The sequence below is a fragment of the Citrobacter sp. KH_055_1 genome (genome assembly GCF_057838705.1).
In genome coordinates, this window is sequence record NZ_CM174473.1 from 1894440 (window position 1) to 2009782 (window position 115343).

General features: G+C 51.5%; 108 protein-coding genes, 2 tRNA genes, 3 pseudogenes and 2 riboswitches (1 of these 115 only partly in view). Of the genes and pseudogenes, 55 read left to right on the forward strand and 58 right to left on the reverse strand.

Going from position 1 to position 115343, the window contains the following annotated elements; genetic code table 11:
- The 4 genes from cobU to ldtA form a co-directional block, all read left to right on the forward strand.
- Positions 1–486, forward strand: partial view of a bifunctional adenosylcobinamide kinase/adenosylcobinamide-phosphate guanylyltransferase gene (cobU, locus tag AC3ITF_RS08785; protein WP_181540718.1) — the 3' portion only. The gene continues 60 nt to the left of window position 1, outside the view; 486 of the gene's 546 nt are visible here — the last part of the coding sequence; its start codon lies off the left edge, out of view; the stop codon is at positions 484–486.
- The gene (gene cobS, locus AC3ITF_RS08790; RefSeq protein ID WP_135911858.1) at positions 483–1226 is read left to right on the forward strand and encodes an adenosylcobinamide-GDP ribazoletransferase; all 744 of its coding nucleotides are present in this window, start codon (positions 483–485) and stop codon (positions 1224–1226) included. Before cobU ends, cobS begins: the two co-directional genes overlap by 4 nt.
- Before the next feature lie 25 nt (positions 1227–1251).
- Positions 1252–2316 carry a nicotinate-nucleotide--dimethylbenzimidazole phosphoribosyltransferase gene (gene cobT / locus AC3ITF_RS08795; RefSeq protein WP_489176340.1) on the forward strand — a complete coding sequence of 355 codons (1065 nt, stop codon included), beginning with the start codon at positions 1252–1254 and terminating at the stop codon, positions 2314–2316.
- 118 nt (positions 2317–2434) lie between these two features.
- On the forward strand, positions 2435–3361 hold the full coding sequence (ldtA, locus tag AC3ITF_RS08800; protein ID WP_115259925.1) for a L,D-transpeptidase: 927 nt from the start codon (positions 2435–2437) through the stop codon (positions 3359–3361).
- Between the two features lie 30 nt (positions 3362–3391).
- On the opposite strand, the gene AC3ITF_RS08805 is transcribed toward ldtA, so the two are convergent.
- The 5 genes from AC3ITF_RS08805 to AC3ITF_RS08825 form a co-directional block, all read right to left on the reverse strand.
- On the reverse strand, positions 3392–4066 hold the full coding sequence (locus AC3ITF_RS08805; protein ID WP_135911860.1) for an ABC transporter ATP-binding protein: 675 nt from the start codon (positions 4064–4066) through the stop codon (positions 3392–3394).
- 10 nt (positions 4067–4076) lie between these two features.
- Positions 4077–5765, reverse strand: a complete 1689-nt coding sequence (locus AC3ITF_RS08810) for an ABC transporter permease (RefSeq protein ID WP_115258171.1) — start codon at positions 5763–5765, stop codon at positions 4077–4079.
- Positions 5749–6786, reverse strand: coding sequence for an extracellular solute-binding protein (locus tag AC3ITF_RS08815; RefSeq protein WP_115258172.1), 1038 nt, complete (start codon positions 6784–6786; stop codon positions 5749–5751). Before AC3ITF_RS08815 ends, AC3ITF_RS08810 begins: the two co-directional genes overlap by 17 nt.
- A 221-nt stretch (positions 6787–7007) precedes the next feature.
- Complete coding sequence (dctP, locus tag AC3ITF_RS08820; RefSeq protein ID WP_228758144.1) at positions 7008–8075, reverse strand: TRAP transporter substrate-binding protein DctP; 1068 nt, start codon at positions 8073–8075, stop codon at positions 7008–7010.
- Between the two features lie 52 nt (positions 8076–8127).
- Positions 8128–8718, reverse strand: coding sequence for a nuclear transport factor 2 family protein (locus tag AC3ITF_RS08825; protein ID WP_489176341.1), 591 nt, complete (start codon positions 8716–8718; stop codon positions 8128–8130).
- Positions 8719–8827: 109 nt separating this feature from the next.
- On the opposite strand from AC3ITF_RS08825, the gene AC3ITF_RS08830 reads away from it, so the two are divergent.
- The 8 genes and pseudogenes from AC3ITF_RS08830 (at position 8828) to AC3ITF_RS08865 (ending at position 23085) form a co-directional block, all read left to right on the forward strand.
- Positions 8828–9715, forward strand: coding sequence for a LysR substrate-binding domain-containing protein (locus AC3ITF_RS08830; RefSeq protein ID WP_115258175.1), 888 nt, complete (start codon positions 8828–8830; stop codon positions 9713–9715).
- A 166-nt stretch (positions 9716–9881) separates the two neighbouring features.
- Positions 9882–10153, forward strand: a pseudogene (locus tag AC3ITF_RS08835) (hypothetical protein); the annotation flags it as partial.
- Positions 10154–11384: 1231 nt separating this feature from the next.
- Complete coding sequence (locus tag AC3ITF_RS08840) at positions 11385–11888, forward strand: hypothetical protein (RefSeq protein WP_489176342.1); 504 nt, start codon at positions 11385–11387, stop codon at positions 11886–11888.
- A gap of 746 nt (positions 11889–12634) precedes the next feature.
- Positions 12635–13489 (forward strand): winged helix-turn-helix domain-containing protein, encoded by an 855-nt coding sequence (locus tag AC3ITF_RS08845; RefSeq protein ID WP_117343334.1) that lies wholly within the window; start codon positions 12635–12637, stop codon positions 13487–13489.
- Entirely contained in the window at positions 13482–13964 is a 483-nt protein-coding gene (locus AC3ITF_RS08850) for a hypothetical protein (RefSeq protein WP_115258179.1), read from the forward strand. Before AC3ITF_RS08845 ends, AC3ITF_RS08850 begins: the two co-directional genes overlap by 8 nt.
- Before the next feature lie 327 nt (positions 13965–14291).
- Positions 14292–19748: an autotransporter outer membrane beta-barrel domain-containing protein gene (locus AC3ITF_RS08855; RefSeq protein ID WP_489176343.1), complete on the forward strand. Its 5457-nt coding sequence runs from the start codon at positions 14292–14294 to the stop codon at positions 19746–19748.
- Between the two features lie 86 nt (positions 19749–19834).
- The gene (locus tag AC3ITF_RS08860; protein WP_117343335.1) at positions 19835–20416 is read left to right on the forward strand and encodes an LOG family protein; all 582 of its coding nucleotides are present in this window, start codon (positions 19835–19837) and stop codon (positions 20414–20416) included.
- A 404-nt stretch (positions 20417–20820) separates the two neighbouring features.
- Positions 20821–23085 carry an autotransporter outer membrane beta-barrel domain-containing protein gene (locus AC3ITF_RS08865; protein WP_489176344.1) on the forward strand — a complete coding sequence of 755 codons (2265 nt, stop codon included), beginning with the start codon at positions 20821–20823 and terminating at the stop codon, positions 23083–23085.
- A gap of 272 nt (positions 23086–23357) precedes the next feature.
- Here AC3ITF_RS08865 and AC3ITF_RS08870 read toward each other — a convergent pair.
- Positions 23358–23433 (reverse strand) — tRNA-Asn (locus tag AC3ITF_RS08870).
- A gap of 6 nt (positions 23434–23439) precedes the next feature.
- Here AC3ITF_RS08870 and AC3ITF_RS08875 point away from each other — a divergent pair.
- From AC3ITF_RS08875 to AC3ITF_RS08885, 3 genes are all read left to right on the forward strand, one after another.
- Complete coding sequence (locus AC3ITF_RS08875) at positions 23440–23574, forward strand: DUF5951 family protein (RefSeq protein WP_370316880.1); 135 nt, start codon at positions 23440–23442, stop codon at positions 23572–23574.
- Between the two features lie 19 nt (positions 23575–23593).
- Complete coding sequence (locus tag AC3ITF_RS08880) at positions 23594–25081, forward strand: EmmdR/YeeO family multidrug/toxin efflux MATE transporter (RefSeq protein WP_489176345.1); 1488 nt, start codon at positions 23594–23596, stop codon at positions 25079–25081.
- Between the two features lie 99 nt (positions 25082–25180).
- Positions 25181–25256: transfer RNA gene (locus tag AC3ITF_RS08885), tRNA-Asn, on the forward strand.
- Between the two features lie 316 nt (positions 25257–25572).
- Here the strand turns inward: AC3ITF_RS08885 and purT are convergent.
- Complete coding sequence (gene purT, locus AC3ITF_RS08890; RefSeq protein WP_489176346.1) at positions 25573–26751, reverse strand: formate-dependent phosphoribosylglycinamide formyltransferase; 1179 nt, start codon at positions 26749–26751, stop codon at positions 25573–25575.
- A gap of 131 nt (positions 26752–26882) precedes the next feature.
- Here purT and yebG point away from each other — a divergent pair, with 131 nt between their 5' ends.
- The 4 genes from yebG to ptrB all read left to right on the forward strand — a co-directional run bounded on the left by yebG (position 26883) and on the right by ptrB (position 30546).
- Positions 26883–27173, forward strand: coding sequence for a DNA damage-inducible protein YebG (yebG, locus tag AC3ITF_RS08895; RefSeq protein WP_115258185.1), 291 nt, complete (start codon positions 26883–26885; stop codon positions 27171–27173).
- 119 nt (positions 27174–27292) lie between these two features.
- Positions 27293–27646, forward strand: a complete 354-nt coding sequence (yebF, locus tag AC3ITF_RS08900) for a protein YebF (RefSeq protein ID WP_096756683.1) — start codon at positions 27293–27295, stop codon at positions 27644–27646.
- A gap of 93 nt (positions 27647–27739) precedes the next feature.
- Positions 27740–28399 (forward strand): tellurite resistance TerB family protein, encoded by a 660-nt coding sequence (locus tag AC3ITF_RS08905; protein ID WP_489176347.1) that lies wholly within the window; start codon positions 27740–27742, stop codon positions 28397–28399.
- An 86-nt stretch (positions 28400–28485) separates the two neighbouring features.
- Positions 28486–30546, forward strand: a complete 2061-nt coding sequence (gene ptrB, locus AC3ITF_RS08910; protein WP_489176348.1) for an oligopeptidase B — start codon at positions 28486–28488, stop codon at positions 30544–30546.
- On the opposite strand, the gene exoX is transcribed toward ptrB, so the two are convergent.
- From exoX to AC3ITF_RS08925, 3 genes are all read right to left on the reverse strand, one after another.
- Positions 30543–31205, reverse strand: a complete 663-nt coding sequence (gene exoX, locus AC3ITF_RS08915) for an exodeoxyribonuclease X (RefSeq protein WP_096756686.1) — start codon at positions 31203–31205, stop codon at positions 30543–30545. The genes ptrB and exoX overlap by 4 nt on opposite strands.
- Before the next feature lie 23 nt (positions 31206–31228).
- Positions 31229–31885: a carbon-nitrogen hydrolase family protein gene (locus AC3ITF_RS08920; RefSeq protein ID WP_115258187.1), complete on the reverse strand. Its 657-nt coding sequence runs from the start codon at positions 31883–31885 to the stop codon at positions 31229–31231.
- A gap of 106 nt (positions 31886–31991) precedes the next feature.
- The gene (locus AC3ITF_RS08925) at positions 31992–32216 is read right to left on the reverse strand and encodes a DNA polymerase III subunit theta (RefSeq protein ID WP_489176349.1); all 225 of its coding nucleotides are present in this window, start codon (positions 32214–32216) and stop codon (positions 31992–31994) included.
- 144 nt (positions 32217–32360) lie between these two features.
- Here AC3ITF_RS08925 and yobA point away from each other — a divergent pair, with 144 nt between their 5' ends.
- The 4 genes from yobA to pphA all read left to right on the forward strand — a co-directional run bounded on the left by yobA (position 32361) and on the right by pphA (position 35022).
- Complete coding sequence (gene yobA / locus AC3ITF_RS08930) at positions 32361–32735, forward strand: CopC domain-containing protein YobA (RefSeq protein WP_489176350.1); 375 nt, start codon at positions 32361–32363, stop codon at positions 32733–32735.
- Between the two features lie 4 nt (positions 32736–32739).
- Entirely contained in the window at positions 32740–33612 is an 873-nt protein-coding gene (gene copD / locus AC3ITF_RS08935) for a copper homeostasis membrane protein CopD (RefSeq protein WP_115258190.1), read from the forward strand.
- A gap of 16 nt (positions 33613–33628) precedes the next feature.
- Positions 33629–33967 (forward strand): YebY family protein, encoded by a 339-nt coding sequence (locus AC3ITF_RS08940; RefSeq protein WP_181491268.1) that lies wholly within the window; start codon positions 33629–33631, stop codon positions 33965–33967.
- 413 nt (positions 33968–34380) lie between these two features.
- Positions 34381–35022 (forward strand): protein-serine/threonine phosphatase, encoded by a 642-nt coding sequence (gene pphA / locus AC3ITF_RS08945; protein ID WP_146716932.1) that lies wholly within the window; start codon positions 34381–34383, stop codon positions 35020–35022.
- On the opposite strand, the gene AC3ITF_RS08950 is transcribed toward pphA, so the two are convergent.
- From AC3ITF_RS08950 to yebS, 5 genes are all read right to left on the reverse strand, one after another.
- Positions 35023–35214, reverse strand: a complete 192-nt coding sequence (locus AC3ITF_RS08950) for a YdfD/YebW family protein (protein WP_045444034.1) — start codon at positions 35212–35214, stop codon at positions 35023–35025.
- 102 nt (positions 35215–35316) lie between these two features.
- Entirely contained in the window at positions 35317–35553 is a 237-nt protein-coding gene (locus tag AC3ITF_RS08955) for a YebV family protein (protein WP_489176438.1), read from the reverse strand.
- A gap of 100 nt (positions 35554–35653) precedes the next feature.
- Complete coding sequence (gene rsmF, locus AC3ITF_RS08960) at positions 35654–37042, reverse strand: 16S rRNA (cytosine(1407)-C(5))-methyltransferase RsmF (RefSeq protein WP_208642064.1); 1389 nt, start codon at positions 37040–37042, stop codon at positions 35654–35656.
- Positions 37043–37153: 111 nt separating this feature from the next.
- Positions 37154–39787 (reverse strand): PqiB family protein, encoded by a 2634-nt coding sequence (locus AC3ITF_RS08965; protein WP_117342936.1) that lies wholly within the window; start codon positions 39785–39787, stop codon positions 37154–37156.
- A complete protein-coding gene (gene yebS, locus AC3ITF_RS08970) occupies positions 39756–41039 on the reverse strand; it encodes a membrane integrity lipid transport subunit YebS (RefSeq protein WP_096756695.1) in 1284 nt (427 codons plus the stop codon). Before yebS ends, AC3ITF_RS08965 begins: the two co-directional genes overlap by 32 nt.
- A 128-nt stretch (positions 41040–41167) precedes the next feature.
- On the opposite strand from yebS, the gene AC3ITF_RS08975 reads away from it, so the two are divergent.
- The 4 genes from AC3ITF_RS08975 (at position 41168) to htpX (ending at position 45590) form a co-directional block, all read left to right on the forward strand.
- The gene (locus AC3ITF_RS08975; RefSeq protein WP_096756696.1) at positions 41168–41665 is read left to right on the forward strand and encodes a GAF domain-containing protein; all 498 of its coding nucleotides are present in this window, start codon (positions 41168–41170) and stop codon (positions 41663–41665) included.
- A gap of 96 nt (positions 41666–41761) precedes the next feature.
- Positions 41762–42448, forward strand: a complete 687-nt coding sequence (gene proQ / locus AC3ITF_RS08980; RefSeq protein ID WP_096756697.1) for an RNA chaperone ProQ — start codon at positions 41762–41764, stop codon at positions 42446–42448.
- Positions 42449–42467: 19 nt separating this feature from the next.
- Positions 42468–44516, forward strand: a complete 2049-nt coding sequence (prc, locus tag AC3ITF_RS08985; RefSeq protein ID WP_096756698.1) for a carboxy terminal-processing peptidase — start codon at positions 42468–42470, stop codon at positions 44514–44516.
- A 192-nt stretch (positions 44517–44708) separates the two neighbouring features.
- Entirely contained in the window at positions 44709–45590 is an 882-nt protein-coding gene (gene htpX, locus AC3ITF_RS08990) for a protease HtpX (RefSeq protein ID WP_096756699.1), read from the forward strand.
- 49 nt (positions 45591–45639) lie between these two features.
- Here the strand turns inward: htpX and AC3ITF_RS08995 are convergent, their stop codons facing one another.
- Positions 45640–47013, reverse strand: a complete 1374-nt coding sequence (locus AC3ITF_RS08995; protein ID WP_137362928.1) for an MFS transporter — start codon at positions 47011–47013, stop codon at positions 45640–45642.
- A 175-nt stretch (positions 47014–47188) separates the two neighbouring features.
- On the opposite strand from AC3ITF_RS08995, the gene kdgR reads away from it, so the two are divergent.
- Positions 47189–47980: a DNA-binding transcriptional regulator KdgR gene (gene kdgR / locus AC3ITF_RS09000; protein WP_096756701.1), complete on the forward strand. Its 792-nt coding sequence runs from the start codon at positions 47189–47191 to the stop codon at positions 47978–47980.
- A gap of 113 nt (positions 47981–48093) precedes the next feature.
- On the opposite strand, the gene AC3ITF_RS09005 is transcribed toward kdgR, so the two are convergent.
- Positions 48094–48333, reverse strand: a complete 240-nt coding sequence (locus AC3ITF_RS09005; protein WP_096756702.1) for a YobH family protein — start codon at positions 48331–48333, stop codon at positions 48094–48096.
- A 163-nt stretch (positions 48334–48496) separates the two neighbouring features.
- On the opposite strand from AC3ITF_RS09005, the gene mgrB reads away from it, so the two are divergent.
- The 6 genes from mgrB to rlmA all read left to right on the forward strand — a co-directional run bounded on the left by mgrB (position 48497) and on the right by rlmA (position 52839).
- The gene (gene mgrB, locus AC3ITF_RS09010) at positions 48497–48640 is read left to right on the forward strand and encodes a PhoP/PhoQ regulatory lipoprotein MgrB (RefSeq protein ID WP_115258239.1); all 144 of its coding nucleotides are present in this window, start codon (positions 48497–48499) and stop codon (positions 48638–48640) included.
- A gap of 74 nt (positions 48641–48714) precedes the next feature.
- Complete coding sequence (locus AC3ITF_RS09015; RefSeq protein WP_117342933.1) at positions 48715–48996, forward strand: YebO family protein; 282 nt, start codon at positions 48715–48717, stop codon at positions 48994–48996.
- Positions 48997–49635: 639 nt separating this feature from the next.
- Positions 49636–49779, forward strand: a complete 144-nt coding sequence (locus AC3ITF_RS09020; RefSeq protein ID WP_003034983.1) for a DUF2627 domain-containing protein — start codon at positions 49636–49638, stop codon at positions 49777–49779.
- Positions 49780–49791: 12 nt separating this feature from the next.
- A complete protein-coding gene (cspE, locus tag AC3ITF_RS09025; protein WP_001062678.1) occupies positions 49792–50001 on the forward strand; it encodes a transcription antiterminator/RNA stability regulator CspE in 210 nt (69 codons plus the stop codon).
- A 219-nt stretch (positions 50002–50220) separates the two neighbouring features.
- A complete protein-coding gene (gene ftsI, locus AC3ITF_RS09030; RefSeq protein WP_181596615.1) occupies positions 50221–51966 on the forward strand; it encodes a peptidoglycan glycosyltransferase FtsI in 1746 nt (581 codons plus the stop codon).
- A 63-nt stretch (positions 51967–52029) separates the two neighbouring features.
- Positions 52030–52839, forward strand: a complete 810-nt coding sequence (rlmA, locus tag AC3ITF_RS09035; RefSeq protein ID WP_182038216.1) for a 23S rRNA (guanine(745)-N(1))-methyltransferase — start codon at positions 52030–52032, stop codon at positions 52837–52839.
- Here the strand turns inward: rlmA and mntP are convergent.
- From mntP to manX, 5 genes are all read right to left on the reverse strand, one after another.
- On the reverse strand, positions 52836–53402 hold the full coding sequence (gene mntP, locus AC3ITF_RS09040) for a manganese efflux pump MntP (RefSeq protein WP_020996621.1): 567 nt from the start codon (positions 53400–53402) through the stop codon (positions 52836–52838). The genes rlmA and mntP overlap by 4 nt on opposite strands.
- Positions 53403–53518: 116 nt before the next feature.
- A riboswitch (yybP-ykoY riboswitch) is annotated at positions 53519–53619 on the reverse strand.
- Positions 53620–53816: 197 nt separating this feature from the next.
- The gene (locus AC3ITF_RS09045; protein WP_096756707.1) at positions 53817–54275 is read right to left on the reverse strand and encodes a DUF986 family protein; all 459 of its coding nucleotides are present in this window, start codon (positions 54273–54275) and stop codon (positions 53817–53819) included.
- Between the two features lie 61 nt (positions 54276–54336).
- A complete protein-coding gene (locus AC3ITF_RS09050; protein WP_096756708.1) occupies positions 54337–55188 on the reverse strand; it encodes a PTS mannose transporter subunit IID in 852 nt (283 codons plus the stop codon).
- Between the two features lie 12 nt (positions 55189–55200).
- Entirely contained in the window at positions 55201–56001 is an 801-nt protein-coding gene (locus tag AC3ITF_RS09055; protein ID WP_096756709.1) for a PTS mannose/fructose/sorbose transporter subunit IIC, read from the reverse strand.
- Between the two features lie 58 nt (positions 56002–56059).
- Positions 56060–57022 carry a PTS mannose transporter subunit IIAB gene (manX, locus tag AC3ITF_RS09060; RefSeq protein WP_096756710.1) on the reverse strand — a complete coding sequence of 321 codons (963 nt, stop codon included), beginning with the start codon at positions 57020–57022 and terminating at the stop codon, positions 56060–56062.
- 314 nt (positions 57023–57336) lie between these two features.
- Here manX and AC3ITF_RS09065 point away from each other — a divergent pair, with 314 nt between their 5' ends.
- A complete protein-coding gene (locus AC3ITF_RS09065) occupies positions 57337–57495 on the forward strand; it encodes a protein YoaL (protein WP_411509345.1) in 159 nt (52 codons plus the stop codon).
- Positions 57483–59042 (forward strand): CNNM family cation transport protein YoaE, encoded by a 1560-nt coding sequence (gene yoaE / locus AC3ITF_RS09070; RefSeq protein ID WP_096756712.1) that lies wholly within the window; start codon positions 57483–57485, stop codon positions 59040–59042. Before AC3ITF_RS09065 ends, yoaE begins: the two co-directional genes overlap by 13 nt.
- A gap of 6 nt (positions 59043–59048) precedes the next feature.
- Here the strand turns inward: yoaE and AC3ITF_RS09075 are convergent, their stop codons facing one another.
- The 4 genes from AC3ITF_RS09075 to pabB all read right to left on the reverse strand — a co-directional run bounded on the left by AC3ITF_RS09075 (position 59049) and on the right by pabB (position 64275).
- Positions 59049–60650, reverse strand: coding sequence for an EAL domain-containing protein (locus tag AC3ITF_RS09075; protein WP_181491308.1), 1602 nt, complete (start codon positions 60648–60650; stop codon positions 59049–59051).
- A 130-nt stretch (positions 60651–60780) separates the two neighbouring features.
- A complete protein-coding gene (gene sdaA / locus AC3ITF_RS09080; RefSeq protein WP_181491309.1) occupies positions 60781–62145 on the reverse strand; it encodes an L-serine ammonia-lyase in 1365 nt (454 codons plus the stop codon).
- A gap of 183 nt (positions 62146–62328) precedes the next feature.
- Positions 62329–62907 carry a CoA pyrophosphatase gene (locus AC3ITF_RS09085; protein WP_115258246.1) on the reverse strand — a complete coding sequence of 193 codons (579 nt, stop codon included), beginning with the start codon at positions 62905–62907 and terminating at the stop codon, positions 62329–62331.
- Positions 62908–62910: 3 nt separating this feature from the next.
- The gene (gene pabB / locus AC3ITF_RS09090; RefSeq protein ID WP_489176439.1) at positions 62911–64275 is read right to left on the reverse strand and encodes an aminodeoxychorismate synthase component 1; all 1365 of its coding nucleotides are present in this window, start codon (positions 64273–64275) and stop codon (positions 62911–62913) included.
- 80 nt (positions 64276–64355) lie between these two features.
- On the opposite strand from pabB, the gene AC3ITF_RS09095 reads away from it, so the two are divergent.
- Positions 64356–64541, forward strand: coding sequence for a YoaH family protein (locus AC3ITF_RS09095; protein ID WP_135322157.1), 186 nt, complete (start codon positions 64356–64358; stop codon positions 64539–64541).
- Between the two features lie 6 nt (positions 64542–64547).
- Here AC3ITF_RS09095 and AC3ITF_RS09100 read toward each other — a convergent pair whose 3' ends face one another.
- Positions 64548–64892 carry a RidA family protein gene (locus AC3ITF_RS09100; protein WP_096756718.1) on the reverse strand — a complete coding sequence of 115 codons (345 nt, stop codon included), beginning with the start codon at positions 64890–64892 and terminating at the stop codon, positions 64548–64550.
- A 142-nt stretch (positions 64893–65034) separates the two neighbouring features.
- Here AC3ITF_RS09100 and yoaA point away from each other — a divergent pair, with 142 nt between their 5' ends.
- The 5 genes from yoaA to rnd all read left to right on the forward strand — a co-directional run bounded on the left by yoaA (position 65035) and on the right by rnd (position 71479).
- Complete coding sequence (gene yoaA, locus AC3ITF_RS09105) at positions 65035–66945, forward strand: DNA repair helicase YoaA (protein WP_096756719.1); 1911 nt, start codon at positions 65035–65037, stop codon at positions 66943–66945.
- 58 nt (positions 66946–67003) lie between these two features.
- The gene (tsaB, locus tag AC3ITF_RS09110) at positions 67004–67699 is read left to right on the forward strand and encodes a tRNA (adenosine(37)-N6)-threonylcarbamoyltransferase complex dimerization subunit type 1 TsaB (protein ID WP_115258249.1); all 696 of its coding nucleotides are present in this window, start codon (positions 67004–67006) and stop codon (positions 67697–67699) included.
- 105 nt (positions 67700–67804) lie between these two features.
- The gene (locus tag AC3ITF_RS09115) at positions 67805–68389 is read left to right on the forward strand and encodes a Slp family lipoprotein (RefSeq protein WP_135911877.1); all 585 of its coding nucleotides are present in this window, start codon (positions 67805–67807) and stop codon (positions 68387–68389) included.
- Positions 68390–68593: 204 nt separating this feature from the next.
- Positions 68594–70279 carry a long-chain-fatty-acid--CoA ligase FadD gene (gene fadD / locus AC3ITF_RS09120; protein ID WP_135953057.1) on the forward strand — a complete coding sequence of 562 codons (1686 nt, stop codon included), beginning with the start codon at positions 68594–68596 and terminating at the stop codon, positions 70277–70279.
- Positions 70280–70363: 84 nt separating this feature from the next.
- Positions 70364–71479 carry a ribonuclease D gene (gene rnd, locus AC3ITF_RS09125; protein WP_137362925.1) on the forward strand — a complete coding sequence of 372 codons (1116 nt, stop codon included), beginning with the start codon at positions 70364–70366 and terminating at the stop codon, positions 71477–71479.
- A gap of 134 nt (positions 71480–71613) precedes the next feature.
- Here the strand turns inward: rnd and minE are convergent, their stop codons facing one another.
- Genes minE through minC form a run of 3 tightly spaced genes read right to left on the reverse strand, consistent with a single transcriptional unit; the run spans position 71614 to position 73427 of the window.
- Complete coding sequence (gene minE / locus AC3ITF_RS09130; RefSeq protein WP_003833739.1) at positions 71614–71880, reverse strand: cell division topological specificity factor MinE; 267 nt, start codon at positions 71878–71880, stop codon at positions 71614–71616.
- 3 nt (positions 71881–71883) lie between these two features.
- Positions 71884–72696 (reverse strand): septum site-determining protein MinD, encoded by an 813-nt coding sequence (gene minD / locus AC3ITF_RS09135; protein ID WP_096756725.1) that lies wholly within the window; start codon positions 72694–72696, stop codon positions 71884–71886.
- Positions 72697–72719: 23 nt separating this feature from the next.
- Complete coding sequence (minC, locus tag AC3ITF_RS09140; RefSeq protein ID WP_096756726.1) at positions 72720–73427, reverse strand: septum site-determining protein MinC; 708 nt, start codon at positions 73425–73427, stop codon at positions 72720–72722.
- A 126-nt stretch (positions 73428–73553) separates the two neighbouring features.
- Between minC and AC3ITF_RS09145 the strand changes: the two genes are divergently transcribed.
- From AC3ITF_RS09145 to ycgN, 3 genes are all read left to right on the forward strand, one after another.
- Positions 73554–73847: a YcgL domain-containing protein gene (locus AC3ITF_RS09145; RefSeq protein WP_096756727.1), complete on the forward strand. Its 294-nt coding sequence runs from the start codon at positions 73554–73556 to the stop codon at positions 73845–73847.
- A gap of 69 nt (positions 73848–73916) precedes the next feature.
- Complete coding sequence (locus AC3ITF_RS09150; protein WP_096756728.1) at positions 73917–74576, forward strand: fumarylacetoacetate hydrolase family protein; 660 nt, start codon at positions 73917–73919, stop codon at positions 74574–74576.
- A gap of 92 nt (positions 74577–74668) precedes the next feature.
- Positions 74669–75115, forward strand: a complete 447-nt coding sequence (gene ycgN / locus AC3ITF_RS09155; RefSeq protein WP_196209307.1) for a cysteine cluster protein YcgN — start codon at positions 74669–74671, stop codon at positions 75113–75115.
- Between the two features lie 29 nt (positions 75116–75144).
- Here the strand turns inward: ycgN and AC3ITF_RS09160 are convergent, their stop codons facing one another.
- The 3 genes from AC3ITF_RS09160 to nhaB all read right to left on the reverse strand — a co-directional run bounded on the left by AC3ITF_RS09160 (position 75145) and on the right by nhaB (position 77811).
- Complete coding sequence (locus AC3ITF_RS09160) at positions 75145–75486, reverse strand: TehB family protein (protein ID WP_096756729.1); 342 nt, start codon at positions 75484–75486, stop codon at positions 75145–75147.
- Positions 75487–75597: 111 nt separating this feature from the next.
- Complete coding sequence (dsbB, locus tag AC3ITF_RS09165; protein WP_489176351.1) at positions 75598–76128, reverse strand: disulfide bond formation protein DsbB; 531 nt, start codon at positions 76126–76128, stop codon at positions 75598–75600.
- A 141-nt stretch (positions 76129–76269) separates the two neighbouring features.
- Entirely contained in the window at positions 76270–77811 is a 1542-nt protein-coding gene (gene nhaB / locus AC3ITF_RS09170) for a Na(+)/H(+) antiporter NhaB (protein ID WP_137399979.1), read from the reverse strand.
- A gap of 237 nt (positions 77812–78048) precedes the next feature.
- Here nhaB and fadR point away from each other — a divergent pair, with 237 nt between their 5' ends.
- Positions 78049–78768, forward strand: a complete 720-nt coding sequence (gene fadR / locus AC3ITF_RS09175; protein WP_096756732.1) for a fatty acid metabolism transcriptional regulator FadR — start codon at positions 78049–78051, stop codon at positions 78766–78768.
- Positions 78769–78870: 102 nt separating this feature from the next.
- Here fadR and AC3ITF_RS09180 read toward each other — a convergent pair whose 3' ends face one another.
- Entirely contained in the window at positions 78871–80403 is a 1533-nt protein-coding gene (locus tag AC3ITF_RS09180) for a SpoVR family protein (protein WP_096756733.1), read from the reverse strand.
- 322 nt (positions 80404–80725) lie between these two features.
- On the opposite strand from AC3ITF_RS09180, the gene AC3ITF_RS09185 reads away from it, so the two are divergent.
- The 3 genes and pseudogenes from AC3ITF_RS09185 to AC3ITF_RS09195 all read left to right on the forward strand — a co-directional run.
- Positions 80726–82024, forward strand: a complete 1299-nt coding sequence (locus AC3ITF_RS09185) for a D-amino acid dehydrogenase (RefSeq protein WP_182293167.1) — start codon at positions 80726–80728, stop codon at positions 82022–82024.
- 12 nt (positions 82025–82036) lie between these two features.
- Positions 82037–83107 (forward strand): catabolic alanine racemase DadX, encoded by a 1071-nt coding sequence (gene dadX, locus AC3ITF_RS09190; protein WP_489176352.1) that lies wholly within the window; start codon positions 82037–82039, stop codon positions 83105–83107.
- A gap of 115 nt (positions 83108–83222) precedes the next feature.
- A pseudogene (locus AC3ITF_RS09195) lies at positions 83223–83273 on the forward strand (hypothetical protein); the annotation flags it as partial.
- Between the two features lie 3 nt (positions 83274–83276).
- Here AC3ITF_RS09195 and AC3ITF_RS09200 read toward each other — a convergent pair.
- A pseudogene (locus tag AC3ITF_RS09200) lies at positions 83277–84944 on the reverse strand (potassium/proton antiporter); the annotation flags it as partial.
- 97 nt (positions 84945–85041) lie between these two features.
- Positions 85042–85956 (reverse strand): muramoyltetrapeptide carboxypeptidase, encoded by a 915-nt coding sequence (ldcA, locus tag AC3ITF_RS09205; RefSeq protein WP_137362917.1) that lies wholly within the window; start codon positions 85954–85956, stop codon positions 85042–85044.
- A gap of 98 nt (positions 85957–86054) precedes the next feature.
- Here ldcA and emtA point away from each other — a divergent pair, with 98 nt between their 5' ends.
- Positions 86055–86666 carry a membrane-bound lytic murein transglycosylase EmtA gene (emtA, locus tag AC3ITF_RS09210; RefSeq protein ID WP_096756738.1) on the forward strand — a complete coding sequence of 204 codons (612 nt, stop codon included), beginning with the start codon at positions 86055–86057 and terminating at the stop codon, positions 86664–86666.
- A gap of 11 nt (positions 86667–86677) precedes the next feature.
- Here the strand turns inward: emtA and ycgR are convergent, their stop codons facing one another.
- Positions 86678–87412 carry a flagellar brake protein YcgR gene (gene ycgR, locus AC3ITF_RS09215; RefSeq protein WP_115258258.1) on the reverse strand — a complete coding sequence of 245 codons (735 nt, stop codon included), beginning with the start codon at positions 87410–87412 and terminating at the stop codon, positions 86678–86680.
- A gap of 198 nt (positions 87413–87610) precedes the next feature.
- Here ycgR and AC3ITF_RS09220 point away from each other — a divergent pair, with 198 nt between their 5' ends.
- Entirely contained in the window at positions 87611–87865 is a 255-nt protein-coding gene (locus AC3ITF_RS09220) for a GlsB/YeaQ/YmgE family stress response membrane protein (protein WP_115259931.1), read from the forward strand.
- Positions 87866–87913: 48 nt separating this feature from the next.
- On the opposite strand, the gene AC3ITF_RS09225 is transcribed toward AC3ITF_RS09220, so the two are convergent.
- The 9 genes from AC3ITF_RS09225 to AC3ITF_RS09265 form a co-directional block, all read right to left on the reverse strand.
- Positions 87914–89602, reverse strand: a complete 1689-nt coding sequence (locus AC3ITF_RS09225; protein WP_137399977.1) for an alpha,alpha-trehalase — start codon at positions 89600–89602, stop codon at positions 87914–87916.
- Between the two features lie 171 nt (positions 89603–89773).
- Positions 89774–91204 (reverse strand): dihydroxyacetone kinase phosphoryl donor subunit DhaM, encoded by a 1431-nt coding sequence (gene dhaM / locus AC3ITF_RS09230; RefSeq protein WP_181491318.1) that lies wholly within the window; start codon positions 91202–91204, stop codon positions 89774–89776.
- A gap of 10 nt (positions 91205–91214) precedes the next feature.
- Positions 91215–91847: a dihydroxyacetone kinase subunit DhaL gene (gene dhaL, locus AC3ITF_RS09235; RefSeq protein ID WP_135911886.1), complete on the reverse strand. Its 633-nt coding sequence runs from the start codon at positions 91845–91847 to the stop codon at positions 91215–91217.
- A gap of 11 nt (positions 91848–91858) precedes the next feature.
- Entirely contained in the window at positions 91859–92929 is a 1071-nt protein-coding gene (gene dhaK, locus AC3ITF_RS09240) for a dihydroxyacetone kinase subunit DhaK (RefSeq protein WP_489176353.1), read from the reverse strand.
- A gap of 325 nt (positions 92930–93254) precedes the next feature.
- Entirely contained in the window at positions 93255–94529 is a 1275-nt protein-coding gene (locus tag AC3ITF_RS09245; protein ID WP_489176354.1) for a Glu/Leu/Phe/Val family dehydrogenase, read from the reverse strand.
- A 318-nt stretch (positions 94530–94847) separates the two neighbouring features.
- The gene (locus AC3ITF_RS09250; protein ID WP_117342920.1) at positions 94848–95816 is read right to left on the reverse strand and encodes a Csu type fimbrial protein; all 969 of its coding nucleotides are present in this window, start codon (positions 95814–95816) and stop codon (positions 94848–94850) included.
- Between the two features lie 13 nt (positions 95817–95829).
- On the reverse strand, positions 95830–98193 hold the full coding sequence (locus AC3ITF_RS09255) for a fimbria/pilus outer membrane usher protein (protein WP_489176355.1): 2364 nt from the start codon (positions 98191–98193) through the stop codon (positions 95830–95832).
- Positions 98165–98887, reverse strand: coding sequence for a fimbrial biogenesis chaperone (locus AC3ITF_RS09260; RefSeq protein WP_135911891.1), 723 nt, complete (start codon positions 98885–98887; stop codon positions 98165–98167). The genes AC3ITF_RS09255 and AC3ITF_RS09260 overlap by 29 nt, the downstream gene beginning before the upstream one ends.
- Positions 98888–98901: 14 nt before the next feature.
- Complete coding sequence (locus tag AC3ITF_RS09265) at positions 98902–99432, reverse strand: Csu type fimbrial protein (RefSeq protein ID WP_096756748.1); 531 nt, start codon at positions 99430–99432, stop codon at positions 98902–98904.
- Positions 99433–99781: 349 nt separating this feature from the next.
- Between AC3ITF_RS09265 and AC3ITF_RS09270 the strand changes: the two genes are divergently transcribed.
- Together AC3ITF_RS09270 and AC3ITF_RS09275 are read left to right on the forward strand one after the other, a co-directional pair.
- Entirely contained in the window at positions 99782–100495 is a 714-nt protein-coding gene (locus AC3ITF_RS09270) for a response regulator transcription factor (RefSeq protein ID WP_489176356.1), read from the forward strand.
- 2 nt (positions 100496–100497) lie between these two features.
- Entirely contained in the window at positions 100498–101976 is a 1479-nt protein-coding gene (locus AC3ITF_RS09275) for a sensor histidine kinase (RefSeq protein WP_489176357.1), read from the forward strand.
- Positions 101977–102076: 100 nt separating this feature from the next.
- Here the strand turns inward: AC3ITF_RS09275 and AC3ITF_RS09280 are convergent, their stop codons facing one another.
- Positions 102077–102988 carry a LysR family transcriptional regulator gene (locus AC3ITF_RS09280; protein ID WP_489176358.1) on the reverse strand — a complete coding sequence of 304 codons (912 nt, stop codon included), beginning with the start codon at positions 102986–102988 and terminating at the stop codon, positions 102077–102079.
- Positions 102989–103090: 102 nt separating this feature from the next.
- Here AC3ITF_RS09280 and AC3ITF_RS09285 point away from each other — a divergent pair, with 102 nt between their 5' ends.
- A complete protein-coding gene (locus AC3ITF_RS09285; protein WP_115258276.1) occupies positions 103091–104188 on the forward strand; it encodes an alkene reductase in 1098 nt (365 codons plus the stop codon).
- Between the two features lie 232 nt (positions 104189–104420).
- Here AC3ITF_RS09285 and AC3ITF_RS09290 read toward each other — a convergent pair whose 3' ends face one another.
- From AC3ITF_RS09290 to pth, 3 genes are all read right to left on the reverse strand, one after another.
- Positions 104421–105137 carry a YebC/PmpR family DNA-binding transcriptional regulator gene (locus AC3ITF_RS09290; RefSeq protein WP_096756753.1) on the reverse strand — a complete coding sequence of 239 codons (717 nt, stop codon included), beginning with the start codon at positions 105135–105137 and terminating at the stop codon, positions 104421–104423.
- A 501-nt stretch (positions 105138–105638) separates the two neighbouring features.
- Entirely contained in the window at positions 105639–106733 is a 1095-nt protein-coding gene (ychF, locus tag AC3ITF_RS09295; protein WP_096756754.1) for a redox-regulated ATPase YchF, read from the reverse strand.
- Positions 106734–106848: 115 nt separating this feature from the next.
- Complete coding sequence (gene pth / locus AC3ITF_RS09300; protein WP_046275292.1) at positions 106849–107433, reverse strand: aminoacyl-tRNA hydrolase; 585 nt, start codon at positions 107431–107433, stop codon at positions 106849–106851.
- A gap of 274 nt (positions 107434–107707) precedes the next feature.
- Between pth and ychH the strand changes: the two genes are divergently transcribed.
- Positions 107708–107986, forward strand: a complete 279-nt coding sequence (ychH, locus tag AC3ITF_RS09305) for a stress-induced protein YchH (RefSeq protein ID WP_045443721.1) — start codon at positions 107708–107710, stop codon at positions 107984–107986.
- Positions 107987–108032: 46 nt separating this feature from the next.
- Here the strand turns inward: ychH and AC3ITF_RS09310 are convergent, their stop codons facing one another.
- From AC3ITF_RS09310 to AC3ITF_RS09345, 8 genes are all read right to left on the reverse strand, one after another.
- Positions 108033–108842, reverse strand: coding sequence for a cytochrome c1 (locus AC3ITF_RS09310; RefSeq protein ID WP_174360952.1), 810 nt, complete (start codon positions 108840–108842; stop codon positions 108033–108035).
- Positions 108843–108846: 4 nt separating this feature from the next.
- Positions 108847–110019, reverse strand: a complete 1173-nt coding sequence (locus AC3ITF_RS09315) for a cytochrome b (protein ID WP_489176359.1) — start codon at positions 110017–110019, stop codon at positions 108847–108849.
- A gap of 1 nt (position 110020) precedes the next feature.
- Positions 110021–110569, reverse strand: a complete 549-nt coding sequence (gene petA, locus AC3ITF_RS09320) for a ubiquinol-cytochrome c reductase iron-sulfur subunit (protein WP_096756756.1) — start codon at positions 110567–110569, stop codon at positions 110021–110023.
- 26 nt (positions 110570–110595) lie between these two features.
- Positions 110596–111036: a pseudoazurin gene (locus AC3ITF_RS09325; protein ID WP_137361827.1), complete on the reverse strand. Its 441-nt coding sequence runs from the start codon at positions 111034–111036 to the stop codon at positions 110596–110598.
- Positions 111037–111054: 18 nt separating this feature from the next.
- Positions 111055–111876 carry an ABC transporter ATP-binding protein gene (locus AC3ITF_RS09330; protein ID WP_489176360.1) on the reverse strand — a complete coding sequence of 274 codons (822 nt, stop codon included), beginning with the start codon at positions 111874–111876 and terminating at the stop codon, positions 111055–111057.
- The gene (locus AC3ITF_RS09335; RefSeq protein ID WP_153880452.1) at positions 111873–112937 is read right to left on the reverse strand and encodes a FecCD family ABC transporter permease; all 1065 of its coding nucleotides are present in this window, start codon (positions 112935–112937) and stop codon (positions 111873–111875) included. Before AC3ITF_RS09335 ends, AC3ITF_RS09330 begins: the two co-directional genes overlap by 4 nt.
- A gap of 65 nt (positions 112938–113002) precedes the next feature.
- Positions 113003–114055, reverse strand: a complete 1053-nt coding sequence (locus AC3ITF_RS09340; RefSeq protein ID WP_489176361.1) for an ABC transporter substrate-binding protein — start codon at positions 114053–114055, stop codon at positions 113003–113005.
- A 201-nt stretch (positions 114056–114256) separates the two neighbouring features.
- Positions 114257–114483, reverse strand: a riboswitch (cobalamin riboswitch).
- 216 nt (positions 114484–114699) lie between these two features.
- Positions 114700–115242: a GNAT family N-acetyltransferase gene (locus AC3ITF_RS09345; protein ID WP_135911904.1), complete on the reverse strand. Its 543-nt coding sequence runs from the start codon at positions 115240–115242 to the stop codon at positions 114700–114702.
- Between the last annotated feature and the right edge of the window lie 101 nt (positions 115243–115343).

The following is a 115343-nucleotide window of genomic DNA, read 5'->3' on the forward strand; positions in this document are numbered from 1 at the left end:
ATCGCGGACTCCCCAAACGTGCTGTACATCGCGACGTCGCAGATATTCGACGAGGAGATGGCGGCGCGAATTCAACACCATCGTGATGGACGCCCTGCGCACTGGCGTACAGCCGAGCGCTGGCAACATCTTGATGCGCTGATTACGGCCGAGAACGATCCGCACGAGGCGATTTTACTGGAATGCATTACCACGATGGTGACGAACCAGCTGTTTGCGTTAGGCGGCGACAGTTCACCGGATGGCTGGGACTACGCCGCGATGGAACGGTCCATTGAGGATGAGCTCCGTGTGCTGATTGACGCTTGTCAGCGTTGCCCGGCAAAAGTCGTGCTGGTGACTAACGAAGTGGGGATGGGGATTGTTCCGGAAAATCGTCTGGCGCGGCATTTTCGCGATATTGCTGGACGGGTAAACCAGCGTCTGGCGGCAGCGTCAGATGAGGTCTGGCTGGTGGTATCTGGAATTGGAGTCAAAATTAAATGAGTAAGTTGTTTTGGGCAATGCTCTCTTTTATCAGTCGCTTGCCCGTTCCTGCACGCTGGTCGCAAGGACTGGAGTTCGAACAGTACTCGCGCGGCATCGTCATGTTCCCGCTGATTGGCGTGGTGCTGGGAGGGTTGACGGGACTGGTCTTCATGGCGCTGCAAACCTGGTGCGGTATCCCGCTGGCAGCGCTGTTTAGCGTGCTGACGTTGGCGCTGCTGACCGGCGGTTTTCATCTTGACGGTCTGGCGGATACCTGTGACGGCGTGTTTTCTGCTCGTCGGCGCGAGCGGATGCTGGAAATAATGCGCGACAGCCGCCTGGGGACCCACGGCGGACTGGCGCTGATCTTTGTTCTGCTGGCTAAAGTGCTGGTGGTGAGCGAACTGGCTCTACGCGGAACGCCAATGCTGGCTGCACTGACTGCAGCCTGTGTGGCAGGGCGTGGAACCGCAGTTCTGCTGATGTACCGGCATCGTTATGCCCGCGAAGAAGGGCTGGGAAATGTCTTTATAGGCAAAGTAACCGGACGACAAACCTGCGTTACGTTGGGGCTTGCGGCGATCCTTGCTGCTGTACTGCTTCCCGGCATGCGTGGAGTGGCGGCGCTGGTCGTCACGATGGTGGCAATTTTCATTCTTGGGCAATTATTAAAACGCACGTTAGGTGGGCAGACCGGCGATACGCTTGGCGCGGCCATCGAACTTGGCGAGTTGATCTTCTTACTGGCTCTGCTTTGAGCCAGTCAACACATTGAGAACCCTTATGCAGATTTTATCCGCTTTACTCCACGCGATCCCTTCTCCCGACAGTGCTGCAATGTTACGCGCACAGCAGCATATTGATGGCTTACTTAAACCACCGGGCAGCCTGGGACGTCTTGAGTCCCTGGCCGTGCAACTCGCCGGTATGCCAGGCCTGAAGGGCGTGCCGCGCATGGGGGGGAAAGCGATGCTGGTGATGTGCGCCGATCACGGCGTCTGGGATGAAGGTGTGGCCGTTTCGCCGAAAGTGGTTACGGCGATTCAGGCAGCAAATATGACGCGTGGCACGACCGGCGTTTGCGTACTGGCGACCCAGGTTGGCGCAAAGGTTCATGTGATTGATGTGGGGATTGACGCTGACCCTATTCCTGGCGTGGTGAATATGCGCGTTGCGCGTGGCTGCGGCAATATTGCTGAAGGCCCGGCAATGCACCGTTCTCAGGCCGAGGAACTGTTGCTGGAAGTGATGCGCTATACCCGTGAACTGGCGAAAGAGGGCGTCACGCTGTTTGGCGTCGGCGAGTTGGGCATGGCCAATACCACGCCTGCGGCGGCGATTGTTAGCGTACTGACCGGCAGTGATGCTGAGGCGGTGGTGGGGATTGGCGCTAACCTGCCACTCTCGCGGGTGGGCAATAAGGTGGATGTGGTGCGTAGGGCGATCGCCGTTAATCAGCCCGACCCCACAGATGGTATCGATGTGCTGGCCAAAGTCGGTGGTTTTGATCTTGTGGGGATGACGGGTGTGATGCTGGGGGCTGCCTCCTGCGGTCTGCCGGTGTTGCTGGACGGGTTCCTTTCTTATTCCGCTGCGCTGGCAGCCTGTCAGATTGCGCCAGAGATTAAGCCGTACCTGATCCCTTCACATTTTTCCGCCGAAAAAGGTGCCCGTACCGCCCTGGCGCATCTGGAGCTGGACCCGTATCTCAACATGGGCATGCGTTTAGGTGAAGGCAGCGGTGCCGCGCTGGCGATGCCGATCGTTGAGGCCGCCTGCGCCATGTACAACAATATGGGGCATTTAGCCGCCAGCAATATTGTGCTTCCGGACGGTAAGGAAGCGTAGTCAAGCTGCACCCCGCTCAACGGCGGGGTTCTTGTTGGTAGGGTCCGTCGTAACCCCGTTAACCCGATAAAAAAGCTATAATTAACGGATATCTGCTGCGGCGAAGGAAAGGACAATGATGCGTCGTGTAAAACTGTTGTGTTCACTTATCATACTGCTTGCCGGCCAGGGAGCTCAGGCTGTGAGCTATCCGTTGCCGCCAGAGGGCAGCCGCCTGGTCGGCAGTCCGCTGACTATTACGGTGCCGCCAGCCAATACGCAACCGCTGGAAGCATTTGCGGCGCAGTACGGGCAGGGGCTGAGCAATATGCTGGAAGCCAATCCGGGGGTGGATGTCTATTTGCCGAAGTCGGGCTCTACGCTGGTGGTGCCACAGCAGGTTATTTTGCCGGATACCGTGCGTGAGGGCATTGTTATAAACGTCGCTGAAATGCGTCTTTACTATTACCCCAAAGACAGCAATACAGTAGAAATCTTACCCATCGGTATCGGTCAGGCGGGGAGAGAAACGCCGCGCAACTGGGTGACGACGGTACAGCGCAAGCAGGAAGCACCGAGCTGGACACCAACAGCAAATACCCGCCGGGAATACGCCGCGCGTGGCGAAAGCTTACCGGCGTTTGTTCCGGCCGGGCCGGAAAATCCGATGGGGTTGTACGCCATTTATATTGGCAAGCTGTACGCTATTCACGGCACCAATGCTAATTTCGGAATTGGGCTGCGGGTCAGCCAGGGCTGTATTCGCCTGCGCAATGACGATATTAAATACCTGTTTGATACCGTGCCGGTGGGAACGCGGGTTCAACTTATCGACCGGCCTGTTAAATACAGCACTGAGCCAGACGGTAGCCGCTGGGTTGAAGTTCATGAACCGTTGTCACGCAACCGCAGCGAATATGAGTCGGATAAAAAGATCCCACTGCCGGTGACTCCGGCATTACGCAGTTTTGTGGGCGGAGAGGGAGTGGACGTCAGTCGTGCTAATGCAACGCTGGAACGCCGCTCCGGGATGCCAGTGAATATCAGCCAGGTGCAGAGATTCTAATCACTACCCCGCGCGGCCTGTATGTTACCGTCAGGCCGCGTGCTTCGTTTGAAACTGACCCATTTTCACAAAACCAATATGGTCCGCCATCAACTGCGCTTCATGTTCACTGTGGGTGACCAGCAGCGCCGTTTGTCCGGCTGCGCGCAAAATATCCCGCACCTCGCCACCCAGACGCTCGCGGGTGCTTTTATCCAGACTGGAAAACGGTTCATCCAGCAGCAGAATATCCGGATGTGGCGCCAGGGCGCGGGCCAGGGCGATACGCTGCTGCTGCCCGCCAGAAAGCTCATGAGGGTAATGGCTGGCGTGGCTGTGTAGTTCAACCATTTTTAACAGCTCGGTGACTCTGGCCTGTTGCGCTTCTCGTGGCAGGCGGCGCAAACCAAAGGCCACGTTTTGTTGGGCTGTCAGATGTGGGAATAATGCGTATTCCTGAAACACCATGCCGACATGCCGTTTTTCCGGCGGCAGATGCACGCCGGGGCCAGCAACACGCCGCTGTGAAACATAAATCTCTCCGCGTTGCAGGCGTTCAAATCCGGCGACCGCGCGCAAAACCGTGGTTTTCCCACAGCCTGACGCACCCAGCAGGCAGGCGATTTCGCCTTTGCGCACCGACATTGAAAAGCCGGTCAGCACCGATTGCTGGCTGTTGCCGTAGGCCACGTGTACATCCTGGAGTCGTAACGCGATTTCTGACATTGTTGCTCTCTCAACCACGGCGCGTCATCTGATGACGAACCAGCAAAATAACAGGCAGTGTGCCGGCTAACACAATCATTAGCGCAGCAATTGCCCCTTCTTCATAGGTACCTCGCGCCGCTTCTGCATACAGCAGCGTGGCCAGCGTTTCGAAGTTTACCGGGCGTAGTAGCAGGGTAGTGGGCAACTCTTTCATTGCATCGGCAAACACCAGCAATGCACTGCTTACCAACGCTGGACGCAGCAGCGGGAAATGCACGCGAGCAAACGTACCTGCCCCATTTTCTCCCAGTAAACGTGAGGCTTGCTCAAGGGAAGGAGGAATACGGCCCAGCCCGGAATCCAGCGCGCCGATGGCTATGGCCTGAAAACGCATCGCACAGCAAATGATCAGCAAAATACCGGCAGACATCAGCGGTAAACCGCGCATGTCGAGCAGATCGGCCAGCCAGCGGTCAACCGCCATCGCCGGGGGAAGAAAACCAATCGCCAGAATCGTACCAGGCACGGCGTAACCTAACGAGGCCAGACGCATCACACCGCGACGAAAGCCGGGCATTGCGTTGTCTGCGGCGCTGCGACGTGCGCTCCACGCTACCAGCATGCTGACGCAAATCACCACCAGCGTGGTACCAGCCGCCAGCGATAGCGTGTTTTGCAATGCAGAAAGTAATGACGCGGACAGCGGATTCTCACCGCCTAACCGTTTGGCGCTCTCCCACAGTAAAAACAATACCGGGGCCAGGAAACCCAGTACAACCGGGAGCGAAATAACCACGCCGAGCAGCCAACCGCGCCAGCCATGCACGCGCGTGGGTTGAATTTCTCGCAGACTGCGACTGCTGAATCCTTGTTTTCTGCGACCGTAAAACTCCAGCGTCAGGATAAAGAAGATAAACATCAGCATCATGCAGGCGATTTGCGCCGCAGCGGATAAATCAGAGCGCGAGATCCACGTGGTGTACACGGTGACGGTTAAGGTTTGTACCCCAAGGAATTCCGACGCGCCGATGTCATTGAGCGTTTCCAGCAGCGCCAGGCTGATCCCGACCGCCAGCGCCGGACGGGCCATTGGCAGGGCCACGCGGAAGAAGGTTCCGCTGGCGCTGCAGCCCAGGGTACGTGCCGCCTCCAACAAATGCGCGGGCTGGCTGATAAACGTGGCGCGAGTGGTTAAATAAACATACGGATACAGCACTAAACCGAGCAGCAGGATCGCGCCGGAAAGGGAGCGTAAATCCGGCAAGCGGAACTGTCGCGGGCTGTCGAAACCGAGTAAAAAACGGATGAAGGTTTGCAGTGGGCCAATGGGATGCAGTAAATCGAGCCAGGCAAAGGCCACGATATAGGTCGGCATCGCCAGCGGCAGCAGCAGCGCCCAGCTCAGTATTTTGCGCCCAGGAAAATCCCATGCAGTGACTGCCCACGCGCTGCCAACGCCAATCACGCCGACCATGACCGCGACACCTGCCAACAACAGTACAGTGTTTTTTAACGCAGAGGGCAACACCCAGGTGATGAGATTATCCCAGTGGGACAAATCAGCCTGTGTGGCCTGCCAGATGAGCGCCACAATAGGAGTCAGGACGCCGAGTGCAATACACAGGGCACCAAGATGTAACGGCGTTAATAATGACTGCGGCCCGGAAACCAGGCCGCGTAACGTCGGAAGCAATAGCGGTTTATTGATCGAATCCAACTTTATCTACCAGCAGACTAGCTTGTTTACGGTACTTCACGATTTCGGTTAACGGGATCTTGTCGACGTCGATTTCACCGATAGTGGCGCTGATAACCGGGTCGAGCGTTACACCTTTGAGTACCGGATATTCGAAGTTCGCTTTCGCGTATTGTTGCTGGGCAGGTGCGGAAACCAGATATTCCATCAGCTTAACGGCGTCGGCTTTATTGGGTGCGTAACGGGCTACGGCAGCACCGCTAATGTTGACGTGTGTGCCGCCTTTCTCAAAGGTCGGTTTCACCACTTTAATGGCATCACCCCACTGACGTGCATCGGTGCCTTCTTTGGCATTTTTCATATGACCGACGTAATAGGAGTTGGCGAGGCCAATATCACAAATCCCGCCGAGGATATCGCGGGCAACGTCACGATCGCCGCCGGTTGCTTTACGTGCCAGGTTCGCCTTCACGCCGCGCAGCCACTCTTCCGTTTTGGCCTCACCGTGGTGGGCAATCATGGCGGCAATCAATGCGGTGTTATACGGATGCTGCCCGGAACGGATACAGACTTTGCCTTTGTACTCCGGGCTTGCGAGCTGCTCATAATGCCAGTTATCGATAGGCATCGATTTCTCAGCGTAGAGCACGCGTGCACGCATGGAAAGCGCAAACCACTGATTATCTGCACCGCGCAGGTTAGCCGGAATGGCGGCTTTTAGCGCATCGGACTCTACCGGTTGCGTTACGCCCGCTTCGACTAAATCGATGAGGTTACCGGCATCGACGGTCATCAGCAGGTCGGCAGGGGAGTTCTTCCCTTCCGCTTTAACACGCTCAAGCATGCCATCCTTGATATACACCGTGCTCACTTTTATACCGCTGGTTTTTGTCCAGCTATCGAGCAGGGGTTGGATCAGGCCTGGTTCACGGGTGGTATAAAGCGTTAACGTATCCTGTGCGAAAGCCGGCAGGCTGACGGAGAGGACCAGGGCAGATGCAAGCGTGATACGGCGCAGTCCGGTGCGAGGCAGAGCATTCATCGTTTATATCCCAGAGTAATTGGAACGTACAGTGACCCGAGCAGGCGCTCGTTCTTTTGGCCCGCGTACAATAAATGATAATCACTAGCACTTACAATAATGGCAAAGTTTAAACGATTTACATTTACATAACTTTAAACAACGGTGTGATGTGGGGTTTACTCGGCGAAAAGTGGCGGGTAGAGAGAGGGTGAGACTCCCTGCCACTAGTTCATGGATAACTACCGTTTTACGCGCGCTTTTTGTGACAGGGTTTCATCCATAATGGCGCTAACTTGTTTCATCACCATGCCTGCGTTTTTGACGCCTTTCGCTTCCTGCTCGTGGACCCACTTGGTTTGCGCAGCCCGGTAATGGGTGGCGGTGTTCCACTGTGCGACCTCCTGCGATTGCAGAACGCGTACCGAGGCCCCAGCCTGGCGTAAATCGTCTATCTGGGTGTTAAAACACCTGTCCATGACTGAACCCAGAGATTGATACGCTGTTTCAGCCGCACGCTGAATGGCGACCTGATCTTCATGAGAAAGCGCGTTCCAGGTTTTTTTGTTCATCGTCAGAATATAGAGATGCCCCAGCCACAGATTTTTGGCGAGAAGCACATTGGGTGCGAACTGATACGCTTTAAGAGCGTAACCGCTGTCCACGTTCAGCATCATGCCATCGATTGCCCCCGTTTTTAGTGCGTTATAGGTCTTTTCACCCCAGGGCATGGTCACCGGTTTAGCCCCAGCGTTTTGCAGAAAATCACGGTGCCAGAAGCTGGCAGAGCGCCATGTGCCGCCTTTGATATCGCTCAACGTCGCTATGGGCTTAGCGCTGAAAAAGGCCAGTGGATAGCCAGTGGCAAGGAAAATACTCACCACATTATTTTTCTCAAGTTCAGCCGGAAATGCCGGGATGTCAGCGTAGACGTGGCGGAAGAAGGCCACCTGTTGTTCACTGGCCGGTCCGACGGGAAAGCTTTTAAATATCTGATTCAGGGGCAGCGCGTCGGCGGTGTATTCAGGTACGACAGTCGCCATATCCACCTTTCGTTCGTTGCCGACGTTGCGTAATGCATCGTAGCTGTTACTGAGCTCACCGCTCCAGTGCGCCTCTATTTTCAGCCGTCCGTTTGACTCTTTCTCAATGGCGGGGAAGAGCACGTCGTTAAGAAAGCGAGTGCGCATCCCACCCAGCGGTTCATGATCACTGTATGTCAGGATTTGTGTAGCCGAAACCGTGGTCGGTAGCAGCAGGGCGATGAACAGCATTGCCAGATATTTTCCGTATATTTTGTTGGGGCGCATACATTTCCTTTGCGTTGCTGAGATGAAAAAGGGTCAATGGCGGATGAAATTGTCAGGCCGTCTGCCCGGCTAACCAGCGTGTACCACTTGCTTTCATTTGTTGTTCCAGATCGCTGCCACGGGTGGCAAAGACGCGCTGAACCGGAAAACCACTTTTTTCCAGCAGATAAGCCAGCGCGGCGTATTCACGCGGATATTTCTCTGCCGCACTTTGGTCAATCGCGACCATGCCGAGCGGAAAGGTAAAGCTGGCCATATCGTAAATACTCTGGCGATGGAACAGCTTCCAGACGCCGTCGCGTTTTTCTGCCATGTCATAGAAACGGTTATGACCAATGCAGCCCAGATTCAGCTTAACGTGCTCAGCGATAATCATGGCGTTGGTTTCGACAATAGCCCTCGTCGCGTTGGCATTGAAGGTGACTACCGGCGTGCCAATTAGATGCTTGGTGCGCACATCTGACGCTCCCATCCGTATTGAGCCCTCAACGAAATCGCTGGCGAGGCCCTCAAACCACGTGATTTCAATGGTGCCGTTCGGGTGAAAAAGGTTGCGCAGCTGCTCCCATTCCCCCAGATCGCGGTGCATCCAGCCCGTGAGAAGATCGGTGATTTGCAGACGGTCGTCCAAATAGTTTTGCATAACATGTACTCCGGTACGGGATTGGATTTCAGTTTCATCCCCAATGGAGATAAACTCAAATAGATAGATATGACTGATTAATCATTTTATATGATGATGGAGTGACAATATGGATCTGCGCCATCTGCGCTATTTTCTGGCTGTTGCCGAAGAAGGCCATTTTGGTCGCGCAGCTCAACGCCTGCATATCGTCCAACCTGCGCTGAGTATGCAAATCAAGGCCCTGGAAGAGGAACTCGGTGGTCCGCTGTTTGTACGCACCAGCCGCAAAGTGGAGTTAACGGACGCCGGGCGGCTACTACAGGTCGAGGCGCAGCGCACGCTGGAGCAAGCGGAACACGCCCGACTGACCGTTCAGCGCTCAATACGTGGTGAAACGGGTCATGTACGCGTGGGGTTTGCCGGTAATGCCGTCTTTAGCGGCAAGCTCACCAACGATCTGCGTGCTTTTCGCCGAACTTACCCTGATGCCGAACTGGTTGTGAATGAAGTCGCACCGTTGTTGCAAGCCGAGGCTATCCTGACGGGACAGCTCGATGTGGGTTATACCCCCGATCACCACAAAATCCATGATGCCGCGCTAATGGCTGAACAGATCGGTGTCTGGCACCGGCAAGTGGCGATGGCTGACGACCACCCGTTGGCCGCACGGGCGTCGCTGACAATCGATATGCTCGCCGAGCAGCCACTCATTTTTTATGACGCGCATGGGGCTGATGAGTCGCTTTACACCGCACTTACCGAAATTATGGGCCATGCTCCGCATATCGCCCATTGCACCGCAAGTACCCTAAGCGTGCTTGCACTCGCCGCCGCCGGCCAGGGGCTGGCGCTGGTGCCCGATCCTCTGCAGCATGTGAATATTCCTGGATTGGTATACCGCCCACTGGATGCGCCGGAACTGTCGGCGAATCTGATGCTCATCAGCAGGCAACAAGAGAATAAGGGGGCTGTACAGGCTTTTCTGCAGATAGCGCGTGAAAATGCGGGAGTATAAAAGCAAAAAAACCGCTTAGTTTCCTAAGCAGGCTTCTTAAATTTGGCTCCTCTGACTGGGATCGCCGTAGCCAATAACTGGCTAATAAGTAAGCTAAACTTGAATTCACTGCTTGTCAAGACCACCAGAATGACTACCAATTTGCTGAATAGGTATATAACGATCTGTGATAGAACAAAGTAGCCAAAAAACTTGGTTTCGGTGGTGATGGCAAAGTGCCAGGTTTTCCAGACAGATCTTGATTGAATGGGCTGCTAAGAGACGGTTAACTCATCAAACTGGGCCAGGTTGTACTGTAATGGACAGAGAGGAAAATATCACCAATCACCAATCACCAATCACCAATCACCAATCACCAATCACCAATCAGCGATCTAGGCCTTGGCATTCAAATGGGTAAAGATAATTTATCTCTGCTGGAAGACCAAAGTCCGCTAAGACGAAGTGAGATTTTTGCTGGCAGTTGAAGCGCTATACTTGCCCTAACTGATGCCATAAAACGCTTGTCGAATATCTTAGGACGTGAAGCGGATATGACTGACCCTACCTGCATTATGTGGGCATGGCCGTAATTAAGGTTCTTGTTTTCAAATTTGAATCACCATGGGCACTGTGACGACGCCACCGATTGTAATTGCACTCGATATAATTAAATACCATAGCTCTTATCATTTCTGGCTGATAACACCTTCCCCGTGGATATATTCTGACACTCAGCTAGTGGAAGATGTTTTCCGCGCACGCATTGCCTTAACAGTACCTAGTTCGCTTATGCGACTGTGTAGTTTATGCCGCCGTAGGGCCATTTGTAACATATTGCAGATCCGGCGGAGTTGCTGTCGTCGGTCCAGCAGATGGTGACGTCGACACCAGATATACTTAACTTCAGGGCTTCGCGATGTATGTCGGGCCTTTTGGAGAATAGTTATTTCTTTGTCATATTTAGCCTGCAGGTATTTGAGTCTGGTATTCTTGGCGGCAAGTTCCTGCTTTTGCTCAGAGCTTGTCAGGAGTTGATGTTGTTCTTTACGCCAGCCATAAGTTTACGATTTCTAATGACCGAGTTTGCGGGTAGTTGCGGCCACATTGATACGTTCAGCGATTCACTATTCATGGATGAGAGCAGAGGTGTGATGCCCGTAAACGTCAAGCTGTACTGAGAGAAACGGTTTATATCTTACACCCGAATTTCTATTTTTTCTGGGTTCCTTTGCTAGATGAATCACATGCAGACAGACTGGCCAACGTGTTGATTGAAATAATATCTTCGCGTGAACTACTGACCCTTTTTGTACCTTACCGACAGTTCATTCGGTCATTCGAGGTGTACGGTGTTCGGCCACGCATGAGAATATGTGCGTAAAGCTATTGAAGGTATGTGACGCGAGAGAATTTGAACTGTATAGATTGTGAAAGGGGGGGCTGGAATTATCGCGAGTATTGAATGTTCAATATATAGAAAGCAAAAAATCTGCTTGCTTTCTTAAGCGGGTTTCTTAAATGCTCTTAAATAACCTTAATTGTAGTATGCTATCTTAAATTTAGGAAAATAATCTTATATCTTATTAAGAAACGAGGGAACTTCTTAAATCCTATTTTGTTTGAATCTGTAATTATCTATTATATTTACAAACAAAGATGAAGTAATGGTTTTTGAGTATTGAATAAAATGTTTATTGATATAATATCTGAAGACAAATACTGTGGTTTAGGTTTGCGTTGTTTTTTATTGTTCTATAATAAAAAATCATTTTTTGAATTTGATACCGTTCTTGACTCTGGATGTGATTCAATTTTTCTTTTGAAGAAAAGTGAAATATACCAGCACAAGAGTAATTTCATTTCTTTCTGCAGGACAAGAAAGGTTGTTATTTCAAAATCATTACCTTTAAGAAATATCCATGACTTAATTATGAACTATGAATGTATTCAGGGTAAAGGAAAGGGGATGTTGTCAAGTTCAGAATTAAATACGCTTTTTTTATTATTCAATGGCATGACTCCAAAAGAAATGGAGTTTATGTTTAAAATAAGTCATAAAACTATTAGCGCTCAGAAGTTGAGTGCCTTAGAAAAATTAGGGTGTAAAAATTTAAAAATACTTTTTCGGACAATGAATGCTTGGGGAAATTGTATTAATAAGGGAGTGCCTTTTCGCAAGTCGGATACATAGTTAGCCGGTTTTTATACTTACATCAGCGAAATTAACATTATTTATGAAAGCATCAAACCCTTTTAACTCATTTTTTTAATTATTGTTGCTTTTTTTCATTTTTCACACTATTGCTTTAGTATTTTCTAAAATATCCATTGCTTCTTTAGAAGATGAAAGTATGGGAAAAATATAGATGATATTGAGGATAGTACAGAAGCATATATTCTTGCCTGGAATTTGCAATCTCGAGATGAGGTGTTAGCGGTAGATAGAGGCATTATCGACCTATCTACCGTTACTCCAGAGCAGTTGCGTAGTAGCTTATCCGGAAAGATGAGATCTGAAGTTGAAGGCGGTTATCAAGATTTGGAACAGTTCAGGTTCGTGCGAATACTGACCAAATTTATACGCTTAACAATTACTCTTTTGAATTAATTCTATCTCTGACGATGCGCGAGAATGACTTATTTTTTCACACTAGGGTATTCATCGTGAAGATGGATGCCCCTTGATGAATAATTAAAATATTCCTTAAAGTATTTTTGATTAACAGAAAGCAACCATCTGATAGATGGCTTAAATAATAATGTTATCCATGGGTTATATAAGAGCAGATCATTCTCGCTTAGTAATTCTTTATTAAATTTTATGTGCTAGATGTGGCATTGTATCGCTTAATTCATACTCAGATTTTTTTCACGTGGCTTTGACAACGTAATAATACAGAGTATAATGTTATTAATTTATATTTATGGTGTCAGTATATGTTCTGGATTATTAACGATAATATTAAATTCTATCCAGACAAAAACCAGCTGGTATCGGTGAGTAACCCTGATCTGAGCGCAATGCTGACAGCGCCAGCTAGTCGTTGCTTGGTCCTGTTATTGGAATCTTTTCCAAATATAGTTCCTCAAAAAGATTTTTTCACTTTCGTCTGGGCTGAAGATGGGATGCTTGTCCCGGCAAATACGCTTTATCAGAATATATCAATCGTTCGTCGTGGACTACGAACAACGGGAGAAACCAATGATACGCTGGTTTCAACAGTTCCTCGAAAGGGTTTCCAGATTGATAGTAGTGTGAAGGTTACTAAGGTTTTACCTAAAGAAGCAGAAGCAGAAGCAGAAGCAGAAGCAGAAGCAAGTGAAAAATCGGTTAAAAATGAGCTCCAGGATAAACATTTTTCCCCTGAAGCAGAAATTTCCGTTACTGAAACCCTGCAGTTGAAAACTGATAATAAGAAAGGGTGGAGCTATAACCTCATTGTACCGTTAATATTGATGCTAATATCATTTGGTCTCGGTGTTTTATTAATTCAGCATTCCTGGAATAGTGACGTAGAAAAAAACTTCTTTAGTACATATACCATTAACTCAATAGAGAATGGCTGTCATTTCTTATCCAAAAATGATGATATTAAAAGGTTTGGTAATTTTACAAAATTCAAAAATATGATTAAGCAAACAGGGGTTGATTGTAAGAAATATCCATGGATTTATTTTCTTTCATCCAGCTCAATGCCTGCCCTGTCAGCATTCATCTGTAAAGAACCTTATGAGAATACTTCACATTCAGGATGCGTCACCCTCTATTTTCGGGAGATAACAAGTGACTAAAAGGACGGTGGTTGTATATTGTTTGATTCTGTTTGTCGCAGGCGTAACATTATCATGGTTTTATAGTCTGAAAAAAGAGAGTGGGGATGATGCGGAAGTATGTTCAGCCTCAGTAGTTGTTTACCACAATAATATCCGTGCCAACCTGACGCTGGATTTTATGTATAATTTGAATGAACAAGCAGGCGTCGTCACAGTTAATGGTACTTATTCTAAAGATGATAAAGTTATCGGTGCAATCAGAAGGGATGTATCTTATATATGGACTGAAAACAAAGACTCTTTCAGTTTTACATCAGTCAAAGTGAATAATATTATAAATGATGACTCTGTCTCTGATGAGGCAATTAGTGAATTACTTCCGGATTTTTACATCTACCCTGAAAAAAATGTCGTTTATTCTGTCCTACCACAGGGCTCAGATAGTTTTATGTTCTCAGTAGGCAAACGCCCCGTATTTCTCTGCTACCGTTAAAAATCTCGTTCTTTCCCCTAATGCATACTAGATGTTTCTATCTCTGGTATGCTCCATGCTACTTCTTTTGCTTTTAATTTATTCTCTTTAAAAACAATATCTTGATTATGTTTTTGATGTTGTGTTTTTAACTCTTAAATTTAACTAAATATATTAGTAATGTCATTTAAGGAAATTTAAGAATAGTTAAGATGCATTTTGTTTACCTTTTTATGTTGCCAGTAGATGATCGGTATCATAAATCACTCTTAGTATATTTTTTCCAAAGTAAATATTCTATAAGTTGGTTGGCGTTTATATATAATTGATTTTTACGAGGTTGTTTAAATGAATCGTGTCTTTCGTGTCTTATGGAATAAGGCAGCAGAAAGCTGGGTTGTCGTTTCTGAACTTATGACCACAAGGAAAAAAAGTGGGCAACGTTCGATCTGTACAGTAACAGCTTTGGCGGCGTTGGGAGCTAGTGCTTGGGTATATGCTAATGATGTATCGAGTTTAAATTTTAACCCCGTAGATTGTGATAATGCAGTATGCTCTTTTGAGGTCTCTAATGGCGCATCTCATACTCTTAGCGGGTCGCTTGCGACGATAAATAAAGGTAAAAATAACCAGACATCTTTGACGTACGAAGAAATGGTTGATTTTGGCCTAATTGTCTCGGGATCAAGAGATTGGGAGCGATTAAATACAGGATCTAGGACAGAGGCGGTACTGGTACCTGATACCAATATCCCCGGTTCATATATTTCGGTTCCTGTTTATACCTCATCAAATTTCAATTCTGGTTCATGGGCTATTGATCCGGCTACAGGTGAAGCAATCACGTATTACGTAAATACCGGCGATATTCATGACATGCAGTATGTCAATTCCAGAATGGGGCAAGTAGCCAGTTCAGGAGGAACGTTAACACTTGATTTGGGCGATCCAACCAAAGGGATCTCCGCGAGCGAGAACTATTTTGCTTTGGTAGGAAAAGCGGGAGAAACAGGAAAAACGTCATCCTGGTTTTATGCCGATGGTACAGCGGGAAATAATAGCGAGATTGTCTGGAACTCTAAAAACACCGCATTCCTAGGTTATTACCCTGCTTCAGCCGTAGGTGGGCAAGAAGTTGAGTCGACACAGCGCTTTCAGGTTCCTGTTTATGCAGGAATGTTTAAAGTGACTGATGTAAAAGGGAATACCACGACGCACACCGTGACAGATGTTGCATCGCTGGGGGTATACAATAACTGGGTTATCGATCAACTGAAAAAAGGTAATCTCACCGCCTCTAGTTATAATACCGTTTTATCATATGGTTACAGTTATAAAACGGAGGAGTCTGTGTATAAAAGTTCCTCACTGGTCACTGCCGGTGATGAAGTTACTCTGGCTCCAGGGACGATGGCGCTAGCACAAGCAGATGGCGAAAATGCAAAAGTTCGCCTTACCCGTGAAGGCGACATCGAAGCGAAAGTAAATAACAGTAATATCATTTTTTATGGTTCTAGCGGTGGAACCATTGTTAATGATGGTGTGCTTTCCGGATTTAATTCTGGGACAAGTCTTTCAGCTATTAGCGCCCTGGTGAAAGTGGATACAGGCGGCCACTTTGAAAATAATGGGCTTATGAACGTAGGGTTTCTGACCAACGGTAATGAAATTGATACCTCCACCCCTGTTGATATGTTTACGGCTCGTGGTGTGCTTGTTGGCGCGAATAGCTCTGTCGATAACACCGGCATTATCAATGTAGGATCGGCAAACCAGGCGCGTCAGAATTTACCTAACCAATTGATACGCGGCATAACGCTCAATGCTACGGGTAGTAAGGGCACTAATAGCGGAACAATCAATGTCGCCGTTAATGCAGATGGTTTTTCTCCACTGACTACGGGGGTGGAGTTAATCGGCAAGAGTTCTTTTGGGGTTGCGCCGGAATTCACTAATAACGCTGATGGGGAAATATATATCGGTCGCACTGCCCAGTATCTCTCTGGTGCGGGGGGTAAGGATATCCCACTTATTGGTAGTATCGGAGTGATGGCTAGTGGCGCTTCGAAAATTAAGAATGCAGGAAAGATTACCATTGGCGCAGAAACGCAGGGCTCAGTGGGTATAAAACTCACAGCCGGGGCAACAGGGACGAATACCGAAACAGGGGTTATTAATGTTAACAGCGCGGTATTGGGGTTACAAAATCTCGCCGTTCAGGCTGGCGATGGGAGTAAATTCACACATAACGGCACCATTAATCTTAATGGTGTCAATCAGGTAGGGTTGAAGGCCACTACTGAAAACTTATCCGGTGAAAGTGGAAGGTCGGCCAAGATTATCGATGCTGGTATTGTGAATATCAATGGCAGTATGGGGACGGAAGGGGTTCGTAGCTACGGTTTAATGGCTGAGGGTGCTGGATCACTGATTGATATGCAAGGTGGAGAGATCAACCTGAATGGTGATGGTGGTATTGGTGCTTATGCCATCGATGGCGGTCGTATCAATATCGCCGCAGGTAGCAACATTAACTTCAATAGTGGCGTGAATGGAATCGGGTTCTTCGCATTTGGTGAGGGGTCAACCATAAATATTGGCGGTAACCAGCCGCTGGATATTTCTATCGATGATTCCACGCTTATCCGTATTGATAGTGGTTCGACGCTGGCTACTCAACCCAATCAGAAGTTGATAGCTTCCGGTAAAAATTCCACAGCATTGGTAGTAAGCGGCGAAAATTCTCACGCAAATATGGATTCTCTTAACTTCGCAATCACCGGTGAAAAATCCACAGCAGTACGAGTGGAAGGTGGGGCAAGAGGGGAAATGAGTGGGGCCTCGCAACTGGCGCTCAGCGATAAAACGACGGCAGTAGTGATAGATAACATCCGCTACGATGTTAATGGGGTGGCTGTAGGGCGTGGTGATTCTCTATTTACTAATACGGCTGATATTTATGTCAATAACGCCAAAAGTGTGGTGTTGTTTAATGTTAATAACGGCGCGAAATTGATCAACACCGGCAATATTGAACTGAGCGATGGTACTGCGATTGTGCTGAGCGGCGTAGGATCAACGGTTTCACCTGATACGGCGGGGCAATTTGGCTCGATAACTGTGAATGATGGTAACGCAGGCATTCAGGTGGCTAAAGGTGCAACGCTCAATACATCAGCATCGATCACTGTGGACGGTAGTGCTAGTGCGCTACTAGTAAACGCTGATGCGGGACGTGTTGTGCTCAATGAAGATGCTCATCTTACGGGGAAAAGTGGTGGGTATGGAAACATTATCACTAACCAGTCCTCTTCCGGGAATGTTCTGGTTGATGGTGCAACCATTGAGATGTCGGGTTCTGGAGCAGCTTTACTGTCAGAGAATAATATCGACTCGCTATCCCATGGGTATATTCTTGTCTCCAGTAACACGGGGGGCAAAGGGATTGCATTATCCGCAGCGGATGGCTCAAGAGGTGAAGGTAGTCTGGAAGTCAGCGATAACTGGAAAATTGATGTTCTGGGTGATGGCTCCGGGGTATATAGCAACACCACTGGCTCGTTGGTTGTTTCAGGGGTTATCGATGTATCCGGAACGGGTAATGCGGTGAAAAGCGATGCGACGGATATTTTGTTTATTAACCCTTCGGCTGTGCTCACTGGCCAAAATTCCAAAGCTGTACTTGTTTCAGGTACCTTAAACCAGATGGTGAATTCTGGCCAGATTCTAGCACATTCTGTGACTGACATGGCGGTAGAGCTGAGTGATTCCGATGAAATACTGATCAACACAGGCAACAGCAAAACTTCAGGTGTGATTCATACCGGTGCAGGAAATGACACAGTACTGTTTACCGATAACAGTTTGCACAATGGAATACTTAAAACCGGTGATGGTGACGATACTGTGACTATCCAGGGGAATAACGTCTCGGTTGAGCATCTGGAAGGTGGGGCCGGGCATAATACCTTTATTCTGAGCAATGTCACCCAAGCAGTGGCTGATGAAAAGCTCAGCAAGATGATCAATGGTTTTCAGTCTATACATCTGTCGAATGCAACTATTCTCGATCTACAACGTGATTTTTGGGAAGACGATCTCTCTAACCGGGCGACAATAGCAGGACGTACTCTTGATATCGATGAGAGCAGTAGATTAACAATTTCCAATGATCAACGGTTAACTGCCGATGTGAACAATAGTGGGAATATTGCTTTCCTGGGAAATAGAAATACCTTCGCATTTGAGCAGAATATTGTTAACAGCGGAATGTTTGCTCTTAATGCAAATAGACGTGTCGGAGATACGTTACAGGTTAACGGCGATTACCATGGCAATGGTGGTGAGATTAGTTTTGATGTTGTGTTAAACGGTGATACGACCTCTCCCGGCGATCAAATGATTGTGGAGGGTAACACCAGTGGAATCACTAAAGTACTCGTCACCAATACCGGTGGTAATGGTGCTCGGACTGTAGAAGGTATCAAATTAATCACCGTGAACGGGGCGTCTACTGGGGATTTCATCAAAAAAGGGCGTATTGTCGCTGGGGCGTATGACTACGATCTTGTTCGAGGTCAGGGGATGAATTCGGGTAACTGGTATCTAACAAGCTCAACGGGCGAACCGCCGGTTTTATTTGACCCGGAACCTGCACCAACTACACCGGATGTGCCGGTAATACCAGAGGTGCCCGCAATACCGGATGTACCAGTAATACCGGATGTGCCTGTAATACCGGATGTGCCTGTAATACCGGGTGTACCAGTAATACCGGATGTGCCTGTAATACCGGATGTACCAGAAATGCCAGGACCTGTTCCTGCACCCATCGTCGCGCAGGTAAGACCGGAAGCAGCTGCGTATGTGGACAACCTTTATGCTGCTTATTCGTTATTCAACATAACGTTGCAGGATCGTATGGGTGGAGCTCGAGGAGTTGATTCAGACAGGAATGAGCAGTCTGGTTTGTGGTTGCGTCAAACAGGTGAACATCTCCGCTCCCGCGACAGTAGTGGGCAGAACAACACGCGGTCAAATCGATATGTTACTCAATTAGGTAGTGATGTTGTTCGTTGGAGCAGCAATGGACAGGACCGCTGGCTGTTTGGGGTTATGGCGGGGTATGCGAACCAAAACGGTAAAACGCGGAATCATATGAACGACTATTCTGCCAGAAGTTCTGTAAATGGTTACAGTGCAGGAATCTATGGTACCTGGTTGCAAGATGGTGATGATAATCCAGGCGTGTACGTTGATCTTTGGGGCCAATATAATTGGTTCAATAATAGCGTGAAGGGAGAGTCCCTTACTGGAGAAACTTACCGTTCCAATGGCGTAACTGTCTCTGTGGAAGCAGGTTATAGCTGGAAAGTGGGGGAGAGTGCGAATCAGTTGTATTTTATAAAGCCTCAGGGGCAGATAACTTGGGGTAACGTGCAGGCGGATAAGTATGTTGAAACCAATGGTACGCGAGTGACATTCTCTGGAGAGGGAAATGTGCAAAGTCGATTGGGGATCAAAGGGGCAATGAAAGGTAAAAAACATACTGAGGAGGATGGCAAAGTACACTCTATGTCACCATTTGTTGAGATTAACTGGCTTCACAACACGCACGATTTCGACACATCACTTGATGGGATGCACGTCAGTAAAGCGGGTATACGAAATCTTGCGGAATTGAAAACAGGGATTGAAGGGAGCATGGGTGATGGTGTTGATTTGTGGGGGAATATATCCCAACAGATTGGTGCCGAGGGGTTCAGGAATACTCAGGCAACAATAGGTATTAAAATGGCATTTTGATTTTTTACTATGCCCCTTTACTGGGGCATTAATTGTTATTGCACAGTTATTGTCTAAAGCTGATTCAGCCATGATAAGGAAATATCATGAAGTCTATAGGTGTTTTTTGTGGTTCCTCCGAAGGTTTATTACCTGTTTATATGCATTCTGCTCGAAATGTGGGTAAACATCTAGCGAGTACTGGTTTCCAAATTGTTTATGGTGGTGGCCGTGTTGGATTAATGGGAGCTATAGCAGATTCAGCATTACAACATGGAGGGCATGTAACTGGAGTGATGCCTTTGGCCCTTGTTAAACGTGAAATTGCACATACAGGTTTATCAGATTTGCAAATTGTTGATGATATGCATCAGCGTAAGAAAAGAATGGCAGAACTTTCATCATTTTTTATCGCGCTGCCTGGTGGGGCCGGTACCCTGGAGGAGGTATTTGAACAATGGACATGGGGGCAACTAGGAATTCATCATAAACCTTGTGCATTTTTGGATGTTAATGGATTTTATCAGCCGCTTAGAGTAATGATTTCTAAAATGGTAAGTGATGGGTTTATGCAGCAAATGTATGCTGACATGTTACTTATTTCTGATTCTCTTGAGGAGATTGTAAGTCATTTTTCTGCCTATTCCCCTCCGAAATCAAAGTGGAGTGAAATTGAGTCTGGTATGTGAAGTGAAAAGGCATTGTAATAACCATTACTTAGCTTGAAAACATCCCAGATCATTTGGTGTTTTTGTCATGGAGTGGCTATGCGTAAGGTTGTGTACATTGCTTTGGTCTTAAATTTGAGATTATAAACTTTAAATGCAATTATATTTAGTTGTTTGTTCTGTGTTTTTATTTAAGACCATTTCAGTTGGTTTTGTTCTCAGTGTATAGGAATATATACCCACGAGTATTTCTATTTATCTTTTGAATCACTTTGCTTGGATTCGAATTGTCTATTCTATTGTCTGTTTTGTGTGACTATATCTAGCGTGGATTTCTTATGTGTAATAAATACGGATTGGTGTGTGTAACTTCAGGATTATGGCGAGAAAAAACAAACCCCACTATCAGCCGCAAGGGTGATAGTATGGCTCGTCAATTAAAAACATCATGCAAACTTATAGCAGTGATGGTTGCTGCAATTTTTTCCGGTTCTGCAATGTCAGTGAGTGCGGAATATAATTACATGGGTGATATTTATCTGCTTTACACAGATAATGGTAGAGAGGGAGTGTTACCTGTATTTGAAGCCGGGACAAACTATGTTGTTGATAATCTGAATGTAAATGCAATACTTACTGATACGGGGTACGTATCTTTGTTTAGCCCAAGGGGAGTTACTGTTAATGTGAATGGTGATGTTTCTCTTGGTAGTAAAGTTTTTTTAGATAACAATTCACAAAAGGACGTTAGCGCACTATATTCACAGGTGACACTACACGCTTATGATAATGAATTAAATATTATAAATAATAACAAGGTAAATATATGGGGTAGAATAAGATCTGAAACTACATATCTGTCATCTTCCACCCTGAAACCCTCAGCTATTAATATTATCTCAGGTGATGACTCTTATTTTCAGGGGGTAACGGATTTAGCTTATAGTACAGTAGGCGTACGCCGGGATGTTGATACGCGACTATACACGCCTTCAGCCGGACCGCTCATAAATTTAACTTTCAACGGCAAGAATAGTGTTTGGGACATGAACGGTGATTCTGAACTCACCAACTTGACGTTGAATGACGCTACCCTGAACTTTATGGCGGGTCGTCAGACCGAGGGTTCAGTACTGACTAATTCTGGTCGTGTACCAACCATCAACGGTGGGGTGTTCCAGTCTCTTACTGCTGGCTCTGACTTCAAGACCCTCATTGTTGCCGGTGATTACCATGGCAACAACGGAAATATTATCATGAACACCATACTTGGAGATGACGACTCTCTTACCGATCGTATGGTTGTACATGGCGACACCTCTGGTAGTACTCATGTTGCTATTCGTAATGCTGGTGGAGTCGGGGCAGAAACGCTGGAAGGCATTGAACTTATTACCGTGCTCGGTAATTCCTATGGTGAGTTTAAGCAAAATGGCCGCATTGTTGCGGGGGCTTATGATTACACGCTGCATCGCGGAATAGGTACAAAAGAGGCTAACTGGTATCTCAGCAGTGCACTGACACCGCCATCGCCTGAACCAGATGAACCGGTTACAGAGCAACCTGAAGACCCCGCTGCTGAGCAACCGGAAACGCCTGCGCTTCCTGAAATGCCTGAAGAGGAAGAACCGGCATTTCCAGAACTGCCAGATGCGGAAGAGCCAGCCGTGCCTGTTATACCCCAACCATCTGTTCCGGTACCGATTCCACGTGAACACGCGGTACGCCCTGAAGCTGGTTTATATGGCATGAACCTTGCTGCGGCAAACACTCTGTTTCACACGCGCTTACAGGATCGTCTCGGTGAAACTCGCTACACGGATATCGTGACCGGTGAAGAGTACGTTACCAGTATGTGGCAGCGTAATATCGGTGGCCATACCCGCCAGCATGACAGCAGCGGTCAACTTGATATTCAGGCTAATCGGTATGTAATGCAGGTCGGCGGTGACATCGTTCAGTGGGGCGCCGCTAATACCGATCGTTTTCATTTTGGGGTGATGGCCGGCTATGCAAACCAGAAGAGTAACGCCGTTAACCAGCGCAACCGAAACAAGGCGAGCAGCAGTATTAGTGGATATAACGTAGGCCTTTACGGCACCTGGCTACAGAATAGTCACAGCCAGGAAGGGGCATACGTTGATAGCTGGTTACAATACAGTTGGTTTGATAATACGGTTTCTGGAGTAGGCGTGGCGGCAGAAAGATATAAGTCGAAAGGTTTTACGACGTCAGTGGAATCTGGTTACAGCTGGAAACTGAAGGATTTGAGCAAGCGTAATGCGCTATATGTACAGCCGAAAGCACAGATAACGTGGATGGGTGTGAAAGCTGATTCTTTCAAAGAAACCAATGGTACTCGTGTGGAAGGCGAAGGTCAGGGAAATATTCAAACTCGCCTTGGTGCCCGCTTGTATGGTCATGGTCACAGTAAACAGGACGAGGGTAAGGGACGGTCATTCCAACCATTTGTGGAAGTTAACTGGGTACACAACACAACGGACTTTGGCACTTTACTAAACGGTGAGCGGGTTAGTTTGGCGGGTAGCCGAAATATCGGTGAGATCAAGACCGGTGTCGAAGGGCAACTGACAACGAATATCACTATGTGGGGGAACGTGGGCCAGCAACTGGGCGATCAGGGCTACAGTGACTCTTCCGTAATGTTAGGTGTTAAGGCGACTTTCTGAGGCAGTAGAAAAATTGCGCGGTGCAAGCTAAACCGCCCTGAGTCAACGATAGCAACGACGAACCGGCCACCAAGGCCGGTTTTTCGCTAAGTCCCTGTTGGTACCATTCATATTGATATATAACTCGCTGTCTGACCAAAAGCTCTGAAGAATCAAAAGCCTAATATTTTCAAGGGTATAAATGCGGCATCCAAAGGCATCGTTAATTGATGCAATGGATATTCGCAGAAAGCAAAAAACCCGCTTAGTTTCCTAAGCAGGCTTCTTAAATTTGGCTCCTCTGACTGGACTCGAACCAGTGACATACGGATTAACAGTCCGCCGTTCTACCGACTGAACTACAGAGGAATCGGTGTGGAGGCTTATCTTAGCGGCGAAAAATATTTTGTCAAACCCCATTTCCTTCAATGCGTATCAATTGGTGCTTCTCTCGACAGTTTGTTGCATTTACAGACATTTTATATGGAAAAAACTTTGCAGCTTTTTTGATTCTCCCGCATCATTTGAAATGAGGTTTCAACTTTCTTCATTAAGGTCCATTTTGAACGTCTCCGCTGCCTTACGCCAGGTCGTTTCCCGCACGCCCTGGTACGCCAAACGCAAGAGTTATAAAGTTCTATTCTGGCGCGAAATCACCCCGCTTGCCGTACCTATTTTTCTGGAAAATACCTGCGTGCTCTTAATGGGGGTACTGAGTACCTTCCTGGTAAGCTGGCTGGGCAAAGAAGCGATGGCAGGCGTCGGCCTCGCCGACAGTTTCAATATGGTCATCATGGCATTTTTTGCCGCCATCGATCTTGGCACCACGGTAGTCGTGGCCTTTAGTCTGGGAAAACGCGATCGTCGTCGAGCCCGAGCCGCAGCCAGACAGTCGCTGGTGATCATGACAATTTTTGCCGTCGTGCTGGCCGCGATCATTCATTACTTTGGGGAACAGATCATTAATGTCGTTGCCGGAGAAGCGACACCTGAGGTTAAAGCGCTGGCGCTAACGTATCTTGAACTGACGGTGCTCAGTTATCCTGCGGCAGCCATTGCGTTGATCGGCAGTGGGGCGCTACGCGGTGCTGGAAACACCAAAATACCGCTGCTGATTAACGGCGGTATGAACATACTGAACATCATCATCAGTAGTATCCTGATCTACGGTATTTTTTCCTGGCAAGGGCTGGGGTTTGAAGGCGCTGGGCTGGGGTTGACGATTTCTCGTTACATCGGCGCTGTCGCCATTATCTGGGTATTGATGATTGGTTTTAACCCAGCGCTGCGGATTCCCCTGAAGAGCTATTTTAAGCCGTTGAATTTTGCCATTATCTTGGAGGTGATGGGGATCGGTATTCCTGCGAGTATCGAATCAGTACTGTTTAACGGCGGTAAGCTGCTCACTCAGATGTTTGTCTCAGGGATGGGAACCAGCGTCATTGCCGGTAACTTTATTGCCTTCTCTATCGCAGCACTGATTAACCTGCCCGGCAATGCTCTGGGTTCTGCCTCCACCATTATTACCGGGCGGCGTCTGGGAAATGGACAGATTGCCCAGGCTGAGATTCAGTTGCGGCATGTATTCTGGCTATCCACAATTGGTTTAACCGCCATAGCCTGGTTATCAGCTCCCTTTGCCGGATTAATGGCCTCGTTCTATACCCGCGATCAGGATGTAAAAGAGGTCATAGTTGTTCTGATTTGGCTCAACGCGGCATTTATGCCGATATGGGCGGCATCATGGGTTCTTCCTTCCGGGTTTAAGGGGGCACGCGATGTCCGTTTTGCAATGTGGGTTTCCATGCTGGGCATGTGGGGCTGTCGCGTGGTGGCAGGTTATACCCTCGGGATCGTCTTAGATTGGGGTGTCGTCGGGGTTTGGATGGGGATGTTCTTCGACTGGGCAGTGCGTGCTGCGCTGTTTTACTGGCGCATGATCACCGGGCGATGGTTATGGAAGTATCCGCGTCCGGAACGGGAAAAGTCTATAAAACAACCCGTTGCGTCTGAATAAGCAACGAAATGAAGAAATATTCGGCAAACGATCGCATTTCTCCATTCAGGCTTTGACAATGCTAACTGGCATCGCTAATATTCGCCCCGTTCACACGATTCCTCTGTAGTTCAGTCGGTAGAACGGCGGACTGTTAATCCGTATGTCACTGGTTCGAGTCCAGTCAGAGGAGCCATATTTAAGAAACCTGCTTAGGAAACTAAGCGGGTTTTTTGCTTTTAGCGCAGTACAGCCGTTTGAGTCGGGATAGCAAGCCAGGCGGCGGTTTCACCTATCGAAAATTGTTTATCCAAAACGTTTTGCTGTGCGAAGGGTCCGATCCTTTTTGGAGAGAATACGGTCAACTAACGTCAGTTTCGTTTCCAGAGAATATTGTGATTTAGTCAAAAAAAACTGCACCTTATTCAGTTGGATAACCAATCTTGGGGTGCAGTCTACGACGCTTTTCGGTCCGACGGAATACCTTAAAACGGGCCAGAAGGCCCGATATTTTATCCTGCGACGCTCACCTGTGCGGCAGCATTCTTTGCCCGTTCAACCGCCTCGTCAACGCTTTCAGCTGTTGCCAGCACAACGCCTAAGCGACGTGAGCCATCAATTTCCGGCTTCCCGAACAGACGAAGCTGTAAACCTGCGCCAACGGCACTTTCTACGTGATTAAACGTCACATTCTGACTGGTGAGTTGTGGCAGGATAACGGCTGATGCGGACGGACCATATTGTCGGATTGCGCCGATGGGTAATCCGAGGAACGCGCGGACGTGCAGCGCAAACTCGGACAGATCCTGCGAAATTAACGTCACCATGCCGGTGTCGTGTGGGCGAGGGGAGACTTCGCTGAAAATTACCTCATCACCGCAAACAAATAGCTCTACGCCAAACAATCCGTGACCGCCCAACGCCAGCACGACCTTGCGGGCAATTTCCTGTGCGCGTTTCAGCGCCAGTTCACTCATCTGCTGCGGCTGCCAGGATTCGCGGTAATCGCCATCTTCCTGGCGATGGCCTACCGGCGCGCAGAAGTGCACACCGTCAACGGCACTGACGGTGAGTAGGGTGATTTCAAAATCAAAATTCACCACCCCTTCCACGATTACACGTCCCGCACCTGCCCGACCACCTTGCTGTGCATACTCCCAGGCTTCGGTAAGCTGCTCAGCGGATCGAATAAAGCTCTGACCTTTGCCGGAAGAGCTCATTACCGGTTTCACGATACATGGAAAGCCGATTTCAGCCACCGCATCACGAAAGCGGGCTTCGCTATCGGCGAAGCGGAAAGAGGATGTGGGTAATAATAGCTCTTCAGCAGCCAGACGACGAATGCCTTCACGGTTCATGGTCAACTGTGTGGCGCGCGCGCAAGGCACGACGTTCATACCTTCCTGTTCCAGTTTTACCAGCATATCCGTCGCAATAGCTTCAATTTCTGGCACGATATAATGGGGTTTTTCGCGCTCGACAACCTCGCGCAATGCCTCGCCATCCAGCATATTAATCACGTACGCACGGTGGGCTACGTGCATCGCTGGTGCGTCGGGGTAACGATCCACGGCGATGACTTCTACACCCAGGCGTTGGCATTCAATCGCCACTTCTTTACCCAGTTCCCCTGAACCTAATAACATCACTCGCGTTGCTGCCGGACGCAGCGCTGTGCCTAATAACGTCATAAATTAATCCCCTGTTTTATCTGGGCGCAGTATATACGAAAACGTTTGCGTCTGTCTTTATTACCAGGTTGATTTTGCGGCTGAAAAAGAATATGCTGTACATAATTACAGGTAATTTAAGAGGCTGCAAAATGGCGGTTGAAGTTAAATACGTAGTCATTCGGGAAGGTGAGGAAAAAATGTCGTTTACCAGCAAAAAGGAAGCCGATGCGTATGACAAAATGCTGGATACAGCAGACCTGCTAGACACCTGGCTGGAGCAGTCGCCGGTCGCGCTGGAAGATGAACAGCGTGAAGCGCTTTCTCTGTGGCTGGCCGAGCAAAAAGACGTGCTAAGTGCGATCCTGAAAAACGGCAAACTGCCGTCGCCTCAGGCAGTAGAAAACACGGCGTCCGACGGAGATGACACACAAGCAGCCTGATCCGACTTGCGCTCCCGGCGTTTTGTACCATGCTTTTCCCTGAATCATTGTGCTGTACCCAACTGATTTCGCGTTGCATTTCTGCGGCCTGAAGGACGAAGGGGATAAAGGAGAAAAGAATGAATAAAAGAAAAACGCTGTTAAGCCTGCTGCTGTTATCCGCCAGCGTGTCGACCTTTGCTGCAAATACGGAAAGTAAGACCGTTCAGTTTCCCAAGTGTGAGGGACTGAACGCCGACGGTATTGCTGCGAGCGTGAAACGTGATTATCAGCAAAATCGTATCGTGCGCTGGGCTGACGATCAGAAAAAACTGGGACAACTCGATCCCGTTGCCTGGGTTAATCCACAGGACATTGTCGGCAAAGACGGGCAGTGGACGGTACCACTTACCGTGCGCGGCAAAAGTGCGGATATTCGCTATCAGGTGAAGGTTGATTGCAAAACGGGCAGCGCAGAGTATCTGGCGCAGTAACCTGGTATTTGCGCATCTTTTGCTACAATAGACACTTCCTGACATCCCCTCGGGTACGCTGTGATAATTAATCGTCAGTATTTGAGGGGCAAAATGGCTAACTGGCTGAATCAACTGCAATCTCTTCTTGGGCAAAAAGGATCTTCCGCGTCTTCTTCGGGCGATCAGGGACTGAGCAAATTGCTGGTTCCCGGCGCATTAGGCGGACTGGCGGGGTTACTGGTAGCCAATAAATCCTCGCGCAAATTGTTGACCAAATACGGCACCAGTGCGCTGCTCGTTGGTGGCGGCGCGGTGGCTGGCAGCGTGTTATGGAACAAATACAAAGATAAAGTCCGCACGGCGCATCAGGATGAGCCGCAGTTTGGCGTGCAAAGTACGCCGGTGGATGAGCGGACTGAACGCCTGATCCTCGCGCTGGTTTTTGCGGCAAAAAGCGATGGTCATATCAATGCAAAAGAGCGTGCGGCCATCGATCAGCAGCTGCGTGAAGCGGGAGTAGAAGACCAGGGACGTATCCTGATTGAACGCGCCATTGAGCAACCGCTGGATCCTCAGCGTCTGGCACAGGGGATCCGCAACGAAGAAGAGGCGCTGGAAATCTACTTCCTCAGCTGTGCGGCGATTGATATCGACCACTTTATGGAGCGCAGCTATCTGAACGCGCTGGGCGATGCGTTAAAGATCCCGCAGGATGTTCGAGACGGTATTGAGCAAGATCTTAAGCAACAAAAACAGGCATTGCCGGGCTAAATAGTTACGGCGCAGGAGCATATTTCGCTTGCATCATTGCTGACTTTTGCCACCCTTATAGGATGATTAAGCAAAAGAACAATGACATGCTACCGAACGCTCCTCGTATTCCACACGCCATGACGCAACATGGCGACACCCGCGTCGATAATTATTACTGGTTGCGAGATGACACGCGCTCGCAGCCAGAGGTCCTCGATTACCTGCAGCAAGAAAATGCTTATGGTCGCCAGGTTATGGCCTCACAGCAGGCATTACAGGATCGCGTGCTGAAAGAAATTATCGACCGTATTCCCCCGCAGGATGTTTCGGCTCCCTACGTGAAAAACGGTTATCGCTACCGGCATATCTATGAGCCCGGTTGTGAGTATGCCATTTACCAGCGTCAGTCTGCGCTCAGCGAAGAGTGGGATGCCTGGGATACGTTGCTGGACGGAAACCAGCGCGCAGCTCACAGCGAGTTTTATACACTGGGCGGTCTGGCAATCTCCCCGGACAACACCATCATGGCGCTGGCTGAGGATTATCTCTCGCGCCGGCAATATGGTGTGCGTTTTCGCAATCTGCAAAGCGGTAACTGGTATCCGGAAGTCCTCGACAACGTCGAGCCTGAACTCGTCTGGGCCAACGACTCGCAAACTTTCTACTACGTGCGTAAGCATGAAACAACATTACTGCCGTATCAGGTCTGGCGACACACCATCGGTTCGCCGTCATCCGAAGACAGGCTGGTATATGAAGAGGCAGACGATATGTTTTATGTCAGTCTGCACAAAACGACTTCGCAGCATTATGTCGTTATTCATATTGCCAGTGCGACCACCAGTGAGGTTCTGCTGCTTGACGCTGAGCTGGCCGACGCTGAACCGTTGGTTTTTTTACCGCGGCGTAAAGACCATGAGTACAGCCTCGATCACTATCAACACGCGTTTTATCTGCGATCTAACCGACAGGGTAAAAACTTTGGTCTGTACCGTACCCGTGTGCGTGATGAACAGACCTGGGAAGCGTTAATTCCGCCGCGTGAAAACGTTATGCTGGAAGGGTTTACGCTGTTTACCGATTGGCTGGTGGTGGAAGAACGTCAGCAGGGCTTAACCAGCCTGCGGCAGATCAACCGTAAGACGCGTGAAGTGGTTGGGATTGCCTTTGACGACCCGGCTTATGTCACCTGGCTTGCTTATAATCCCGAACCGGAGACGTCGCGGCTGCGCTATGGTTATTCATCCATGACGACACCGGACACGCTATTTGAACTGGATATGGACACCGGAGAGCGACGGGTGCTCAAACAGACGGATGTCCCCGGTTTTGATGCGACAAACTACCGCAGCGAGCATGTGTGGGTAACCGCCCGTGATGGCGTAGAGGTGCCGGTTTCACTGGTTTATCATCAGCGGCATTTCCAAAAAGGGAAAAATCCACTGCTGGTATATGGATATGGTTCGTATGGCGCCAGCATGGATGCTGATTTCAGCAGCAGCCGTTTGAGCCTGCTGGATCGCGGCTTTGTATATGCTATTGCCCACGTCCGTGGCGGTGGCGAGCTGGGGCAGCAGTGGTACGAAGACGGTAAATTCTTGCAGAAGAAAAATACCTTCAACGATTATCTCGACGTCTGTGACGCGCTGCTCAAACTGGGCTACGGAGCGGCTTCACTCTGCTACGGCATGGGAGGAAGCGCGGGTGGAATGCTGATGGGGGACGCCATTAACGAACGTCCGGAGTTATTTCATGGCGTGGTTGCCCAAGTGCCGTTTGTTGACGTAGTCACAACGATGCTGGACGAGTCGATCCCGCTCACCACCGGAGAATTTGAAGAGTGGGGCAACCCGCAGGATGTAGAATATTACGCTTACATGAAAAGCTACAGCCCATACGATAACGTCACCACACAGGCTTATCCGCATCTGCTGGTCACCACCGGGCTTCACGACTCCCAGGTGCAATACTGGGAACCGGCAAAGTGGGTAGCGAAACTGAGGGAGCTGAAAACGGACGACAATCTACTGTTGCTGTGTACGGATATGGACTCCGGTCACGGCGGCAAGTCCGGACGTTTTAAATCTTATGAAGGTGTGGCCCTTGAGTTCGCCTTTTTGATTGGCCTGGCTCAGGGGACGTTGCCCGGCAACGCGGCCGTCTAGGCGTTATCCAGATAGTGCTTCAATGTTAACCGCAGTTCCGGGCTCATACTGTCAAGGTTATTAAACAGCCAGCGCAGATAGCCCGGATCGCGTTCTGCCACCTCGGAAACGGGTTTACCGCGGTATTTACCAAAGGTAAATGTGGTTAACAGCGCAGGGCGACCGGTGATCTCGACCATTTGCTCTGCCGACCAGCCTGAGGTGTTCATGATGTCGATCAGCAGTGCCGCGGTAATGTAGCAATCGTATAGCGCGCGGTGCTGATGCAAACCAACGGGGGTTTGTACGCTCAGCTTGCGGGAATTATACAGCGCCATGTTGCTGTATTTTATCCCCGGCCACAGGCGGCGGGACAGCTTCATCGTGCAAATCCATTCCCCAGGCATGTCCGGCAATACGCGACGGTCGAAACTGGCGTTGTGCGCGACGTACCACTCGCTACCGTAATAATGATGGATGACGTCTTCAATCCACGGTTTATCCGCCACCATGGCTTCCGTAATCCGATGTATCGCCATTGCCTGCGGGCTGATGGGGCGGTCGGGTCGCACCAGGTGGCTCATCGGATTCACAATTTTGCCATCAACCACATCGACAGATGCGATCTCAACAATGCCTCCCTGCAGACCGCAGGTTTCTGTATCTATTATGCGCAGCATGCCATGCTCCTGGCCGAAAACGCCTAGCGTAATGGAATGATATCGCCTTGCCAACCCTGAGAGGTGCGCTTGCCGGTTAAGAGCAGTGAGCCGCTGTCCGCGCGAACAATTAAACGGCCCCGTTCATCCCATAATGCGCTGCTTCCGCGCGCATTGGCCATCAGTACCGCAATGGCGAACTGATGCGAGAAACGTTGCAGGCGAGAGGTTGATGAGAGAAGTTCAGATTCGCTGACGCACTGGCAGGTGGTAAACAGTGAAAACGCAGGATCAATATCGATGCCTTCTGGCTGGCTGTCGACAACGCTAATGGTATTTCGCTGTCTGGCAATACAAGCCCCATGGCTCTGGTGGAACATTAAGGGGGCGGTCATCCACGGCGAAAAAAGCGCCATACCTTTCACAAAACGTTCGTTATGTTCAACCGGCAATCCCACAATAATGGTCATGCGATACGTCGCCGCGGCGTGGGCGAGGGGCTGCAACAGAGATTCATCGGGTGGGGCTGGCAGCTCATCGCTTTCATCCATACAACCTAATAGAGAAAGGGAGGGGAAAACCAGCAATTCACATTGGCATTTGGCCGCCGCCCTGATGAATTGCAGGTGATGGGCGACGTGTTCAGTTAGTGAGGTTTGAAGCGGTTCATACTGCGCTGCGGCAATTTTCCAGTGTGACATAATGACTTCCTTTTCATAGTGTCTACAATCATCTCTAAAGTATAGATTAAGAATATACTTATACTGTAGCAGTCATCATGTAAGGAATCGTAACGTATTATAAGGTTTATTTAACTTTCGGCTCGTAAGGTAAACGTGAGAGGGAAACGGACGCTAAACGATGCGCAATTAACCGTTCACGAAACCAGTCTCGCAGGTGTGCGGGTTGCTCACGTTCGACGACTTCGGCAAAAACAGGCATATTATAGCGCTCTTTAAAGGCGACACCAGCGGCGGCCAGGTCAACATTGACCTTATCCATTTCAGATTGTTCGAGTTTGGCCAGATTCATGCGTTTCTCCTTATAGGTATCCCGTAGCGCGCAAAAGTTACTAAGAGTGTGCGCTAATGGCAAGCCTGAATTGATGATTCTCGACTCGTTCATTGTAGAAGGTTATTCTCTATAGATTAGACATAACAAAAAGGAATAGTTGATATGGCTTCATCTGCATCCTCACTTCGCTTTGCTCTCATCGCTCTCGTCTCCACGTTGATTTCTCCTGCCGCACTGGCACATGCACACCTGACGCAACTAAATCCGGCGGCGAATGCGCAGATTACCGCGTCTCCTAAGGCGCTGACCCTGAATTTTTCAGAGGGCGTTGAACCTGCATTCAGCGGTGCAACGCTGACAGGCCCACAGCAGCAGCCGATTAAAACGGGTAAGGCGACGCGTAATGAGCAGGATAAGACGCAACTGATCGTTCCTGTGGAACAATCGCTGGACGCCGGAAAATATACGGTTGACTGGCACGTTGTGTCGGTAGACGGTCACAAAACCAAAGGACACTATACCTTTAGCGTGAAATAAAACGATGCTGGCATTCACCTGGGTTACGCTGCGGTTTATCCATTTCACCTCTTTAATGCTGGTATTTGGCTGTGCGCTGTACGGCGCCTGGTTGGCACCTGTTTCGGTACGACGTTTAATGATGCGCCGTTTTATGCGCCTGCAACGCCATGCTGCGATGTGGAGCTTTATCAGCGCGACGCTGATGCTGGCTGTCCAGGGGGGATTAATGGGGTCCGGCTGGCAGGATGTTTTCTCCGTTGATATATGGGGAGCAGTCCTGCAAACGCAGTTTGGCGGCGTATGGCTGTGGCAAATTATCCTCGCTCTGGTTACGCTGGTGGTGACCCTCATTGTGCCGCGCAGTATGTCACGACTGCTGCTGATGCTGACGATTGCGCAGTGTATTTTATTAGCCGGTGTCGGACATGCGACGCTGCATGACGGCGCAACGCGGGCGGTGCAGCAGCTTAATCACGCTCTGCATCTGGTCTGCGCCGCTGCCTGGTTTGGCGGCTTGCTGCCCGTTCTTTACTGTATGAGAATGGCGCAAGGCCGCTGGCAACAACAGGCGATCGCCACCATGATGCGTTTTTCCCGCTTTGGGCATCTTTTCGTAATTGGCGTCTTGCTGACGGGCATCACCAACGGCCTGTTTATTGTCGGATTATCCTTTCCCTGGCATGCAGCCTATGGGCAACTTCTGTTGTTAAAATGTGTGCTGGTCGCGCTAATGGTGGCGATTGCGCTGGCGAACCGGTATGTTCTCGTACCACGTATGCAGCAGGATAATCGCTGCATGACTCTCTATTTTATTTGGATGACTAAGATTGAATGGGGAATAGGGGCCGTCGTGCTGGCAATCGTCAGCCTGTTTGCAACCCTGGAACCGTTCTGATGGACTGGCAAAACGTATGAAAAAATTGATTATCTCTGTGTTACTGCTGGCAAGTTCAGGAGCTGCATTGGCCGCGCCGCAGGTTATTACCGTCAGTCGCTTTGAGGTTGGCAAAGACAAGTGGGCGTTTAATCGCGAAGAAGTGATGCTGACGTGCCGACCGGGTAATGCGCTGTATGTCATCAACCCCAGCACGCTGGTGCAATACCCGCTGAACGATATTGCCAGACAGCAGGTAGCAAGCGGTAAAACGACCGCCAAACCGATCGACATTATCCAGATTGACGATCCGGCAAAGCCTGGCGACAAAATGAGCCTGGCCCCGTTTATTGAGCGTGCAGAAAAGCTCTGTTAATTGTCAGATGTAGCTTTCTGATTTCCAATAAAAAACCGCAACGTTCTGGCTGCAGAACTTGCGGTTTTTGCATTCTAGCGGGTGACAATCGTCCTTTTTTTCAGGCCACTTTGGTCGCGGACTGGAAAACCTGGCGCTGTCATCTATTCTTAAATGGCAGGGTAACTTAGCCTGCATTAATGCCAACTTTTAGCGCACGGCTCTCTCCCAAGAGCCATTTCCCTGGACCGAATACAGGAATCGTATTCGGTCTCTTTTTATCTGTCGAATACGATGCCGTCCAGGACAAAACACTGCGTGTCGCATGCTGTATTCTTCCCAAACCATACCATACTCCGCCCCTCAATCGTCCAGGCTTTTTTGCTGCTATTGTTAAATTATTATAAGGGCGATCGCTCTATCCGGGAGGTCGAATGGAACACCCTGATGCTGTCTACCAGAGAATAGAAGGTACGCGTTGGCGCCACGTCTGGGTGGTGGGGGATCTCCACGGCTGTTTTTCCATGTTGATGGCTAAATTGCGCCAGTGCCGTTTTGATCCGTGGCAGGATCTGCTGGTTTCAGTCGGTGATGTGATTGACCGTGGACCAGACAGTTTGCGCTGTCTGGTGTTATTGCGTAAAAACTGGATGGTAGCGGTCAGGGGGAATCATGAGCAGATGGCGCTGGATGCGCTGACAACGGGAGAACAGTTGCTGTGGCAAATGAACGGGGGAGAGTGGTTTACCCATGCCGTGCAACCGGCGGCGAGGCATGCGCTTGAGGCGTGTCAGCAATTACCCTGGATTGTGGAACTGCGCTGTCAGAATGGTGTGCATGTTATTGCCCATGCCGATTACCCGGATGATGAATATCAATGGCAAAAGCATGTCGATTTACAGCGGGTATTGTGGGATCGCTCGCGGTTGATGAACAAAAGTGGCGGAATTGGTGGCGCGGACCATTTCTGGTTTGGTCATACGCCGCTGCGCCATCGTCTGGACGTTGATAACCTGCACTATATCGATACCGGTGCGGTATTCGGCGGCGAGCTAACGATGGTGCAATTACAATAATCAAAAATCGCTATATTCCTGCGCAGGTCGCCAGAAGCTGTCGATGTAGCCATCTGCTGGCAGGCATCCGCCATTGCGAATCCGCTGATCGTCCATCGAAATAAGGCACTGCTGTTCCGTATTGTAGACATCGACCACGATATCTTCACAACCGCCATCCAGGTAGCAAACAAAAAGAACCAGCGTGAACATTCCATCCCCAAATTATACTGCCGTACCGATAGTGTAGAAGAGGTTACTGCGTGGGGGAAATGAAGACATAAATAACCCGTCTGGCGACGGGTTCTTTTTGAATCAGGCAAAACGCATGATCCAGGCATCTGACTTACGATCGTAGTGCTCGCGGAATAGAACAGAATGTTCGCCATTAAGGAGGGCCGGGATGCTAGTATCGGCATCCCAGGCGTCCAGTTGCATACATAAATCCGGATCGGATTTACACGGAATGGTTAACGTTCGGTCTCCCGGCGATTCGCCGTGTAACTCGGCGTCGTCGATTTCAAAAGCGCCAATGCGCACACTGGTTTTCATCATCGTGCTCTCCGTCAATTTGCTGGTTGTGGTACGACCAGTTAGGCCGTCCATTTTTCAGCGTAGTCAACGTGAGCAAAAGCGCCAGTAAAAACGTGCGTTATCCTGTAAAGAGTTTGCCATCCCGGACAAGATCGCGTGGATAGCTGTTCTTCAACCGTGAACCAATCCGTTTTGCCAGCCCAATCGGCTGGTGCTGGAAGGTGACCAGCACGTCGTCGCTGGCAGGCGCGGTCTGCGGGTAGACATCTCTGCCGCGATACCACTCTTCTGCTTCTTCAAGGTTCAGTTCGAACGCGTTGCGGTGATGTGGGTTGGCGAGAGCGATGACGGCCTCATGTTGCCAGCGGTACCCTTTATTGTGGGTTTCAGCCAGCTTAATCCCGAGGCGGGAAAACCGCACTTTACCAATCAGTGATTCAATCTCAACAGGGAATAGCCAGACTTCTTTATCACGCTGCCAGAGGCGAAGATTGTCTTCCCATTGTAATCCGCTGGCGTTTGCCGCCGCGGTGATTTGTGCGGTTTCACGACCTTTCAATGGGCTGAACGGGAAATTGCCGACCTTATATTTAGGGGCAGGCAGAGGAGGGATAGCGGCTGTTTTTCGCAAACGGGCAACAAAGAATCCTTCGCAGTCGTAAATTTGCGGGAAGACATGCAGAAAACCTTCTGGCGTCAGCGCGCGTTCAGCATCCGGGAATAAATCACCTAATGGGAGAAACTCCACGGCGTCCGGATAGGTTTCTAGCAGCCACTGCATGACGAGTTCATTTTCATCACGGTTCAGCGTACAGGTGGAATACACCAGCGTGCCGCCAGGGCGTAAAGCATGAAATGCGCTGTCGAGCAGTTCGCGCTGGGTGGCGGCAATCTCAAGATTACTGGCGACGGACCAGTTTTTCAGCGCATCGGGATCTTTACGCACCACGCCTTCACCGGAGCACGGTGCGTCCAGTAGGATGGCATCGAAAGATTCTGGCAACGCTGCGCCAAATACGCGTCCGTCAAAGTGGGTGAGGGCAACGTTAGCGATCCCACAGCGGCTGATATTGGCATGCAGCACTTTAACGCGACTGGCGGAAAACTCATTGGCCAGGATCGCGCCCTTATTCTTCATTTTTGCGGCGATTTGCGTGGTTTTTGAACCCGGCGCGGCGGCTACGTCCATTACCCGATCCGGAGTATTCCCTTCGGCAAACAGCGCGGCAACCGGCAGCATTGAACTGGCTTCCTGAATATAAAACAGCCCACTTAAATGCTCGGCGGTGCTGCCCAGTGGGACTGACTGCTCTTCGTCACGCTCGATCCAGAACCCTTCTTCACACCAGGGGATCGGCGTGAGCGACCAGCCGTAAGGTGCCGTTAAGGCGAGGAAATCGGCAACGGAGATTTTCAGCGTATTGACACGAATGCTGCGTCGTAACGGACGCTGGCAGGCGGCGAGAAAATCATCGAAAGAGAGCGTGGAAGGCATTGCTTCCCGCATTTGAGTCAGAAAGGCGTCAGGAAAATAAGCCACTTGGTACCACCGGAAAAAAAACAGGCGCGCAGTGTAGCATATTTGCTCCGGCGCGAGTACGCCGGAGCAGGAGGGTCATTAACGCGGCAGGGCGGTTCCCCATTCACGCCACTCTTTGGGTTCGCTTTCCAGCAACAGGAAGTGTTTTCCAGCCTGTGCTTTTGGTGCCAGTGGCGTACCCGGTGGAGTGGCGAAGGCAATACCGCCGCGAATGAACTGATTAAAGGTCCCGGTTTTCACCACGCCGCCGGTCAGGCCGAAGTCGAGGTTGTAGCCGGATGCCAGCCAGAACACGGAGTTATTACGCACCAGATGCTGATAGCGCTGGCTGATGCGCATGGCAATCATTACGCGGTCAGAAAGCGAACCCAGCGTCAGCCCGGTGACGGTACCCACCTCGATACCTCTGAACAGAACCGGAGTGCCGATATTCAGCGACCCGGCTTCCGGCGCTTCGACCACGATGCTCAGGCCATCAAGATAACGCGAGTCGGTAATAGTGGCTTCCTGTAGCTCAAAATCACGGCGTGGATTCCCGCGACCCGGCTCCACGTTAATATAAGGCTGCAAGATGGTATCGAGGTGCTCAACACCTGCTGCAGAGATTTGCGGGGTAATTACCGAGAAGCGTGTCCCGCTGCGCGCAAAGGTCTGGACATATTCCGGGTACAGTACCGCTTTCGCCTGCACTTCATTGCGTGCGGTGATGAGTTCCAGGGTTTGGATCTGACCAATATCGATGCCAAGATAGCGAATTGGCATGCCCGCGGCGAGCTTACCGGCGTCAAAGGCGTGCAGGGTAATTTGGCCGCCTACCGCACGTGCGGCGGTTTCAGAAGCGTACAGAATCCGCTTGTCACCTTTACGTTGGCTGGCGCTGGCACCGCTCAGGTTGTCGAAGCTAATTGCCCCTTTTAGCGCGCGAGATAACGGAGAAGCCTGTACGGTCAGTCCGCTACCGTTAAGTTGAACTTTTGCGCCGCCTTCTGCCCAGAACACGCTGTTGTTGGTTAACAGGTTGCGGTATTCCGGTTTGATGTGCAGGTCGATATCAAACGCATCGGCGCGAGGGCGCACGCTAATCACTTCACCCACTTCGAATTTACGGTACAGCACCACTGAACCGGCCTGAACGTCAGGCAACGTTTCGGCGCGCAGGCTGAGCGTGGTGGTCGGCAGATCGCTCAGGCTGTTTTCAATCGCTTTCTCCAGGTTGGCATAAAGCGGATAGCTGGTTTTCATTTCACCTTTGGTGCCGGGTAAAATACGAATACCGCCGCTAATCCATTCGCTGGCACTGGCTCCTAAGAACTCCACGCCGTCAATGCCTACTTTGACGTCAACCCGACTGTTGACCACAAATTTGCTGTCACCTTGTACCAGGTCGCGATGCTGGGGTTCGATGGCAACAGTAAAGGAAACGCCTTTGCTGGACAGCGTACGTTCAATCACTTGTCCAACCTGGACACCATGCAGGATCAGCGGTTGACCCGCCTCAATGCCGTAGCTTTCCGGTGCAGTCAGGGTGAGCGTCATCACACCTGGATCATGCAATAAGGATTTTTCGCCGGGAACTACTACAAACTGACTGCGAGGTTCGCCCTCGCCGGGGACCAGTTCGAAGGTTTTACCGGTTAACAGCGAACTGAGGTTTGCATCGCTCAACGACAATTTGGGGCTGCGCAGTTCAATGCGCGTATTGTCCCGCAGCAACGAGACGACGCTCGGATCCACCGTCATTTCGCCGGTGACTTTGCCTCCTGGGATAAGTTCCAGTTTCGTCAGTTCGCCGACCTCCAGGCCCTGGTACATCAGCGATGTGGACCCTGCTTTTAGCCCATCACCGCTGGGTAATTCCAGCTTGACGATCACGCCGCGCTGGCTGTGGGCAAGATCTTGATACAGACCAAATGTATCGTCGGCAACAGCGGGCTGTGAATCTTCCGGTGAGTCAAAGGCGATGGCACCATTCACCAGTGCGGCCAGACTTTCCAGCTTAACCTTCGCCCCACTGAGGCTGATATCCGCATTGACCCCAGACACGTTCCAGAAACGGCTGCCTTTTTTGACCAGATTAGTAAATCGGCGCTCAATGAGCACATCGATGGTTACGCCCTGATTATTGGGGTTAATGGTGTAGTCATATACCCTGCCTACCGGTATTTTGCGGAAATATACCAGCGAGCCGCTGTTCAGGGAGCCGAGGTCAGGTGCATGCAGATGCAACATTAAATCGCCGTTATTCAGGCGATACTTGGGCTGCGTATCCAGGGCGACGAAATGATCTCTCGGCTCTCCGGTTCCGGGCATCATTCCGATATAGTTTCCGCCAACCAGTGCGTCGAGGCCGGAAACGCCTGCCAGCGAGGCTTTTGGCGTCACCAGCCAGAACTGCGTATCTTTACGCAGGGCATCTTTCATGCTGGCCTTGATGCTGACGCGAACTTCAATCTTACGCAGATTTTTGCTGAGACTGATATCCTGCACCGTGCCAACTTCGACACCCTGATAGCGAACAGGCGTCCGGCCCGGCACAATACCATCTGCAGACATAAAGTCGATGGTAACGGTGTTGCCGCGGTCTTCATAGCTTCCCCAGATCAGCCACCCGGCGATCATCAGGGCGATGAACGGTAGCAGCCAGAATGGAGAAATGCGGCGTTTTGTTTTAATCTGCGCTTCAGTCTGCGAAGCGGGCGTTTCCTGACTCATGTGCATCCCAAAGTAAGCGGCTGTCCAGCCATTCCACAGCAAGAATAGTCAAAATTACCGCTGCGCCGAAATAAAACGCAGCCGGTCCCATAGTAAAAGCCAGTATCTGGTCGCGATTAATCAGCGACATGGTTAAGGCAATAACAAACAGATCCAACATTGACCAGCGGCCAATCCACGTCACTATGCGCAGTAGCAGAATGCGCGTGCGTAAGCCCTGTTCACATTTAAAATGGATGCTAATCAATAGGGTAAGCATCACGATCACTTTGGTGAAAGGCACCAAAATACTGGCGATAAAGACGATTGCCGCGACACCAACATTGCTGCTTGCCAGCGACATAATGCCGGACAGGATCGTGTCTTCCTGCCGGGATCCGTTAACGTAAATAACCGAGATGGGCAGCAGATTAGCAGGCAGCAGCAGGACAATCGAGGCCAGCAGCGCGGCCCAGCACTTTTGTATGCTTTGATTCCTGCGCCAGCGCAACGGAATATGGCAACGCGGGCAGCGACTGCGGGTGTCCGGATAGCCTGTAAAATGGCAGCCGAGGCACACGCGAAGCTGTTCATCGGGGCGCCGTGCGGGTCTTTGCGGGTAAAAACGGTCCCACAACTGTTCCACGTTGAGGTGCGACAGCGTCAGAATACTGAGGATCACCAGCGCAAGAAAAGCATACAGTCCCACGCCCGGCAGCAGGAAAGCGTAGTCCTGCACTTTGATCGACGCGACGCCGATACCGACCAGGTAAATGTCGAGCATGACCCACTCTTTGAGCCTTTCCAGCATCAGCAGGACCGGGCGCAGGTTCATACCGAGAATGTTGCCTAACCACAGATAAGCAATGGACGAGACAAGTATTATCGGCGCGCCCATCACGCAAAAGAGCACGAAGGAGGCGGTGAGTGGATCACCCTGGCGGGTCATTTGCCAGATCCCCTGAACCACATTGGCGTCAATACGAATGCCTAATAAAAAGATGTGTAACAGCGGCTCTCCCCAGGCAAAAGGCATCAGCAGCAGCATGGTGAAGGCCATTGCCGCCAGCCGTGTTAATGACCAGTCGCGTCCGTCACGAATTTTTGCCTGACAGCGGGGACAGTATGCACTTTGGTGCGAACGCATTTTCGGCAAGCTAAATAGCATGTCGCATTCGGGGCAACGCTGGTAGTGCGCACGGGGTAGCGCCTCACCGACGGACCTGATCGCTATTTTTTTGGATGGCTTGATGCGTGGAGTATTTAGGGCCATGTATCGCGGATCAAAGTGTTAGAGTAATGTTATCTTAACCCATGACGGGAATGATCTTGAGCATTAACGCATTTAATGTTTATTTTAGTAGGCTGCAGTTTTAAGTAAGACAACTAAGTGATTACATAATGAACAAAATAGAGCTATACACGGATCTGAACCGTGATTTTCGCGCATTGATGGCAGGTGAAACCAGTTTTCTGGCAACGTTGGCAAATACCAGCGCCTTGTTGTACGAACGTCTTTCAGAAGTGAACTGGGCTGGTTTTTATCTGCTCGAAAACGACACGCTGGTGCTCGGTCCCTTCCAGGGAAAGATCGCCTGTGTGCGTATCCCTGTTGGGCGTGGCGTGTGTGGTACAGCGGTGGCGCAGAACCAGGTTCAGCGCATTGAAGACGTTCACGCCTTTGACGGGCATATTGCTTGCGATGCCGCCAGCAATGCTGAAATCGTCCTGCCAATCATGGTTGAAAATCAGATAATCGGCGTGCTGGATATTGATAGCACAGCGTTTGGCCGCTTTACTGAAGAGGATGAACAGGGGCTGCGTACGCTTGTGGCACAGCTTGAAACCGTGCTTGCAATGACGGATTACAAAAAATTCTTTGCGACCGTCGCAGGATAATCAACGGATAACGTAGCAATTACTGATGACGTCATTATAATGACGCCTGTTCATGCCTGCGCTTGTTGGCTACGTCCGTTGTAATCAGGAAATTTCATGGAAAATCAACCTAAGTTGAATAGCAGTAAAGAAGTTATCGCGTTTCTGGCCGAACGCTTCCCGCAATGTTTTAGTGCGGAAGGCGAAGCGCGCCCGCTGAAAATTGGCATTTTTCAGGATCTGGTAGAGCGTGTTGAGGGTGAAATGAACCTCAGCAAGACACAGCTTCGTTCTGCCTTACGTCTCTACACTTCAAGCTGGCGCTATCTGTATGGCGTTAAGCTGGGCGCAACGCGTGTCGATCTCGACGGCAACCCATGCGGTGAGCTGGATGAGCAACACGTCGAACATGCGCGCAAACAGCTTGAAGAGGCAAAAGCCCGCGTTCAGGCACAGCGTGCCGAGCAACAGGCGAAAAAACGCGAAGCGGCAGCTGCTGCGGGTGAAAAAGACGGCGCACCGCGTCGCGAGCGTAAGCCGCGTCCTGCTCCGCGTCGTAAAGAAGGTGCAGAGCGTAAACCTCGCGCTGAAAAACCGGCCGCTCAAGCACCGCGTGCTCCTCGCGAAGAACAGCATACCCCAGTGTCTGATATTTCAGTGCTGAAGGTAGGGCAGTCTTTAAAGGTGAAAGCAGGTAATAATGCGATGGATGCCACCGTATTAGAAATCACCAAAGATGGCGTCCGTGTACAGCTGAATTCGGGTATGTCTTTGATTGTACGCGCAGAACACTTGGTGTTCTGAAACGGAGGCCTGGCCTGGCATGAACACTTTTTTTAGGCTTACTGCGTTAGCTGGTCTGCTTGCATTAGCAGGCCAGGCACTCGCTGTGGAAGACATCACGCGTGCCGATCAACTCCCCATACTGAAGGAAGAAACGCAGCACGCGACGGTGAGCGAACGTGTCACATCGCGTTTTACGCGTTCTCATTATCGCCAGTTCGATCTGGATCAGGCGTTTTCGGCAAAAATTTTTGACCGCTATCTGAATCTGCTCGACTACAGCCATAACGTGCTGTTAGCGAGCGATATAGAGCAGTTTGCTAAAAAGAAAACCGTCATCGGTGATGAACTGCGCACGGGCAAGCTGGATGTCTTTTACGATCTCTACAATCTGGCGCAAAAGCGCCGGTTTGAACGTTACCAGTACGCGTTAAGCGTGCTGGCGCGTCCAATGGATTTCACCGGTAACGACACGTTTAACCTCGATCGCAGCAAGGCCCCATGGCCAAAAAGCGAAGCCGAGCTAAACGCATTGTGGGACGGTAAGGTTAAATTCGATGAACTTAGCCTGAAACTGACCGGTAAAACCGATGCTGAAATTCGTGAAACGCTGACCCGTCGTTACAAATTTGCTATTCGCCGTCTGGCGCAGACTAACAGTGAAGATGTGTTCTCACTGGCGATGACGGCGTTTGCGCGTGAAATCGATCCGCATACCAACTACCTGTCTCCGCGGAATACCGAACAGTTCAATACCGAAATGAGCCTGTCTCTGGAAGGTATTGGCGCGGTTCTGCAAATGGATGATGACTATACCGTTATTAATTCAATGGTAGCGGGTGGTCCGGCAGCCAAAAGCAAGGCGATAAGCGTAGGCGATCGTATTGTTGGCGTCGGCCAGGCTGGTAAAGGCGTCGTTGATGTGATTGGCTGGCGTCTCGATGACGTTGTCGCGCTGATCAAAGGACCAAAGGGTAGCAAGGTTCGCCTTGAAATCCTGCCTGCCGGTAAAGGCACCAAGACACGTACCGTTACGCTAACGCGTGAACGTATTCGTCTGGAAGACCGTGCTGTTAAAATGTCGGTCAAAACCGTTGGCAAAGAAAAAGTCGGTGTGCTCGATATTCCCGGTTTCTACGTTGGCTTGACGGATGACGTTAAAGTTCAGCTGCAGAAGCTGGAAAAACAGAATGTTAGCAGCGTGATCATCGATTTGCGCACTAACGGTGGTGGTGCACTGACCGAAGCCGTATCGCTTTCCGGTCTGTTTATTCCTTCTGGCCCTGTTGTTCAGGTTCGCGACAATAACGGTAAAGTGCGCGAAGACAGTGATACCGACGGCGTTGTTTACTATAAAGGCCCGCTGGTGGTGCTGGTTGACCGTTTCAGTGCTTCTGCTTCTGAGATTTTTGCCGCGGCAATGCAGGATTACGGCCGTGCGTTAATCGTCGGGGAACCGACCTTTGGTAAAGGCACCGTGCAGCAGTACCGTTCTCTGAACCGTATCTACGATCAGATGCTGCGTCCGGAATGGCCAGCGCTGGGTTCCGTTCAGTACACTATCCAGAAATTCTACCGTGTTAACGGTGGCAGCACGCAACGTAAGGGCGTGACGCCGGATATCATCATGCCGACAGGCAATGAAGAAACTGAAACCGGTGAGAAGTTCGAAGATAACGCCTTACCGTGGGATAGCGTTGATGCTGCAACCTATGCGAAGTCAGATAATTTAACGCCGTTTGGTCCTGAATTACTGAAAGAACATAATGCGCGTATCGTTAAAGATCCTGAGTTCCAGTACATCATGAAGGATATTGCTCGTTTCAATGCCCTGAAAGATAAGCGCAACATAGCGTCTCTGAATTACGCTCAGCGTGAGAAAGAGAATAACGAAGATGATGCCCTGCGTCTGGCGCGTATCAACGATCGCTTGAAGCGTGAAGGTAAACCGCCGCTGAAGAAACTGGACGATCTGCCGAAGGATTACCAGGAGCCGGATCCGTATCTCGATGAGACGGTGAAAATCGCGCTCGACCTGGCGCGTCTTGAAAAAGACAAGCCAGCGGAACAGTCTGCGACCAAACAGTAATATCCAACAGGCACAAGAAATTGTGCCTGTTTTTTTAACAAGCGTATGAAGTCGTCAGTCTGATACGGTAAAATGTAAAGTTGTGTCTTTCTACTGACTTAGCACGTATGCATGCTTGAAAATAGCCGTAAGACCCATACGATATGGGTAATCGCATAGTGCGTTTTGTTAAACTGAGGTTAAAAGAAAATTATGATGCGAATCGCGCTCTTCCTGCTGACGAACCTGGCTGTGATGGTCGTTTTCGGGCTGGTATTGAGCCTGACAGGGATTCAGTCAAGCAGCGTTCAAGGCTTGTTGATTATGGCTCTGCTGTTTGGTTTTGGTGGTTCCTTTATTTCGCTGCTGATGTCCAAATGGATGGCGTTAAAGTCCGTTGGTGGGGAAGTAATTGAACAGCCCCGTAATGAAAGAGAACGCTGGCTGATGAATACTGTAGCAACTCAGGCTCGTCAGGCTGGGATCGCTATGCCGCAGGTGGCTATTTACCATGCGCCAGATATTAACGCGTTTGCGACCGGCGCTCGCCGGGATGCGTCGCTGGTGGCTGTCAGCACCGGCTTGTTGCAAAACATGAGTCCCGATGAAGCCGAAGCCGTTATCGCACATGAAATTAGCCACATTGCCAATGGCGATATGGTTACCATGACGCTGATCCAGGGCGTGGTGAACACCTTTGTTATCTTTATCTCACGTATTCTGGCGCAACTCGCCGCCGGCTTTATGGGCGGAAACCGTGAAGAAGGTGAGGGTAGCAACGGCAACCCGCTAATCTATTTCGCGGTAGCGACGGTGCTGGAGCTGGTGTTTGGTATTCTGGCGAGCATTATTACCATGTGGTTCTCACGTCATCGTGAATTCCATGCGGATGCAGGCTCTGCCAAACTGGTGGGTCGTGAGAAAATGATTGCTGCGCTGCAGCGGCTGAAAACCAGCTATGAGCCGCAGGAAGCAACCAGCATGATGGCCTTCTGCATCAACGGTAAATCTAAGTCGCTGAGTGAGCTGTTTATGACTCACCCGCCGCTGGATAAGCGTATTGAAGCGCTGCGCAGTGGGGAATACCTGAAATAACCCGCAGCAGGTTAAATAATGAAGAAGCGCGTCGTTAGACGCGCTTTTTTTACGCCTGAATCCGAGGTTGGGTGATCCGCAGTCCGCTGACAATAGCGGCAAGCGTCGCCAGAATGCCAGCCGCCAGCAGAGACATGTGGGTACCGCTGTCGCCAAACTGATTCAACATCAACGCCACTAACGCGGCACCGGTGCTTTGACCCAGTAAACGCGCCGTTCCCAGCATCCCGCTTGCGCCACCGCTGCGTTCACGCGGCGCGGAAGTGATGATGGTATGGTTGTTTGGTGACTGGAACAGACCAAAGCCAGCACCGCACAGAATCATCGGCCAGATAATATTGAAGTCCGACGGGGCGGAGGGCAGCAACACCAGAGAAAATAACCCGCACGCCATCACTACCATGCCTAATGCCCCTAAAAGCCCGGCGTGGACGCGCTCAATCAGGTAACCCGCCAGCGGTGCCATAACCATGGTGGCCAGCGGCCATGGAGTCAACAACAGACCTGTTTCAACTTCACTACGACCCAACACGGTTTGTAAAAAGAAGGGGAGAGAGACCATGGCCAACATTTGCGCGCAGAATGAACAGATCGAGGTGCCGATGGAGAGCGAAAAAAGCGGTATGCGTAGTAGATCAACCGGTAACAGCGGTACCGGTAGTGACAGCTGTCGACGGACAAAGAAATATCCCACCACGATCAGTCCCGCCAGTTCAGCCCCGATTAGCGTGAGTGACTGTCCCTGGGCAAACCCACTGAGTGCAGTTATCAGCAAACCGAACGTTAACGCATTCATCACCGCGCTGGGTAAATCAAAACGGGGTTTATTGCTGCGTGCAGCGTTTGCGGGCAAAAAGCGCATAGCCAGCAGTAGAGCAATAATCCCAAGCGGTACGTTAATCAAAAACAACCATTTCCATGAGGCAATAGAGAGGATCGCCGCGGCAATAGTCGGACCTGCAGCAGACGAGACCGCCACGATGAATGAATTAATACCCATTCCGCGCCCCAGTTGGCGTTGAGGGTAAATAAGCCGGATCAGCGCCGTATTCACGCTCATTAATGCGGCTCCACCAAACCCTTGTGCCACGCGCGCCAGCGTGAGCATCTGCAGGGAATCTGATAATGCGCAGAAGAGAGATGCGAGCAGAAAAACGACCAGTCCGCATTTATAAATACGTCGGTAGCCAAACATGTCGCCCAAAAAAGAAAATGAGAGTAGTGAAACCACTATCGCAATTTGATAGGCATTAACGACCCAAATTGAACTGGCGGGGGAGGCCTGAAGATCGGCGGCAATCGTCGGCAGGGCAACATTGGCAATTGCACCATCCAGTACGGCCATCGAAATACCCATAATAATGGTTAATATTGCGCCATATCGTTGGGGCAGCGGCAGGCCATCGGCCTGAAATTTATCCATAGGAAGTCAATATTGTCGGAAATTATGATGAGAATAATAATTTTAGCATTGATATTCAGGTGTTATGTCGCAGATTTGTAACTAAGTGGGCAAAGATGGATTGCGAGCATCGGTACGTGAAATTATAATAAAAACCGGTTCTGATTTTTATAAAACACTCGTAATGAGGTGATAAATGGCTATCGCAGATCTGGATAAACAACCCGATTCTGTTTCTTCCGTGCTGAAGGTTTTTGGCATTCTGCAGGCGCTGGGTGAAGAGCGCGAAATTGGTATAACCGAATTGTCGCAACGCGTCATGATGTCTAAAAGCACCGTTTATCGCTTTTTACAGACCATGAAAACGCTGGGTTATGTGGCACAGGAAGGTGAGTCTGAGAAATACTCTCTGACCCTGAAACTGTTTGAACTGGGCGCTCGTGCGTTGCAAAACGTCGATCTGATCCGTAGCGCTGATATTCAGATGCGTGAACTGTCGCGTTTAACTAAAGAGACGGTCCACCTCGGTGCGCTGGACGAAGACAGCATTGTCTACATCCATAAAATCGACTCGATGTACAATTTACGCATGTATTCTCGCGTTGGACGTCGTAACCCGTTATACAGCACGGCGATCGGTAAAGTACTGCTGGCATGGCGTGACCGTGACGAAGTAAAACAGATTCTTGAAGGCGTGGAATACAAACGCAGCACCGACCGTACGATCACCAGCACTGATGAGTTGCTGCTGCTGCTGGATAAAGTGCGTGAGCAAGGCTACGGTGAAGACAACGAAGAGCAGGAAGAAGGACTGCGCTGCATCGGCGTTCCGGTCTTTGATCGTTTCGGTGTGGTCATCGCAGGTTTGAGTATTTCATTCCCGACTCTGCGTTTTTCTGAAGAGCGTTTACACGAATATGTCGAAATGCTGCACACGGCTGCGCGAAAAATTTCAGAACAAATGGGTTATAACGATTATCCATTCTGATTTGATTTATACGCAATAGGTCAAAAGCCCCAGGTATTTTGTACCGGGGCTTTTTAAATGAGCAAAATTAATACAAGCTGACACCAATAACAGGTAATTTTCTTGCTTCAATATTAACCGTTATCGACAATGACGGTGCTTTTCCTTAACAGGGGACAGTCCGACAAGCCGATGATACCGCTGCTGGTATGTACGTACTGTGCGGTGCTGGTGCCCCGTGCCGTCAGGTACTTGCATTGCAGACCCAGTCCTGCTGCGTTCTCCTTACTCCCTATCAGCACGCCATAGCCACTCAGTAATAAACCAATCCAAACCAGAGCCAGCAATACAATTGCGCGAATAATCAGACGCATTACAACCTCTTATCTTTTCTCGTTATTATAAAATTAGCTTGTACACTGAATGAAACAAGTGAATCATTCCTAAAAATATTTATGCCGCTAAGGTTAACGTTGGGTTTAGGTAACGCATGATAATTTAGTCGCATAAGATGTGGATTCGGAGAGTGGAGTTGGAGTGAAAAAAATTCGGTGGGTGGTGCTGATCATTGTCGTACTGGTATGCATACTGATGTGGGCGCAGGTGTTCAACATCATGTGCGATCAGGACGTACAATTTTTCAACGGAATTTGTGCCATCAATAAATTTATTCCCTGGTAAGCGCATTTTAGCAACAGTTGATTACCTTCTTGTGCGGCAGTGGTAAACTACGCTGTCTACATTGAGGTGGTAAAATGAACGAAGTTTTGAACTCTGGCGCGCTAAGTTTTGCGTCTTTAGTGGTATCGGTGGTGGTTCTGGTTATCGGGCTTGTGCTGTGGTTCTTCATCAATCGGGCAAGCTCACGAACTAATGAGCAGATCGAGTTACTTGAAGCGTTGTTAGATCAACAAAAACGACAGAACGCATTGCTTCGTCGTCTTTGTGAAGCTAACGAACCTGAAAAAGCCGCAGAACCTGCAGTGAAAAACCAGGATGAAGATGAAAGTATCATTCGCCTGGTAGCAGAACGTTAGTCAACTGAAAGACAGGGTGGGCGTCTGATGACGCTGTTCTCAGATATTCCATCCTGTCGTTAACCCTGTCATATCATTTTCTTCTGCGACCTCCACGCGGTTCGCGCGGTGAACTGTCGATAACGTTCTTCCATCAATTCATGTTGGCCGATTAATTCTGTGCCTGTACGTGGTGTTAAATATAATTACCCATACGTTAATAATATGATTATGCCATTTTTGTGATAGTGATCGTTTTTATTATCAGCGAAACGTTTCTCTTACTTTTTTTGTGCTTTGTCATCATTCTTTCATTATTTTTCTGCAAAACCAGAAGACGGATCTCATTTTTACCGTTGTGACAAATTATGCATTACTAAGCATAAAAAATGATATTCAGCACACGGTGCATCAGTGAGTCTGGAACAACCTCACAAGGTGAGCTATGGTAGACATGTCGCGGCTGCTGCGTATGCCAGCCGGGGCAGGGCGGGAGCGGTGAGAATATATCCAGACTCGGTCTGGCGCATAACTGTGCAGTTGTCGTGAGATGAACTTCGGGATTTGTGCGACCGATCGAGACACGTTTAAAAATGGCTTGCCATTATTATCGTTGTATGTGATAACACGTTTTGGGTTAAACGAGGTACAGTTCTGTTTATGTGTGGCATTTTCAGTAAAGAAGTCCTGAGTAAACACGTTGACGTTGAATACCGCTTCTCTGCCGAACCTTATATTAGTGCCTCAAGCAGTAATGTCTCAGTTTTATCTATGTTATGCCTGCGGGCGAAGAAAATACTCTAAGGAATTTTGCAAATGGCAAAGATTAAAGGTCAAGTTAAGTGGTTCAACGAGTCTAAAGGTTTTGGTTTCATTACTCCTGCTGATGGCAGCAAAGATGTGTTCGTACACTTCTCTGCAATCCAGGGTAACGGCTTCAAAACTCTGGCTGAAGGCCAGAACGTTGAGTTCGAAATTCAGGACGGCCAGAAAGGTCCGGCTGCTGTTAACGTAACAGCTATCTGATCGAAACCACTGATTTGAAGCGCTCAGGCGCAGCAATTTCAGATATAAAGCCTCGCATTTGCGGGGCTTTTTAATTCAGATTACGTCAAAGTATTTCAAAATGCCGTCCCATTAGCGCTTTGTTGCAAAGGCGTGATATTCGTAGCATTCTTTTCCCCGCTTTCTTTCGCTAATTCTCGTTAAATCAGTCACCTGAAAAACTATCTTGCTGGAGAACAGGTGAAAAAGAAAAACGACGGCGATGCACGCAATTTTACTCCCGTACGTTTTGCCCTGCTTTGCGCGGCAATTTTATTGAGTCTGGGGCTGCTCCTTGGCAGGGTTGCGTGGTTGCAAATCGTCACGCCGACCAGTCTGGTGAAGCAGGAGGACATGCGCTCATTACGTGAAGTAACGACGGCATCACCGCGTGGAATGATTACCGACAGAGAAGGGCGACCGTTGGCGGTGAGCGTACCGGTTAATGCTGTCTGGGCCGATCCTAAGACGATTATTAGCAAAGGTGGTGTCGGGTATAACGAGCGCTGGCAAGCGTTGGCAAAAACGTTGAATTTGTCGCTTAGCGCACTGGCGGAACGCGTTAATAGTAACCCCGCCGGACGGTTTATCTACCTGGCGCGCCAGATTTCACCCCAACAGGCGCAGTGGGTTGATAATCTGAATCTTCCGGGGATTAATCTTCGCGAAGAGTCCCGTCGTTTCTATCCCGCCGGTCACGTTGCCGCGAATTTGATTGGCTTCACCAATATTGATGGCCAGGGTATTGAAGGGGTAGAGAAAAGCTTCAATAGCCAGTTGATGGGCAAACCCGGCTCGCGGTTGGTGCGTAAAGACAAATTTGGTCATGTGATTGAGAACATCACGGAAGTGATGCCGGTACCCGCACATGAGTTGCAGCTCAGCATCGATGAACGCTTGCAGACGGTCACCGAGGATGCGCTGGACAATGCTGTGACGTGGAATAAAGCCGAGTCAGGGGCGGCGGTACTGATCAACATCGCCACTGGGGAAATATTGTCGATGGCGAGTTTCCCGGATTTCAACCCCAATAACCGCGACGGTGCGGTGCTGGACGATTTTCGTAACCGCGCGATCAGCGATACCTTTGAGCCAGGATCTACCGTTAAGCCGTTGGTGCTTATGACTGCCCTGCAACAGGGAATTGTACAGCCCGACAGCGTGATTGATACCCACCCCTTTAATCTTGACGGGCACCGTATTCGCGATGTTGGCTATTATCCTGAGTTGTCGCTGACCGGTATTTTGCAAAAATCGAGCGATACCGGCGTGTCACATTTATCATTAGCTATGCCCATTCAGCGATTGTTGGACACCTACAAGAGCTTTGGTTTTGGCGAACCGACAGGTCTAGGGTTGACTGGCGAAAGCAGCGGCTTAATGCCTCAGAGACGTTACTGGAGCAGTTTGGATCGCGCAACCTTTGCCTTCGGCTACGGATTAATGGTCACGCCGCTACAGTTGGCGCACGTTTACGCCACCATTGGCAGTTTTGGCATCTATCGACCGCTGTCCATCACCCGTATCGATCCGCCGGTAATAGGCCGACGCGTCATGTCTGAGGCGTTAGTTCATCAGGTTGAGCATATGATGGAAAGCGTTGCGCTGCCCGGCGGTGGGGGAACAAAGGCTGCGGTACGAGATTATCGCGTGGCGGTAAAAACCGGGACGGCAAAGAAAATTGGCGATGACGGCAAATATGTCGATAAATACGTGGCATACACGGCGGGCGTGGCTCCGGCAAGCGATCCGAAGTTTGCGCTGGTTGTGGTTATCAACAACCCGCAAAATGGGGCGTATTACGGTGGTGCCGTATCGGCCCCCGTCTTTAGTCAGATAATGGGGGATGTACTGCGTCTGGAAAACGTTAAACCGGATGGCATGCCCGCTGACTCGGAACACTTGCTGGTAATGCACGGTAATAACGGCGTCTCTCCGGCGCTGTAAGTTATTTTCCCAGGGCGCAATTCGCGTTACACTTGCGCCCTGAAGCCATCTGCCGGAGTTGTCATGTTGTTTTCCTGTCCCCTTTGCCATCAGCCTCTTACTCAAGATAACAACAGTTTTGCCTGCCCTGGGCGGCATCAGTTTGATGTGGCGAAAGAAGGGTATGTCAACTTACTGCCTGTTCAACACAAACGCTCGCGCGATCCAGGTGACAGTGCGGAAATGATGCAGGCACGTCGGGAATTTCTCGATGCCGGCCACTATCAGCCGCTGCGTGAGGCGATTGTGAATGTTCTCCAGGAAACGTTAACGCCAGGTGACGCGGCAATTCTCGACATCGGCTGTGGGGAAGGGTATTACACGCACGCGTTTGCCGATGCGCTGGCAGGAAGTGTGACCTTTGGTCTGGATGTCTCGAAGGTGGCGATCAAGGCCGCAGCAAGGCGTTATCCGCAGGTGACATTTTGTGTTGCGTCAAGTCATCGGCTGCCTTTTGCCGATGCTTCAATGGATGCCATTGTCAGGATCTACGCCCCCTGTAAAGCTCTGGAACTGGCGCGCGTGGTGAAGCCGGGTGGGTGGGTGATCACGGCCACGCCGGGCCCGCGCCATTTAATGGAGCTGAAAGGGCTGATTTACGATGAGGTGCGTTTGCATGCGCCACACACGGAACAGCTGGAAGGCTTTGCTCTGCAGCAGAGTATCGCGTTGGGCTATCAGATGCAGCTTAGCGGTAGCGAGGCTGTGGCATTGCTGCAAATGACGCCTTTTGCCTGGCGGGCAAAACCGGAAGTCTGGGAAACGCTGGCGGGGAAAACGACATTTGACTGCCAGACAGACTTTAGTATTCATATCTGGCAGCGTGTGAATTAACCGTGGAAATGTGCCCAGAGGATCTGGGCACCGATACCAATTAGCACCACCCCGCCGAGAATTTCAGCACGTTTACCCAGCATGGGGCCGATAAAACGGCCGATCATCATCCCCAGCGTGGACATAATTAGCGTGGCACAGCCGATAGCCAGCGCGGTGGCAATAATGTTCACCTGCAGGAAAGCCAGACCGACGCCGACGGCCATCGCATCGAGGCTGGTGGCAATGGCGGTGGTCACCAACAGCCAGAAACCGTGGCGACGCTGCGGCTCTTCATCTTCATCACCGTTATCACGGAAACCTTCGATTATCATTCGTCCACCGAGAAAAATCAGCAGGATGAAGGCAATCCAGTGGTTCCACTCGAGTACGAATTTACTCGCCAGCATGCCCATACCCCAACCAATCAGCGGGGTCAGCGTTTCGACAGCGCCGAAAATTAAGCCAGTGCGCAGAGCTTCAGAGAATTTAGGTTTGTGTAGCGTAGCACCTTTACCAATTGATGCGGCGAATGCATCCATCGACATGCCGAAAGCGAGAAGAACAGTAGCGGTGAGATTCATAACAGCGTCCTGACCGGGGTATCCATTAAACACATCACTGCCCCCAGTAACCATGCACGCCCAAACACGCAGTTCAGGAGACATGCATTGCAGTTGATGTGTCTATGGTCTCGCCTGACTGTATGTTTACAGTCCGTACGCGCCACGCCTTGCGACGAGTATGTTGACACGTACATTTCCGGAGTCTGGAAATCGGCTACTCCCCAATGACGGGCGCAACCTTAACATATTTTGAGAATATAAAACAAGAAACGGGGGGATATTATTTGACATCTAATTGAAAACGATTTTCATTTAGATTTAATTGTCGGTAATGCGTTAAATTAAATAACAAAAAGAGAACGTGAATATAGCCTGTGCTATGTTTGTTTTACGTCAATATACAAATAACATAGTGCAGGCTATGTTTCTATATCATTGATTTGATATGAGAAGTTTATATATTCTCTCGAGGTCGTCTATATTTCGTACGCGGATCAGCAATCGCCGATGTTCTAATTGCATCACCAGTACGCCATCTTCCGACAAATTCATCTCTTTAATCCGGCTATATTCCACCCAAACATTGGCGAAGAAAAACCCTTTCTGTTTAAAGATGATTTTTGGCGTGCGGATCCAGAACAAATATATTCCCATCAATACCAGCGCACACAATAACCAGGTAGTGAATTGCGCCCCATGGCTGGTGACGTTGTTGTAGATGAGAATCGCGATCAATCCAATGAAGATAACGCTATCGACACGACTACGGGGCAGCAGGGGAACAGCAAGCAGAGTAGGGCCATTACGGCGGGGCATGATGAACTGATCGTAGATGGCAAACGCCAGCAGCGACAGGATAAAAAGAACCAGCACCAGGTCCGTGATAGTCATGAATCCTTAACCCTCTAAATAGAAAAACCGGGAGCAGAGCCCCCGGTATGGTATAGCAGTCTTACAGGCCGAGCAGACCGACAGCGTAACCCGCGATACCGATGACGAAGAAGCCAACGATAATCCACAGAGCGTTCACTTTCTTACGCAGCAGCCACATACAGGCGAAGGTCAGCAGCAGCGGTACCAGGCCCGGCATCAGCTGGTCAAGGATGGTCTGCACGGTGGTTACGCGAGTCTGACCATCCTGACCGGTGATGGTGGAAACCACCAGCGGGATGTTCACGTGCGTCCACTTATTCACCAGGGCCCCCATGACAAACAGGCCGAGGATTGACGCCCCCTCAGTCAGTTTCTGTAGGAAGCCGCCGCCCATATCTTTAACGATATCGACACCTTTACGATAACCGTAGGCCACACCGTAGTAGCGTGTTGCCAGACGTACCGCGTTGAACAAGATGAAGAACAACAGTGGGCCTAGCAGGCTGCCACTCATCGCGATACCCGCGCCGAGGGCGGCAAATACCGGACGCACGGTACCCCAGAAGATCGGGTCACCTACGCCTGCCAGCGGACCCATCAGACCGACTTTGATACCGTTGATGGCACCATCGTCAATCTCTGCGCCGTTAGCACGCTGTTCTTCCATCGCCAGCGTTACGCCAAGAACTGGTGCCGCAACATAAGGATGGGTGTTAAAGAATTCCAGGTGACGCTTAATAGCCTGCTTACGTGCGTCGTTGTTCTCCGGGTACAAACGGCGAATTGCCGGTATCATGGAGAAGCAAAAACCCAGCGCCTGCATACGTTCGAAGTTCCATGAACCCTGGAACAGGTTAGAACGAAGGAACACGCCACGAATGTCACTCGGAGTGAGTTTTTTCTCGGTGGTAGTTTTAGTCATATCAACCATTTCGCTCACCTGCTAGTCCAGTTCGTTATCAAGGTCATTGTTGCCAGCAGCTTGCGCTGGCGCACCCGCTACGCGGTTATATTTCGGGCTCAGCTGAATGTAGAGGATGGCCATAACTGCGCCAATCACACCCAGTGCAACCAGGTTAAAGTTGGTAAATGCTGCGGTGACGAAACCGAGGTAGAAGAACGGCATCAGGTAGCCTGCGCGCATCATGTTGATGACCATCGCATAACCCACGACGACGATCATACCGCCCGCGATGTTCAGGCCGCCGGTGACCACTTCAGGGATGGCGTTGAGCAGGCCCTGGACTTCACTGGTGCCGACAGAAATCGCCACGATAACCGCAGGGATCGCGATACGCATTGCCTGCAGGAACAGCGAGGACACATGCAGCCAGGAGAGCGCCGTCAAGTTGCCGCTCTCAGCCGCCTTATCCGCAGCGTGCTGGAAGGCGACGGTGATGGTACGAACGATGATAGTCAGAACCTGGCCAGCTGCTGCCAGCGGGATAGCCAGCGCGATACCGGCACCGATGCTTTGGTGACCTGCGATAACCAGAACGGTAGAAATAATTGAGGCCAGTGCGGCATCTGGTGCAACGGCGGCACCGATGTTCATCCAACCCAGCGCGATCATTTCCAGGGTACCACCGATGATAATACCGGTTTTCATGTCCCCGAGAACGGCGCCAATCAGCGTACAGGCCACCAACGGACGGTGGAACTGAAATTCATCGAGTACCGACTCCATACCCGCGATACATGCGACGATGAACACCAGCACAATCTGAAGAGTGGTAATCTCCATTGTACTTCTCCTATTGCTATACAGACTTAAGTGTGAAAACTAAGTAAATGCCAGCGGGTTATTTCGCTTTGGCAATCAAATCCATCATTTTCAGTTTCTGATCGGTAGAAACCTTACGGGCTTCGAGTTCAATGCCGCGTGCGTTGAGTTTCTTGAAGGCTTCGATGTCTTTTTCATCAACGGAAATCGCGTTGTTAACCTGCGTTTTACCCTGACGGAAAGCCATGCCACCAATGTTTACCGAGGTGATTTTTACGCCACCTTCCACGACACGTTCAACATCGGTCGGGTTGGTGAACAGCAGCATCACACGATCGCCTGCATATTTCGGGTTGTTGTAGACGCGGATCATTTTCGCGACATCCACCACGTGCGCCGTTACGCCTGGAGGCGCAACCTGCGTCAACAGCGTTTTACGCACCGTATCTGCGGCAACTTCATCGCTGACGACGATAATGCGCGTGACGTTGGTTTCTTTGGTCCAGCGGGTGGCTACCTGACCGTGGATTAAGCGGTCATCGATGCGTGCGAGGCCGATGTGCATATAATCGTTCGGACCCATCGGTTTAGCCGGTGCCGCTGCTTTTGCTGCAGCAACTGGGGCCGGAGCGGCTTTTTCTACCGGTTTTGCTTTCAGCGCTTTCACGCCTTCGCTACCGGTTTCTACTGCCAGTGCGACTAATTCATCAAAGCTTGGGTTGTCATCACGCGCCATAAAGGTTTCGACCAGCATGGGAATGTTCACGCCAGCGATCACTTCGTAATGCTCTTTGTCGACGACAATGCGGCTCGCAGCGTTGAACGGGCTGCCTCCCCATGTATCAACGAGAAATAGCACGCCTTTACTGGTATCGAGTTTTGCCAACTGAGCGTTGTACTTTTCGATCAGCGTTTCAGCATTTTCGCCTGGAACGAAATCGATCCAGCCGACGTTTTCCTGCTCGCCTAACAGCATTTCTGCTGTTTTAAGTAACTGCTCTGCAGCCCAACCATGTGTGCCTATTACAATAGCAATGGTCACTTGCTACCTCCTTTATTATCGTTAACACATCGACAACGAGATGTATTTTGAATCGTCGTCCGCAAGCGAATCGATTCAGATAAGGGTTACAATGAAAAACCTATGATTTTCGTGAATTATTTTAGATATCGAAAAAAATAATTTATGTGATGAAGATCCGTAATTTAACTTCCGATTAAAAGAAATTTCGAAGAGTAAAATATCTCCGACACAACTTATTGCAAAGGAAGGTAAATCTTTGCTAAAAACCGGTTGTGTCTGTTATGTTTAGCATATATTTAATTAATCAGGAGTATAGGGCAGTAGCCCACCGTATGGATCGTCACCGACGTCATTTCACCTCGAGGCCGCTTAGCGCCTGTCAGTTTGGCACTTTTTGCCACACACTTTATCTGCATATTGCTTCAACGCCTGAGATGTCCAGGGCGCAGTTTAGCCATTCTTTGAGCAGGAGCTTGTCATGGAATTCTTAATGGACCCGCAGATTTGGGTGGGTTTGCTCACGCTTGTTGTTCTCGAAATTGTTCTGGGTATTGATAACCTGGTCTTTATTGCGATTCTGGCCGATAAGCTGCCGCCTAAACAGCGGGATAAAGCGCGTCTGATCGGGTTGTCGCTGGCGCTGATTATGCGTCTGGCACTGCTGTCCGTGATCTCGTGGATGGTGACGCTGACGAAACCGCTGTTCACGGTGATGGACTATTCGTTCTCGGGGCGTGACCTGATTATGCTGCTGGGAGGTATCTTCCTGTTGTTCAAGGCCACCACCGAACTGCATGAGCGGCTGGAAAACCGTGAGCATGATACCGGCCAGTCAAAAGGCTATGCGAGCTTTTGGGTTGTCGTGACGCAGATTGTGATCCTCGATGCGGTCTTCTCCCTGGATGCGGTGATTACAGCCGTCGGTATGGTGAACCACCTGCCGGTAATGATGGCGGCGGTGGTGATTGCGATGGCGGTAATGCTGCTGGCGTCCAAGCCACTGACGCGATTCGTGAACCAACATCCGACGGTCGTGGTGCTGTGTCTGAGCTTCTTGTTGATGATCGGTTTGAGCCTGGTAGCCGAAGGGTTTGGCTTCCACATTCCGAAAGGTTATCTGTACGCTGCGATCGGCTTCTCGATTATTATCGAACTGTTTAACCAGATTGCTCGTCGTAACTTTATTCGCCACCAGTCGACGCTGCCGCTGCGTGCACGTACCGCCGAGGCCATTGTGCGCCTGATGGGCGGTAAACGTCAGGCCGGTGTGCAGATGGAGTCTGACAACCCGGTGCCGGTACCCGTTCCGGAAGGGGCATTTGTTGAAGAAGAACGCTATATGATCAACGGCGTGCTGTCGCTGGCCTCACGTTCTTTGCGCGGCATTATGACGCCGCGTGGCGAAATCAGCTGGGTGGATGCAGATCTGAGCGTGGCAGAAATTCGTGAACAGCTGCTCTCTTCCCCACACAGTCTGTTCCCGGTGTGTCGTGGTGAACTGGACGAAATTATCGGTATCGTGCGGGCGAAAGAACTGTTGGTGGCCCTCGAAGACGGCGTAGATGTGGCAGCAATTGCCTCAGCGTCACCGGCCATCGTGGTCCCAGAAACGCTGGATCCGATTAATCTGTTGGGCGTGTTGCGTCGTGCCCGTGGCAGCTTCGTTATCGTTACCAACGAATTTGGCGTTGTTCAGGGTCTGGTGACCCCGCTGGATGTTCTGGAAGCCATTGCCGGTGAGTTCCCGGATGCTGATGAAACACCGGAAATCATCGCCGATGCGGGTGGCTGGCTGGTTAAAGGCGGCACCGATCTGCATGCTCTGCAGCAGGCGCTTGACGTTGATACGCTGGTGGACGAAGACGAAGACATTGCGACGGTGGCGGGGCTGGTTATCGCGGCTAACGGTCACATTCCGCGTGTTGGCGATGTGATTGAGGTTGCACCGCTAAGCATCACCATTGTCGAAGCGAACGACTATCGTGTGGATCTCGTTCGTATTGTTAAAGAGCAATCCGCTCACCACGAAGACGAATAATTTGACCTACCGAAACGGCATAGCAGGCATGATATGCCCGTTATGCCGGGCGGGTGGTGGTGTACTACTGCCCGCCAGCCATTGAGGAAAATCGCGCAGCGGCATCGGCTTGGCATACAGAAATCCCTGCAATACATTCACGCCATGTCGCCGTAAATGCTGGGCCTGCGCCTGCGTTTCAACCCCTTCAGCTACCAGTTCAATATTCAGTTTTTTCCCCAGTGCGATGATGATGTCAGTAACGGTCGAATTGACGGCATCAGTCCCGATCGCAGAGGTAAAGGATTTATCAATCTTCAGTACATCCGGGCGCAACTTTTCCAGCCACGAGAGCGAGCTGTTGCCGGTACCGAAATCGTCAATGGCCAGTTTTACCCCCAGCCGGTGAAGTTCATGCACCAGTCGATAATCGACATCCAGCAGCGCGTCGCGCTCGGTCAATTCAATCACCAGTTGCTGGATGGGATGCTGACTGAACCAGTACTGATTAAGGTCTTTTAACAACATACCGTCACGAAAATGGCTGGCGGCGACGTTGATACCGATATGAAACTGGCTGCTCATTGGGAAAACGTGCCGTTGCTGAATGGTTTCTGCGATGACGTGACGAGTCAGGGGGACAATCAGGTTGTGCTCTTCCGCGATAGGGATGAACACTTCAGGTGAAATCCAGCCTTGGCGCGGGTTATTCCAGCGTAAGAGAATTTCAACGCCCGTACACTGCTGGGTGCTGGCGTTCAGTAGTGGCTGGCAAAATAGCTCAAACTCCCGCTCGGCGAGGGCCAGATTAATCTCCCAGGAAAAACTCATTCTGTTAGCGGTCGCCAGCCAGGCCAGATACCCGACTAATAAGCTGAGCATGACCGCTAACGGTAACTGGGTGGGCAGGTGTCTTAACGCCAGTTCGCTGGCTCCTGGTCCGCTGACGCTGATGGCAAAGGGGAAATGTTGTGATGAAAGTTGGTAGCGTTGTTCGCCTTCACTCTCCGGTAGCTTGTCGACGACGCCTTGTCCGTACAGCAGATGCCGCTTACCGATGGTTAAACTGGCATGTGTAATTTGCGGAGGCTGTGGTTCAAGCAGCATACCCGACAATAATTCAATATTGACGATCTCCAGCACCCCATCTTCGCCATTGGCAGACGACGGATACCACTGCGTCAGAATAGGGCTGCCCTTAATGAGCGAATGATCGGTGGATAACAGTAGCTGCGGTTCGCGGCTGGGCAATTCAGGTTGCAGCTGCTTGATGGGCACATTGCGATAGCCAAAAATACTCGAACAATAGAGGATGCCACCCTGAACCAGGTTAATAGAGCGCACAGTTTGCAGTCTGGCGGCGTGCTTGCTCAGGGCTAAGCGCGCCACCGAGCAGGGCAGGCCAATTAACGGCAGCAGCACATCACGTCCGGTCCGCAACGGCAGCAGGATATCATCCAGCTCTTCTACAGCATGGTTAGCGAACGTGACGGTGGAGTGATGATTTAAATTACGCTCCGAAATAAATCGGACAGATAATGTAAGAATGAGCGTCAGTAGTGCACAAACTGTGCAGACGATTAAGCGATTACGGCGATAATTTTTGATGATCCGTTGTGCTGTTTGCATGCGGGCCGCCCGATAAGCCGTTGGTCACAGAAGCCAACAGCAACAGAGCAAGTGTAGTGGGGAAAATTACCGTAGACGAGGGAGGGGAAGCAAATTCGCCCATCCGTCGCAGATGGGCGAAAATTAAGTATTAGTCACACTGAACTTTGATCGCCAGGCCACCGCGGGAGGTTTCGCGGTATTTGGCGTTCATGTCCTTGCCGGTTTCGTACATGGTCTCGATGACTTTATCCAGTGAGACGCGCGGGGCGCTGGTACGACGCATGGCCATACGTGCCGCGTTGATCGCCTTCACGGAAGCAATGGCGTTACGCTCAATGCACGGCACCTGGACCTGTCCGGCAACCGGATCGCAGGTTAAGCCGAGGTTGTGTTCCATACCGATTTCGGCAGCCACACATACCTGCTCCGGGCTCGCACCCAGTAACTCTGCCAGACCTGCTGCGGCCATAGAACATGCCACACCGACTTCGCCCTGGCAGCCCACTTCTGCGCCAGAGATAGAGGCATTCATTTTGTACAGCGCGCCAATTGCACCGGCCGCCAGGAAATAGCGGGTATAGATATCCGGGCTGACGGGCTCAATGAAGTGATCGTAATAAGCCAGAACCGCAGGCACGATGCCGCAAGCACCGTTGGTCGGCGCTGTCACAACGCGACCACCCGCGGCGTTCTCTTCGTTTACGGCCAGCGCAAACATGTTCACCCAGTCGATCACGTTCATCGGATCGTTGGAGAGTTTGTCGCTGGAGACCAGCATACGACGCAGGGCAGAGGCACGACGAGGCACTCGCAGCGGCCCCGGCAGAATGCCTTCGGTGTTCATCCCACGATCGATACAGGCCTGCATGGTTTTCCAGACGTTACCAAAATACTCTTCAATTTCTTTTTTGCTGTGCAGCGCAAGTTCGTTCTGCATCACCATGCCAGAAAGCGACAGACCGGTGCTGTTGCAGTACTCCAGCATTTCAGCGGCAGATTTGAACGGATAAGGTACGCTGACCTCATTCGCCGCGTCCTGACCAAAGTGTTCTTCATCAACGATGAAACCACCGCCAATGGAATAATATGTTTTGCTGTAAACAACGGTGTCACCGTTGTAGGCATGAATTTGCATACCGTTTTCATGCAGCGACAGGTTGCTGTTGCGAAAACGCATGCCGTCGTTTTGCGGGAAGTCGACTTCGTGTTGACCCTGCGCAAGCAGCAGGCGTCCACGCGTTTCTACATCGCGGATAAATCCGGGAATGCTGTCGATGTCCACGGTCGCAGGCTCATAGCCTGCCAGACCCATAATAATGGCGATATCGGTGTGGTGACCTTTACCCGTGAGCGACAGTGAACCATACACGTCGACGGCAACACGAGTAACGCTGTCCAGTAATCCTTTTTCGACCAGGTCATCGACGAACTGTTTACCCGCCTTCATAGGTCCTACGGTATGGGAAGATGAGGGACCGATCCCCACCTTAAACATGTCGAATAGACTAATCACGATAATACTCCTACAGGGCGACTGGGCTTTCCAGTAACGATGTTATAACTGCGCATAGTGTAAGAGGGAACGCGGCGATCGGCTTAACTATTCACATGAATTAAACTAATAGATAACCGCGGTTTTACTAATGTTGTGACCGGCGTTTCAGGTTGTGTCTGCGGTGCGTAAAGATAAGTATAGTCAGGGCTTCACGCCAATTTGCAGCGCCAGCTCACGAATTATCCCGGCGGTCATTCCCCAGACGAAATAATGCTCATACCAGGAAAGCCAGACGCGATGCGAGTCACCCCGACGGTAGATATCTAAGGGGTGATAACGACCCAGATGCAACGCCTGCGCCAGCGGCATTTCGAATACTGCAGAGACTTCATCTTCGCTTGCACGATAGGGCAGATTAGGTGGGATAATACCCACCACTGGCGTGACCTGAAAACCGGTGACGCTATCTACCGGCGGCAGGACGCCAATCACCTCAACGCACGAAGGGGGAATGGCCACTTCCTCCTCGGCTTCTCGTAGCGCGGCGGCAATCAGCGACGCGTCGCTGCTGTCTACAGCTCCGCCCGGGAAGGCAACCTGTCCGGCGTGTTTACGCAAATGCACCGAGCGTTGGGTTAACAGCAATCCCGGCTGTGGGCGGCGAACGACCGGGATCAGCACGGCGGCCTGGCGCTGGTTTAACGCTTCATGATTGACCTGCGGGCGCAGGAGAAGAAAGCGCGATAAAAAGTCATCAAGCGTCAGGCTGCTGTTTTCCACGGTTCAGTTCTCCAGTTGGTGCAAAATACGGTTCACTTTATCAAACGTTTCCTGATATTCCGCGTCTTCCTGACTGTCCGCAACAACTCCACCGCCAGCCGAACAGTAAAGCTGTCCGTCGGTGGCCGTCAGGGTGCGGATGGTAATACTGGTATCCATATTGCCGCAAAAGCTCAGATAGCCGACGCTGCCGCACCAGGCGTTACGTCTGTGTGGTTCCAGTTCGTCAATAATTTCCATCGCCCGCACCTTTGGCGCGCCGGTAATGGAACCACCAGGGAAGGCGGCGCGCAGCAGATCCGTGGCGTGCAGCGATTCCGGCAAACGCGCCGTAATGGTGCTGACCAGATGGTGCACGGCAGGGAAGGGTTCGACAACAAACAGTTCGGGAACCTTGACCGAACCCGGCACGGCAACGCGACCAATGTCGTTACGCATCAGATCCACGATCATCAGGTTTTCAGCACGATCTTTAGGTGAGTTTGCCAGTCTTTGCGCCTGCTGACGATCGGCATCTGGCGAGTCCAGTCGCGGCAGGGTGCCCTTGATGGGGCGCGTCTGGATCTGCCGATTTTCCAACTGAATAAACCGCTCTGGCGACAGGCTGAGGATTGCGCCTTCCTCAAGGCGGATAAATGCACTGAACGGGGCGCGGTTGGCCTGGTTGAGTCGCTCAAAGGCGAGCCACTCATCCCCCTGATACTGCGCCTGAAAACGCTGGGCAAGGTTGACCTGATAGCAGTCCCCGCTGTGCAGATAGCGCTGTACCTGGCGAAACTTTTTGCCGTACTGCGCGCGGCTCATATTGGATTGCCACGCTGACGTTAGCATAAAAGGCTCACGTGTTGGCGCGCGCTGGCTTTCCAGCCAGTGGCGGCGGGCCTGCACATCACCGTGGCTGAGCAGCGACACGGTTTGCCGCTGGTGGTTGACAATCAGTGCCCAATCGTAAATGCCAACCGCCATATCCGGCAGGGTGATATCACGTTCAGCGACATTTGGCAGCGCTTCGAAGCGTCGGCCCAAATCGTAGCCAAACAGGCCCAGCGCCCCTCCCAGGAAGGGAAGATCGGGATTATAATCAGGCCGTATTGCCAGTGAAGTTAGCGCAGAGCGTAACACCGTCATCGGGTCATCAGGTGTGTGCGTGATTCCATTTTTGTCATGCACTGCGGTGTCTGCATCTCGCGTAACCAGCGTCATCACAGGGTCGGCGACCAGAATATCAAAGCGATTATGCGGGTGGTCGGCGTGCCCCGAATGTAACAGCATCGCCCACGGCAGATGGCTTAAGGTCGAGAAATAGCGTTCAGCGGCGTCCTGACGCCAGGGTAATGTAATTACTGCGGGAGATAACGTTTTCATCAGTCCTGACTCGTTACTACTTTACTGGCTTACTGCCCGGTAGCATGGGATAATTAGCGCAGACAATTTAGCAGGAGTTAACAATGTTTGCAGGTTTACCTTCACTCAGTCATGAACAGCAGCAAAAAGCGGTCGAGCGTATTCAGGAACTGATGTCACAGGGGATGAGCAGCGGCGAAGCGATCACTCAGGTTGCGGCTGAAATTCGCGCCACTCATACCGGCGAACGGATCGTGGCGCGTTTTGAAGACGAGGACGAAGACGAGTAACGCCCGTTACACCGCGGCGATAATCTTGATCTCGACTTTGTATTTCGGGTTCATCAACCCGGCCTGTACGGTACAACGCACGGGCGCGTGACCGGCAACGACCCACGCGTCCCAGGCTTTGTTCATGGCGGCGAAGTCGCTTTTGTCCGTCAGGAAAATGGTCGCGTCAAGAATACGTGACTTGTTGCTGCCCTGTTTTTCCAGCACCGCATCAATTTGTGCCAGCGTGTTGGCCGTTTGTTCAAACGCGTCAGCATCCAGGTTTTCCGGTACGCCGGTGTAATACAACGTGTTGTTGTGAATCACCACGTCTGACCAACGATCCTCGGCATCAATGCGCACGATAGTCATAAATTATTCCTCATTTACGTTTTTATTTAATCGGTTTCTGCTGGCGACAAGACTGCCATAATGTTGTGCCCTCGTCACCTCTTCAACTGGCGAAAGACCCGCTGGCCTGACATAATCCCTGTTCAAATGAACAGGGGGTAGTGTGACGGACGATTTTGCAGCAGACGGTCAATTGGCTAAAGCGATACCGGGTTTTAAACCGCGTGAACCACAGCGACAGATGGCCGTCGCCGTCTCGCATGCCATTGAAAAATCACAGCCGCTTGTCGTCGAAGCCGGGACCGGGACCGGGAAAACTTACGCCTACCTTGCGCCTGCACTGCGCGCCGGTAAGAAAGTGATCATTTCTACCGGATCGAAAGCGCTGCAGGATCAACTCTACAGCCGCGATCTCCCTACCGTGGCAAAAGCGCTGAAATTTACCGGCAAACTGGCGTTGCTGAAAGGGCGCTCTAACTACCTGTGTCTGGAACGCCTTGAACAACAGGCGCTGGCGGGCGGTGACCTGCCGGTGCAAACCTTAAGCGACGTGATCCTGCTGCGCTCGTGGTCGAATCAAACCGTTGATGGCGATATCAGCACCTGCGTCAGCGTGGCGGAAGACTCGCACGCATGGCCGCTGGTGACCAGTACCAACGACAACTGTCTGGGCAGCGACTGCCCACTGTATAAAGACTGTTTTGTCGTTAAAGCGCGTAAAAAAGCCATGGATGCCGATGTGGTGGTAGTTAACCATCATCTGTTTCTCGCTGATATGGTGGTGAAAGAGAGCGGGTTCGGGGAGCTGATCCCGGAGGCAGACGTGATGATCTTCGATGAAGCCCATCAGCTACCGGATATCGCCAGCCAGTATTTTGGTCAGTCGCTTTCCAGCCGCCAACTGCTCGATCTGGCCAAAGACATTACCATTGCCTATCGCACCGAGCTAAAAGATACCCAGCAACTACAAAAGTGCGCTGACCGTCTGGCGCAAAGCGCGCAGGATTTCCGCCTGCAACTGGGCGAGCCGGGCTATCGCGGTAACCTGCGTGAATTGCTGGCCGATCAGCGCGTCCAGCGGGCATTTTTGCTGCTCGATGACACGCTGGAACTGTGCTACGACGTAGCGAAGCTGTCGCTCGGACGTTCAGCGCTGCTGGATGCCGCATTCGAGCGCGCCACGCTGTATCGCGCCCGCTTGAAACGCCTGAAGGAGATCAACCAACCGGGATTCAGCTACTGGTATGAATGCACTTCACGGCATTTTACGCTGGCGCTGACGCCACTCACCGTAGCGGATAAATTCAAAGAGGTGATGGACCAAAAACCGGGCTGCTGGATTTTTACTTCCGCTACGCTGTCGGTCAACGACGATCTCCGCCACTTTACCGCGCGACTGGGTATTGAACAGGCTGAATCAATGTTGTTGCCGAGCCCCTTTGACTACACGCGACAGGCGCTGCTGTGCGTGCCGCGCAATCTTCCGCAAACTAACCAGCCGGGGGCGGCGCGTCAGCTGGCCGCCATGTTGCGCCCCATTATTGAAGCTAACAATGGGCGCTGCTTTATGCTGTGTACCTCGCACGCAATGATGCGCGACCTGGCGGAACAGTTTCGTGCCACCATGACGCTCCCGGTCCTGCTACAGGGAGAAACCAGCAAAGGGCAGCTATTGCAGCAGTTTGTCAGTGCGGGCAATGCCCTGCTGGTGGCGACCAGCAGCTTCTGGGAAGGTGTGGACGTACGAGGTGACACGCTATCGCTGGTTATTATCGACAAGCTGCCGTTTACCTCGCCGGACGATCCGCTGTTAAAAGCGCGGATGGAAGACTGCCGGCTGCGCGGGGGCGATCCGTTTGACGAAGTCCAGCTCCCGGATGCCGTGATCACGCTTAAGCAGGGGGTGGGGCGCTTGATTCGTGACGCTGACGATCGCGGCGTCCTGGTGATTTGTGATAACCGGCTGGTCATGCGACCTTACGGTGCGACATTCCTGGCCAGCCTGCCACCGGCACCCCGCACGCGTGACATTGCCCGCGCGGTTCGCTTTCTTGCCATACCAACGACTGAGTAATTTGTTACAGACTGTGCTAAGATACGCGCCAAATTTATTGATCTGATCACGAAGACCCATGCGAATTCTGGCTATCGATACCGCCACAGAGGCGTGCTCTGTCGCCCTGTGGAATGACGGTAATATCACATCTCATTTCGAGCTTTGCCCTCGAGAGCATACCCAACGCATCCTGCCGCTGGTTCAGGATATCCTGACTGCTGGCAATGTCACATTAACGGATATCGACGCTCTGGCGTTTGGCCGAGGTCCCGGTAGTTTCACCGGCGTGCGTATTGGTATTGGTATTGCTCAGGGGTTGGCGTTAGGGGCGAACTTGCCAATGATCGGCGTGTCCACGCTGGCAACTATGGCGCAGGGGGCCTGGCGCAAAAACGGCGCAACTCGCGTGCTGGCCGCAATTGATGCGCGCATGGGTGAAGTCTACTGGGCCGAATACCAGCGTGATGAGAACGGTATCTGGCACGGCGAAGACACCGAAGCGGTATTAACTCCGGAACAGGTTCATGAGCGACTGCTGCAGCTTTCCGGTGATTGGGTAACGGTCGGCACGGGCTGGCCTGCATGGCCTGAACTCGGTAAAGACAGTGGCCTGATGCTGCGCGATGGCGACGTTTTGCTTCCGGCGGCTGAGGATATGTTGCCTCTCGCCACCCAACTGTTCGCCTCTGGAAAGACGGTAGCGGTTGAACATGCTGAACCGGTTTATTTACGTAACACCGTGGCGTGGAAGAAACTTCCCGGAAAAGAATGAATCTTAGTAGTACATCCCCCGATGCTTTCAAACGGGCTCAACGCGATGAATGCGCAGCAGTTTGAAACTCATCGGGGACAGGCGCTGAGATAAGGGAGTCGCAACATGGCGGTTCAAAAATGGGTATTAAAAGGCGTGTTGACGGGCGCATTGGCGTTCATGCTAAGCGGTTGCGTTACCATTCCTGATGCGATTAAAGGTTCAAGCCCAACGCCACAGCAGGATCTGGTACGGGTCATGAATGCGCCGCAACTGTATGTCGGACAGGAAGCACGCTTTGGCGGCAAAGTGGTGGACATTCAGAATCAGCAGGGGAAATCCCGACTGGAAATTGCCACCGTGCCTCTCGACAGCGGCGCGCGTCCGATTTTGGGTGAAGCCTCACGCGGGCGTATTTATGCCGATGTTAATGGCTTTCTCGATCCGGTGGATTTCCGCGGACAACTGGTCACCGTCGTAGGGTCTATTAGCGGCACGGTGGACGGTAAAATTGGCAGTACGCCGTATAAGTTCATGCTGATGCAGGTAACCGGTTATAAACGCTGGCATATTACTCAGCAGATCGTGATGCCTCCGCAGCCCATCGATCCCTGGTTCTACGGTGCGCGTGGCTGGCCATACGGCGGCTACGGCGGATGGGGATGGTACAATCCAGGTCCGGCACAGGTTCAGACGATAGTTACAGAATAACTCTTTGATTTATGTATAAAAGAAGCAGCGGCGCGTCCGCTGTTTCTGCATTTATGTGGCTATAAGAAAAATAAATAGTGACGTGCTTCGCAACCTTGTCGTTGTGTAATAAACAAACTGGTACGCTGAGTTAATATTATGTTAACAGTTTGTTTATTGTCTGGGGTTGTGATGACGACGAATACGCATTTTAGAGGTGATGTATTGAAAAAGGTTTGGCTTAACCGTTATCCCGCAGGTGTTCCCGCGGAGATCAATCCTGACCGTTATCAATCCCTGGTGGAACTGTTTGAACATTCAGTCAGGCGCTATGCCGATCAGCCCGCGTTTGTGAATATGGGGGAGGTGATGACCTTCCGCAAACTCGAAGAGCGTAGCCGCGCATTTGCGGCATATTTGCAAGAAGGGCTGGGGCTGAAAAAGGGCGATCGTGTCGCACTGATGATGCCGAACCTGCTGCAGTATCCGGTGGCGCTGTTTGGCATTCTGCGTGCCGGCATGATTGTGGTAAACGTGAACCCATTGTACACACCGCGTGAACTGGAGCATCAGCTTAATGACAGCGGCGCGGCAGCGATTGTGATCGTGTCCAACTTTGCCCACACGCTGGAGAAAGTGGTCGATAAAACATCGGTTCAGCACGTGATCCTGACGCGAATGGGCGATCAACTCTCAACCGCCAAAGGAACGCTGGTTAACTTTGTTGTGAAGTACATCAAGCGGCTGGTACCGAAATATCACCTGCCTGATGCCATCTCGTTTCGCAGTGCGTTACAAAACGGGTATCGCATGCAGTATGTGAAACCTGAAGTGGTCTCTGAAGATCTGGCCTTCCTGCAATACACCGGGGGGACAACCGGTGTGGCAAAAGGTGCAATGCTCACCCACCGCAATATGCTGGCGAACCTCGAGCAGGTCCATGCTACTTACGGTCCGTTGCTGCATCCGGGTAAAGAGCTGGTGATCACCGCGCTACCGCTGTATCACATTTTTGCTTTAACGATGAACTGCCTGCTGTTTATTGAGCTTGGCGGTCAAAACGTACTGATCACTAACCCACGTGATATCCCGGGTCTGGTAAAAGAGCTGGCGAAATACCCGTTTACCGCCATGACCGGCGTCAATACGCTGTTCAACGCCTTGTTGAATAACAAAGACTTCCAGCAACTGGATTTCTCGTCGCTGCATCTTTCTGCGGGGGGCGGTATGCCCGTCCAGCAGGCGGTTGCAGAACGTTGGGTGAAGCTGACCGGCCAATATCTGCTGGAAGGCTATGGCCTGACCGAGTGTTCGCCGCTGGTGAGCGTCAATCCGCATGATATCGACTATCACAGCGGCAGTATTGGCCTGCCGGTTCCCTCCACTGAGGTTAAGCTGGTGGATGATGACGATAACGAAGTCCCGCCGGGCGAGCCGGGCGAACTGTGCGTGAAAGGCCCGCAGGTGATGCTGGGTTACTGGCAGCGCCCGGATGCGACCGATGAAATTGTTAAAGATGGTTGGCTGCACACCGGGGATATTGCGGTGATGGACGACGAAGGATTCCTGCGTATCGTCGATCGCAAAAAAGATATGATCCTGGTCTCCGGTTTTAACGTTTATCCGAACGAAATTGAAGACGTGGTGATGCAACATCCTGGCGTTCAGGAAGTAGCCGCGGTGGGCGTACCCTCGGGCAGCAGCGGTGAAGCGGTGAAGATTTTTGTCGTGAAGAAAGACGCGTCACTCACCGATGAAGCGCTGATTACGTTCTGCCGCCGTCAGTTGACCGGCTACAAGGTCCCGAAGCTGGTGGAATTCCGTGATGAGTTACCAAAATCTAACGTCGGCAAAATTTTGCGACGAGAATTGCGTGACGAAGCCCGTAGCAAAGTGGACAATAAAGACTGAGCGTTAAGTCAGTCATCAGAAAGCGCCGGTTAATCCGGCGTTTTTTTTGGCGCAAACCTGAGAGAGCACGATTTGAATTACCAAATGATTACCACGGACGACGCGTTGGCCACGCTGTGCGAAGCCGTTCGTGAGTTTCCGGCGATTGCCCTGGATACTGAATTTGTTCGCACGCGTACCTATTATCCGCAGCTGGGACTCATTCAGCTGTTTGACGGCAAACACGTTGCTCTGATTGATCCGCTGGGGATCACCGACTGGTCGCCGCTGCGCGACATTTTACGCGACACCACGATAACCAAATTCCTGCACGCGGGAAGTGAAGACCTGGAAGTGTTTCTCAACACCTTTGGCGAACTTCCGCAGCCGCTGATTGATACGCAAATTCTGGCCGCGTTTTGCGGTCGCCCGCTGTCGTGGGGATTTGCCGCGATGGTGGAAGAGTTTACGGGGGTGGCGCTGGACAAAAGCGAATCCCGTACGGACTGGCTGGCCCGACCGCTGACTGAGCGTCAGTGTGAGTATGCGGCCGCGGACGTCTGGTATTTATTACCGATCACCGCAAAACTGATGGCTGAAACCGATGCCTCTGGCTGGCTACCGGCCGCGCTGGATGAGTGTCGTTTAATGCAGCAGCGTCGCCAGGAAGTACTGGCGCCTGAGGACGCGTGGCGTGACATTACCAACGCCTGGCAGCTGCGTACCCGTCAGCTTGCCTGCCTGCAACTGCTGGCTGACTGGCGACTGCGTAAAGCGCGTGAACGCGATCTGGCGGTGAATTTCGTGGTACGCGAAGAGCACCTGTGGTCAGTGGCGCGCTATATGCCGGGTAGTCTGGGTGAGCTGGACAGCCTCGGTCTTTCCGGGAGCGAAATTCGCTTCCATGGCAAGACACTGATTTCATTGGTAGAAAAAGCGCAGGCCCTGCCGGAAGCATCGTTGCCTGAACCACTGCTGAACCTGATGGATATGCCGGGCTACCGTAAAGCCTTCAAAGCCATTAAGGCGCTGGTGGCTGACGTGAGCGCGGAACACAATCTCAGCGTGGAGCTGCTGGCCTCCCGCCGTCAGATAAATCAGTTGCTTAACTGGCACTGGAAATTAAAGCCGAAGTCTTCCTTGCCGGAGCTTATTTCCGGCTGGCGTGGCGAGCTGATGGCCGAGCGACTTAACGCCCTGTTGCTGGAATATCCACAATAAGCGAGTGTCTGGTGGTTATTCTGGAACCCTATCTACTGTTTACTCGGTAATAACGCTATTCAGGACGGGTCACTGAAAATAAAAAAGGCAGAATATTCTGCCTTTTTTCGACCACAACTTTTTTACCAAAGCGCTTATTTCGACTCTTCTGCTTCTGGTAATGTCACGTTAAGTTCGAGGATAGAAATATCGCCGTCTTTTTGTTCAAGTTGTACAGTGACCATCTCTGGATCGATTTGTACATACTTACAGATAACGTCGAGAATATCTTTCCTCAACTGCGGTAAATAATGCGGTTCGGCGTCACTACGACGACGTTCTGCAACAATGATCTGCAGTCGCTCTTTAGCGATGTTTGCTGTGCTCTTTTTCCGCGAGAGAAAAAAATCCAGTAATGCCATAACTTATCCTCCGAACAGGCGTTTGAGGAAACCTTTCTTCTCTTCTTCAACGAAGCGGAAAGGACGTTCTTCTCCCAACAGACGGTCTACGGTATCTGCATAAGCTTTGCCAGCATCCGCATTGATGTCGAGGATCACCGGCTCACCCTGGTTAGACGCGCGCAGGACTGACTGATCTTCCGGAATCACACCAACCAGTTTGATGCGCAGAATTTCCAGTACGTCTTCCATGCTGAGCATGTCGCCTCTGTTTACGCGGCCAGGGTTGTAGCGCGTAAGCAGCAGATGCTCTTTAATCGGATCTTCACCATTTTCCGCGCGACGAGATTTCGACGCCAGAATGCCCAGAATACGGTCAGAGTCACGTACTGAAGACACTTCCGGGTTGGTGGTAATAATCGCTTCATCGGCAAAATACAGTGCCATCAGCGCACCGGTTTCAATACCGGCCGGGGAGTCGCAGACGATGAAGTCGAAGTCCATCGATTTCAGATCATCCAGAACTTTTGCGACGCCTTCACGCGTCAGCGCGTCTTTATCGCGAGTCTGTGAGGCCGGAAGAATAAAGAGATTTTCAGTACGCTTATCTTTGATTAACGCCTGATTTAACGACGCATCGCCCTGAATAACGTTGACGAAGTCGTAAACGACGCGGCGTTCGCAACCCATGATTAAATCGAGGTTACGCAGGCCGATATCAAAATCAATAACGACAGTTTTCTTTCCCTTCTGGGCCAAACCTGTAGCGATGGCCGCGCTGGAGGTGGTTTTGCCAACGCCCCCTTTACCCGAAGTAACAACAATAATGCGTGCCATAGAAATTCCTTGTTAAAAAGGGATCAATTCAACGGTTGAACTGTCAAAGCGTTCTCTGCTAATTGCAGACGCGCCGCTTTGCCATAAAATTCTGCTGGGATTTTATCACTCAGCCAATAAACACCTGCGATAGACACCAGTTCTGCCGTCAGGTGGGTACAAAAAATCTGTGCTTCTCGATCGCCGCTTGCACCCGCCAGTGCACGGCCTCTCATCATGCCATAAACGTGAATATTGCCGTCAGCGATGAGTTCTGCGCCCGCGCTGACGTGGTTTGTAACAATCAGATCACATTGTGGTGCATAAATGCGCTGACCGGAACGAACCGGGACATTTATTAATCGTGTTTTTGTGATGGGAGTAACGTTTTGTACCGGCGCGGCAGGTGCGGGTTCAGCAATGGGGGCAGGGCGCAGCGCTTTTTCTTTACCTTCAGTCAGTAAAGGCAGGCCCATTTCGTCGATCTCTGCTTTGAGTCTGGCATCTTTGCAGCCGCTAACGCCGATAATGCGCAGACCGGTAGATGCGACAACTTTCTGCAGCGTTGGCCAGTTTACCGGGCTTTCAAGGCCACTGACGTTGATCACCACGGGAGCATGTTTTAAAAAAGCAGGAGCCTGCGCGATTTTGTCTTCCAACGCCTGACGAATAACCTCGGGTTCTGACTCGTGCAAGTGAACCACAGATAAGGTGAAGCTACTGCCTTTAAGCTCGATTGGCGTGTTTGACATCCTGGCCTTACTCAATTTGCTATTTATCATCCCCAGCGCGGGGTGATATTCCGAAGACTATAAGGCATGTTATAGTCAGTATTATATTGAGGCAAGCCACCATTCCGTGAATTCAGAGTAAAAGATATGTTTTGTGTGATCTACCGAAGCAGCAAACGTGACCAGACCTATTTATATGTCGAAAAAAAAGACGATTTCTCTCGCGTTCCTGAAGAACTGATGAAAGGTTTTGGTCAGCCGAAACTGGCAATGATTTTACCACTTGATGGTCGCAAGAAACTGGTGAACGCTGACCTTGAAAAAGTAAAACAGGCGTTAACCGAGCAGGGCTATTATTTACAAATCCCGCCACCGCCAGAAGATTTACTCAAACAGCATCTGTCTGTGGCAAAACAAAATATACCAGACGCTAAAGGTTAAACTGTATCCGGCAGCCGCATGTCCCGTAGATGCAGTTCCTGAAATCGAAGACGACGTTAGGGGAAAGTCATGTATCAACATCACAACTGGCATGGTGCTCTGCTGGATTACCCAGTGAGTAAAGTGGTTTGCGTGGGCAGTAATTACGCAAAGCACATTAAGGAGATGGGCAGCGCAACGCCAGATGAACCCGTGCTGTTTATCAAACCGGAAACGGCATTGTGCGACCTGCGCCAACCGCTGGTTATCCCGGCGGATATGGGGGCGGTGCACCACGAAGTTGAGCTGGCGGTGCTGATTGGCGCGACCCTGCGCCAGGCAACGGAAGATCATGTGCGTAAAGCCATTGCCGGTTATGGCGTGGCGCTGGATCTGACCCTGCGCGATATTCAGGGCAAAATGAAGAAAGCGGGGCAGCCGTGGGAAAAAGCGAAGGGATTTGATAATTCCTGTCCGCTGTCGGGCTTTATTCCGGTGTCGGAGTTTAACGGCGATCCGCAAAATACGCTGCTCAGTCTGACGGTAAACGGTGAAACACGTCAGCACGGTTCTACGGCGGACATGATCCATCACATTATTCCGTTGATTGCCTACATGAGTCGTTTCTTCACCCTCAAAGCGGGGGATGTGGTACTGACAGGAACGCCAGAAGGCGTAGGGCCGTTACACAGTGGTGATGAGCTGGCGATCGGTTTTCACGGTCAAACGCTGACGACGAGAGTACTGTAATCTCTTCTTGCCGCCTTTTCGGGCGGCAAAACTTGCATCAACGTGCCAGACTGGTTATAAGGTGCAGCTTTATTGCAATAGCGGATACCCTGATGAGCGACATACCTTTCTGGCAAAGCAAAACCCTGGATGAAATGACCGATGCCGAGTGGGAGTCATTATGCGACGGATGCGGTCAATGCTGCCTGCATAAGCTGATGGATGAAGACACCGACGAAATCTATTTTACCAACGTCGCCTGTAAGCAGCTCAATATTAAAACCTGCCAGTGCCGTAACTACGAACGTCGTTTCGAATACGAGCCTGATTGCATCAAGCTGACGCGTGACAATTTGCCAACTTTTGAATGGCTACCGATGACCTGCGCGTATCGTCTGCTTGCGGAAGGGAAAGGGCTGCCGGACTGGCACCCGCTACTGACTGGCTCGAAAGCCGCGATGCACGGTGAGCGTATTTCAGTCCGTCATATTGCGGTGAAAGAATCAGAAGTACACGACTGGCAGGATCACATTTTGAACAAACCTTCATGGGCGGACTGAGCCGCCCATCGGTTAACAGGCGCTAAAGATTAAGATTTTTTCGCCTGATACATCTCATCTGAGTGGTTGTCATCTTCAACCCAGAAATTAATGTTGAACTGCGCGTCGTCGCTTAATTCAACACGATGCCAGTACTGCGGTGGGCTGGTCGCAAACTGACCGGCATTTATCACCACTTTCACTTCAGGTTCTTTCGCTTCTTCATTCGCAAAGCCGTAATACGTTACCGTACCTTCCATCACGCAAAGCTGTCCAAAGACGCCTGCTGCGGTGTTATGGTGGGAAAGCAGTGCGGCTGGGACAGTGTCTTTTGTGAAAAAGGGAGTAGAGCGTTTAACTTTCCAGTTTGCCGGGATGCGTAAATGGGACATGGGACATCTCCTTGGTGTGGCATCTATAAGATGTATTTAATATACATCTTATAGATGCCACCAAGCAATGACATTATGGCAAAAAAAAACGCTCCCGAAGGAGCGTCTCTGTTAGCGACCGAAGAGGTCGCGTTTTTTCGGTTTAAACGGTTGGGCAATGACCACCAGCACGGCGACCACCAGGTACGCAGCAAAGATCCCTAATAGCCACTGTGGCATTTCAAGGGTTAAAAAAGACCACTGACGCTCGGCGCAGTCGCCGGATGCCAGGAAAACCTGAGGCAGCCATTTGTCCAGCGGTAACCAGCTCGGAAAGCGCGCCGCAAAATCACAGGTCATGAACGGAGACGGGTGAAGCTGGATCATGGTGTGCTCATATGCTAACTGCAGACCGCGCCAGGCGCTGTAAATCCAGATAACCATCGCTACATAACGCAGCGGCGTTTTTGTCGCGATAGCACCCACCAGCCCGGCACCCATTACGCCGAATAACGCACTACGTTCGTAAATACACAACACGCAAGGTTTAAGCAGCATCACGTGCTGGAACCACAGCGCAACGAGTTCCAGCGCCAGGGCGGTTAGCGCCAACAATAACCATGCTCCGCGACCGCGGGAGCACTGGTTTAAAAATCGCAACATAATAAATTCCCTGCAACATGCGTAGAGAGCGCAGTTTAAACCAATTCAATTTATGCGCCACTAGCAGCTATTGAAATATTGTGTAATCGGATAATTATCATGCAAAAAGTCAAACCGGGCAGTGATTTGCCCGGTAAGTTGTTATGAAAGTGTAGCTAACCAGCCTATTTGCGTCATCCACTCGGTCACCGGGACGAGGGTGAATTCCACGCACAAAAGACCGACCAGCGTCAGTACGAGGGTATACGGCAGCGCCATCCATACCATGCGGCCATAGGAGAGGCGAATCAACGGTGCCAGTGCGGAAGTCAGCAGGAACAGGAATGCGGCCTGGCCATTCGGAGTTGCGACGGAAGGCAGGTTAGTCCCGGTATTAATCGCCACGGCTAACAGTTCGAACTGGTTCAGGCTGATGGTCCCGTGCTCCATCGCCGCTTTGGCTTCGTTAATGTAAATCGTGCCTACAAAGACGTTATCGGAGATAGAAGAAAGCAGACCGTTAAAGAGGTAGAACAGAGTGAGCTGGGCATGCTCTGAAGCCTGTAAAACAAAATGAATAATCGGAGCGAACAATTGCTGATCGATAATTACGGCCACAATTGAGAAGAACACGGTCAGCAGCGCGGTGAACGGCAGTGACTCGGTGAACGCCTTGCCGATAGCATGTTCATCAGTGACCCCCGTTAAGGACGTCGCCAGGATGATAACCGACAGGCCTATCAGTCCAACTTCGGCCAGATGCAGGGCCAGGGCGATAACCAGCCAGACGCCGATAATCGCCTGGACAATCAGTTTGATCTTGTCCTGGCGGGTACGCTGCTGGCGGCTTTGATCGTCATATTGCTGCAGAACGTCACGTACCTTTTCAGGCAATGTTTCACCATAGCCAAACCAACGTAATTTCTCGACCAGCATGCAGGTTAGCAGTCCGCAGATCAGCACCGGGACGGTGACCGGGGACATCCGCAGGAAGAAATCCCCGAAATGCCAGCCCGCCGCTTTGGCGATAATCAGGTTTTGCGGTTCACCAACCATGGTCATCACGCCACCTAACGCCGTGCCGACGCCGGCATGCATCATCAGGCTGCGCAGAAAACCGCGGAACTGCTCGAGCACGGCTTTATTGTGCTGATCAATATGGCTGTCATCGAGCATATTATCTTCCCCACGGGAAGAGGCGATGCGGTGGTAAATGCCATAAAAACCGACCGCCACGCTTATCACGACGGCGACCACGGTCAATGCATCGAGGAACGCGGACAGGAAGGCGGCGGCTACGCAGAAGGACAGCGACAGCAGCATTTTAGAGCGAATGCTCAGCAGCAATCGGGTAAAAATAAACAGCAGTAACTGCTTCATAAAGTAGATGCCCGCCACCATAAACATCAGCAGCAATAACACCTCAAGATTGGCGGCAATCTCTTCACGCACGTGCGTGGCGCTGGTCATGCCAATGACGACGGCTTCAATCGCCAGCAGGCCACCCGGCAGCAGCGGATAACACTTGAGCGCCATTGCCAGCGTAAAGATGAACTCAGCCACCAGCAGCCACCCGGCAACGAACGGGTTGATGAAGAAAATAATCGGGTTAACGATTAAGAAGGATAATAATGCGAGTTTGTACCAGTCCGGCGACTGGCCTAAAAAGTTGCGCCACAGCGCGCGACCCCAGGATAGCTCCATGGCAGTTTCCCTTACCTGTAAAAATGAAATCATGTTTTTATGTTTGACGGCAAAGCTTAGCGGGAGGAGGGAACGCAGGCAAGCTCTTCACGTGCTTCGTCGCGCCAATTGCGCCCCAGCGTTATCTGGAAAATGAAGCCTTGATCCACTTTTTCTTCATTGCCTCAGCTATCAGCTATCAGACCCGTCTGGTATGATGTGTGTAACTATGTTTTGCTGTGTAATGGAATTATTACTATGGTCATTAAGGCGCAAAGCCCAGCGGGGTTCGCGGAAGAGTACATCATTGAAAGTATCTGGAATAACCGCTTCCCCCCAGGCACTATTTTGCCCGCTGAACGTGAACTCTCTGAACTTATCGGAGTAACACGCACCACGCTACGCGAAGTGTTACAGCGCCTGGCGCGGGACGGCTGGTTGACCATTCAGCACGGCAAACCGACGAAAGTGAATAATTTCTGGGAAACGTCAGGACTGAATATTCTTGAAACGCTGGCGCGCCTCGATCACGAGAGCGTTCCGCAGCTCATTGATAATCTGCTGTCGGTGCGTACCAACATCTCAACAATCTTCATTCGCACCGCATTCCGCCAACATCCGGACAAAGCGCAGGAAGTGCTGGCGACGGCAAATCAGGTAGCCGACCACGCTGACGCTTTTGCTGACCTGGACTACAACATTTTCCGCGGCCTGGCATTCGCGTCCGGCAATCCGATTTACGGCCTGATCCTCAACGGCATGAAGGGATTGTATACCCGTATTGGTCGTCATTATTTCGCCAATCCGGAAGCCCGCGGTCTGGCACTGAGCTTCTACCGTAAGCTGTCATTGCTCTGTGAGCAGGGCTCCCATGACCAGGTGTATGAAACGGTGCGCAGTTACGGTCACGACAGCGGCGAGATTTGGCATCGCATGCAGAAAAACCTGCCCGGCGATTTAGCCATTCAGGGCCGTTAATCGCTCAATGCCGGATGGTGGTGTGAACACCTTATCCGGCCTACGTGGATGTCTAGTGTAGGCCGGATAAGACGCTTTCGCGTCGCCATCCGGCAATAAGATTCACAGACCGTTCATTCTCGGCGGGCAACGTTCCAGCAGTTCCACGCTGCCATCCTCATTTTGTTGCTCCAGCGTCACGTCAAAACCCCATAACCGATGGACGTGCTTCAGCACCTCTTTGCGGCCCTTATCCAGCGGGGCGCGATTATGCGGGATATAGCGCAGTGTGAGAGAGCGATCGCCGCGCAAATCGACATTCCATACCTGAATGTTTGGCTCCAGGTTGCTCAGGTTATACTGCGACGACAGCCGGTTACGAATTTCACGGTATCCCTCTTCGTTATGAATTGCTGAGATTTCCAGATAATTATGTCTGTCATCGTCCAACACGGTGAACAGGCGGAAATCACGCATCACCTTCGGTGACAGGAACTGGCTGATAAAGCTCTCATCTTTAAAATCACGCATCGCGAAGTGCAGGGTTTCCAGCCAGTCAGAACCGGCGATATCCGGGAACCAGTATTTATCTTCCTCGGTCGGAGACTGACAAATACGTTTGATGTCCTGGAACATGGCGAATCCGAGCGCATAAGGGTTTATCCCGCTATACCACGGGCTGTTGTACGGCGGCTGGAACACCACATTGGTATGGCTGTGTAGAAACTCCAGCATAAACCGCTCGGTGACTTTGCCTTCATCGTACAGGTGGTTAAGGATGGTGTAATGCCAGAACGTCGCCCACCCTTCGTTCATCACCTGGGTCTGTTTCTGCGGATAAAAATACTGGCTCACTTTGCGCACGATACGCAGCACTTCACGCTGCCAGGACTCCAGCAGCGGGGCATTTTTTTCCATAAAGTACAGCAGGTTTTCCTGGGGTTCAGAAGGATAACGCCGCGCTTCAAACACGGTTTTCTCTTCCTCTTTTTTCGGCAAGGTACGCCACAGCATATTTACCTGACTTTGCAGATATTCTTCGCGGCTTTTTTGCCGCGCTTTCTCTTCCTGCAATGAAATTTTTTGCGGGCGTTTATAGCGATCGACACCGTAGTTCATCAGTGCATGGCAGGAATCGAGCAGTTTTTCGACTTCGTCGACGCCGTAGCGCTCTTCACACTGGGTAATGTAGTTTCGGGCAAAAATCAGATAATCAACAATGGAGCTGGCATCCGTCCAGCTACGGAAAAGGTAGTTGTTCTTGAAGAAGGAGTTATGCCCATAGCAGGCGTGTGCCATCACCAGCGCCTGCATGGTGATGGTGTTCTCCTCCATCAGATACGCGATACATGGGTTGGAGTTGATGACAATCTCATAAGCCAGCCCTTGCTGACCGTGCTTATACAGACGTTCGGTTTCAATAAATTTTTTACCAAACGACCAGTGGGTATAGTTAATCGGCATCCCGACGCTGGAGTAGGCGTCCATCATCTGCTCGGAGGTAATGACCTCGATTTGGTGCGGATAGGTCTCCAGTCGGTAGAGTTTTGCCACGCGGTCTATTTCCGCCAGATAGACATCCAGCAGATCAAACGTCCAGTCGGGTCCATCGCTCAACCGTGTGGTGTCCTTGTTCATGGAATCAATCGTAGCCATTCGCGCACCCTCATTGTTGGCGGCACTCTCTGTCTGGAGTACCTCATTTCAAGCATAGAACACGGTGTTAAAAAACGTGCTGCGGCAGAAAATTTTTCTTTGCGATATCACGTTAATCCAACATCGAAAAACAGGATGTTCACGAAATTTTATGCTGGATAAAAATGACGCACAGCAGGAGATCCTAAAGCAGAGACATCCCTGTCGTTACCGCTATGTGTGAGATACATCACCATAAAAAAGCCATATGTTGAATAATATTTTCAACTGAGTTATCAAGATGTAATTAGATGATTATTCTTTTACTGTTAACGGAGTGGCTATGCGAGTTGTCATACTGGGAAGTGGTGTCGTTGGCGTGACCAGCGCCTGGTATTTAAGTCAGGCTGGACACGATGTCACCGTCATTGATCGTGAGCCCGGTCCGGCGCTGGAAACCAGTGCGGCGAATGCGGGGCAAATCTCTCCAGGCTATGCAGCACCGTGGGCGGCACCCGGCGTACCGCTAAAAGCGATTAAATGGATGTTTCAACGCCATGCGCCGTTGGCCGTTCGCCTTGACGGCACGCAGTTCCAACTGAAATGGATGTGGCAGATGCTACGCAACTGTGACACCAGTCATTACATGGAAAACAAAGGTCGTATGGTGCGTCTGGCGGAATATAGCCGTGATTGCCTGAAGGCGCTGCGAGCCACTACCGGCATTGAATATGAAGGTCGTCAGGGCGGGACGCTGCAGCTATTCCGTACCGCGCAGCAGTATGAGAACGCCACGCGCGACATCGCCGTTCTGGAAGATGCGGGTGTGCCATATCAACTGCTGGAAGCCCATCGCCTCGCGGAAGTGGAACCGGCGCTGGCCGAAGTGGCGCATAAGCTGACCGGCGGGCTGCGTCTACCGAATGACGAAACCGGCGACTGTCAGCTGTTTACCCAACGCCTGGCACAAATGGCGGAGCTGGCAGGGGTTAAATTCCGCTTCAACACACCGGTTGATAAGCTGCTGAGCGATGGCGAGCAGATTTATGGCGTGCAGTGCGGTGAAGAAATTATCAAAGCCGATGCTTATGTGATGGCGTTTGGCTCTTACTCCACGGCTATGCTGAAAGGGATGGTCGATATTCCGGTTTACCCACTCAAAGGTTATTCGCTGACCATTCCGATCGCGGAGGACGACGGCGCGCCGGTGTCGACTATTCTTGATGAAACCTACAAAATTGCCATTACCCGTTTTGATAACCGTATCCGCGTGGGCGGCATGGCGGAGATCGTGGGCTTCAATACTGAATTATTACAGCCGCGACGTGAAACGCTGGAAATGGTGGTGCGCGATCTCTTCCCGCACGGGGGGCATGTGGAGCAGGCCACCTTCTGGACCGGGCTGCGGCCGATGACGCCGGATGGCACGCCGGTAGTTGGGCGTACCCGTTTTAAGAACCTGCTGCTCAACACCGGTCACGGTACGCTGGGCTGGACCATGGCCTGCGGATCGGGACAGTTGCTGAGCGATATTCTTTCTGGTCGCACGCCCGCCATCCCTTACGATGACCTGAGCGTGGCGCGTTACAGCCCCGGATTTTCGCCGTCACGTCCACGACATTTACACGGCGCACATAGCTGAGAAGGACGCGAGATGACCCGCCCAATACTGGCCAGCATTGACCTGCAGGCGTTGAAACAAAATTTAGGCATTGCACGGCAGGCCGCACCGGACGCCCGCGTCTGGTCGGTGGTAAAAGCCAATGCTTATGGACATGGCATTGAGCGCGTCTGGAATGCGCTGGGGACCACCGACGGTTTCGCCATGCTGAATCTGGAAGAAGCGATAACGCTGCGCGAGCGTGGCTGGAAAGGCCCGATCTTAATGCTGGAAGGTTTTTTCCACGCCGACGATCTGACGGTGTATGACCAATATCGTTTAACCACCTGTGTACACAGCAACTGGCAGCTCAAAGCGTTACAAAATGCCCGACTGAACGCTCCGCTGGATGTATACCTGAAGGTTAACAGCGGCATGAACCGTCTGGGCTTTTTGCCTGAGCGGGTGGCAACCGTCTGGCAACAGCTGCGGGCGATGCCGAATGTGGGTGAGATGACGCTGATGTCGCACTTTGCTGATGCCGAACATCCGGACGGTATTCAGGACGCGATGGCGCGTATTGCACAGGCGACGGAAGGGCTTGAATGCCGACGTTCGCTGTCAAACTCCGCCGCCACGCTGTGGCACCCGGAAGCCCATTTCGACTGGGTACGCCCGGGTATTATTTTGTACGGCGCCTCTCCGTCAGGGCAATGGCGGGACATCGCCAACACCGGTCTCAAACCGGTAATGAGCCTGAACAGCGAGGTCATCGGGGTGCAAACGCTGAAGGCCGGTGACAGGGTCGGCTACGGTGGGCGTTACACCGCACGCGGTGAACAACGTATCGGGATTGTGGCGACCGGCTATGCCGATGGATATCCGCGCCATGCACCGAGCGGCACGCCGGTGCTGGTGGACGGTGTCCGTACCGGGACGGTCGGCGCGGTGTCGATGGATATGCTGGCAGTGGATCTGACGCCATGTCCTCAGGCAGGCATTGGTACGCCGGTAGAGCTGTGGGGCAAAGAGATCAAAATCGACGATGTGGCTACCGCGGCCGGTACGGTGGGGTACGAGCTGATGTGCTCGCTGGCGCTGCGCGTACCGGTTGTGACGGTGTAACTTTTGTAAAGTTGCCTGATGGCGCTGCGCTTATCAGGCCTACAATAGCAGTACATTTGTAAGCCGGGTAAGGCGCAGCCGCTACCCGGCAAAAACATCACTATTATTCATCCTCATCTTCTGCCACGCGAACGCCGACTTTCAGCACCGAATTATCTTCTTTCTCGGCCACAGTCCAGATCATCCCGGCAAATTCGACCTGGTCGCCGACCACCGGTGCGGCGCCTAACAATTGCTGGACGATCTCACCCAGTGTCTGCTGCTTATCGCGATATTCAGTGCCATCTTCCAGCCCGTATATCAGCGCCACGTCGGCGTATTTGGCGCTGGCTTCGAGAATAAAGTCACCAAAGAAACGCTGGTCTAACGCGACCGGCGGCGACTGGCTGAACAGCTTGCCTAATGCGGGAAGATCGCGCTCGCGACCAATAACGCACAGCACGTCACCTTCGCGCAGGCGGGTGCTGCCCGACGGATGAAACAGCACGTTGTCACGAAACAGCGCGGCAATTCGCGTCTCGTCTGGCATATGCAGGTCGCGTAGTGCGGCCCCCACACACCATTTATCGGCACTCAGTTGATAAACAAACTGCTCCCAGGGATTGTCAGGATGAATATCCAGACCAATGCGCGAAACGGGCCAGCCGACCGGTGGAACCACCACTTTGGCTTTTTTGGCCGCCCACGAGAGCGATGTCCCCTGAAACAACAGCGAAATCAGGACGACGAAGAACGCCACGTTAAAGAACAGACGGGCATTATCCAGCCCGGCCATCATCGGGAAGACGGCGAGGATGATCGGCACCGCACCGCGCAAGCCGACCCAACTGATGAAAATGCGCTCACGCAGATTAAAACCCCGGAACGGCAGCAGCCCGGCGAACACCGACAGCGGGCGGGCAACGAAAATCATCCAGGCAGACAAAATCAGCGCCGGAATGGCAATGGGCAGCAGGTCGGATGGCGTCACCAGCAGACCCAGTACCAGGAACATGGCGATTTGCGCCAGCCAGGCCAGGCCGTCAAAGTTTTGTAGAATACCGAACCGGTTGCGAATGGGGCGATTACCCAACAGGAAACCACACAGGTAGACCGCCAGAATACCGCTGCCTTCCAGCGCGGTGGTGAGGGCAAAAATCAGGATCCCGCCGCTTAACGCCAGCAGTGGATACAATCCGGCAGGCAGCGAAATCCGGTTAATCATTTGCTGGAGCAGATAACCGCCACCCAGACCCAGCGCAATACCCAGACCGAACTGTTGAATAATATGCACCGCGAACATCCAGCTTAAGCCGGTCTCGTGGTTTTGGATCATTTCAATTAGCGTGATGGTCAGAAACACCGCCATCGGGTCATTGCTGCCCGATTCTATTTCCAGCGTCGAGCCGACACGTTCGTTCAGACCCTTCCCACCGAGCAGGGAAAATACCGCCGCGGCGTCGGTTGAGCCAACAATCGCGCCAATCAATAAACCCTCGATGAGATCCAGATGAAACAGCCACGCGGCCATCATGCCGGTTAAGCCGGAGGTGATCAGCACGCCCACGGTCGCCAGTGATAATGCCGGACCGAGCGCTACGCGAAAGGAACTGGCCTGGGTACGCATCCCGCCATCAAGCAGGATAACCGCCAGCGCCAGGTTACTCACCATGTAGGCGAAAGGGTAGTTATCAAAAGGAATACCGCCAATGCCATCTACGCCCGCTAACATACCGATCGCGAGGAATATCACCAGGATCGGGATACCAAGACGTGATGAGAATGAACTGAGTAAGATACTGCAGGTGACGAGAACGGAACCCAAAATAAAAAGGCTAATAATTGCTGCGGCATCCAACGTTCGGTTACTCCTGAATTACGCTGTTTCGTATTAACAAACCCTAACATATTAGCGGCAGAAACAGCGTTTTACTTAGCCCTGTTAGCAGCTTTTTTTACGATTTCAGCACCGGATGCCCGGTTAAGGTGAGCTGGCTGCTATTTTTCACGTTTCGCAGCACCGCTTTTGCCCCGAGCGGGAGCGTGACGGTGCGCTGTTCGTGACCAAAATCGAGACCGCTAATCAACGGTACCGACAGTCTGGCACGCAGAAATGTGCAGACTTCCTCCAGATTGTAGCCAGCGTCGTAATCGTTTGGTGCGCTGCCGCTAAAACTGCCGAGAATAATGGCGTTCTGACGGGCTAAAATGCCCGCGTGGTACAGCTGCAACAGCATGCGCTCGACGCGGAACGGATGCTCATTAATGTCTTCCAGCACCAGAATACCGTTATCAATGGCGGGCATATACGGGGTGCCAATCAGCGAAATGAGCATCGCCAGATTACCGCCCCACAGCGTGCCTTCGGTGGCGCAGTCCGGACCATCACCTTGCCAGTCGATAGTAAATTGCGCATTGCGTAATGCCTGCCAGAAATGGTGTTCGGTAAACGCGTTCATTTCTTCGGCACCAAAATTGGCCGCTAACATCGGGCCGCTGAAGGTAATGACGTTGCCTTGTGCCAGTAGGCCGCACTGGATTGCCGTAAAGTCGCTGTGTCCGCAAATGAGCAGTGGGTCGTGTTGCTGGCGGGCGGTCAGTGCCTGCCAGTCAATAGCATCCAGTAAACGGCTGGCGCCATAGCCGCCGCGCACCGCCAGTACAATGGTATCGGGCGTTTTCAGCTCAACCAATGCATTCACATCCGCTAACCGTTCGGTTTCCGTCCCGGCAAAACGCTGGTAGCGACGTGCAATAACCGCCGAGTTTGTGACCTGATGACCGGCCTCAGTAAGGCGCGAAAGCCCGCGCAATGCCGCTTGCTGGTTGATACAGTAGCCCGAGGGGGCAATTAAGTGAAACCGGGACATGGCATTTCCTTGCTACAACTAAAACCAAATGTATATCATGCCGCGTAGGTATGTCGTTGTCACCTCAGCGACAGGTTCCGGCTATAAGGATAGATGACGTGAAATTGAGATGGTTTGCTTTTTTGGTTGTATTACTTGCGGGCTGTAGTTCAAAACAGGATTACAAAAATCCGCCATGGAATGCTGAAGTTCCGGTTAAACGCGCAATGCAATGGATGCCGATCAGTGAAAAAGCCGGCGCGGCCTGGGGGGTAAGCCCACAATTGATTACGGCCATCATCGCCATTGAATCAGGCGGAAATCCGAATGCGGTCAGTAAATCTAACGCCGTTGGGCTGATGCAGCTCAAAGCCTCTACCTCCGGACGGGATGTCTACCGTCGGATGGGCTGGAGTGGCGAGCCGTCAACCAGTGAGCTGAAAAACCCTGAGCGCAACATCTCAATGGGTGCCGCGTACCTGAATATTCTCGAAACCGGACCATTGGCCGGCATCGAAGACCCACAGGTGATGCAATATGCGCTGGTGGTGTCATATGCCAACGGTGCGGGGGCGTTGCTGCGGACATTCTCCTCCGACAGGAAAAAAGCCATCAACAAAATCAACGATCTCAGTCCGGATGAGTTTATTGAGCATGTGGCTGATAATCATCCGGCGCCGCAGGCTCCGCGTTATATCTGGAAGCTTCAGCAAGCGCTGGATGTGATGTAGTTCGCGTGAGGTTACTCGCGTACCTTGTTGGATTTTTCCCGGGCCTCACGTTCGAGTGAAAAAATAATCCGCTGTAAGTTCCGCTCCACCGCCGGGCTGACGTTGAGAAAACGGAAGCTCAGGCGGGGAGTAGTGATGGTTTCATTTTTCCCGTCGATAACTTTGCGCTCGCTGATGGAAATAAGCTGGGCGTCAACGTGGTACACTCCCCATTGTTCCATGTTGATTTCAACCTGCGAAAAGCGCATGCCCTCCACCAGTCCTTCTGGTTTTGCCTCTTCTAACAACGCGCCCATCCCGCCGAGCGATAAATCGAACAACCGAAAACGTAAAATGCTGTTGTCCGGCATTTTTGCCGTGCAGTGATAGGGCGGATGCAATGGGGCACCAATACGGAAATATTCCCGGCGCTGGACAAACCACAGCGCGGGCGGTAGCGACGAGATAAATGCCGGCAACCGTTGAAATTCCCCTTTTTTGAGCTGAGGCAGGGTGAACTCGACCTTGGCGCCCTGCGTTTCAGCGATGACAGATACGTGGTTTGCCCGCTGAACGGCCTGGTTTTCATATTCCTGGCTGCCAAAATCCATAACTAATTCATCCGGGCTCACCGCGAGAATTTTGCTGATGAATTGCCCTCCTGACCAGGAGATTCGCAGGGGGATTTGCTGTGAATTTAAGTCGCGGAGAACGCCTAACACCGCCAATGGATTTTGCTTCAGGAACTGCTCATGGTAGTTGCTCACACCTAATGACTCCTGGATGCCTGGTTTGTCGTTGGATTATCGGCATCGCGCGACAGAACTTAATACAAATGGATGAAATTTTTTATTAAGTCCGCTGAACGCAAGCTGTAGAAAAACGCCGGGCGACGGCTTGCCTATACTTAACGTACTGGCGCAGGAATGGCTTGCGCGTGCGTTCATTGGAAAGAGGGCCTGAAAATGGGAATTATTGCCTGGATTATTTTTGGTCTGATTGCGGGTGTTATCGCTAAACTGCTCATGCCGGGGCGCGATGGCGGAGGATTTATTCTGACCTGTATTCTCGGCATTGTCGGGGCTGTGGTTGGCGGATGGCTGGCAACCATGTTTGGTATCGGGGGAGATATCAGCGGGTTTAATCTGCACAGTTTCCTGGTGGCCGTCGTCGGTGCCATTCTCGTGCTGGGGATTTTCCGCCTGGTACGGCGAGATTAATTCAGCGGCCCCTGCGGGGGCCGCCTCTCATGGCTAATCTGGTGTAATTTATTGCACGGTCTGCGTTGTTTTTTCAGTTACTGGCCGTGTCGACGGGACACTATCACAGGGTTTTTCTTTGGCGCAAATCAGGTCGAGCATTTTTAAGGTGACGCCGTTGGTCCAGCCAAAGCCGTCCTGTAACGGGTACTCGCCACCGCCACCGCCGGTTCCTGTGCTGCTGACGTCGTATTTTTCAACCAGCTTTTTCTCCCGGTCATAGGTATGCTGCACGTTGGTCAGGAAGCGCCAGGTGACCTCCATGGCGACCTTATCCTGGCCGTAGTTTTGTAACCCGGACGCTGCAACCCACTGGAGTGGTGCCCAGCCGTTCGGGGCATCCCACTGTTGACCGCTTTTCACCGACGTTGTGGCCAGACCGCCGGGTTGCAGCAGATGCGCCTGGGTCGCCGCAGCCACCTTGCTGGCGCGATCGTTGGCCGCCGCATTGACATACAACGGGAACAGGGCGGCGGCGGTCAGTTGATTGCGTACTTTCTGACTTTTTAAATCGTAGTCGGCATACCAGCCCTCTTTATCGTTCCACAGGTAGCTTTCAATCCCTTTTTGTCGCGCATTAGCGAAGCCTTCGTACTGTGTAGCTTTGGCTTCATCCCCTGCGGCTTTGCTGGCAAGCGCAATCATTTTTTCCATCTTATACAGCAGCGCATTGAGATCGACAGGGACGATGCTGGTGGTGCGCAGGGTGCTTAACTGGTTCGGGTTGTCCATCCAACGTGAGCTAAAATCCCAGCCCGAGGCGGCGGCCGAACGCAGGTCGCGGTAAATGTCGGTGGCCGGACGGTTCGGATTGCTTTTGGCGGTGGCGATATCTTCAACCCAGGACTCGGGTCTTGGCGTATCACGGTCATCCCAGTAGCGGTTTAACACCGTGCCGTCAGCCAGTTTGACTACCCGTTTGTTCTGCTGACCTGGCTTAAGCGTTTCGACGCCCTCCATCCAGTAGCTGTACTCTTTCTGCATCTGCGGCAGGTATTTTTTCAGCGCATCATTACCGTCGTGCTGCGCCAGCAGTTCAACCATAAAGGCGAAGAACGGCGGCTGGGAGCGGCTCAGATAATAGCTGCGGTTACCGTTAGGAATGTGTCCCCAGGCATCAATCTCGTAAGCGAAGTTCGCCACCATGTCGGAGACCTTGTCCCAGTGGTTGCTCTCGGCAAGCCCCAGCATAGTGAAATAGCTGTCCCAGTAATAAATTTCGCGAAAACGTCCGCCGGGCACCACATACGGCTCCGGCAGCGGCAGCAATGAGTCCCATTTTTCCACGTCAGTCGTCGAGCGCGTTAGCACTGGCCACAGCCCGTCGATATGCTCACGCAGCGACTGCCCGGCGGGCGGTACGTATTTCTCACCCTCTTTGGGCAGCGTAAAATTCACACCGACGAAATGACGAAGATCGAAGCCGGACTGGTTTTTTTGCATCCGATAATCAGCAAGGATCATCAGCGGATCGCTATTGGGCACTGCATCGGCAAAGGTTTTCTGATCCGGGAACAGCTTGGCGGTTTGCACATCATTAAACAGAGGGCCGAGCAGGATATCAGGGGGCTGCGGCGTTGCGGCGGGCTGTTCCTCGGCGTGGGCGCCGAATGAAGCAAGGGCCAAAAGGGTACTTGCGAGCGTGAGTTTTACTGTAACAGAGAGCAGGCCAGGATGGCGAATTGCTGGCGTTATCATCGGGTAATCTCCTTAGCGGCGTGCCGAAGTTGCGGCATTTACCATGAGAAAACCTTAGTCCAGGATCGACCGTTACGCGTTATAGGGACCCTATTTTGCGAACAAACAGACGTTTCTGCACGTGATGTGAAAGCTGCACGCCCTTTGTGATAACAGGACGTGCAGCGGCGTTTAGCCCACGCGGATGACCTGATGTGCCGCGCAGTCAAGGGTCAGGGTGTCCCCCATTTTGATGGCGTCGAGCGCCTCACCCTGCTGGCATACCCAGCCGATCCCCATCTCGCGGGCAATGATTGCCGAATGGGACGCATCGCTGCCCGCGCGCAAACAGATGCCTTTGATGGTCAGCGGATCCAACTGCAGTACGGTGGACGGGTAAATGACGTCTGCCACCAGGATTGTCGGGCGAATAAAGGTCGGGATTTGAGCGGGTATTCCGGTCAAATGCCGCAGCGAGCGGTACAGTAAATCGTCAATATCGATATACCGCGCCTGCAAATAAGGGTCGTCGAGCTGGAGATACTGCTGACTCAGGTCGCTCAATACCGTATGCCAGGCATGTTCGGCGCGACACTGTTTTTCGCGCATGATAGCGCAGGCCATGTCATATAACTCGGTATCGTCCAGCAGCGTGTGGTGGCCGGAGAAAATCGCGGCGATATCGGCGGAGTATTTCTCTTCGGCAAGCGCTGTTAAACAGTTCAGATCCTCCAGCGTATTGCGGATTGCCGCCTGTAACCGCTGCTGTTCGTACGGTAAATCGGTGGCAGGCTGCGGGGCTACCTCTGCGGCGACCGGCGTATAGCAAAAGGCCATCCCTGTTGCTTGTATCGGCGCTGAGTTGGTGATGCCGCCGGTATGTGGTTGTTCAACGGACTCACCAAAGTTCTGCGCAGCCAGCTGTTTGAATGCCGCCAGCGCGTCGTCGGCCTGTTCACCTTTGGCAATTAAGCGCAGCGTGTCATTACAACGCACCTGCAGCAGCGCGATTTGGTTCAGGCTGTCCGGGACCACGCACTTACCGTTTTTCTCAAGCAGCATGTCGGCGCGAAAGCCAGACAACGTGGAGACCAGCCGTGACGCCGGGCGAACGTGGATGCCGTTGGGGTTTTTGACCACCACGGCAACAGAGCGGGCCTCGTCATCAGCAGAGAGGCCTTCCGGCGAGGTCACGACCGGGGACGACGGTGGTAAACCCAGTTGCGCATATTTGGCATCGAGGGCGCTCATGGCATCGCGAATGACGCGGTCGATATCCGCACCTGCTGCGGCGCTGACCGTTGCGGCCAGGGTGCCTTCTACCAGCGGAGCTGCGCACAAGCGTACCTTCGCGGCGATCGTCGGATCGAGCAGTTCCAGGGCGGTTTCCGCACTTAATAACGCGCTGCCGATATCCATCATCACCAGCACGTGATCCGTGTCCGCGACGGACTCAATGGCTTCCATCACTTTAATTGGATCGGTGCCGATAGGATTATCGGGATCGTCAATGCCCGCGGCGATCGCGAGTTTGCACCCTTCGCCCATTAACATCTGTCGGGCTAACTCGCCGACGCCTGCGCCCAACTGCGCGCTATGAGACACAATAACCAGGTTTACCATCGCTTTATCCTTACTCTCTGGCGGCCTGAGCCAGCATTTGCATCATAAACATCACCGACGTTGCGCCGGGATCCTGATGCCCGATACTGCGCTCACCCAGATAGCTGGCACGACCTTTACGTGCCTGCATGGTGATGGTGCTTTGTGCAGCCGCTTCTGCTTGTTGACTCGCCGCGTCCAGCGCCGCCTGTACATTCAGTTTTTGTTCGCAGGACTGACGTAGCGACTCGACCACCGGTACCCAGACATCACACATGGTTTTGTCCCCGGGCTCGGCTTTACCTCGGCTAATCACGCCTTCTGCGCCATCGCGCATCATCTGATACAGCTCGTCCAGCGTCAGGCTCTGATGGGCCTGAGTCACCTGTGCTGCGCGGATGAAGAAGGTACCGAACAGCGGACCGCTGGCCCCGCCGACGCTGGAAAGCAGCACCATGCCGGTGTTTTTCAAAATGAAACCGATGTCTTTATCCGCAATGGACGGCAGTTTTTCGACCACTTTACTGAAGCCACGGTGCATATTCAGGCCGTGGTCGGCGTCGCCAATTTCCCGGTCCAGACCGGTCAGAAAATCACTTTCGGTGGTAAATATTTCACCGCAGCGATAAAGCCAGTTAACGATTTGTGTTCTGTTGAGGGACATTATGAATCTCCTTATTTACCCCAGTTGAGAGCAGGGGTGTGTACCGGTGCATCCCACAGGTTCAGCGTTTCGTCATCGACCTTTAACAGGGTGATGGAGAAACCGGTCATATCCAGAGAGGTACAGTAAGAGCCAATCAGATTGCGTTCGATGATGATACCCGCATCCTGACAGCGGCTTTCAAGACGGTTATAGACGCCGAACAGCTCGGATAGCGGCGTTGCGCCAAGGTTATTGACCAGCGCAATGACGCGGTCGCCCTGTTGCAGCGCTTGTTTGGTTTCTTTACCTTCCTGCCAGGCACCCTGGATGTTGTCCCAGTGGCGCAGCGTACGGCTGTAATGACCGTTTTCCAGCAGGGTGTCGAACATTTCATCCACGGTCTGGTCGATGGAAGAGAAGGCGCGTCGGTCGATCCCCGGCTCCCCATGAATGCCGACGCCAAACTCCATTTCGTTATCCTGCAGCGTAAACGAAGGTTGCCCTGCGGCCGGGACAGTACAGGCGCCGATAGCAATGCCGATAGAGTGACCGAGGTTATTCAGTTTGCGACCCAATGCGGCACACGCTTCCAGCGAGTCTCCGCGCTCGGCAGCCGCGCCGACCAGTTTTTCAATCAGCACGGTATTCGCAACACCGCGACGTCCGGCGGTATACAGGCTATCTTTTACCGCTACGTCGTCGTCAACAACCATGGTCGTGACCTTGACGCCGCTTTCGTGCAACAGCTCGGTAGCGGTTTCAAAATTCAGAATGTCACCGGTGTAATTTTTGATGATTAGCAGCACGCCTTCGCCACCGTCAATTTGCATGGCGCATTCGAACATTTTGTCCGGGGTTGGCGAGGTGAAAATCTCCCCCGGACAGGCACCGGAAAGCATGCCCTGACCAATATAGCCGCAGTGCATTGGTTCATGCCCGCTGCCGCCACCTGAAAGTAGCGCCACTTTACCCATCACCGGCGCGTCAGCACGAGTGACGTATACCGGGTCCTGATGCAGCGCCAGAGAAGGGTAGGCTTTTGCCAGCCCGGCGAGTTGTTCATTCAGTACGTCTTCAACACGGTTGATCAATTTTTTCATTTTTATGCTCCGTAGACAGTCCTGGGATGGCTGCAAAAAACGGCAGACATCTGGTGTAGGGTATCGGTGATGTACAGCGCCACGGCGACCTCTCGCTGCCGATAAGGTAATTTTGCATATGGGTTGTCAAAAGAAAATTGCCGTAATGAGCGTTTCAATACGGAACATCTTCGCTGATAAATGTTCCGTATTGAAACGTAGTGGTGCATAAAACAGCAGAAATGAGAGATGCGGCAGGTTTAGCGCAAAACGCCTGAGCGTGGGGAGGTGAAGTAAAAACCACCTGCACTGCAGGTGGTTTTGTTCGCAAGAGCGGAGTCCGGTCTTAGCCCGGATAGATACCACGATCTTTACGCGCCAGCAGAATGCGTTCACAGGCGACAATGTAGGCGGCAGTACGCAGAGAGCAGGATTTCTCCGCGGCTTTTTCCCACACGTGGACCATTGCGTCGGTCATGATCTTATCCATGCGCGCGTTGATCTCTTCTTCGCTCCAGAAGAAGCTTGCCATGTCTTGTACCCATTCGAAGTAGCTGACGGTAACGCCACCGGCGTTACAGACCACGTCAGGTACCACAACGATACCGCGGCTGGCCAGTACGTCATCGGCATCCGGGTAGGTTGGGCCGTTTGCGCCTTCGAGCACCAGCTTACAGGTCAGCGTCTCCGCGCGATAACGGGTGATCTGGCCTTCAAGCGCAGCCGGGATCAGAATATCCATCTCCACGCTCCAGAACGCTTCGCTGGCGATGGTTTCAGCACCCGGGAAACCGGCAATTTGTTTGTGCTCTAACTGCCATGCAGTCAGCGCAGTCATGTCGATCCCGGTGGTATTAAACAGGGTGGCGGTATGATCCTGAATAGCGACCACGCGTGCACCCGCACCGGCGAACAGGCGAGCTGCTTCACTCCCCACGTTACCAAAACCTTGCACTGCCACGCGAGCGCCTTCAACGGCGATGTTGGCACGGCGCGCTACTTCCAGACCGCTGACGAATACGCCGCGACCGGTGGCTTTATCACGACCCAGAGAGCCGCCAAGATGGATTGGTTTACCGGTGACCACGCTGGTCACGGTAGTGCCGTGGTTCATGGAGTAAGTATCCATCATCCACGCCATGACTTTCCCGTTGGTACCGACATCCGGGGCAGGAATATCTTTCTGCGGTCCGATGATAATGCCGATTTCACTGGTATAGCGGCGGGTCAAACGCTCCAGTTCGCCCTCAGACAACGAGAAAGGATCGACGCGAACGCCACCTTTCGCACCGCCATATGGCAGGTTAAGCGCGGCGCATTTGATGGTCATCCACGCAGAAAGAGCCATCACTTCGTTAAGATCAACATCAGGATGATAACGCACGCCGCCTTTACCTGGGCCTCGGGAGAGGTTGTGCTGCACGCGGTATCCTTCGAAATGGCGGATGGTACCGTCATCCATTTGCACCGGGATATCGACAATCAATGCGCGTTTTGGGTGACGCAGGGTATCCACCCAGTGGGAAAGTTCACCTAAGTACGGGGCCACACGCTCGATTTGTTGCAGGTAGGTATTCCAGGCAGATGTGCTGCTATCTGAAGCGTAAGATAACTTATCCATGATAAACCTTAGTTATAAAAGTAATATGTGCTTAATTTCGCCGTGGTATACAGTGGATCTCACCATATAAACGTAAATTTAACATTTTTTTCAAACAACGGCCTGCCTTCAGGGCACGGATTGTCATGTCTGTGAGTTAGGTTTTCAGTTGGAATGTGAATAATTATCCGGGATTTACAGGGTTTTTGGCTGTTTTTCTGATAATAAACCAATTGCGGTGCATAAGATGTGCGGCTTGCTATTTGTCAGATTTATGACGCACCTCTAAAAGTAAAGAATATGATAATAAATTGTATTTTCCTTATTGCATTTCTGCTCTCAGTAGGTCACCGAGATGGTCACCGTATCGGCATAGTTATCAGGGGTAAAATTGCTGCTCGGAACGGTGGCATACACCGGATAATCGGTGGTTAACCCCGTACCTGTGCCTGCTACTGCATTAAGCGACGTATTTCCCCAGATAGTCCCCGTCGGGCCAGGTGTTGAACTTAGCTGATACGGCACTTTATCCTGATTGGCCCCGGTTCCTTTCAATACACCATAACCTGATGTATTCCCATTGGAAGGCTGCAATCCAATGGTATAGGGAGTGTTATTGGTGCAGGCGACCCCGAGTGCACTGCTTGCCGTGACGTTGCGGTCAGTGGCTTTAGACGGGTTAAAGGTAATGTTATTGGCGTAGCCGATCGCACACTGTTTTGTGACGTTGGCCGAGACGGTGAAGGGTAGCCTGGCTGCGACGGTATCACCACAGGTCGTGGGTGGCAAAACCAGACCGGGATTGAGCGTCACCAGAGCTGTTGCCGTCGTATAGCTATCCTGATAGTTTCCCGGCACGGCGGTCGTTTGCGGGGTGTTGAGCTTCGCGTACACCGTCAGCGTACCGGTCACCGGTGTCAGGTTAAGTAAGTTGAGCTTTACCATCGGGAAGGTGGCGCCCGACTGATACTGACTTCCCCATATTTTGCTATGTCCCGCGTCCTGGTACAGCTGATAGGTCAGCGTTCTGGCTGGCGTACCACTCAATGACATATTCCTGGTGGTGACCTGGCCGCTGACGCCGGAGATGCCAATATTAAAGCACAGATTAATCCCCGCCAGCACGTCACCCAGCTCTTTAGCACAGCTGTAGTTAAAGGTCATCGCGGATGTTACAGCTGACGTTGGCAGTGGATTGACGGCGCCAAAATTAACCGGCTGCACGTTGCTTACCGAACAGGTGACCGCGTAAACGAATCCTGGGTTTACGAGTAATCCGCTAATCAGGGTCAGATTTCTTAGCCACATAAAATTACTCCTGTTATCGGCATACCAGTGGGCCAATTTGCACGATGCCTCGCGCTGAGGCCGGGTAGTCAAATTTGACGCTGCAGGTACCGGTTTCTGTCTTAATACGCAGAGCGTTGTGTTGTTCCAACGTGTCGAACCAGGTCATCCCGTCAAACCCAACAAGTGATGACTGGCCCGCGCCAGTGGTGGCAATGGCCACGCTACCTTCGGGGATAGCCTGCCCCTGTTTATCGACGAGGATCACCTGCGCGGCGCGTACCGGCGTAATGCCAAAACTGACCAGCGTGCCGGAACGGTCTGCAGGGGTGGCATTCGCCTCGACGTGGGTGATGCGCATATTGGCGGGCAGGTCCATCGGGTCAATGCTGATCTGGTTTTTTTGATAGCTGTTCAGGGAGGTAACCAGCAGCAGGCCATTGTCATCACTGCTGCCGATCACGTTGTTTTGTAGCTTGATGGGAACGTCGGGAATGCCGTCGGTCGACACCACGGCAAAGCCATTGCTAATTTCACGCGCGGCAAACAGGCCGCCGCCCATCATCACCACGGACCCGGTCGCACCGGCATAGCCATAGTGGTTATCCGGCAATTGGCTGAAGCCGGTGTACGCTTTCCCGTAACGACCTAAATAACCTACTTCCCCCTGGCCGCTTTGTTGAGATGCTTGCTGGCTGGCGGCGACGTTCCAGCCCCAGCCCCCGTCAGCTGGCGGCGTCTGGCTGGCATTCAACTGGTAGCCGGTTTCGTCATTCGTACGCTGGATGGTGCTGCTGACGCTCAGATTACGAGGAGTGGTGACGGTCACCATCAGGTAGACGCTGCGGTCGCGGTTGTCATCAACGTTCTGGTTGAACCCTGCGTTAAGGGACACGGTATCAGTGAGGGACTTGTACCAACTGGCGTTGGCATAGCGCACGGCGCTTTCATGCGGGTAGCGAAATTGCAGGTAGCTCAGGCTGATATTTCCGGCGGACGCCAGCGAATAGCCCACCACCGTGTTGCTGCTCAGCGTCGGTGGTGGTTCGCCATAATGGGTCGCCACATCACGATAATCGCCGGAGGTGGCGGTAGTACTGGTGCTGAAATTGGATTTCTCTCCGGACCAGCGGTATCCTACGCTGTATAAAAAACCGTTTTTCCCGGCGTCCGCACTTGCTGCCAATGCCGTAGAGAATGTGCCGCTGTGGATATCTGGGATCCAGTCGTTGCTGAAACCGGCATTAATCAGCCCGTCGCTGGTTTCGGCGTGCGCACCTGCGGTGAAGTTACTGCTGAATCCCCGACGCCATGTCCCGCTGATCGCCGGGGCGCTGGCATACTCAAATGAAGCGTACCCGTAGTTTTCGCGCACCACCCCAATCTCGGCTGACCACGAGGTCAGACCTTCGCGCAGCAGCTGTTGATCGTTGTAAAAAGAGAAATTTTGCACCGTCGTTCTGCCCAGCGCATCTGTCATCATCACTTGACCCGTCCCCGCACCGCTGATATTTGGCAAGGTGTTGATCTGAAAACTGCCCGCCGGGACTTCACCGTTGTAGTACCTGACCCCGTCGACATACAACTCTACGTTGGACGGCACCGTTGCGGAGCCGAGATACGCGGGAAGCGGGGTGGTTGGCATATACGGCTGCAAACCAAAATCGGTCCCAATTTGAATCCCGCCGATGCGGGTTGGGCGGGAGCCGGTGAGCGAACTGGTCAGCGTATCCCCCACGGTCAGTGCCAGCATCGTTTCCGGGAATGATGAGCGCCAGCTGGTATCCAGTCGGTAAAAGGCGTTATCGGCATCGGTTTCAGTGGAGTACTGGGTGAGTTGAGTGGTACTTAACACCCCTGAACCATTAAAAGCGCGCAGTTCGCTAAACGTATTAATGCTGCTGGCGTCACCCTGCTCTGCGTAAATATCATAATTGAGCAATGCGCCGCCCGCGGTGGAGGCCATCGGGGCAGTTTCTGCGGGTGGGTTAAGCTGGGTGGTGGCAAGGTCGAGTTCACTTAGTGGTACGGTTAGCGCCAGCGTTTGCAGTTGTTTATTGTAGTCAACGTTCAGCTGCGCAATATCATACAGCCCGACAGGCTGAGTAGTTTCCTCTGGTAGACGAAAACCCAGCGTGCGTAGGGTATTGGCACTGGCGTACAGCTTTTCGTTTTCATAGCCAAAATGAACCAATCCAGCGGCATTGCCGTTGACCGTCACGTCGAGATATAAATCGACTCCGGGCAAGGGGGACTCATCACGAATAATGCCCGTGTCCGTTGGGGTGTTTGTCTGTGCGTGCACGCAGGCCATTCCCGAGAGTAAGGCCCCATTAAGTACGCCATATTTCACCACAAGCCAGAGCCAGTCAGAGTTCTTGTACTGTTTTTTGGCCATTGACCGTGACTTCAACTTTTCCGCCGTAATGAGTATCACTGGCTGACGGGGAGACTATCCACCGCATCGTTGAACCTGGAAGAACGTAGCCTAGCAGTCCTGGACTGATCACTTTTTTCGCACCATTTCGTTGTATAAATGTGGCGGCGGATAATTGGGCATGAGCGTTTCCCTGATTACTGACTTCAAGAAAGTGTTTGCCGTCACGCTGTTGCAGTTTCCACTGTAATTTTGCCGCTGTGTCAGCCTGCGTTGTGGGTTGAATAAACACGGGCACGGAATAATGCATCACAAATTGCAGTTTATTTTTTTGTAATTTTGCAGGGGGTAATTCATCAATGGATAAGCGATAGGCCTCTTCAACAGACGCTGATGGCGGCGCGGTTCGTATCACGCGGATGAGCTGGCGTTCACCCGGGGCTAATGCCAGCATGGGTGGGCTGATGACCAGTCCCTGAGAGGGGGACAACGTATCGCCGTCTGCTCCCTGACGCCAGTGGAAAACGCGTACCTGTGCATTCAGCACGTTTTCACCTGCGTTGCTTAACCAGATACCGTCGGCATTTTGCGTCGCCTGCAATGTCAGCGTAACCGGCGCTATTTGCAGCCCGCTTGCCGCCGCGATATTAATGCTCATGGCTATTCCTGACAGACACGCGAAGGCGCACCGCTGCACAGGCAGTTTCAATGTCATGGGTCGTCCTGAGGTTAGTAGTTAACGTTAACCGTTACGAGATCGGCATAGTCATCAGGCGTGAAGTTGGCGCTAGGAGCGGTGGCATACACAGTGAAGCTTTGTCCCAGCCCGGTTCCGGTCGAGGCCACCCCATTTCCCACGCTTTCCGCAGTGGCTGTATTACCCCAAACCGGACCCGTTGCAGACGTTTGGTTCAACTGGTACGGCACTTTATCCGTGTTGGTTGCTGCGTTGGCCACCGAGGACATTGCCCCTCTGCCCGTGGTATTCCCGCCGTTAGCGACTGACGGTGCCAGACCTATAAAATAAGGTGTCGTCTTGGAGCAATTAATGGAAATGGTATTACTGGCCGATGTATTTGTCGCAGTGGCATTGACCGATCCCAGGGCAATATTTGACCCTGAACCTGCGGTAACGGTACAGGCTTTTTGAATCGTCATCAGCACCTGAAACGTGCCGTTTGCGGTGACAGCATCAGCCGCTGAAATGATGGAAAAGGCGCTGCAACAAAGAATTAAGCGAGTGACGATAACTGGAGCCATATTCTTTACCTTTTTCAAATAACCACATTTTTTACTTTAAAAATACAATAATGCGGCATATGGAGACATATTCTAACCCTAGGATAAGTATGAGTCGTGCGCCAGTTGGTCTAATGAATTTTACTTAGGAAAAAGGTGATGGCGTCGACAAAAAATAGTACCAACAGGTGAGTATTATTCAGTTATTACCGTTTCTAAAATCCGCATTCTGCAATTAATGCATCCTGATACACGCAATGTGAAAACGTGGTTATTCCCCGATGCTTCACGCAAAGTTAAATTAAATGTGACAACTTTCTACCCGCTTGTTGTGTAGACTTTCAGTATCGGGATCGTGGGGGACAATGAAGTGAATCAGGATAAGAAATTACTTATCGTAGAAGACGATGAAAACATCGCTGAGCTGTTACAGCTTCATCTGCGTGAGGAGGGGTTTACGGTGACGCATGCGGTAAATGGCAATATTGGTATGGCGTTACTTAACCAGGGTGGGTGGGATGCGCTAATCCTGGATCTAATGCTGCCTGGCGTTGACGGGCTTGAAATCTGTCGCCATGCCAGAACGATGACGCGTTATACGCCCATCATTATTATCAGCGCTCGTTCAGGTGAAACCCATCGTATTCTCGGTCTTGAACTGGGGGCTGATGATTACCTTGCGAAACCGTTTTCAATGCTTGAACTGGTCGCCCGTGTAAAGGCGCTCTTTCGCCGTCAGGAAGCAATGAGTAAGAATTTACGGCTGGATGCTGGTGTACTGATTTTTGATAACCTCTCTATTGATCCGCTGGCTCGGAATGTTCAACTTAATCATCAGTCAGTGGAGTTGACGCCCAGAGAGTTTGATTTGCTTTACTTTTTTGCCAGACATCCGGATAAAGTCTTTTCCCGTTTGAGTCTGCTAAATCAGGTCTGGGGGTACGAACATGAAGGCTATGAGCATACGGTGAATACACATATCAATCGTTTAAGGATCAAAATTGAGGATAACCCGGCGGAACCTAACTTTATCCGTACCGTCTGGGGAAAGGGCTATAAATTCACCGCACAGCCACGCGAGTAACCATGCGAACTTATACACTTTCACAGCGTTTAACGCTGGTTTTTGCTCTCCTGTTTATTACGTCGTGTGCCCTGTTGGGCTGGCTGCAGGTGCGAACCAGTACTGAATACAGTAAGGCCGTAATTCAGCAGCTTTCTGCGGACCTTGCCGGGCATATCAACCAAAGTTACCCTCTGCTTGAACGCGATGGCCTTAATAAAGAGTCGATGCGTAATTTATTTGATCATCTGATGGCGGTGAATCCCAGTGTAGAAGTTTATTTACTGGACAAAGAGGGCAATATTATTGGTGATGCGGCGCCGGAAGGGCACATCAAACGTCAGCGGGTTGATTTACAGCCAATACACTCGGCATTAAATAATCCTCATTACCCCATTTACGGCGACGATCCGCGTAGCCTTGATGCGAAGAAAGTGTTTAGCGTGTCGCCAATGCGTCAGGATGGGCAGATAAAAGGCTACTTGTATGTAATTTTGCTCGGGGAAAATTACAACGCCTTAAACAGCAATGCGCAATTTGATGCCTTATTGAAGATAGTCTTACTGTCCATCAGCCTTGTTGCATTGTTGGGGCTGGTGGTGGGGGCACTCGCCTTGCGCTGGATAACTCGTCCCTTGCGCGAGTTGTCTGCTCAGGTCCATGCCCTGGAAACCGGTGGGATAGAAGAAATGCAGGCAATGGCGGCGCAGCCCCGGCAAATCAATACCAGTAACGATGAAATTAGCCAACTGCGACAAGGGGTTATCTCGATGGCCCAGCGCATTGCAGAACAGTGGCATCGTCTTGCACAACAAGAGCAGTTACGACGTGAGTTTATCGCCAACATTTCCCATGATTTGCGCACGCCATTGACCTCATTGCACGGTTACCTTGAAAGCCTGTCCGTGATGTCAGCCAGCCTGAGTGACGCTGAGAAGCAGCGCTACCTTAATATTGCTCTCGCACAGAGCCAAAAGGTGGGTGCGCTCTCCCAGTCGCTGTTTGAGCTGGCTCGTCTGGAATATGGTGTGGTTAAACCGCAGAAAGAGAAATTCTCGATTAGTGAACTGCTGCAGGATGTTTTTCAGAAATTCGAACTTTCTGCCCAGACTAAACAGCTGGCATTGCTGGCAGATATTCAGCCAGGCCTGCCGCTTATTGATGCAGACCTCGGGATGATCGAACGGGTGCTGACCAACCTGCTGGATAATGCGATTCGCCATACTCCCGACAACGGCACTGTTGCTGTGCGTTTGTGGAGAGAAGCGGATAAAGTGATGGTGCAAATTAGCGACAGCGGTCCTGGGATCCCGCAAAAATTAATGGAGGGATTATTCATCCGTCCTTCGATTGCGAATCCGTCAGGTGTTCGAGTAGGGGGACTGGGGTTGATGATCGTCCGCCAGATGCTACAGCTACATGGTAGCGAAATTGCGCTGGTGGATACGCCGCAAAGCGGGGCTTGTTTTCGCTTTGGCTTAACGACGGGCCCACATATTTGAACCAGTTATCCGTGATACCAGCTTCAATGGCTACGTGCGCAGATGAAGATGAACGGTGTCGCCAGGTGGCTGCACGGCCGTAAAACCGATAGTAGCTGCGTTATTCATTATCCAGCCAGCTAATGAAAAACTCACTGAAAGCCGTCACCTGCAACGGCTGAAAACGCCGTTGAGGGTAGACAAACCGCAGACCAACGTGTTTCTTGTCATGGCGGCTGAAGCCGATAAAAGTCTCAGCAAATAAAACGCTCAGTCGCCCTTGTTCCACATCTCGCTTCACATCCCACCAGGATTTGCTGGCAATACCCGCTCCCGCCAGTACCCACTGACGAAGCAAGGCGCCGTCATCACATACCATTGCCGGCGTGACCTGCACCACCGCGGTTTCATTTTGCTCTTCAAAACGCCACTCGTTCATCAGCGTGCCGCGCTGCTCTATCACCAGGCAGCGGTGCCCGTGTAATTCATCAGGATACTGAGGCGTTCCGTGAGCTTCAAGGTAGCTTTTTGACGCAACCAGCACCCGATAATTAGGACGGATGAATTTTGTGACCAGATTACTGTCCGGCAAGTTCCCGAAACGCACGCTCATATCCAGACGGTTGACAATCAAATCCACCACGCTCTCACTGAGATAAACGGAGCTTCTGACTTCAGGATGCAAACGGGAGAAATCGAGAAGCGCAGGGGAAAGATACTGTCGGCCAAAGTCCGAGGGGGCTGAAATTCGCAGGCTGCCGCTGAGCAGTCCGTCCTTCTGCGTCAGTTTTGATTCTGCCTGTGTCATCTCCTCCTGCACACGAAGTGCGGCGTGGTAAAACTCCTCCCCGGCTCGCGTCAATGCGATAGCCCGGGTTGAACGATTAAACAGCCGGGTTTGATAACGTTCTTCCAGCGCCTTTAATCGAGCAGTCATGGTGGCGGGGGAAAGGTTCATCCGACGCCCTGCAGCGGCCAGACCACCAGCTTCAACCACTTCCACCAGTAACGTCATATCTTCGAATTTACCCATTATTCCGTTTTCCTGAAAAGATAATCAATTATTACTGCCATTATCAAAGCGACTTGCATGACATAAAGTCAAGCCATAGTTAACCGCTCAGGAGAGCAGAACATGCCACAACATTCCCTTTTCGAGACAACATCTATTGGCAAACGTGTACTAAAAAACCGTATTGTCATGGCACCGATGACTCGTGCCCGTACTGTCCAGCCCGGTAATATTCCTGGCGCACTTATGGCTGAGTATTATCAGCAGCGCGCCACCGCCGGTCTTATCATCACCGAAGCAACACAGATTTCTGCCCAAGGGCAGGGTTACTCCTGGACACCAGGCATTCATTCTGCTGAACAGGTGGCGGGATGGCGTCTGGTAACAGATGCGGTCCATCGCGCAGGAGGTACGATTTTCTCCCAGTTGTGGCATGTGGGGCGTATGTCCCATGCAAGTTTTCACCCGGACGGCCAACCTGTAGCTCCTTCTGCGTTATCACCGCACGCACAGGTGTGGGTGGTAAACAATGAGGGTATCGGTGAAATGGTCGACTGCCCGGTTCCACGTGAGCTAACGACAGCTGATATTCAACGGGTAATAGCAGATTACCGGCAGGCGGCCCTCAATGCGGTGGCAGCGGGGTTTGATGGCGTGGAAGTTCACGGTGGCAACGGGTATCTGATTGACCAGTTCCTGCGCCGTTCTTCAAACCAACGAACCGATGAATACGGCGGTAGTCTGGAAAACCGTGTGCGTTTCGCCCAGCAGATACTGGAAGCGATCAGCGAGGCCATTGGTGCAGAGCGTACCGGTATCCGTCTGGCCCCGTACATCACCCAGCGTGGCATGGATGACCCGCAGGTTATTGACGCTATTCTGGCTCTGGCGGCCTGGTGTGAATCAAAAGGTATTGCCTTTATTCATCTGGCGGAAGCGGATTGGGATGATGCACCGCAGGTGCCCTATGCGTTCCGGGAGACCCTGCGGGCGACTTTTAGCGGTACGATTATTGTGGCGGGGAATTACACCCGTGAAAAAGCCGACAAACTGTTATCGGCAGGGATCGTAGATCTGGTCGCTTTCGGACGTCCCTTTATCGCTAATCCAGATTTCCCACGTCGCCTGAAAGAAAACCTGCCACTTTCAGAAATGGGTAACCCAGCGACGCTGTTTGGCGGTAGCGAAGTGGGTTATACCGATTACCCATTTCTGAATTAACTATGGCGATGTATTAACGGCCATCACGGTGGGCATCAATAAAAGGGTAAATGAAAAGTCCACGCAATTGCGTGGATATATTAATTCTATAATGCTATGGGCAAAAAGATATATTTTGTGCGTGATAATGACAGGTTGAAATTAAAACAATGCATCTGGCTGGATATGCTTTAATATAAAAAGTTGTAAAATTAAGAAATCTGCCACAACGACAGATTTCTTTAATATATAATTAGAGATTTGCAACGTTATGATATACTTTTTGAACATCATCATCATCTTCAAGGGCATCAACAAGTCCTTCAAAGATTTCTAAATCTTCTGGTGAGAGTTCAATTTCTGCTTGAGCAATCATTTCTAATTCTGTTGTTGAGAATTCAGTAATTCCAGCTGCTTTTAGAGCTGCAATTCCTTTGTGAAGATCTGTAGGTTCAGTATAAATGACGATGTTTCCTTCTTCTTCGGTTACATCACGAACATCAACTTCAGCATCAAGCAAAATTTCAAAAATACGGTCTGGATCTGTTCCTGCAAATACAATGACGCCAGTATTGTCAAACATATAGCTGACAGAGCCTGCCGCTCCGATACTCCCGCCTTTTTTATTGAAAATTGTGCGGACATTAGCAATCGTACGGTTAACATTTGACGTCAAGGTTTCAGCGATAATCATTGAGCCATTGGGTCCAAAACCTTCATAACGACCTTGCACGAATGTTTCATCGCCGCCGCCTTTGGCTTTATCAATTGCTTTATCAATAACGTGTTTCGGGACTTGTGCTTGCTTCGCACGTTCAATAACGAATTTTAAAGATGAGTTTGATTCTGGGTCTGGTTCACCTTGCTTAGCAGCAGCATAGATTTCTACACCGAATTTTGCATATATATTAGACGTCGCACCGTCTTTAGCCGTTTTTTTAGCAACAATATTGGCCCATTTACGTCCCACTGGAATGCTCTCCTCAAAGATTTATTTACATTAAATGCAGGTTGTTAACCTGCATTTTTTCCGCGAGATTATATCATGATATGTAAATACTCGTCTATGAGAAATAAAAAACGACAATCTTACGTGATGTTACTTTAATTTTATCAATGGTTGGTGTTTTTGGTTGTCATTTTAAAATTTACATTTGGTGCTTTATTTTTATTGTTAACAATTGAGCTGAAGTAATAATAAATAAGTCAGGAAAAATAACTGTGATAATCCAGATAATAAACACTATTAAATTGCGCAGAGTGGACGAAAATATCTGTAAAACTGGACTGACTCCGCGGCAGTAGGTATTTCCTGTCCTCACGACAAGGTATGTTCGACGTTTTCTGGACTGATGCCGTTGAGGTTACATGAGACTCTATGAAATGAAAAACCCACGCAATTGCGTGGGTTTTAAAGTTTTTTGCGATTCCTATGAGATTCAGCGAAACCTCATGAGACAACAAAGCTTATTTAGACGTTGAACAGGAAGTTCATTACGTCGCCATCTTTGACGATGTAATCTTTACCTTCTGCACGCATCTTACCGGCTTCTTTTGCGCCTTGCTCACCCTTGTAGGTGATGAAGTCTTCAAACGCGATGGTCTGTGCACGGATAAAGCCCTTCTCGAAGTCGGTGTGGATCTTACCAGCAGCCTGCGGAGCGGTAGCACCGACAGGGATGGTCCACGCGCGGACTTCTTTCACGCCAGCGGTGAAGTAGGTCTGCAGGTTCAGCAGCTCGTAACCGGCGCGGATCACGCGGTTCAGACCGGGTTCTTCAATGCCCAGCTCAGCCATAAATTCTTCACGATCGGCATCGTCAAGTTCGGCGATATCGGATTCAACTGCCGCACACACGGCAACCACCACAGAACCTTCAGCTGCCGCGATTTCACGCACTTTATCGAGGTACGGGTTGTTCTCAAAACCGTCTTCGTTAACGTTAGCGATATACATGGTTGGCTTCAGGGTCAGGAAGCTCAGGTATTTGATGGCAGCTTTGTCTTCGTCCGTCAGGTTGGTCAGTGAACGCAGCATCCCGGCATTTTCCAAATGCGGCAGGCATTTTTCCAGCGCGGCCAGCTCGGCTTTAGCGTCTTTATCGCCGCCTTTGGCTTTTTTCTGCACGCGGTGAATCGCGCGTTCGCAGGTATCCAGGTCAGACAGTGCCAACTCGGTATTAATGACGTCGATATCGTCAGCCGGATCCACTTTGTTATTAACGTGAATGATATTGTCGTTTTCAAAGCAGCGTACCACGTGACCGATCGCTTCGGTTTCGCGGATGTTGGTCAGGAACTGGTTACCCAGACCTTCACCTTTGGATGCGCCTTTTACCAGACCGGCAATGTCGACGAATTCCATAGTAGTCGGGAGAATACGCTGCGGCTTGACGATCTCAGCCAACTGGTCCAGACGCGGATCGGGCATCGGTACAACGCCAGTGTTCGGCTCAATAGTACAGAACGGGAAGTTAGCCGCTTCAATACCCGCTTTGGTGAGCGCGTTGAACAGGGTGGATTTGCCTACGTTTGGCAAACCGACGATACCGCATTTGAATCCCATGTTTAAATCACCTTAATCTTTTGATATTCAACCTGTTATGGAAAACAGATTGTAGAAAAGTAAATAGCTTTGCCTATTATACACAGCACGCGGGAAAAATGCCGCACATCGCTGCTTATTGTGCTTTAAAGGTATGTAACCGGCTGGTTGCCTTGGTCAGGCCGTCTTTGAACAATATCTCGGTACAACGCGCCGCTTCGTCGATGGCTTCATCAATTAACTTTTGTTCTGAAACAGGCGGTTTGCCTAAAACAAAGCCGACAACTTTGTTTTTATCGCCGGGATGACCAATTCCAACGCGTAAGCGATGAAAGTTCGGGTTATTGCCCAACTTGCTGATGATGTCTTTCAGGCCATTATGCCCGCCGTGGCCGCCGCCGAGCTTAAACTTGGCAACGCCGGGGGGCAAATCTAATTCGTCGTGGGCGACCAAAATCTCATCAGGATTGATCCGGTAAAAGCTGGCCATCGCGCTGACTGCTTTGCCGCTCAGATTCATAAATGTGGTTGGCACCAGCAGACGGACATCTTCACCCTCGAGCGTCACTCTGGAGGTGTAACCGAAGAATTTCGGCTCATCGCGCAGGGGGGCGCGTAATCTCTCTGCCAGCAAATCGACGTACCATGCGCCGGCATTGTGTCGCGTAGCCGCATATTCAGCGCCGGGATTCGCCAGACCGACAATCAATTTAATCGTCACGTATTTTGTCCTGAGTGTGTCCATAACCGGCGTGTAGTTTACTGTCTGGCGGCGCGCTTGACAAAAAACTGCGTGCGTACCGGCAAAAAATGAATAATTGCCTCGCTGGACTATTAGAAAATGAGTGTGTTCAGTGGGTTATTTGTAAAGTTTTGTTGCATGAGTGTTTGTAATTGTGATCACAGGCGCACTTGCGAGCGGCAGTGTTGTCTATACTTTACACATAAGGATTAGGGGTATTCCCTGTAGCAACCCAAAGTTCCGGAGGTGACACATGAAACGCAAAAACGCTTCGTTACTCGGTAACGTGCTCATGGCTTTAGGGTTGGTGGTGATGGTTGTCGGTGTGGGCTATTCAATCTTAAATCAGCTGCCGCAATTTAACCTGCCACAATTTTTTGCACACGGTGCCGTGCTCAGTATTTTTGTTGGCGGCGTGCTCTGGCTGGCGGGGGCTCGCGTCGGCGGTCACGAACAAATCAGCGACCGCTACTGGTGGGTTCGCCATTACGACAAACGCTGTCGTCGTAATAATAGCCAACGCCATAGCTAAACCGTGACATTGTCTGCAGACCAGCCAGCCTTACGCTGACTGGTTTTCAGTTCGTCTTGCTTTTGCGCGAGCGGGACTGAATTCGCAGTAATAGTGCTAATAATGCCACAACCACCGCCAGATACCCCATCACATACATTCCCTGATGTTTTCTTGACGCCAGCTGCGGATCGGCAACCCATGCCAGAAACGCGGTGACATCGCGCGCGTACTGTTGCTCGGTTTGTGGCAGATGAGACTGCGTGGACCAGGTAATCTCACCATCTGCCAGCGGCTTTGGCATATTGATTATCCCACCAGGAAAATACCGGTTTGCCTTCATCTCAGGATCGTTGGGTAAATACCCCGTCAACAGCGCATAAATGTAATCCGCACCGCTGTCGGTATAGGGAATAAACGCATCGAGGATAAACTGCGGAAACCCGCGATCGTAACTTCGTGCCCGCACGATATAGCTGAGATCCACCGGCAGTGCGCCATTGTTGAGGTATTTGGCTTCCTGATCGTTCAGATAAGGGGAGGCGAAGACATCGTTCAGATTGCCGTCACGTTCACCCGGTTGTCCGTCGTCCTCAACCGTTGCAAACAGATAGCCGCTGGCCAGTGCTTTGGCTTCTGCTTGCGTGAGTTGCGGCCCGCCAGGTTGGGTCAGCTCTTTGAAGGTGAGATATTTCATACCGTGGCAGGCCCGGCATTTTTCTTCGTAAACCTGTAAACCACGACGTAACTGTTCAGTGTCGTGAGCGCCGTTCACGCCGCTAAATACCCACGGCTGCGGGGGCGGAAGCGGCGCGCAATACCCATGACTGAAGAGTGACGCCAGGCTCAGGGCTGCAAAGGTTAACCATCGTCCCATCATGTCAGTCCTGTTTTTCCAGTAAGCGTCGACACGGCATCACAAGCAGAAACCATGCGAAATAGATAAGCGTTGAAAGCTGAGACGCGGCACGGATCCAGCCGTCATCGTTACTCAATCCGTCCAGCAGGTCGGGGCCGACCAGTGCTTTTGAACCCAGCCAGCCTAAAAAGAACACATTGCCGACCCAGATCCAGAAACCGAGTTTGATCCATTTGCTGTAATGGCGAAACCGTGCGCGGGAGGTATCCAGCCAGGGTAACAAATAGAAGATCAGCACCGATGCGCACATGGCGGCAATGCCCGCCAGCTCATTGGGAAAACAGCGCAAAATGGAGAAGAAGGGCAGAAAATACCACTCGGGCGCGACAACGGCGGGCGTGACCGTCGGGTCGGCGGGGATAAAGTTATCGGCACTGCTGAGGTAGTGCGGCGCAAAAAATAAGAACCACGCAAACAGCATTAAAAACAGTGTCAGCTTGAGGGCATCGCGTTCGGTGACGCGAAAATCAAACAGCAGACGTTGCGACTCGCGGGCGGTGAACGTTTTTTTCATCGCGTGGGCGAACGCTGACTGGACGGTACGCACATGCCATATCGTCATCGCAACAATGGCGAAGGGGATAATAAAGTGCAGCACATAAAAACGGCCTAACATCGGCGTGCCGGGCGCATACCCGCCGACCAAAAAGGTGTACAGCGTATCGCCAACGAACGGTATTGCGCGGGCGAAACTGGTGATAACCGTGGCGGCCCAATAGCTTTTTTGCCCCCAAATCAGGCTATAGCCGAGAAATGCGGTGATCATCAGGAGCACATACAGCGTTACGCTGATGGCCCACATCTTCAGATACGGTTTGCGGTATACGTTGTAATACATTGCGCGAAAGATATGCAGGTAGCAGGCGAAGAAAAAAAGCGAGGCGCCAATGGCGTGCAGATTACGCACCAGCTCCCCTTGCCTGACCGCATGCATAATATGCACAATGGAATCAAACGCGGAATCTGCCGTGGGCACATAAAACATTGCCAGCACGATGCCGGAGAGAATTTGCACGCCCAGCATGACCAGCAAGATGATGCCGACGGCAAAGATCCACACGCCGGTAATGGAGCGGGGGAACGGAAGGCGAAATTGCACATGACGCTGGGGTGCTGTCGGGGACGTTGCGTTCATGTCAGGCCTCTTTTGTGCCAAGGCGTACACTCAGACCATCGGCGGCCAGGGCATAGTCGGGGATCGCCAAATTTGCCGTGGCCGGACCCCGCGTCACGCGCCCGGAGGTGTCAAACTCTGAGCCGTGACACGGACAAATCCAGCCCTGACCGCTGGGGTTTGCGTTAGGCACGCATCCGGCATGCGGGCAGTAACCCTGAACGATCAGCCACTGCGGATGCGCCGCTGTGACCCGCTCGCTGTCTGCCTGCGGGTCGAGCAACAGTCGGGTGTCGGCCTGCTGCGCCGCCGTGACCTCGTCTGGCGTACGGTGGCGAATCAGGATCAGTTTCCCCTGCCAGATTCGTTTCACCGTCTGACCAGCCGCTACTCCCGCAAGGGAAACATCCACCGGCTCATTTTCTGCCACGGTTTTATCGTCCGGCCCTAGCGCCGAAATGAGTGGCCAGACGGCTGCGGTCACACCCGCAGCGCCGACAAATTTTGTCAACTTACACAGGCAATCGCGTCGCTGGGTGTGGATTGCCTCACTGTCCGTTTTTTTATTCACCGCCGTCTCCTCTTTTCATTGCGCTGTCAGGGTTTCTCAATACGGGTATAAATGTCCTGAAAGCGTTTATCGGCAAGGCCGGGGGCTTTAAACGCGCGGTAGCTGTCGGGTAAAACGGCGTCGCCGACTTTGATCAGCATAATCATCCCCTGCGCATAGTGCGGTGAGCATTTGATGCCGTAGAAGCCTGCTGTGTCGTATTTGATTTCAATCTCCTCATCGATTTTGCCGATGAAACCGGGGTACCCGGCAGGAGACAGCTCGGCAATTGAGGCCGCATTGTGGCTTTTGTGCTTGCGAACAAACTTCACGCTATCGCCCGGCAGGATCGCCAGAAAATCCGGCTCGTAGACCATCGGTCCGCCGGTACCGCGGTTTTTCATCAGCACTTCATACGTTTGTGCGAACGCCGTCGAGGTGAACGCGCACAGGCACAGGATGAGTAAACGTTGTTTAATACATTTCATTGCGGTTCCTTGTGATATTTACGCTGGCCGTTGGTAGCGAATAAAGCAGCTCGCCTCATCAGCAGCTCGTTCGACAATCGCATCGATGCCAAACCAGTTGTTAAGATTTTCTCGGGTGAAGACAGCTGCAGGGCAGCCTTGCATGACCAGTCGTCCCGCTGTCATCACCATGATGCGATCGCAAAACATCGCGGCATGATTCAGATCGTGCAGGGCGGCAATCACGGTCAGTTTTTCGCGTTTAACCAGGTTAAGCAGGCCAATTTGATGCTGGATGTCGAGATGATTGGTTGGCTCATCCATCAGCAATACCTGCGGCTGTTGTGCCAGCGCCCGGGCAATATGCAGGCGCTGGCGTTCGCCGCCGGAGAAGGTATGCCAGCAGCGATGCTGGACGTTTTGCAGGGAGACTTTCTCCAGCATCGTCTGCACGATATCGTCGTCGGTCCGTGACCACGGCGACAGCAGACTTAACCACGGCGTGCGGCCAAGGGACACGGTCTGGATGGCGGTCAGACGCTCGCTGGTTTCCGCCTGCTGTTCAACCAGGGCGACCTTTTGCGCCAGATGGCGGCGTGAGTAGCGGCGAATATCTTTGCGGTTAAGCGAAACGCTGCCGCTGGAGGGCTTGAGTAAACCGGCCAGCAGGGAAATGAGCGACGTTTTCCCCGAACCGTTGGGGCCGATAATGCCCACAAACTCACCGGGTGCGACCTGAAAAGAGACATCATTGACGATGGCCTTGCCTTTCACCTCCCAGTGCAGATGTTGAGCGCAGACCACATCGTTGGCGGTATTTACCGCGCGTAGCGGCGTGGTAAAACGTGGGTTAACCGTCATTTGCTCGGGTTCCCTCGGATCAAAATAATCGAAAATGCGGGCGCGCCAACCAGCGCAGTGATCACCCCAATAGGCAGTACTTGCCCTGGTAGTAAGGTGCGTGAAATGACGTCCGCGACAATAAGAAAAATAGCACCAATCAAGGCGCTGACGGGCAGCAAGCGGTGGTGCTGATTACCCACCAGTAAACGCGCAGCGTGAGGGATAACCAGTCCAACAAAGCCAATGGCCCCGACAATCGACACCATAATGGCGGTCATCCCCGTCACCGCGGTAATCAGTACGGCGCGAGTGCGTTTAACCGGGATGCCCAGCGAGGCCGCTGACTCTGCGCCAAATGAAAATGCGTCCAGATGGCGGGCGTAGCAAAAGCAGACGATGATGCCGACCAGCGCGGTCGGGATGGCCAGTACCACATCGGGCCAGCGTACGCCGCTCAGATTGCCGAGCAGCCAGAACATAATGCCGCGTGCCTGTTCGGCATTGGCCGAACGGGTAATGATGAGCGAGGTAATGGCATTGAACAGCTGCGAGCTGGCGATCCCGGCGAGAATAATTTGCGTGGTGGCGGACCCGTTTTTACCCCTTGCGGCCACGGCCAGCAGTGCGACAAACAGAAATGCCGTCAGCGCGCCGATAAACGCCCCGAGCGACATGCTGATAATCCCCGCACCCAGCCCGGTCAGCGCGATCAGCACCGCTCCCGTCGATGCCCCGGCCGAGATCCCCAGCAGATAAGGTTCGGCCAGCGCATTACGCAGTAGTGATTGCAGCACCACGCCGGAAACGGCCAGACAGGCACCGCAGCATGCAGAGACCAGCGCACGGGTCAGGCGGTAGTTCCAGATGATCCCAGCATCCAGCGCGTCTACCGGATATTGGCTGCCAAACAGGTGGTTTGCCAGCGTGTGGGTGACATGCTGCCACGGGATAAACGTCTCACCGATGGAGATCCCCGCCAGCAGCACCCCGCACATCACCACGCTGACCCACAGGCTGTGCAGCAGCGTTCGCTGGGTAAACTGACTCATCGCCCGACGCGTCCTGCGTAATTCGCTCATTGTTGATGGCTTTCCTGAGTGCGAAAGCGCGTGATGCCCGTGCATGACATCACGCGCGACGAGGATTAATGAGTGGCCTGCGGGTGTGCCAGACCGTATTGCACCAGCGCATCGGCGAGTTTTTCCAGCCCGTCAAGGGTTCTGATGCCCGCATTCATGGTCTGGACATCAATCACCGGCAGGTGGTTGTCTTTCACCGCCGGGATAAGACGGGTAACCGGGTCAGACTTGAGGTATTCCATTTTGACTTTCCAGTCATCCGCCGGGAAACGGCGACGGCCCATCTCGCCGAGAACAATCACCGATGGACTGGCTTTGGCAATGGTTTCCCAGCCGACAGTCGGCCACTCTTCCGCAGAATCAATGACATTTTTTACCCCGAGGGTTTGTGCGATCCACGCGGCGGGGCCAAATTTACCGGCAACATACGGATCAAGCTGCAGATCGGCGCTGGAGAACCAGAAGACGGCAGAAACGTTATTCTCCATGCCGGTGATCTTCGTTTTGGCTGCGGCCTCGCGGGCTTTGAGGCTGGCTATCAGCTCATCGCCCTTGTCCTGCACATCGAAGATTTTGGCCAGATCGGCAACTTCCTGGTAGACCATGGCGATATCAAACATGCCTTTACGCACACCATCGCCGCCGTCTTCATTGTCTTTTGCACAATCGGCAGGGGCGGTATAAACCGGAACGTTGAGTTCACTGAATTGTTCATAAGAGGCAACCGTCCCCGCGGGGCCAATCTGCCATTCAAACTGGCTGGCAACCAGGTCTGGTTTTTTGGCGATAATGCCTTCAAAGCTGGGTATGTTTTGCGCGATGACTGCAATCTTGTCATTCGCCGCTTTGTACTGTTCAGGAACCGGGCCAAACCACAGCGATGTGCCTACAACGCGATCGGCCAGACCCAAAGAATAGAGGATTTCAGTGCTGTTCTGACCCACTGTGATCACGCGCTGCGGGGCTTTATTAAAGGTAATATCTCGACCACAGTTTTTGATAGTCAGCGGATATTGCGTCTTTGCTGCCGTCGCCATATTACTGGTCAGGAAGAGTGCCGCGCCGGTCAGCGCCAGAAGTGAATATTTGCAATAAGCAGAGGTAAAAACAGAATACATTATCATTGTCCCGTTGATGCCAGCGCTTCAGCGTCTGGTCATTATTTATTTCGCGGGACAGGCGCATGACGATAGATGACATTTCATCATGACATTCAGGCAAAATAATATGAAAATAAAACATATTGTTGCCAGTTTGATCAGGAATCAATTTTGTTCATTCGTCAAATAAATCACCCCATGGACCATCCCGTCCACTCAATGTATAAAACCATGACAGTAGGTCTCCTGGCTTACGGTAATCAGAATATCGGCCTTCCCATAAAAATATTTTACAGTGACCTGTAGTGAATCATCACTACACAGAGATATTCAGCATCCGCTTACAGTTGCGGGGGCAGCTATGGCATAAGAGAGAAATCATCCGCACCATATTCCGTTTCAAAAGCATGACTGCGCTTTGAAATACTGTCGGAGCGGACTGTATCGGTATGCTAATATTGCGTCAACCGCTGTAATAAGTAGGTAGTATTTAATTGTCATTTTTAATTCCTTTTAAATCATGTGGTTAATCTTTAATGCTTCATTGTGATGTGCCGAAGATAATAAATATTTGGTAAATTAAATGAGAATTATTTGATGTTGATCAATTAACGATGTGGCGTTGAAAAAGAATAAAATGAATAGCGAGAAATACACGCTTATTAAATAATCTGCGCCACATCACATTTTTCAATGTGTTTTTCCATATGGACAATTTGTTGCTCGCCACCTTCATCAAGGAACACGTTAAAGTGATTGTTGCACCAAAACTGATAGCCGCCGGGTAAAAAATGATGGGTATGCAAGTAGAGCGTTTTATATTGCTGACGCTGACAATATGCTTCTGCCAGCGTCATAAGTTGGCGGCCTATACCTCGACGGCGGTGTTCCTGTTCCACGTAACAGCGGCAAATTTCTGCGGTGTTGGCTAAATCATAGCGCCCGCGCAATGCCATGATTCTGTCATCGTACTGACACACTGCCAGCGTAGCGATAAGTTGCTGGTGTGCATCCCACGCGCCGAGCAGTAGATTTCGGGGGTGGTGCAGGTAGTGTGAACGTAAATCTAATATGTCTTCGTCAGGACGTGGAGTGGGCCTGTTAGCCTGAAAATAGAGATTTAAATGACGGATAATAAATGACTGAACGGCGGGAATATCCGACTCGGTAATTTCGCGAAAGGTATACGTAGCATTAGGGTTCATTGTTGTGGGTATTATCAGGAGTAGGGGAAATGATAATAGCAACTCAGCGGGGATTGCAGAAGTGAAGAGTGACCGACAAGCAAAGCCTGCCGGCCATCACT

What these genes read in the sequence shown, in the direction of transcription:
- dhaM (WP_181491318.1), bottom strand. Translation starts at nt 91,204, where the DNA reads ATGGTAAACCTGGTTATTGTGTCTCATAGCGCGCAGTTGGGCGCAGGC.
- minD (WP_096756725.1), bottom strand. Translation starts at nt 72,696, where the DNA reads ATGGCACGCATTATTGTTGTTACTTCGGGTAAAGGGGGCGTTGGCAAA.
- AC3ITF_RS08805 (WP_135911860.1), bottom strand. Translation starts at nt 4,066, where the DNA reads ATGTCAGAAATCGCGTTACGACTCCAGGATGTACACGTGGCCTACGGC.
- AC3ITF_RS09225 (WP_137399977.1), bottom strand. Translation starts at nt 89,602, where the DNA reads ATGATAACGCCAGCAATTCGCCATCCTGGCCTGCTCTCTGTTACAGTA.
- yebG (WP_115258185.1), top strand. Translation starts at nt 26,883, where the DNA reads ATGGCGGTTGAAGTTAAATACGTAGTCATTCGGGAAGGTGAGGAAAAA.
- AC3ITF_RS09100 (WP_096756718.1), bottom strand. Translation starts at nt 64,892, where the DNA reads ATGACTATCGTGCGCATTGATGCCGAGGATCGTTGGTCAGACGTGGTG.
- AC3ITF_RS08845 (WP_117343334.1), top strand. Translation starts at nt 12,635, where the DNA reads ATGTTCTGGATTATTAACGATAATATTAAATTCTATCCAGACAAAAAC.
- AC3ITF_RS08860 (WP_117343335.1), top strand. Translation starts at nt 19,835, where the DNA reads ATGAAGTCTATAGGTGTTTTTTGTGGTTCCTCCGAAGGTTTATTACCT.
- AC3ITF_RS09310 (WP_174360952.1), bottom strand. Translation starts at nt 108,842, where the DNA reads ATGGGACGATGGTTAACCTTTGCAGCCCTGAGCCTGGCGTCACTCTTC.
- nhaB (WP_137399979.1), bottom strand. Translation starts at nt 77,811, where the DNA reads ATGGAGCTATCCTGGGGTCGCGCGCTGTGGCGCAACTTTTTAGGCCAG.
- ldcA (WP_137362917.1), bottom strand. Translation starts at nt 85,956, where the DNA reads ATGTCCCGGTTTCACTTAATTGCCCCCTCGGGCTACTGTATCAACCAG.
- AC3ITF_RS08950 (WP_045444034.1), bottom strand. Translation starts at nt 35,214, where the DNA reads ATGTTCACGCTGGTTCTTTTTGTTTGCTACCTGGATGGCGGTTGTGAA.
- AC3ITF_RS08905 (WP_489176347.1), top strand. Translation starts at nt 27,740, where the DNA reads ATGGCTAACTGGCTGAATCAACTGCAATCTCTTCTTGGGCAAAAAGGA.
- pphA (WP_146716932.1), top strand. Translation starts at nt 34,381, where the DNA reads ATGGAACACCCTGATGCTGTCTACCAGAGAATAGAAGGTACGCGTTGG.
- exoX (WP_096756686.1), bottom strand. Translation starts at nt 31,205, where the DNA reads ATGCTGCGCATAATAGATACAGAAACCTGCGGTCTGCAGGGAGGCATT.
- yobA (WP_489176350.1), top strand. Translation starts at nt 32,361, where the DNA reads ATGGCTTCATCTGCATCCTCACTTCGCTTTGCTCTCATCGCTCTCGTC.
- AC3ITF_RS08825 (WP_489176341.1), bottom strand. Translation starts at nt 8,718, where the DNA reads ATGCAAAACTATTTGGACGACCGTCTGCAAATCACCGATCTTCTCACG.
- rsmF (WP_208642064.1), bottom strand. Translation starts at nt 37,042, where the DNA reads ATGCGGGAAGCAATGCCTTCCACGCTCTCTTTCGATGATTTTCTCGCC.
- proQ (WP_096756697.1), top strand. Translation starts at nt 41,762, where the DNA reads ATGGAAAATCAACCTAAGTTGAATAGCAGTAAAGAAGTTATCGCGTTT.
- ychH (WP_045443721.1), top strand. Translation starts at nt 107,708, where the DNA reads ATGAAACGCAAAAACGCTTCGTTACTCGGTAACGTGCTCATGGCTTTA.
- dhaK (WP_489176353.1), bottom strand. Translation starts at nt 92,929, where the DNA reads ATGAAAAAATTGATCAACCGTGTTGAAGACGTACTGAATGAACAACTC.
- cspE (WP_001062678.1), top strand. Translation starts at nt 49,792, where the DNA reads ATGGCAAAGATTAAAGGTCAAGTTAAGTGGTTCAACGAGTCTAAAGGT.
- ycgN (WP_196209307.1), top strand. Translation starts at nt 74,669, where the DNA reads ATGAGCGACATACCTTTCTGGCAAAGCAAAACCCTGGATGAAATGACC.
- dctP (WP_228758144.1), bottom strand. Translation starts at nt 8,075, where the DNA reads ATGCGCCCCAACAAAATATACGGAAAATATCTGGCAATGCTGTTCATC.
- AC3ITF_RS09065 (WP_411509345.1), top strand. Translation starts at nt 57,337, where the DNA reads ATGGATCGTCACCGACGTCATTTCACCTCGAGGCCGCTTAGCGCCTGT.
- AC3ITF_RS09335 (WP_153880452.1), bottom strand. Translation starts at nt 112,937, where the DNA reads ATGAGCGAATTACGCAGGACGCGTCGGGCGATGAGTCAGTTTACCCAG.
- tsaB (WP_115258249.1), top strand. Translation starts at nt 67,004, where the DNA reads ATGCGAATTCTGGCTATCGATACCGCCACAGAGGCGTGCTCTGTCGCC.
- AC3ITF_RS08975 (WP_096756696.1), top strand. Translation starts at nt 41,168, where the DNA reads ATGAACAAAATAGAGCTATACACGGATCTGAACCGTGATTTTCGCGCA.
- minC (WP_096756726.1), bottom strand. Translation starts at nt 73,427, where the DNA reads ATGTCAAACACGCCAATCGAGCTTAAAGGCAGTAGCTTCACCTTATCT.
- prc (WP_096756698.1), top strand. Translation starts at nt 42,468, where the DNA reads ATGAACACTTTTTTTAGGCTTACTGCGTTAGCTGGTCTGCTTGCATTA.
- copD (WP_115258190.1), top strand. Translation starts at nt 32,740, where the DNA reads ATGCTGGCATTCACCTGGGTTACGCTGCGGTTTATCCATTTCACCTCT.
- AC3ITF_RS08865 (WP_489176344.1), top strand. Translation starts at nt 20,821, where the DNA reads ATGGCTCGTCAATTAAAAACATCATGCAAACTTATAGCAGTGATGGTT.
- AC3ITF_RS08955 (WP_489176438.1), bottom strand. Translation starts at nt 35,553, where the DNA reads ATGAAAACCAGTGTGCGCATTGGCGCTTTTGAAATCGACGACGCCGAG.
- AC3ITF_RS09045 (WP_096756707.1), bottom strand. Translation starts at nt 54,275, where the DNA reads ATGACTATCACGGACCTGGTGCTGGTTCTTTTTATCCTGTCGCTGCTG.
- AC3ITF_RS09265 (WP_096756748.1), bottom strand. Translation starts at nt 99,432, where the DNA reads ATGGCTCCAGTTATCGTCACTCGCTTAATTCTTTGTTGCAGCGCCTTT.
- AC3ITF_RS09055 (WP_096756709.1), bottom strand. Translation starts at nt 56,001, where the DNA reads ATGGAGATTACCACTCTTCAGATTGTGCTGGTGTTCATCGTCGCATGT.
- cobS (WP_135911858.1), top strand. Translation starts at nt 483, where the DNA reads ATGAGTAAGTTGTTTTGGGCAATGCTCTCTTTTATCAGTCGCTTGCCC.
- ldtA (WP_115259925.1), top strand. Translation starts at nt 2,435, where the DNA reads ATGCGTCGTGTAAAACTGTTGTGTTCACTTATCATACTGCTTGCCGGC.
- AC3ITF_RS08925 (WP_489176349.1), bottom strand. Translation starts at nt 32,216, where the DNA reads ATGAATCTGGCCAAACTCGAACAATCTGAAATGGATAAGGTCAATGTT.
- AC3ITF_RS09220 (WP_115259931.1), top strand. Translation starts at nt 87,611, where the DNA reads ATGGGAATTATTGCCTGGATTATTTTTGGTCTGATTGCGGGTGTTATC.
- purT (WP_489176346.1), bottom strand. Translation starts at nt 26,751, where the DNA reads ATGACGTTATTAGGCACAGCGCTGCGTCCGGCAGCAACGCGAGTGATG.
- AC3ITF_RS09275 (WP_489176357.1), top strand. Translation starts at nt 100,498, where the DNA reads ATGCGAACTTATACACTTTCACAGCGTTTAACGCTGGTTTTTGCTCTC.
- dsbB (WP_489176351.1), bottom strand. Translation starts at nt 76,128, where the DNA reads ATGTTGCGATTTTTAAACCAGTGCTCCCGCGGTCGCGGAGCATGGTTA.
- AC3ITF_RS08855 (WP_489176343.1), top strand. Translation starts at nt 14,292, where the DNA reads ATGAATCGTGTCTTTCGTGTCTTATGGAATAAGGCAGCAGAAAGCTGG.
- AC3ITF_RS09050 (WP_096756708.1), bottom strand. Translation starts at nt 55,188, where the DNA reads ATGGTTGATATGACTAAAACTACCACCGAGAAAAAACTCACTCCGAGT.
- AC3ITF_RS09260 (WP_135911891.1), bottom strand. Translation starts at nt 98,887, where the DNA reads ATGACATTGAAACTGCCTGTGCAGCGGTGCGCCTTCGCGTGTCTGTCA.
- AC3ITF_RS09245 (WP_489176354.1), bottom strand. Translation starts at nt 94,529, where the DNA reads ATGGATAAGTTATCTTACGCTTCAGATAGCAGCACATCTGCCTGGAAT.
- mntP (WP_020996621.1), bottom strand. Translation starts at nt 53,402, where the DNA reads ATGAATCTCACCGCTACTGTTCTTCTCGCTTTCGGCATGTCGATGGAT.
- AC3ITF_RS09185 (WP_182293167.1), top strand. Translation starts at nt 80,726, where the DNA reads ATGCGAGTTGTCATACTGGGAAGTGGTGTCGTTGGCGTGACCAGCGCC.
- AC3ITF_RS09005 (WP_096756702.1), bottom strand. Translation starts at nt 48,333, where the DNA reads ATGCGTCTGATTATTCGCGCAATTGTATTGCTGGCTCTGGTTTGGATT.
- AC3ITF_RS08965 (WP_117342936.1), bottom strand. Translation starts at nt 39,787, where the DNA reads ATGAGTCAGGAAACGCCCGCTTCGCAGACTGAAGCGCAGATTAAAACA.
- AC3ITF_RS08940 (WP_181491268.1), top strand. Translation starts at nt 33,629, where the DNA reads ATGAAAAAATTGATTATCTCTGTGTTACTGCTGGCAAGTTCAGGAGCT.
- rnd (WP_137362925.1), top strand. Translation starts at nt 70,364, where the DNA reads ATGATTACCACGGACGACGCGTTGGCCACGCTGTGCGAAGCCGTTCGT.
- AC3ITF_RS09020 (WP_003034983.1), top strand. Translation starts at nt 49,636, where the DNA reads ATGTGTGGCATTTTCAGTAAAGAAGTCCTGAGTAAACACGTTGACGTT.
- rlmA (WP_182038216.1), top strand. Translation starts at nt 52,030, where the DNA reads ATGTTGTTTTCCTGTCCCCTTTGCCATCAGCCTCTTACTCAAGATAAC.
- yoaE (WP_096756712.1), top strand. Translation starts at nt 57,483, where the DNA reads ATGGAATTCTTAATGGACCCGCAGATTTGGGTGGGTTTGCTCACGCTT.
- AC3ITF_RS09315 (WP_489176359.1), bottom strand. Translation starts at nt 110,019, where the DNA reads ATGAACGCAACGTCCCCGACAGCACCCCAGCGTCATGTGCAATTTCGC.
- AC3ITF_RS09285 (WP_115258276.1), top strand. Translation starts at nt 103,091, where the DNA reads ATGCCACAACATTCCCTTTTCGAGACAACATCTATTGGCAAACGTGTA.
- dhaL (WP_135911886.1), bottom strand. Translation starts at nt 91,847, where the DNA reads ATGTCCCTCAACAGAACACAAATCGTTAACTGGCTTTATCGCTGCGGT.
- AC3ITF_RS09150 (WP_096756728.1), top strand. Translation starts at nt 73,917, where the DNA reads ATGTATCAACATCACAACTGGCATGGTGCTCTGCTGGATTACCCAGTG.
- yebF (WP_096756683.1), top strand. Translation starts at nt 27,293, where the DNA reads ATGAATAAAAGAAAAACGCTGTTAAGCCTGCTGCTGTTATCCGCCAGC.
- AC3ITF_RS09160 (WP_096756729.1), bottom strand. Translation starts at nt 75,486, where the DNA reads ATGTCCCATTTACGCATCCCGGCAAACTGGAAAGTTAAACGCTCTACT.
- AC3ITF_RS08815 (WP_115258172.1), bottom strand. Translation starts at nt 6,786, where the DNA reads ATGAATGCTCTGCCTCGCACCGGACTGCGCCGTATCACGCTTGCATCT.
- yebS (WP_096756695.1), bottom strand. Translation starts at nt 41,039, where the DNA reads ATGGCCCTAAATACTCCACGCATCAAGCCATCCAAAAAAATAGCGATC.
- AC3ITF_RS09180 (WP_096756733.1), bottom strand. Translation starts at nt 80,403, where the DNA reads ATGGCTACGATTGATTCCATGAACAAGGACACCACACGGTTGAGCGAT.
- ptrB (WP_489176348.1), top strand. Translation starts at nt 28,486, where the DNA reads ATGCTACCGAACGCTCCTCGTATTCCACACGCCATGACGCAACATGGC.
- htpX (WP_096756699.1), top strand. Translation starts at nt 44,709, where the DNA reads ATGATGCGAATCGCGCTCTTCCTGCTGACGAACCTGGCTGTGATGGTC.
- AC3ITF_RS09075 (WP_181491308.1), bottom strand. Translation starts at nt 60,650, where the DNA reads ATGCAAACAGCACAACGGATCATCAAAAATTATCGCCGTAATCGCTTA.
- kdgR (WP_096756701.1), top strand. Translation starts at nt 47,189, where the DNA reads ATGGCTATCGCAGATCTGGATAAACAACCCGATTCTGTTTCTTCCGTG.
- AC3ITF_RS09340 (WP_489176361.1), bottom strand. Translation starts at nt 114,055, where the DNA reads ATGTATTCTGTTTTTACCTCTGCTTATTGCAAATATTCACTTCTGGCG.
- AC3ITF_RS09145 (WP_096756727.1), top strand. Translation starts at nt 73,554, where the DNA reads ATGTTTTGTGTGATCTACCGAAGCAGCAAACGTGACCAGACCTATTTA.
- AC3ITF_RS08880 (WP_489176345.1), top strand. Translation starts at nt 23,594, where the DNA reads ATGAGGTTTCAACTTTCTTCATTAAGGTCCATTTTGAACGTCTCCGCT.
- AC3ITF_RS09250 (WP_117342920.1), bottom strand. Translation starts at nt 95,816, where the DNA reads ATGTGGCTAAGAAATCTGACCCTGATTAGCGGATTACTCGTAAACCCA.
- AC3ITF_RS09255 (WP_489176355.1), bottom strand. Translation starts at nt 98,193, where the DNA reads ATGGCCAAAAAACAGTACAAGAACTCTGACTGGCTCTGGCTTGTGGTG.
- cobT (WP_489176340.1), top strand. Translation starts at nt 1,252, where the DNA reads ATGCAGATTTTATCCGCTTTACTCCACGCGATCCCTTCTCCCGACAGT.
- minE (WP_003833739.1), bottom strand. Translation starts at nt 71,880, where the DNA reads ATGGCATTACTGGATTTTTTTCTCTCGCGGAAAAAGAGCACAGCAAAC.
- AC3ITF_RS09115 (WP_135911877.1), top strand. Translation starts at nt 67,805, where the DNA reads ATGGCGGTTCAAAAATGGGTATTAAAAGGCGTGTTGACGGGCGCATTG.
- AC3ITF_RS09095 (WP_135322157.1), top strand. Translation starts at nt 64,356, where the DNA reads ATGTTTGCAGGTTTACCTTCACTCAGTCATGAACAGCAGCAAAAAGCG.
- AC3ITF_RS08920 (WP_115258187.1), bottom strand. Translation starts at nt 31,885, where the DNA reads ATGTCACACTGGAAAATTGCCGCAGCGCAGTATGAACCGCTTCAAACC.
- AC3ITF_RS08995 (WP_137362928.1), bottom strand. Translation starts at nt 47,013, where the DNA reads ATGGATAAATTTCAGGCCGATGGCCTGCCGCTGCCCCAACGATATGGC.
- AC3ITF_RS09325 (WP_137361827.1), bottom strand. Translation starts at nt 111,036, where the DNA reads ATGAAATGTATTAAACAACGTTTACTCATCCTGTGCCTGTGCGCGTTC.
- AC3ITF_RS08840 (WP_489176342.1), top strand. Translation starts at nt 11,385, where the DNA reads ATGTTTATTGATATAATATCTGAAGACAAATACTGTGGTTTAGGTTTG.
- AC3ITF_RS09015 (WP_117342933.1), top strand. Translation starts at nt 48,715, where the DNA reads ATGAACGAAGTTTTGAACTCTGGCGCGCTAAGTTTTGCGTCTTTAGTG.
- AC3ITF_RS09345 (WP_135911904.1), bottom strand. Translation starts at nt 115,242, where the DNA reads ATGAACCCTAATGCTACGTATACCTTTCGCGAAATTACCGAGTCGGAT.
- dadX (WP_489176352.1), top strand. Translation starts at nt 82,037, where the DNA reads ATGACCCGCCCAATACTGGCCAGCATTGACCTGCAGGCGTTGAAACAA.
- AC3ITF_RS09280 (WP_489176358.1), bottom strand. Translation starts at nt 102,988, where the DNA reads ATGGGTAAATTCGAAGATATGACGTTACTGGTGGAAGTGGTTGAAGCT.
- AC3ITF_RS09330 (WP_489176360.1), bottom strand. Translation starts at nt 111,876, where the DNA reads ATGACGGTTAACCCACGTTTTACCACGCCGCTACGCGCGGTAAATACC.
- ychF (WP_096756754.1), bottom strand. Translation starts at nt 106,733, where the DNA reads ATGGGATTCAAATGCGGTATCGTCGGTTTGCCAAACGTAGGCAAATCC.
- AC3ITF_RS08830 (WP_115258175.1), top strand. Translation starts at nt 8,828, where the DNA reads ATGGATCTGCGCCATCTGCGCTATTTTCTGGCTGTTGCCGAAGAAGGC.
- fadR (WP_096756732.1), top strand. Translation starts at nt 78,049, where the DNA reads ATGGTCATTAAGGCGCAAAGCCCAGCGGGGTTCGCGGAAGAGTACATC.